Source organism: Bradyrhizobium sp. Crot121 (genome assembly GCF_059512385.1).
Window position 1 is genome coordinate 115343 of the sequence record NZ_JCAMOR010000001.1, and the last position, 115343, is coordinate 230685.

95 protein-coding genes and 1 riboswitch (1 of these 96 cut by a window edge) are annotated in these 115343 nt (G+C 62.6%); of the genes, 46 read left to right on the top strand and 49 right to left on the bottom strand.

Annotated features, from left to right (window positions below; all coding sequences use genetic code 11):
• The 7 genes from tal to AC5ZGW_RS00535 form a co-directional block, all read left to right on the top strand.
• A protein-coding gene (gene tal, locus AC5ZGW_RS00505; RefSeq protein ID WP_130228349.1) for a transaldolase crosses the window boundary here: on the top strand, nucleotides 1–147 show its end. The gene continues 939 nt to the left of window position 1, outside the view; only the last 147 of its 1086 coding nucleotides appear in the window; its start codon lies off the left edge, out of view; its stop codon occupies nucleotides 145–147.
• A 27-nt stretch (nucleotides 148–174) separates the two neighbouring features.
• A complete protein-coding gene (locus tag AC5ZGW_RS00510) occupies nucleotides 175–882 on the top strand; it encodes an ROK family protein (RefSeq protein ID WP_130228348.1) in 708 nt (235 codons plus the stop codon).
• Nucleotides 883–894: 12 nt separating this feature from the next.
• Complete coding sequence (gene pgi, locus AC5ZGW_RS00515) at nucleotides 895–2541, top strand: glucose-6-phosphate isomerase (RefSeq protein ID WP_130228347.1); 1647 nt, start codon at nucleotides 895–897, stop codon at nucleotides 2539–2541.
• Nucleotides 2542–2615: 74 nt separating this feature from the next.
• Nucleotides 2616–3647: a phosphogluconate dehydrogenase (NAD(+)-dependent, decarboxylating) gene (gene gnd, locus AC5ZGW_RS00520; protein ID WP_130228346.1), complete on the top strand. Its 1032-nt coding sequence runs from the start codon at nucleotides 2616–2618 to the stop codon at nucleotides 3645–3647.
• Between the two features lie 2 nt (nucleotides 3648–3649).
• The gene (zwf, locus tag AC5ZGW_RS00525; protein ID WP_130228345.1) at nucleotides 3650–5023 is read left to right on the top strand and encodes a glucose-6-phosphate dehydrogenase; all 1374 of its coding nucleotides are present in this window, start codon (nucleotides 3650–3652) and stop codon (nucleotides 5021–5023) included.
• A gap of 144 nt (nucleotides 5024–5167) precedes the next feature.
• Nucleotides 5168–7234 carry a transketolase gene (gene tkt, locus AC5ZGW_RS00530; protein ID WP_130228344.1) on the top strand — a complete coding sequence of 689 codons (2067 nt, stop codon included), beginning with the start codon at nucleotides 5168–5170 and terminating at the stop codon, nucleotides 7232–7234.
• 128 nt (nucleotides 7235–7362) lie between these two features.
• Nucleotides 7363–9957: an MGH1-like glycoside hydrolase domain-containing protein gene (locus AC5ZGW_RS00535; RefSeq protein WP_245474917.1), complete on the top strand. Its 2595-nt coding sequence runs from the start codon at nucleotides 7363–7365 to the stop codon at nucleotides 9955–9957.
• A gap of 21 nt (nucleotides 9958–9978) precedes the next feature.
• On the opposite strand, the gene AC5ZGW_RS00540 is transcribed toward AC5ZGW_RS00535, so the two are convergent.
• Entirely contained in the window at nucleotides 9979–10161 is a 183-nt protein-coding gene (locus tag AC5ZGW_RS00540; RefSeq protein WP_130228342.1) for a hypothetical protein, read from the bottom strand.
• 270 nt (nucleotides 10162–10431) lie between these two features.
• Between AC5ZGW_RS00540 and AC5ZGW_RS00545 the strand changes: the two genes are divergently transcribed.
• Both AC5ZGW_RS00545 and AC5ZGW_RS00550 read left to right on the top strand, forming a co-directional pair.
• A complete protein-coding gene (locus tag AC5ZGW_RS00545; RefSeq protein ID WP_130228341.1) occupies nucleotides 10432–10647 on the top strand; it encodes a hypothetical protein in 216 nt (71 codons plus the stop codon).
• A gap of 180 nt (nucleotides 10648–10827) precedes the next feature.
• On the top strand, nucleotides 10828–11862 hold the full coding sequence (locus AC5ZGW_RS00550; RefSeq protein WP_474418688.1) for an HWE histidine kinase domain-containing protein: 1035 nt from the start codon (nucleotides 10828–10830) through the stop codon (nucleotides 11860–11862).
• Nucleotides 11863–11873: 11 nt separating this feature from the next.
• On the opposite strand, the gene AC5ZGW_RS00555 is transcribed toward AC5ZGW_RS00550, so the two are convergent.
• A complete protein-coding gene (locus tag AC5ZGW_RS00555) occupies nucleotides 11874–13421 on the bottom strand; it encodes an acetolactate synthase large subunit (RefSeq protein WP_130228339.1) in 1548 nt (515 codons plus the stop codon).
• A gap of 273 nt (nucleotides 13422–13694) precedes the next feature.
• On the opposite strand from AC5ZGW_RS00555, the gene AC5ZGW_RS00560 reads away from it, so the two are divergent.
• Nucleotides 13695–14267 carry a L,D-transpeptidase gene (locus AC5ZGW_RS00560; protein ID WP_130228338.1) on the top strand — a complete coding sequence of 191 codons (573 nt, stop codon included), beginning with the start codon at nucleotides 13695–13697 and terminating at the stop codon, nucleotides 14265–14267.
• A gap of 134 nt (nucleotides 14268–14401) precedes the next feature.
• Nucleotides 14402–15151, top strand: coding sequence for a DUF2927 domain-containing protein (locus tag AC5ZGW_RS00565; RefSeq protein WP_245474919.1), 750 nt, complete (start codon nucleotides 14402–14404; stop codon nucleotides 15149–15151).
• Between the two features lie 1024 nt (nucleotides 15152–16175).
• On the opposite strand, the gene AC5ZGW_RS00570 is transcribed toward AC5ZGW_RS00565, so the two are convergent.
• The 3 genes from AC5ZGW_RS00570 to AC5ZGW_RS00580 all read right to left on the bottom strand — a co-directional run bounded on the left by AC5ZGW_RS00570 (nucleotide 16176) and on the right by AC5ZGW_RS00580 (nucleotide 19948).
• Nucleotides 16176–17273 carry a M48 family metallopeptidase gene (locus AC5ZGW_RS00570; RefSeq protein WP_130227247.1) on the bottom strand — a complete coding sequence of 366 codons (1098 nt, stop codon included), beginning with the start codon at nucleotides 17271–17273 and terminating at the stop codon, nucleotides 16176–16178.
• A 3-nt stretch (nucleotides 17274–17276) separates the two neighbouring features.
• Nucleotides 17277–18428 (bottom strand): DUF898 family protein, encoded by a 1152-nt coding sequence (locus AC5ZGW_RS00575; protein WP_130227276.1) that lies wholly within the window; start codon nucleotides 18426–18428, stop codon nucleotides 17277–17279.
• Nucleotides 18429–18775: 347 nt separating this feature from the next.
• On the bottom strand, nucleotides 18776–19948 hold the full coding sequence (locus tag AC5ZGW_RS00580) for an isovaleryl-CoA dehydrogenase (protein WP_130227248.1): 1173 nt from the start codon (nucleotides 19946–19948) through the stop codon (nucleotides 18776–18778).
• A 364-nt stretch (nucleotides 19949–20312) separates the two neighbouring features.
• Here AC5ZGW_RS00580 and AC5ZGW_RS00585 point away from each other — a divergent pair, with 364 nt between their 5' ends.
• Both AC5ZGW_RS00585 and AC5ZGW_RS00590 read left to right on the top strand, forming a co-directional pair.
• The gene (locus AC5ZGW_RS00585; protein ID WP_130227249.1) at nucleotides 20313–21584 is read left to right on the top strand and encodes a cytochrome P450; all 1272 of its coding nucleotides are present in this window, start codon (nucleotides 20313–20315) and stop codon (nucleotides 21582–21584) included.
• Nucleotides 21585–21707: 123 nt separating this feature from the next.
• Nucleotides 21708–22982, top strand: a complete 1275-nt coding sequence (locus tag AC5ZGW_RS00590; RefSeq protein WP_130227250.1) for a cytochrome P450 — start codon at nucleotides 21708–21710, stop codon at nucleotides 22980–22982.
• A gap of 359 nt (nucleotides 22983–23341) precedes the next feature.
• Here the strand turns inward: AC5ZGW_RS00590 and AC5ZGW_RS00595 are convergent, their stop codons facing one another.
• Nucleotides 23342–24262 carry a LysR substrate-binding domain-containing protein gene (locus AC5ZGW_RS00595; protein ID WP_130227251.1) on the bottom strand — a complete coding sequence of 307 codons (921 nt, stop codon included), beginning with the start codon at nucleotides 24260–24262 and terminating at the stop codon, nucleotides 23342–23344.
• 130 nt (nucleotides 24263–24392) lie between these two features.
• On the opposite strand from AC5ZGW_RS00595, the gene AC5ZGW_RS00600 reads away from it, so the two are divergent.
• The 4 genes from AC5ZGW_RS00600 (at nucleotide 24393) to mdlC (ending at nucleotide 29353) form a co-directional block, all read left to right on the top strand.
• Complete coding sequence (locus tag AC5ZGW_RS00600; RefSeq protein WP_028161769.1) at nucleotides 24393–25559, top strand: acyl-CoA dehydrogenase family protein; 1167 nt, start codon at nucleotides 24393–24395, stop codon at nucleotides 25557–25559.
• Nucleotides 25560–25569: 10 nt separating this feature from the next.
• Nucleotides 25570–26700, top strand: coding sequence for a CaiB/BaiF CoA transferase family protein (locus tag AC5ZGW_RS00605; RefSeq protein ID WP_165435312.1), 1131 nt, complete (start codon nucleotides 25570–25572; stop codon nucleotides 26698–26700).
• Nucleotides 26697–27551, top strand: a complete 855-nt coding sequence (locus AC5ZGW_RS00610) for an HTD2 family dehydratase (RefSeq protein WP_130227253.1) — start codon at nucleotides 26697–26699, stop codon at nucleotides 27549–27551. Before AC5ZGW_RS00605 ends, AC5ZGW_RS00610 begins: the two co-directional genes overlap by 4 nt.
• A 173-nt stretch (nucleotides 27552–27724) precedes the next feature.
• A complete protein-coding gene (gene mdlC / locus AC5ZGW_RS00615; RefSeq protein ID WP_130227254.1) occupies nucleotides 27725–29353 on the top strand; it encodes a benzoylformate decarboxylase in 1629 nt (542 codons plus the stop codon).
• 125 nt (nucleotides 29354–29478) lie between these two features.
• Here mdlC and AC5ZGW_RS00620 read toward each other — a convergent pair whose 3' ends face one another.
• The 3 genes from AC5ZGW_RS00620 to AC5ZGW_RS00630 all read right to left on the bottom strand — a co-directional run bounded on the left by AC5ZGW_RS00620 (nucleotide 29479) and on the right by AC5ZGW_RS00630 (nucleotide 32838).
• Nucleotides 29479–30429 carry an oxygenase MpaB family protein gene (locus AC5ZGW_RS00620; RefSeq protein ID WP_130227255.1) on the bottom strand — a complete coding sequence of 317 codons (951 nt, stop codon included), beginning with the start codon at nucleotides 30427–30429 and terminating at the stop codon, nucleotides 29479–29481.
• Between the two features lie 427 nt (nucleotides 30430–30856).
• Nucleotides 30857–31726: a hypothetical protein gene (locus AC5ZGW_RS00625; protein WP_165435313.1), complete on the bottom strand. Its 870-nt coding sequence runs from the start codon at nucleotides 31724–31726 to the stop codon at nucleotides 30857–30859.
• A 62-nt stretch (nucleotides 31727–31788) separates the two neighbouring features.
• Complete coding sequence (locus AC5ZGW_RS00630) at nucleotides 31789–32838, bottom strand: AraC family transcriptional regulator (protein WP_130227256.1); 1050 nt, start codon at nucleotides 32836–32838, stop codon at nucleotides 31789–31791.
• Nucleotides 32839–33057: 219 nt separating this feature from the next.
• Between AC5ZGW_RS00630 and AC5ZGW_RS00635 the strand changes: the two genes are divergently transcribed.
• The 3 genes from AC5ZGW_RS00635 to AC5ZGW_RS00645 all read left to right on the top strand — a co-directional run bounded on the left by AC5ZGW_RS00635 (nucleotide 33058) and on the right by AC5ZGW_RS00645 (nucleotide 35889).
• Nucleotides 33058–33444 (top strand): helix-turn-helix domain-containing protein, encoded by a 387-nt coding sequence (locus AC5ZGW_RS00635; protein WP_130227257.1) that lies wholly within the window; start codon nucleotides 33058–33060, stop codon nucleotides 33442–33444.
• Between the two features lie 130 nt (nucleotides 33445–33574).
• Entirely contained in the window at nucleotides 33575–34330 is a 756-nt protein-coding gene (locus AC5ZGW_RS00640) for a hypothetical protein (RefSeq protein WP_245474814.1), read from the top strand.
• Nucleotides 34331–34458: 128 nt separating this feature from the next.
• Entirely contained in the window at nucleotides 34459–35889 is a 1431-nt protein-coding gene (locus tag AC5ZGW_RS00645) for a DUF1254 domain-containing protein (RefSeq protein WP_130227258.1), read from the top strand.
• 166 nt (nucleotides 35890–36055) lie between these two features.
• On the opposite strand, the gene AC5ZGW_RS00650 is transcribed toward AC5ZGW_RS00645, so the two are convergent.
• From AC5ZGW_RS00650 to AC5ZGW_RS00660, 3 genes are all read right to left on the bottom strand, one after another.
• On the bottom strand, nucleotides 36056–36493 hold the full coding sequence (locus AC5ZGW_RS00650; RefSeq protein WP_130227259.1) for a hypothetical protein: 438 nt from the start codon (nucleotides 36491–36493) through the stop codon (nucleotides 36056–36058).
• Nucleotides 36494–36787: 294 nt separating this feature from the next.
• On the bottom strand, nucleotides 36788–37663 hold the full coding sequence (locus tag AC5ZGW_RS00655) for a MurR/RpiR family transcriptional regulator (protein WP_130227260.1): 876 nt from the start codon (nucleotides 37661–37663) through the stop codon (nucleotides 36788–36790).
• A gap of 225 nt (nucleotides 37664–37888) precedes the next feature.
• Complete coding sequence (locus AC5ZGW_RS00660; protein WP_245474818.1) at nucleotides 37889–38110, bottom strand: hypothetical protein; 222 nt, start codon at nucleotides 38108–38110, stop codon at nucleotides 37889–37891.
• Here AC5ZGW_RS00660 and AC5ZGW_RS00665 point away from each other — a divergent pair.
• From AC5ZGW_RS00665 to AC5ZGW_RS00690, 6 genes are all read left to right on the top strand, one after another.
• Nucleotides 38052–40346: a phosphocholine-specific phospholipase C gene (locus AC5ZGW_RS00665; RefSeq protein WP_245474817.1), complete on the top strand. Its 2295-nt coding sequence runs from the start codon at nucleotides 38052–38054 to the stop codon at nucleotides 40344–40346. The two genes, AC5ZGW_RS00660 and AC5ZGW_RS00665, sit on opposite strands and share 59 nt — an antisense overlap.
• A gap of 418 nt (nucleotides 40347–40764) precedes the next feature.
• Nucleotides 40765–43077 carry a TonB-dependent receptor gene (locus tag AC5ZGW_RS00670; protein WP_130227262.1) on the top strand — a complete coding sequence of 771 codons (2313 nt, stop codon included), beginning with the start codon at nucleotides 40765–40767 and terminating at the stop codon, nucleotides 43075–43077.
• 10 nt (nucleotides 43078–43087) lie between these two features.
• A complete protein-coding gene (locus tag AC5ZGW_RS00675) occupies nucleotides 43088–43816 on the top strand; it encodes a cobalt ABC transporter substrate-binding protein (RefSeq protein WP_130227263.1) in 729 nt (242 codons plus the stop codon).
• Nucleotides 43813–44094: a DUF3649 domain-containing protein gene (locus tag AC5ZGW_RS00680; protein WP_130227264.1), complete on the top strand. Its 282-nt coding sequence runs from the start codon at nucleotides 43813–43815 to the stop codon at nucleotides 44092–44094. Before AC5ZGW_RS00675 ends, AC5ZGW_RS00680 begins: the two co-directional genes overlap by 4 nt.
• Before the next feature lie 65 nt (nucleotides 44095–44159).
• A complete protein-coding gene (locus tag AC5ZGW_RS00685) occupies nucleotides 44160–45737 on the top strand; it encodes a PepSY-associated TM helix domain-containing protein (protein WP_207231061.1) in 1578 nt (525 codons plus the stop codon).
• A complete protein-coding gene (locus AC5ZGW_RS00690) occupies nucleotides 45734–46024 on the top strand; it encodes a DUF3325 domain-containing protein (RefSeq protein ID WP_130227266.1) in 291 nt (96 codons plus the stop codon). Before AC5ZGW_RS00685 ends, AC5ZGW_RS00690 begins: the two co-directional genes overlap by 4 nt.
• On the opposite strand, the gene AC5ZGW_RS00695 is transcribed toward AC5ZGW_RS00690, so the two are convergent.
• From AC5ZGW_RS00695 to AC5ZGW_RS00710, 4 genes are all read right to left on the bottom strand, one after another.
• Nucleotides 46021–47193 carry an alpha/beta fold hydrolase gene (locus AC5ZGW_RS00695; protein WP_130227267.1) on the bottom strand — a complete coding sequence of 391 codons (1173 nt, stop codon included), beginning with the start codon at nucleotides 47191–47193 and terminating at the stop codon, nucleotides 46021–46023. The genes AC5ZGW_RS00690 and AC5ZGW_RS00695 overlap by 4 nt on opposite strands.
• A 313-nt stretch (nucleotides 47194–47506) precedes the next feature.
• Complete coding sequence (locus AC5ZGW_RS00700; protein WP_130227268.1) at nucleotides 47507–48127, bottom strand: DUF8737 domain-containing protein; 621 nt, start codon at nucleotides 48125–48127, stop codon at nucleotides 47507–47509.
• A 69-nt stretch (nucleotides 48128–48196) separates the two neighbouring features.
• A complete protein-coding gene (locus AC5ZGW_RS00705; RefSeq protein WP_245474815.1) occupies nucleotides 48197–48535 on the bottom strand; it encodes a MarR family winged helix-turn-helix transcriptional regulator in 339 nt (112 codons plus the stop codon).
• Nucleotides 48536–48643: 108 nt separating this feature from the next.
• Nucleotides 48644–49738: an NmrA family NAD(P)-binding protein gene (locus AC5ZGW_RS00710; protein WP_130227270.1), complete on the bottom strand. Its 1095-nt coding sequence runs from the start codon at nucleotides 49736–49738 to the stop codon at nucleotides 48644–48646.
• On the opposite strand from AC5ZGW_RS00710, the gene AC5ZGW_RS00715 reads away from it, so the two are divergent.
• Together AC5ZGW_RS00715 and AC5ZGW_RS00720 are read left to right on the top strand one after the other, a co-directional pair.
• A complete protein-coding gene (locus tag AC5ZGW_RS00715; RefSeq protein WP_130227271.1) occupies nucleotides 49731–49943 on the top strand; it encodes a hypothetical protein in 213 nt (70 codons plus the stop codon). The two genes, AC5ZGW_RS00710 and AC5ZGW_RS00715, sit on opposite strands and share 8 nt — an antisense overlap.
• Nucleotides 49944–50004: 61 nt before the next feature.
• Nucleotides 50005–50649 carry a winged helix-turn-helix transcriptional regulator gene (locus tag AC5ZGW_RS00720; RefSeq protein WP_130227272.1) on the top strand — a complete coding sequence of 215 codons (645 nt, stop codon included), beginning with the start codon at nucleotides 50005–50007 and terminating at the stop codon, nucleotides 50647–50649.
• A gap of 26 nt (nucleotides 50650–50675) precedes the next feature.
• On the opposite strand, the gene AC5ZGW_RS00725 is transcribed toward AC5ZGW_RS00720, so the two are convergent.
• The 3 genes from AC5ZGW_RS00725 to trhA all read right to left on the bottom strand — a co-directional run bounded on the left by AC5ZGW_RS00725 (nucleotide 50676) and on the right by trhA (nucleotide 53385).
• Nucleotides 50676–51629 carry an alpha/beta fold hydrolase gene (locus tag AC5ZGW_RS00725; RefSeq protein WP_130227273.1) on the bottom strand — a complete coding sequence of 318 codons (954 nt, stop codon included), beginning with the start codon at nucleotides 51627–51629 and terminating at the stop codon, nucleotides 50676–50678.
• 234 nt (nucleotides 51630–51863) lie between these two features.
• Nucleotides 51864–52658, bottom strand: a complete 795-nt coding sequence (locus AC5ZGW_RS00730) for an SDR family oxidoreductase (RefSeq protein WP_130227274.1) — start codon at nucleotides 52656–52658, stop codon at nucleotides 51864–51866.
• 31 nt (nucleotides 52659–52689) lie between these two features.
• Complete coding sequence (trhA, locus tag AC5ZGW_RS00735) at nucleotides 52690–53385, bottom strand: PAQR family membrane homeostasis protein TrhA (RefSeq protein WP_028161747.1); 696 nt, start codon at nucleotides 53383–53385, stop codon at nucleotides 52690–52692.
• A gap of 214 nt (nucleotides 53386–53599) precedes the next feature.
• On the opposite strand from trhA, the gene AC5ZGW_RS00740 reads away from it, so the two are divergent.
• Together AC5ZGW_RS00740 and AC5ZGW_RS00745 are read left to right on the top strand one after the other, a co-directional pair.
• Nucleotides 53600–55063 carry a YcjX family GTP-binding protein gene (locus AC5ZGW_RS00740; RefSeq protein ID WP_463328149.1) on the top strand — a complete coding sequence of 488 codons (1464 nt, stop codon included), beginning with the start codon at nucleotides 53600–53602 and terminating at the stop codon, nucleotides 55061–55063.
• On the top strand, nucleotides 55060–56103 hold the full coding sequence (locus tag AC5ZGW_RS00745) for a YcjF family protein (RefSeq protein ID WP_130222828.1): 1044 nt from the start codon (nucleotides 55060–55062) through the stop codon (nucleotides 56101–56103). Before AC5ZGW_RS00740 ends, AC5ZGW_RS00745 begins: the two co-directional genes overlap by 4 nt.
• 106 nt (nucleotides 56104–56209) lie before the next feature.
• On the opposite strand, the gene AC5ZGW_RS00750 is transcribed toward AC5ZGW_RS00745, so the two are convergent.
• A complete protein-coding gene (locus tag AC5ZGW_RS00750) occupies nucleotides 56210–57760 on the bottom strand; it encodes a glycosyltransferase family 39 protein (RefSeq protein WP_130223055.1) in 1551 nt (516 codons plus the stop codon).
• Between the two features lie 502 nt (nucleotides 57761–58262).
• On the opposite strand from AC5ZGW_RS00750, the gene AC5ZGW_RS00755 reads away from it, so the two are divergent.
• Nucleotides 58263–59999 carry an adenylate/guanylate cyclase domain-containing protein gene (locus tag AC5ZGW_RS00755; protein WP_130222830.1) on the top strand — a complete coding sequence of 579 codons (1737 nt, stop codon included), beginning with the start codon at nucleotides 58263–58265 and terminating at the stop codon, nucleotides 59997–59999.
• A gap of 3 nt (nucleotides 60000–60002) precedes the next feature.
• On the opposite strand, the gene AC5ZGW_RS00760 is transcribed toward AC5ZGW_RS00755, so the two are convergent.
• Entirely contained in the window at nucleotides 60003–60200 is a 198-nt protein-coding gene (locus AC5ZGW_RS00760; protein ID WP_130222832.1) for a hypothetical protein, read from the bottom strand.
• Nucleotides 60201–60325: 125 nt separating this feature from the next.
• On the opposite strand from AC5ZGW_RS00760, the gene AC5ZGW_RS00765 reads away from it, so the two are divergent.
• Nucleotides 60326–60526: a cold-shock protein gene (locus AC5ZGW_RS00765; protein ID WP_028161742.1), complete on the top strand. Its 201-nt coding sequence runs from the start codon at nucleotides 60326–60328 to the stop codon at nucleotides 60524–60526.
• A gap of 117 nt (nucleotides 60527–60643) precedes the next feature.
• On the opposite strand, the gene AC5ZGW_RS00770 is transcribed toward AC5ZGW_RS00765, so the two are convergent.
• Together AC5ZGW_RS00770 and AC5ZGW_RS00775 are read right to left on the bottom strand one after the other, a co-directional pair.
• Nucleotides 60644–61294 carry a hypothetical protein gene (locus AC5ZGW_RS00770; protein ID WP_165435029.1) on the bottom strand — a complete coding sequence of 217 codons (651 nt, stop codon included), beginning with the start codon at nucleotides 61292–61294 and terminating at the stop codon, nucleotides 60644–60646.
• 99 nt (nucleotides 61295–61393) lie between these two features.
• Nucleotides 61394–61858 (bottom strand): Lrp/AsnC ligand binding domain-containing protein, encoded by a 465-nt coding sequence (locus AC5ZGW_RS00775; protein WP_130222834.1) that lies wholly within the window; start codon nucleotides 61856–61858, stop codon nucleotides 61394–61396.
• Between the two features lie 112 nt (nucleotides 61859–61970).
• Between AC5ZGW_RS00775 and putA the strand changes: the two genes are divergently transcribed.
• Complete coding sequence (gene putA / locus AC5ZGW_RS00780) at nucleotides 61971–64979, top strand: bifunctional proline dehydrogenase/L-glutamate gamma-semialdehyde dehydrogenase PutA (protein WP_130222836.1); 3009 nt, start codon at nucleotides 61971–61973, stop codon at nucleotides 64977–64979.
• A 362-nt stretch (nucleotides 64980–65341) separates the two neighbouring features.
• Nucleotides 65342–66547 (top strand): CaiB/BaiF CoA transferase family protein, encoded by a 1206-nt coding sequence (locus AC5ZGW_RS00785; protein WP_130222838.1) that lies wholly within the window; start codon nucleotides 65342–65344, stop codon nucleotides 66545–66547.
• Between the two features lie 275 nt (nucleotides 66548–66822).
• On the opposite strand, the gene AC5ZGW_RS00790 is transcribed toward AC5ZGW_RS00785, so the two are convergent.
• A complete protein-coding gene (locus AC5ZGW_RS00790; protein ID WP_245474497.1) occupies nucleotides 66823–67419 on the bottom strand; it encodes a TetR/AcrR family transcriptional regulator in 597 nt (198 codons plus the stop codon).
• A gap of 115 nt (nucleotides 67420–67534) precedes the next feature.
• On the opposite strand from AC5ZGW_RS00790, the gene AC5ZGW_RS00795 reads away from it, so the two are divergent.
• Complete coding sequence (locus AC5ZGW_RS00795) at nucleotides 67535–68179, top strand: glutathione S-transferase family protein (protein ID WP_130222840.1); 645 nt, start codon at nucleotides 67535–67537, stop codon at nucleotides 68177–68179.
• A 186-nt stretch (nucleotides 68180–68365) separates the two neighbouring features.
• Here the strand turns inward: AC5ZGW_RS00795 and AC5ZGW_RS00800 are convergent, their stop codons facing one another.
• The 8 genes from AC5ZGW_RS00800 to AC5ZGW_RS00835 form a co-directional block, all read right to left on the bottom strand.
• Nucleotides 68366–68527 carry a hypothetical protein gene (locus AC5ZGW_RS00800; protein WP_165435030.1) on the bottom strand — a complete coding sequence of 54 codons (162 nt, stop codon included), beginning with the start codon at nucleotides 68525–68527 and terminating at the stop codon, nucleotides 68366–68368.
• A gap of 32 nt (nucleotides 68528–68559) precedes the next feature.
• A complete protein-coding gene (locus tag AC5ZGW_RS00805; protein ID WP_130222842.1) occupies nucleotides 68560–70122 on the bottom strand; it encodes a hypothetical protein in 1563 nt (520 codons plus the stop codon).
• Between the two features lie 161 nt (nucleotides 70123–70283).
• The gene (locus AC5ZGW_RS00810; protein WP_463328151.1) at nucleotides 70284–71309 is read right to left on the bottom strand and encodes a hypothetical protein; all 1026 of its coding nucleotides are present in this window, start codon (nucleotides 71307–71309) and stop codon (nucleotides 70284–70286) included.
• A gap of 325 nt (nucleotides 71310–71634) precedes the next feature.
• Nucleotides 71635–72132: a TPM domain-containing protein gene (locus AC5ZGW_RS00815; RefSeq protein WP_130222844.1), complete on the bottom strand. Its 498-nt coding sequence runs from the start codon at nucleotides 72130–72132 to the stop codon at nucleotides 71635–71637.
• Nucleotide 72133: 1 nt separating this feature from the next.
• The gene (locus AC5ZGW_RS00820; RefSeq protein WP_130222846.1) at nucleotides 72134–73030 is read right to left on the bottom strand and encodes a TPM domain-containing protein; all 897 of its coding nucleotides are present in this window, start codon (nucleotides 73028–73030) and stop codon (nucleotides 72134–72136) included.
• Between the two features lie 20 nt (nucleotides 73031–73050).
• Nucleotides 73051–73665, bottom strand: coding sequence for a LemA family protein (locus AC5ZGW_RS00825; protein WP_130222848.1), 615 nt, complete (start codon nucleotides 73663–73665; stop codon nucleotides 73051–73053).
• Between the two features lie 219 nt (nucleotides 73666–73884).
• A complete protein-coding gene (locus AC5ZGW_RS00830; RefSeq protein WP_130222850.1) occupies nucleotides 73885–76209 on the bottom strand; it encodes a xanthine dehydrogenase family protein molybdopterin-binding subunit in 2325 nt (774 codons plus the stop codon).
• Nucleotides 76210–76355: 146 nt separating this feature from the next.
• Nucleotides 76356–77444 (bottom strand): S1C family serine protease, encoded by a 1089-nt coding sequence (locus AC5ZGW_RS00835; RefSeq protein ID WP_130223061.1) that lies wholly within the window; start codon nucleotides 77442–77444, stop codon nucleotides 76356–76358.
• A 269-nt stretch (nucleotides 77445–77713) separates the two neighbouring features.
• On the opposite strand from AC5ZGW_RS00835, the gene ftsH reads away from it, so the two are divergent.
• On the top strand, nucleotides 77714–79558 hold the full coding sequence (ftsH, locus tag AC5ZGW_RS00840) for an ATP-dependent zinc metalloprotease FtsH (protein ID WP_130222852.1): 1845 nt from the start codon (nucleotides 77714–77716) through the stop codon (nucleotides 79556–79558).
• Between the two features lie 674 nt (nucleotides 79559–80232).
• Here ftsH and AC5ZGW_RS00845 read toward each other — a convergent pair.
• The 4 genes from AC5ZGW_RS00845 to AC5ZGW_RS00860 form a co-directional block, all read right to left on the bottom strand.
• Nucleotides 80233–81111 (bottom strand): dihydrodipicolinate synthase family protein, encoded by an 879-nt coding sequence (locus AC5ZGW_RS00845; protein WP_130222856.1) that lies wholly within the window; start codon nucleotides 81109–81111, stop codon nucleotides 80233–80235.
• Nucleotides 81104–82060, bottom strand: coding sequence for an NAD-dependent epimerase/dehydratase family protein (locus AC5ZGW_RS00850; protein ID WP_130222858.1), 957 nt, complete (start codon nucleotides 82058–82060; stop codon nucleotides 81104–81106). The genes AC5ZGW_RS00845 and AC5ZGW_RS00850 overlap by 8 nt, the downstream gene beginning before the upstream one ends.
• Before the next feature lie 18 nt (nucleotides 82061–82078).
• Nucleotides 82079–83722, bottom strand: a complete 1644-nt coding sequence (pgm, locus tag AC5ZGW_RS00855) for a phosphoglucomutase (alpha-D-glucose-1,6-bisphosphate-dependent) (protein WP_130222860.1) — start codon at nucleotides 83720–83722, stop codon at nucleotides 82079–82081.
• A gap of 89 nt (nucleotides 83723–83811) precedes the next feature.
• Nucleotides 83812–85404, bottom strand: coding sequence for an EAL domain-containing protein (locus AC5ZGW_RS00860; protein ID WP_130222862.1), 1593 nt, complete (start codon nucleotides 85402–85404; stop codon nucleotides 83812–83814).
• A gap of 227 nt (nucleotides 85405–85631) precedes the next feature.
• On the opposite strand from AC5ZGW_RS00860, the gene AC5ZGW_RS00865 reads away from it, so the two are divergent.
• Nucleotides 85632–86645 carry a glycoside hydrolase family 16 protein gene (locus AC5ZGW_RS00865; RefSeq protein ID WP_130222864.1) on the top strand — a complete coding sequence of 338 codons (1014 nt, stop codon included), beginning with the start codon at nucleotides 85632–85634 and terminating at the stop codon, nucleotides 86643–86645.
• The gene (locus tag AC5ZGW_RS00870; RefSeq protein ID WP_130222866.1) at nucleotides 86635–88113 is read left to right on the top strand and encodes a GH1 family beta-glucosidase; all 1479 of its coding nucleotides are present in this window, start codon (nucleotides 86635–86637) and stop codon (nucleotides 88111–88113) included. The genes AC5ZGW_RS00865 and AC5ZGW_RS00870 overlap by 11 nt, the downstream gene beginning before the upstream one ends.
• A gap of 37 nt (nucleotides 88114–88150) precedes the next feature.
• Here the strand turns inward: AC5ZGW_RS00870 and AC5ZGW_RS00875 are convergent, their stop codons facing one another.
• The gene (locus AC5ZGW_RS00875; RefSeq protein WP_130222868.1) at nucleotides 88151–88495 is read right to left on the bottom strand and encodes a cupin domain-containing protein; all 345 of its coding nucleotides are present in this window, start codon (nucleotides 88493–88495) and stop codon (nucleotides 88151–88153) included.
• 155 nt (nucleotides 88496–88650) lie between these two features.
• Here AC5ZGW_RS00875 and AC5ZGW_RS00880 point away from each other — a divergent pair, with 155 nt between their 5' ends.
• Nucleotides 88651–88878: a hypothetical protein gene (locus tag AC5ZGW_RS00880; protein WP_028161720.1), complete on the top strand. Its 228-nt coding sequence runs from the start codon at nucleotides 88651–88653 to the stop codon at nucleotides 88876–88878.
• A gap of 112 nt (nucleotides 88879–88990) precedes the next feature.
• Here AC5ZGW_RS00880 and AC5ZGW_RS00885 read toward each other — a convergent pair whose 3' ends face one another.
• The 3 genes from AC5ZGW_RS00885 to AC5ZGW_RS00895 form a co-directional block, all read right to left on the bottom strand.
• Complete coding sequence (locus AC5ZGW_RS00885) at nucleotides 88991–89971, bottom strand: LLM class flavin-dependent oxidoreductase (RefSeq protein WP_130222870.1); 981 nt, start codon at nucleotides 89969–89971, stop codon at nucleotides 88991–88993.
• 140 nt (nucleotides 89972–90111) lie between these two features.
• Nucleotides 90112–90300, bottom strand: coding sequence for a hypothetical protein (locus AC5ZGW_RS00890; RefSeq protein WP_035688766.1), 189 nt, complete (start codon nucleotides 90298–90300; stop codon nucleotides 90112–90114).
• A gap of 125 nt (nucleotides 90301–90425) precedes the next feature.
• The gene (locus AC5ZGW_RS00895) at nucleotides 90426–96782 is read right to left on the bottom strand and encodes a non-ribosomal peptide synthetase (protein WP_130222872.1); all 6357 of its coding nucleotides are present in this window, start codon (nucleotides 96780–96782) and stop codon (nucleotides 90426–90428) included.
• 242 nt (nucleotides 96783–97024) lie between these two features.
• Here AC5ZGW_RS00895 and AC5ZGW_RS00900 point away from each other — a divergent pair, with 242 nt between their 5' ends.
• A complete protein-coding gene (locus AC5ZGW_RS00900; protein WP_130222874.1) occupies nucleotides 97025–100516 on the top strand; it encodes an AAA family ATPase in 3492 nt (1163 codons plus the stop codon).
• A complete protein-coding gene (locus AC5ZGW_RS00905; protein ID WP_130222876.1) occupies nucleotides 100513–101322 on the top strand; it encodes a protein-L-isoaspartate O-methyltransferase family protein in 810 nt (269 codons plus the stop codon). The genes AC5ZGW_RS00900 and AC5ZGW_RS00905 overlap by 4 nt, the downstream gene beginning before the upstream one ends.
• 224 nt (nucleotides 101323–101546) lie before the next feature.
• On the opposite strand, the gene AC5ZGW_RS00910 is transcribed toward AC5ZGW_RS00905, so the two are convergent.
• The 7 genes from AC5ZGW_RS00910 to AC5ZGW_RS00940 all read right to left on the bottom strand — a co-directional run bounded on the left by AC5ZGW_RS00910 (nucleotide 101547) and on the right by AC5ZGW_RS00940 (nucleotide 109204).
• Complete coding sequence (locus tag AC5ZGW_RS00910; protein ID WP_245474498.1) at nucleotides 101547–102644, bottom strand: transporter substrate-binding domain-containing protein; 1098 nt, start codon at nucleotides 102642–102644, stop codon at nucleotides 101547–101549.
• Nucleotides 102641–102772, bottom strand: a complete 132-nt coding sequence (locus AC5ZGW_RS00915) for a hypothetical protein (protein ID WP_283813229.1) — start codon at nucleotides 102770–102772, stop codon at nucleotides 102641–102643. The genes AC5ZGW_RS00910 and AC5ZGW_RS00915 overlap by 4 nt, the downstream gene beginning before the upstream one ends.
• A gap of 182 nt (nucleotides 102773–102954) precedes the next feature.
• Nucleotides 102955–104067, bottom strand: coding sequence for an ABC transporter permease (locus AC5ZGW_RS00920; RefSeq protein WP_130222880.1), 1113 nt, complete (start codon nucleotides 104065–104067; stop codon nucleotides 102955–102957).
• A 2-nt stretch (nucleotides 104068–104069) separates the two neighbouring features.
• Complete coding sequence (gene rbbA, locus AC5ZGW_RS00925; RefSeq protein ID WP_130222882.1) at nucleotides 104070–106844, bottom strand: ribosome-associated ATPase/putative transporter RbbA; 2775 nt, start codon at nucleotides 106842–106844, stop codon at nucleotides 104070–104072.
• A complete protein-coding gene (locus tag AC5ZGW_RS00930) occupies nucleotides 106841–107911 on the bottom strand; it encodes an HlyD family secretion protein (protein ID WP_130222884.1) in 1071 nt (356 codons plus the stop codon). The genes rbbA and AC5ZGW_RS00930 overlap by 4 nt, the downstream gene beginning before the upstream one ends.
• Nucleotides 107912–108126: 215 nt before the next feature.
• Nucleotides 108127–108663, bottom strand: a complete 537-nt coding sequence (locus AC5ZGW_RS00935; protein ID WP_349645044.1) for a DUF992 domain-containing protein — start codon at nucleotides 108661–108663, stop codon at nucleotides 108127–108129.
• On the bottom strand, nucleotides 108614–109204 hold the full coding sequence (locus AC5ZGW_RS00940) for a hypothetical protein (protein WP_130222888.1): 591 nt from the start codon (nucleotides 109202–109204) through the stop codon (nucleotides 108614–108616). The genes AC5ZGW_RS00935 and AC5ZGW_RS00940 overlap by 50 nt, the downstream gene beginning before the upstream one ends.
• A 308-nt stretch (nucleotides 109205–109512) precedes the next feature.
• Between AC5ZGW_RS00940 and AC5ZGW_RS00945 the strand changes: the two genes are divergently transcribed.
• From AC5ZGW_RS00945 to AC5ZGW_RS00965, 5 genes are all read left to right on the top strand, one after another.
• Nucleotides 109513–109821, top strand: coding sequence for a hypothetical protein (locus tag AC5ZGW_RS00945; protein ID WP_165435031.1), 309 nt, complete (start codon nucleotides 109513–109515; stop codon nucleotides 109819–109821).
• 144 nt (nucleotides 109822–109965) lie between these two features.
• On the top strand, nucleotides 109966–110679 hold the full coding sequence (locus AC5ZGW_RS00950) for a Bax inhibitor-1/YccA family protein (RefSeq protein ID WP_130222894.1): 714 nt from the start codon (nucleotides 109966–109968) through the stop codon (nucleotides 110677–110679).
• A gap of 288 nt (nucleotides 110680–110967) precedes the next feature.
• Entirely contained in the window at nucleotides 110968–112176 is a 1209-nt protein-coding gene (locus AC5ZGW_RS00955) for a sensor histidine kinase (protein ID WP_130222896.1), read from the top strand.
• A 71-nt stretch (nucleotides 112177–112247) separates the two neighbouring features.
• Complete coding sequence (locus AC5ZGW_RS00960) at nucleotides 112248–112868, top strand: response regulator (RefSeq protein WP_130222898.1); 621 nt, start codon at nucleotides 112248–112250, stop codon at nucleotides 112866–112868.
• Nucleotides 112869–113061: 193 nt separating this feature from the next.
• Nucleotides 113062–113697: a response regulator transcription factor gene (locus AC5ZGW_RS00965; protein ID WP_130222900.1), complete on the top strand. Its 636-nt coding sequence runs from the start codon at nucleotides 113062–113064 to the stop codon at nucleotides 113695–113697.
• A 55-nt stretch (nucleotides 113698–113752) separates the two neighbouring features.
• Here the strand turns inward: AC5ZGW_RS00965 and AC5ZGW_RS00970 are convergent, their stop codons facing one another.
• Together AC5ZGW_RS00970 and AC5ZGW_RS00975 are read right to left on the bottom strand one after the other, a co-directional pair.
• Nucleotides 113753–114001 (bottom strand): DUF3551 domain-containing protein, encoded by a 249-nt coding sequence (locus AC5ZGW_RS00970; RefSeq protein WP_130222902.1) that lies wholly within the window; start codon nucleotides 113999–114001, stop codon nucleotides 113753–113755.
• A gap of 258 nt (nucleotides 114002–114259) precedes the next feature.
• Nucleotides 114260–114787, bottom strand: a complete 528-nt coding sequence (locus AC5ZGW_RS00975; protein ID WP_130222904.1) for a hypothetical protein — start codon at nucleotides 114785–114787, stop codon at nucleotides 114260–114262.
• 233 nt (nucleotides 114788–115020) lie between these two features.
• A riboswitch (cobalamin riboswitch) is annotated at nucleotides 115021–115221 on the top strand.
• Nucleotides 115222–115343 lie beyond the last annotated feature (122 nt).

Sequence of the window (115343 nt, forward strand, 5' to 3'; positions counted from 1 at the left end):
CTGGCGCAATTTGCAAAGGCCGGCGTCGATGTCGAAGCGTTAGCAGCAACGTTGCAGGACGAGGGTGCCAAGTCGTTTGTCAAATCCTGGAACGAGCTGCTGGGCGTCATCTCTGCCAAAACCGAGGTGCTCAAGAAGGCAAGCTAGGTTGCAATCGAGACGAAGGTCCTCGCAATGAATATACTGGTCGTTGACGTGGGCGGCACCCACGTCAAGATCCTTGCCTCCCGCGAAAAAGTAAGGCGAGAAATTGACTCCGGGCCGACCCTGACGGCCCGGCAGATGGTATCGAGCGTCAAGAAACTCGCCGATGGCTGGGAATATGACTTCGTCTCGATTGGCTATCCGGGCCCGGTTGTGCACGACCGGCCTGTGGCGGAACCTCACAATCTCGGAAAAGGCTGGATGGGCTTCGACTTTACTGCGGCATTCAAACTGCCGACGAAAGTCATCAACGATGCGGCGATGCAGGCGCTCGGCAGCTACGGGGGCGGCAAAATGTTGTTCCTCGGGCTCGGAACGGGACTCGGCTCGGCGATGGTCATCGATGGCATCGTGCAGCCGATGGAGCTTGGGCACTTACCCTACAAGAAGCGGATCTATGAGGACTATGTCGGCGCCCGCGCGCTGGAGGAGTTCGGCAAGAAAGCATGGCGGAAGCACGTCGAAGATGTCGTTGAATATCTGATTGCGGCACTCCAACCGGAGGACGTCGTGCTGGGCGGCGGCAACGCCAAACTGTTGAAAGAACTGCCGCCATTGTGCCGGCTTGGGGATAATGCCAACGCATTCAAGGGTGGCTTCCGAATGTGGGAAGGCCCGCCAAAGGGAAAGATCACTCGCTCGCGCAAACAAACTGCGCAAGCCGCCATAGCGCGTTAACAGGAGCGATGAATGGCAACGGCCACGAAAACGGTCACCGAGCTTCCCGCCTGGAAGGACCTGTCCGCCCATTTTCAGAAGATCGGCCGCCTGCATCTGCGCGAGCTCTTTGCTCAAGACCCTAAACGCGGCGAGCGTTTGACGGTCGAAACAGCCGGGCTCTACCTCGACTACTCGAAGAACCGGATTACCGATGACACGCTAGCTCTGCTGTTGCAACTGGCCGAACAGTCCGGGCTCCGCGCGCGGATCGATGCGATGTTCGGAGGCCAGAAGATCAACGTTTCCGAGAAGCGGGCCGTCCTGCATGTCGCGCTCCGCGCGCCGAACGGCCAATCGATCCTGGTTGATGGCGAGGACGTTGTACCGCAGGTCCATTCGGTGCTCGACCGCATGGCCGACTTTTCCGATCGCGTACGCGGCGGTGCGTGGCGCGGCCACACCGGCAAGCCAATCCGCAACATCGTCAACATCGGCATCGGCGGCTCCGATCTGGGGCCGGTGATGGCCTACGAGGCGCTCAAGCATTACAGCGACCGCGCGATGACGTTCCGGTTCGTCTCCAACGTGGACGGCACCGATTTCGCGGAAGCGACCCACGATCTCGATCCGGCCGAGACTCTGTTCATTATCTCTTCCAAGACTTTCACTACACTGGAGACCATGACCAACGCCAGGAGCGCGCGCGATTGGTCGCTCGCGGGACTTGGGGGAGACGAGAAGTCGGTCGCGAAGCATTTCGTCGCGGTGTCGACCAACGCGAAGGAAGTGACGAAGTTCGGCATCGATATCGCCAACATGTTCGGCTTCTGGGACTGGGTTGGCGGACGGTACTCCATGGACTCCGCGATCGGACTCTCGACGATGCTTGCCATCGGCCCGGACAACTTTCGCGCCATGCTCGGCGGCTTCCATGAGATGGATGAGCATTTCCGCACCGCGCCGTTCGAGCGTAACCTGCCGGTGCTGATGGGGCTGCTCGCCATCTGGTATAATAACTTCTTCGGCGCGCAGACGGTGGCGGTGCTGCCCTACGAACAATACCTGAAACGGTTTCCGGCATATCTCCAGCAGTTGACGATGGAGAGCAACGGCAAGCACGTCACGCTCGAGGGCAATCCTCTCAACTACAACACCGGTCCGATTTATTGGGGCGAGCCTGGGACCAACGGCCAGCATTCGTTCTATCAGCTCATCCATCAGGGCACCCGTCTCATTCCTTGCGACTTCATCGCGTTTCACAAGACACTCAACCATCTTGGAGAGCAGCACGACATGCTGCTCGCGAACGTCTTTGCTCAGGGCGAAGCGCTCGCATTTGGCAAGACGGCTGACGAAGTAAGGCGGGAGGGGTCTGCCGATTGGCTCGTTCCGCATCGCGTGTTCGAAGGAAACAGGCCGTCGACTACGATTCTGCTGGAACGGCTAACACCCGCGGCTCTCGGCAAACTCGTCGCGCTGTACGAGCACAACGTCTTCACGCAGGGCGCAATTTGGCAGATCGATTCATTCGACCAATGGGGCGTCGAACTCGGCAAGGTGCTGGCGCAACGCATCATCCCGGAACTCACCAATGAAGCCGAACCCAAATTCGGACACGACAGCTCGACCAACACATTGATCCGCCGACATCGCACGTTCAGGGAGAAGTCGCACTAAATACTGATCTCGACACGCCAGGATACCTGCGCACCCGGGGGGAAGTCACACCGCGAAAAAAAGAGGAGCCACTCATGCAACTCGGGATGATCGGTCTCGGCCGAATGGGCGCCAATATGGTGCGAAGACTTGTTCGACATGGTCACCAATGTGTCGTCTTCGACATGTCGCCGAACGCCGTTGCAGAACTGGTGAAAGAGAAGGCGACGGGAAGCGCCTCTCTGGCGGATTTCGTGGCGAAGCTCGAAAAGCCGCGCGCGATCTGGTTGATGGTTCCGGCGGCAGTCGTAGATAGATCGATCGGTGATCTGCTGCCGCTGCTCGAAGCCGGCGACATTCTGATTGACGGCGGCAACTCCTACTACATCGATGACATCAGGCGTTCCAAGGAGTTGGCGCACAACAGCATCCATTATGTCGATGTCGGCACCAGCGGCGGCGTGTGGGGTCTCGAGCGCGGCTACTGCATGATGATCGGCGGCCCTGACGAGGCCGTGCAGCGGCTGGATCCGATCTTCAAGACCCTCGCTCCCGGTCTCGGCGAAATCCCGCGCACCCCGGGACGAGAGCGCGCCTCCGCAGGCACCTCCGAGCAAGGCTATCTCCACTGCGGGCAGAGCGGCGCCGGTCATTTCGTCAAGATGGTCCATAATGGTATCGAGTACGGGCTGATGGCGGCGTATGCCGAGGGGCTCGCTATCCTGCGCGCAGCGAACATCGGCAAGCACGCGCACGCGGCGGACGCCGAAACAACACCGCTTCGCATTCCCGAGCACTACCAATACGACCTGAAGCTACCCGACATCGCAGAGGTGTGGCGGCGCGGCAGCGTGATAGCCTCGTGGCTTCTCGATTTGACAGCAACCGCGTTGCTGGAAGATCCGGCTCTGTCCAAATTCGCTGGGCGCGTCTCCGACTCCGGCGAAGGACGCTGGACTATTGCAGCAGCGATCGACGAAGCAGTCCCCGCCCCGGTCCTGACGACGGCGCTATACGAGCGTTTCAGCTCTCGCGGCGAGGCCGATTTCCAGAACAAGCTGCTTTCGGCGATGCGCTACGAGTTCGGTGGACACTTGGAAAAGGCGGCCAATGAGAGACCGAGATAGCCATGAGCGAACCTAAATCCGACGCATTGGTGTTTTTCGGCGCGACCGGCGATCTTGCCTACAAGAAGATCTTTCCGTCGTTGCAAGCGATGCTGAAACGGGGCCACCTCGATGTGCCTGTCATCGGCGTCGCAAAGGCCGGCTGGACACTCGACCAGCTCAAGGCCCGAGTACGAGACAGCCTTGAAAAGCACGGCGGCCTCGACGCCGCTGCGTTTGACAAGCTGGCCGGTCTTTTGCGTTACGTAGACGGCGACTACGCCGATCCGACTACGTTCGATGCCCTTCGCAAGCAGCTCGGTTCGGCACAGCGGCCAGCACACTATCTGGCGATCCCACCGGCGTTGTTTGCAACCGTAGTGGAACGGCTCGACACTGCCGATTGCACCAACGGCGCGCGCGTCATTGTGGAGAAGCCATTCGGGCATGATCTCGCCTCCGCACGCAACCTCAACAGGATTCTGCTCGCCAGATTCGACGAAGATCACATCTTCCGCATAGACCACTATCTCGGAAAACGACCTGTTCACAACATGGTCTTCTTTCGCTTCGCTAACGCGTTCCTGGAGTCGTTCTGGGACCGCAAGTTCGTGAGCAGCGTGCAGATCACGATGGCGGAGAATTTCGGCGTGCAGGGTCGTGGCGCGTTCTATGATCAAACTGGCACAATTCGCGACGTGATCCAGAATCATCTGTTTCAGGTGTTGGCCAATCTGGCGATGGAACCGCCAGCCCGATCCGACAGCGAATCCTTGCGCGACGAGAAGGTCAAGGTCTTGAGATCAATTCCGCCGATCGTTGAGAACGAGCTGGTGCGCGGACAGTTTCACGGCTACCGGCAGGAGCCTGGCGTTGCTCCGGACTCGCAAGTGGAGACGTTCGCTGCGTTGCGGCTGGAGATCGACTCCTGGCGCTGGCAGGGAGTGCCATTTTATATCCGTGCCGGAAAATCGCTTCCGGTGACTTGCACGGAAGTGATCGTACGCCTTCGTGAGGCGCCGCGGATCTTTCCCCATTGCGCCGCGATACCCAATTATTTGCGGTTTCGCATCAATCCCGACATGGCCATTGCCCTTGGCACGATGGTGATGGACGAGGATGACCGAGAGGTCGGCGAGCCGGTTGAATTGTTGGCGAGCCGGCGCCCAGGCCCAGAGGAAATGGATGCGTATGAACGCGTGCTCGGCGACGCCATGAATGGCGACCGAACGCTGTTTGCACGACAGGACTATGTCGAAGAAGCATGGCGGATCGTCGATCCGGTCTTGAAGAAGGCGACTCCCGTCTACGAATATCAAGCCGGAAGCTGGGGGCCTCACGAAGTGGACAAGAATGTCACCCCCCCGGGCGGCTGGCACAACCCAACGGTAGCGTAACGCAGAGAGTGAGGAATGAAGATCGAAGTGCTCCTCGATCCCCGGCTCTGTTGCTTGATGACGGCAGCCTATCGCTGACGATGCACGTACACGGCTGCCGCGCGCAGGCGGCCTGTAATCGACACCCGCGGGAGGAAATCAGCCATGACAGACGCCGAACTCGACCAGCTCGCGATCAACACCATTCGCACACTGTCGATTGACGCGGTCCAGGCCGCCAACTCGGGCCATCCCGGCACACCAATGGCGATTGCGCCGCTCGTCTATACGCTCTGGAACCGAGTCATGCGCTTCGACCCGCAAGATCCGATCTGGCCCGGCCGTGATCGCTTCGTGCTGTCGAACGGCCACGCATCGATGCTACTGTGGTCAGTGCTCTACCTTACCCGTACACAGGCCGTGAATGCTGAGTACGAGACGTTGGGCAGGCCTGCTGTCACCCTCGACGATATCCGGCGCTTTCGTCAGTTCGGAAGTCATGCGCCAGGGCATCCCGAATACCACTTGGTATCCGGCGTGGAGACGACTTCCGGCCCGCTCGGACAAGGCATTGCGACCAGCGTCGGGATGGCAATCGCGCAGCGCTGGCTCGCTGCGCGCTACAACAAGCCGGATTTTGCCATCTTCGATTACGACATCTATGCCGTATGCGGAGACGGATGCCTGATGGAGGGCGTTGGCTCTGAAGCGGCATCGCTCGCCGGCCACCTCGGCCTCGATAATCTGTGCTGGATCTACGACAACAACCACATCACGATAGAAGGCAGCACGCGGCTGGCGTTCACCGAAGATGTAGCCGTTCGTTTCACCGGCTATGGCTGGAATATCCTTCACGTTAATGACGCCAACGACATTGCCGGCATTGAACAGGCCCTGGCAACGTTTCGCGATACGAAAGGCCGACCGACGCTGGTGATACTCAACAGCCATATCGGATATGGCTCGCCACACCGCCACGATACGGCCGCGGCGCATGGCGAGCCGCTCGGCGTTGAAGAAGTCAAACTCACCAAACGCGCCTATGGCTGGCCCGAAGACTCGAATTTCCTGGTGCCTGACGGCGTTCTCGAACACTTCGCCGCCGGCGTCGGTGAGCGAGGCGGCGAGGCGCACCGCAAATGGCAAGCTCTGTTCACTGATTACCGCTCGAAGTATGCCCCGCTGGCGACCGAGATTGATCAGATGCAACGCCGCGAGCTTCCGGCAGGCTGGGACCGCAACCTGCCGTCATTCCCGGCAGATCTGAAGGGGCTCGCGGGGCGTGAGGCGTCGGGAAAGGTCCTGAACGTTCTGGCGCAAAACGTTGCCTGGTTGATTGGCGGTTCGGCAGATCTGGGTCCATCGACCAAGACGCTGCTAACCTTTGAAGGCGCAGGCGATGTTCAGGCCGCCACACCGGGCGGCAAGAACTTCCATTTCGGCATCCGCGAACACGCGATGGCTGCAATTCTCAACGGTCTGGCACTCTCGAAGCTGCGGCCGTTCGGCGCGACCTTTCTGATTTTCAGCGACTACGCCCGGCCCGCGATACGACTGGCGGCGCTAATGGAACTACCCGTGATCTTTGCTTTTACCCATGATGCCATGGGCGATGGCGAAGACGGCCCAACGCATCAACCAATCGAGCAACTCGCTTCAATGCGGGCAATGCCGGGTATGACGCTGTTCCGGCCGGGTGATGCCAACGAAGTGGTGGAAGTCTATCGCTACGTCATGCAGCTTCGTCATCGGCCAGCCTTGCTGGTTCTGTCTCGTCAACCGTTACCGACCCTCGATCGCAGCAAATATGCATCGGCATCCGGGACATCGCGAGGCGCCTACGTGCTTGCCGACGCCGCTGACGGCAAGCCGGACATCATCTTGATTGCTACCGGCAGCGAGTTGAGTCTCGCGGCCGAGGCTCATGAGAGACTTAGCTCGGATGGTATCCGCTCGCGCGTGGTCTCGATGCCTTCCTGGGATGTCTTCGAACGCGAGACGCAGGAATACCGCGACGCCCTCTTGCCGCCGGAGGTCACGACCCGCCTCGCAATCGAGCAGGCGTCAACGTTCGGTTGGGAGCGTTACGTTGGCCCGACCGGTCGGGTCATCGGCATGCACACTTTCGGCGCCTCCGCCCCGCTGAAGGCCCTGCAGCAGGAGTTCGGATTCACCGTCGATAACGTTGTGACGACGGCCAAGGCGCTCTTGCGGCCTGCAAAAGCCACATAGCCATGAATATCCTTGAGGAGCGAAAGCCGCTATCGGCGGAGCACGCGCGGCTTCAAGATTCGTCGCCGGACACGCCTGGCAACTGGAAAACGATCGGGCCATACGTCAGCGAGCGCGCCTGGGGTACCGTGCGCGAAGACTACAGTGCCGACGGACAGGCCTGGCAATACTTCCCATACGAACACGCGCGCTCGCGCGCCTATCGGTGGAACGAGGACGGTCTTGCCGGCCTTTGCGATCGAGCGCAGCGCCTGTGTTTTGCTCTTGCCTTTTGGAATGGACGTGACCCCTTCCTGAAGGAACGCATCTTCGGTCTCGCTGGTCCAGAAGGAAATCACGGCGAAGACGCCAAGGAGTACTGGTGGTACATCGACGCAACACCGACCAGTTCATGGCTTCGTTGGCGTTACTACTATCCCCAGGCAGAGTTTCCCTACGCGTTGCTTCGGCAGGAGAACGCAAGACGCAACAAGGACGAGGTCGAATTTGAACTCGTGGATACCGGCATTTTCGAAGGGGACCGTTACTGGCAGATCGCGGCGGATTACGCCAAGGCGTCACCTGATGACATATGCATGCGCATCAGCGTTCGTAACGCGGGACCCGATCCGGCTGAGCTTCACGTGCTTCCGACTCTGTGGTTCCGCAACCGCTGGTCATGGGAGGCCGGCGTCGCGCGGCCGATGATCCGGGCGACTGCTGAAACTGGCAACGTCGGCGCGATCGCTGAAGAAGAACTGCTGGGTCGCTGGCGCTTCACTGCCGGGACGGATCCGGCGGGAAAGCCGCCACGGCTGCTGTTCTGTGAGAACGAAACCAATGCCCGGTACCTGTATGATATCACCGCCGAGCAGACGCCGTATCCAAAGGACGGCATCAACGACCACGTCCTTCACGGTGCGGCAACGGTAAATCCTGCCAAGCAGGGTACAAAAATGGCCTGCTGGTATCGCCTCGAAGTCGCTGCCGGCGAAACTGTCGAGCTCAGGCTTCGCCTCGCACGTGATGGGCACGGCCAGACCGCGAGCCTCGGGGCAGACTTCGAGCGGATCCACGCCGACCGGAGCCGCGAAGCTGACGAATACTATAAAGCGCTGACCCCTGACGGCGCGAGCGAGGACGAGGCCGCAGTCATGCGGCAGGCGTTCGCCGGAATGCTGTGGGGCCAGCAGTTCTACCACTACGACGTCGCGCGCTGGCTCGACGGCGACATCATACGTCCGCCCGAGGCACGCGCGTCAGGTCGCAACGCGGGCTGGCGCCATCTCAACAACCACGACATCATCGCCATGCCCGACAAATGGGAGTATCCGTGGTATGCCTCATGGGACCTCGCCTTCCATTGCGTGGTGCTGGCGCACATCGACCCCTCAGCAGCGAAGCATCAATTGCTGCTGCTGACGCGCGAATGGTACATGCACGCGAACGGCCAATTGCCGGCGTATGAATGGAATTTTGGAGATGTGAATCCGCCAGTTCAGGCGTGGGCCACGCTTGCAGTGTTCCGGATCGATGGCGGCACCGACTTCGATTTTCTGGCTCGCACTTTTCAAAAGCTCCTGATCAACTTCACCTGGTGGGTAAATCGAGAAGACGCATGTGGCGACAACGTGTTCGAGGGCGGCTTTCTCGGACTCGACAATATCGGCCCGTTCGACCGCTCGCAGATGCTTCCCGACGGCGACGTCCTGGAGCAGTCGGATGGCACCGCCTGGATGGCCAAGTTCTGTCTCAACATGCTGGAGATGGCTCTGCTGCTTGCCAACCATCAGCCTAGCTACGAAGACGTCGCGGTAAAGTTCTTCGAGCATTTCGCTCTCATCGGCGCCGCCATGAGCAAGCTCTGGGACGACCAAGACGGCTTTTTCTACGATCGACTTCGCAAGCGCGACGGCTCGACTTTCACGGTGCGCGCGCGTTCCATGGTGGGATTGTTGCCAATCTTTGCGGCCGTACAGCTCGATGCGGCGCTGTGGGAACGACTGCCGATGTTTCGCAAGCGCGCGCTCTGGTACATCGAGAACAAGCCGGGCCTTGCAGAATTTCTGCACATGTCGCCGGCCAATGAACGCCCTCGGCTGATCTCGCTGGTAGGCAAGTCGCGGATGAAGCGGATCCTCGCGTGTATGCTCGACGAGTCGGAGTTTCTGTCGTCTTACGGGCTGCGATCGCTGTCGCGTTACCACCGCGAACATCCGCTTATCGTCAACATGGACGGACATGTCGCTCGTCTCGACTACGAGCCGGGTGAATCTCGGACCGGACTGTTCGGCGGCAATTCGAACTGGCGCGGACCGATTTGGTTCCCGCTCAATTTTCTCGCGATCGAGTCGCTACGACATCTTCATACCAGCCTCGGCGAAGACTTTACCGTTGAACTGCCGACAGGATCAGGCAGGCAGGCAAGCCTCGAGCAAGTGGCCGAAGAACTCGAGCGTCGACTGCTCAAATTGTTTCTCCGGAACGCAGAAGGCCAGCGACCAGCGCTGGGACTAAATCCCCGCTTCCGGCGCGGCGGGCCTTGGTGCGATTTATTGCTCTTCTACGAGTATTTTCATGGCGACACCGGCGAGGGCTTTGGCGCCTCGCATCAGACCGGCTGGACCGCTCTCGCCGGCGCGCTGGTGGCTAATCGGCGTTTGCGAAATGATAGGGACGCCTGCAGATGGCGCAATATTTCACTTTGTTCATCACCTACGTCGAGCGCGAGTCAGGAGGCATAAGTTTCCTAATGTGGGGTTCGGTCACAGCGTGCTTCGTGGGTCGATGCGATGGAACTTCCTTCGCTCCTCTTCGGTCAGATTGCGCTGCTGCTCTTCCGTCGGGCGCCGTTGCCCTTCGTCGTTATCCTCACCACCGAAGCCCCATGAAGTCTTCTTGCGGCTCGAACAAGGCGCGTCCGGCAGCACCGACCTTGCGCCAGACACGCTTTGTCTCGACAAAGGCGGCTTCGCTGTTGCCCGTGGCGCCGCCAATGGCCCCACTATGGCTACATACCGACACAAATCCATACAATACATGGATTTTTTTAGTTTAGCGTGACGCCAGTTTGGTTGGCTAGGGTCTTCGGATTGGGTTCTTGATCGCAGCGTCGGCGCGGGAGTTCACGCGCCGTTCACGGACTGCTGATCGGGGCGACGGAACCGGACGTATCGCGGTTCCGTTGAGGGCGGGGGCCAACTTGGGAGAACCATCCGATGCGTAAACTGATTATCGCCGCCACCGCACTGGCGTTTGTTTCGTCGGCCGCTTCAGCACAGACCACCGACAAGTCCGGCGGCACCACTGGCCCCGCGGCGCAGAGCGACAATGCGAGCAAGGATGATGCGTCGAAAATGGCGCCGAAGAAGAGCTCGAAGAAGGTGGCCAAGAAGTCGTCGAAGAAATCCGGCGAAGACACGATGCATCAGTAAGACAGGATTCATGGGGATCAAGGCCGTCCTTCGGGGCGGCCTTTTTTGATGTGCCTCGTCGCTGTGCTCACCGTCCTTGCGTCCGGATTTCCCCTGAATTGCAGGCCACTGCACGCGCCGGGAGGAACATTTCCCTTAGTGTCGAATTACCGGCTGAAGACCTGCGGGCATGGACGGGTGATGCTGAACCTCTTTGACGATTCGGAAGAAGAAGCAGAGATCGAAAAGATCCTGGCGCATCACACCGCGATCAGCGCCGACGCCGACGAGCAGCAGTTTCGCGATGTGCTTCAGGCGCTGCCCGCCGCGATCTACACGACGGATGCAGACGGTCGCATCACCTTCTTCAACCACGCTTGCATCGAGTTCGCCGGCCGTGTGCCTGCCATCGGCGACATGTGGTGCGTGAGCTGGAAGCTGTTCCGCACGGACGGCACGCCGCTTGCGCATGAGGAATGCCCGATGGCGATCGCGCTTCGTGAGAACCGCCCGGTGCGCAACGTGGAAGCAATCGCCGAACGGCCCGATGGCTCGCGCATCTGTTTCATGCCCTACCCCACGCCCTTGCGCGACGCTGACGGCCGGCTGATCGGCGCCGTCAACATGCTGGTCGATACCACCATGCGCAAGCAGGCCGAGGAGCGCATGATGCGGCTCGCTTGGGAGGTCGATCATCGCGCCAACAATCTGCTGGCGGTGATCCAGGCGATCCTGCGCCTGACCAAGGCCGATACTGCGGAGGAGTTCCAGGCGGTCTTCCAGGGGCGCCTCAGCGCGCTCGCCAATGTGCAGCGGCTGTTCTCGGTGTCGCGCTGGACCGGCGCCAACATCCGCGCGATCATCGAACAGGAGCTCAAGCCCTATGCGGTGGACGACTCGAGACGGGTCGCGATAGACGGCGGCGATTTGAGGCTGACGGCCACGCTGGCGCAGGCGATCGCGGTCTCCGTGCATGAGCTCGCCACCAACGCCGCCAAATATGGCTCGCTCTCCAGCCCCTCGGGAAAGATCGCCGTCAGTTGGCGGACCGATAACGCCAACCTTTCGCTGCGCTGGCAGGAGAGCGGCGGACCAAGAGTGGCCGAGCCCACCCGCACCGGATTTGGCGTCGACGCCGTCGACGGCGTGGTCCGCACCTTGAGCGGCACCATCACCCGGCAGTGGAAGCCGGAAGGCCTGATCTGCGAATTCTGCTTCCCGGATATCGCGGCGTAGCGAGCAGCCCCTTACATCTGCACCTCGATCAGCCTCGGTCCCGGCTCGGCGATCGCCTCCGCGAGCGCCTTGTTGAACTCGTCGGCCGTGGTGACCGCGCGGCCGGGCACGCCCATGCCCTTGGCGAGCGAGACGAAGTCGATGGTCGGCCGGTCGATCTTCAGCATGTCCTGCGCGCGCTTACCCGGCTCGCCGGCGCCGACGCCGTCGAACTCGCCGCGCAGGATCTGGTAGATGCGATTGGCGAACACAATGGTGACGACGTTGAGGTTCTCGCGGGCCTGCGTCCACAGCGCCTGGATCGTGTACATCGAAGAGCCGTCGCCGACCATGCAGATCACCTTGCGATCGGGAGCGGCCACCGCGGCGCCGGTCGCAACCGGCGGCGAGAAGCCGATCGAGCCGCCCATGTTCTGCAGCCAGTCATGCGGCGCGGCGGCCGCCGTCGGCGGGAAGAAGCCGCGGCCGGTGGTGATGGATTCATCGACCACGATGGCGTTCTCCGGAATCGCGCACGCGATCGCCTGCGCGATCGAGGCAAACGTCAGCGCGCCAGTCGGCTTCGCAAGCTCGACAAGCTTCTGCGGCTTGACGTCCTGCGGCTTGGCCCCGAGCGCGCCAGCCAGCGCCTCCAGCGCCGCCACCGAATTCTCCCCGCCCGAGGTCATGCGGTGCACCTCGCACCCCTCCGGCTTCAGAAGGCTCGGCTTGTTCGGATAGGCGAAGAAGGCGACGGGGTCGTTGGCCTCGACCAGCACGATGTTCTTGAAGTCCTTGAGGATCGGCAGCGCCTGCTCGATCACGTAAGGAATGCGGTCGATCAGGAAGCGACCCCTGCCGCGGGCCATTTTCGGATTGTAGGTCTGACCCATCACCTTGCAGCCGGTCTTGCCGGCGATCTGCTGGGCCAGCGCCAGCCCGTGCTCGCTCAGCGCACCGCCGGTCAGCAGCAACAGGTTCCGCGAGCCGCCTTCGCGCAGGATCTTGGCCGCCGCTTCCACCGCCTGTGCCGAATAGTTCGGCCGCTGGCTTTCGGCCGGGACCTGGGCGATACCGTCAGCCTCGTTCCAGGCGGTGTCGGCCGGCAGGATCAGGGTCGCGATCTGCGGCGGCGTGCTCTTGGCGGCGGCAATCGCGGCGGCGCCATCGGCGGCGACCGACTTGGCGTCCGGCGAGGTCCTGACCCAGGCCGACATCGGCCGCGCCAGGCCCTCGATGTCGGAGGTCAGCGGCGCGTTATACGCGATGTGGTAGGTCGCGTGCTGGCCGACGATGTTGACGATGCCGGAATTCGCCTTCTTGGCGTTGTGCAGGTTGGCAAGGCCGTTGGCGAGACCCGGGCCGAGATGCAGCAGCGTCGAAGCGGGTGTTTCCTTGATACGGAAATAACCGTCGGCCGCCCCCGTCACCACGCCCTCGAACAGGCCGAGCACGCAGCGCATGCCCTCGACCCTGTCAAGCGCGGCGACGAAATGCATCTCGGAGGTGCCGGGATTGGTGAAGCAGACGTCGACGCCGCCCGCGACCAATGTCCGTACCAGACTTTCCGCACCATTCATGTCTCGCTCCCGCATTCCCGCGCTGTTTTGTTGGCCCAAGTAATGTTGTGTTGGCCCAAGTCGACTATCTCAAGCCCGGCGTTCCGAGCCCAGATCAACCATTGTTCGCCCGTTTCGTCAAAGGTTTAGCGGGACATTGCTGCCATCGTTTCTGATGTGTTGCCTTTTTTAACCGCGGTGCCCGAAAATCCGTCGCTCACGGCGGCGTGGGTTGCGCATTCGAACAACTTATGGCCTCACTTTCATGAGGCTGGAAATAACGCGAGGAAGGCAATGACACGGGGCAGGGTTTTGCTGGCGGCGGCGCTCTTGATGCTGGGAGGCGCCGGTCAGGCGCAGGCCCAATTCTTCGACACCCGCGACATCATGGGCGGCGGCCCCAGCTTCTTCGGCACCGGCGCGAGCCCGATCCAACGGACGACCGTGATGTACCCGAGCCGTTATGCGCCGGGCACGGTCGTCATCAACACCGCCGAGCGACGGCTTTATCTCGTCCTCAATGACGGCCAGGCGCTGCGTTATGGCATCGGGGTCGGCCGCGACGGCTTCCGCTGGGGCGGAACCCATCGCATCACCGCCAAGAAGGAATGGCCGAGCTGGACGCCGCCGGCGCAGATGCTGCGGCGCCGTCCCGACTTGCCGCGCCACATGGCCGGCGGCGTCGAAAATCCGCTCGGCGCCCGCGCGCTGTATCTCGGCTCGACGCTCTACCGCATCCACGGCTCGAACGAGCCGGAGACAATCGGACAGGCGGTATCGTCGGGCTGCTTCCGCATGACCAACGAGGATGTGGTGGATCTCTATAGCCGCGTTTCCGTGGGCACCACCGTCGTCGTCAAGAATTAGGACGGTGCGGGAACCAGCGCTGCCATGCGCAAGCAAGCTTGCGCGCGCACGGTGATTGCGGCAGCGTTATAGCGATGTGCACGCTTCACCGTATCCTGGCTATCCTCGTCCTCGCAATCGCCCCGGCCGCGATCATGCCCGGCCTCGTTGCGCCGTCGGCATGGTCGGGCGAGAACCCATCGATCGCCGCGCGCCAGCGCAACGAGAAGAAAGCCTTCACCGATAGCGAGATCATCGAAGGCTTCATGAAGACGGCGTTCGGCGCCGAGTACCACCTCGCCGGCCGCGTCGACCGCATCCGCAAATATGACTCCCCGATCAGGGTGTTCGCCGACGGCACCCGCGCCGACCGCAAGGCGCAGCTCGCAAAGATCGTCGGCGATGTCGCCGCCAAGGTCCAGCACCTCGACATCGCCATGACCGAGAGCAGCGAGATCGCCAATGTGAGGGTGAAGCTGGTGCGCGACCGCGATCTCTATCGCACCATCACGACCTTCTATGGCAGCGAGCGCGCGAAAGAAATCCGCTCCTCGCTCGACCCGCAATGCCTGAGCGGCTTTCGCAAGAACGACAATTTCGAGATCGAGCATTCCGACGTGATCCTCACGGTCGATAACGGCGACTTCGTCTTCTTCGATTGCGCCTATGAGGAACTGCTGCAGTCGCTCGGCCCGATCAACGATACCTCGAGCGTGCCCTGGACCATGTTCAACGACAACGTCTCGATGGGCTATTTCGACATCTACGACCAGTACATCCTCAACCTGCTCTACGATCCCCGCATCAAGGCCGGCATGACCGTGCAGGACGTCAAGGCCTTGCTGCCCGACGTCCTCGCCGACGTCCGCGCCTGGGTGAAGAAGGTGAACAATCTGCCGGAGTGAGGGGGTGCTTCCCTTCTCCCCTTGTGGGAGAAGGTGGCGCGCATGCAATGCGCGACGGATGAGGGGTTGTCTCGGCGGGCGACGGTGCGCGTGGAGAAAGACCCCTCACCCATGTGCGCTCTTGGCTAGCGACGGAGTAGCCCTCTCCCACAAGGGGAGAGGGCGCACCAATTGACAGCGCCGTGCCTACCATCCAGCGCAGTGCTCGCGATGGTGGGCACGCTTCGCTTTGCCCACCCTACGGCGTCGCGGAAAGTTCTGATTCAATTTTCAAACAGCAATTCCGTAGGATGGGTAGAGCGAAGCGAAACCCATCGCGATGGAGCAAGCCGCACGCATGATGGGTTTCGCTTCGCTCTACCCATCCTAGGTGTGACTCAGCGGATGTGAGTTCGCGTTCTCGCGGCGCATTGCGTCCGAGCTTTGCTGCACTTTCCACCCTCTCATTCAATAGAGGGCGCAGGGAAAGCCGGGTGCCGGTTGCACCCGTGGGTCCCGTGCAACAAAAAGCACGGGGGTAGGACCACAGGTTCAACCGAAGCATTCCGGCTTTCCCTGCGCGATGGTTTACGGCTTACTTCGTGCTCTCCTCGGTGACCGGGCTTTCTTGCCACCGTCGTCCGCGGCAGCTCTTGCTGCTCGCGTACTTAGCGCCAGCGTCGGGGCGCCAGGACCACACGACTTCGCCGTCCGCTGATGCTGCGTTCGTCGTTCGCAACATCTGCGTCCACCGCATCTCACCGCAACGTTCGTGACGATCGCGAGCCGCCCCTCTCTCGGGTGAGACGCGCGGAGTTAAATCACTGATTTGCCCGACGACGGAAGCGGAATGTTTTTTGCGCGAGGGCTGGACAGGGCAAATCACGTTGAGATCGCTCGCGAATTTTTCTCCACCGTCATTCCGGGGCGATGCGACAGCATCGAGCCCGGAATCCATTTCTCCGCCGACGCATGCGGCCCGATGGATTCCGGGCTCGCGCCAAGAGGCGCGCCCCGGAATGACGGCGAGTGTGGGACTGAAGCGTCAGAGCCTGGTGCCGGCGCTGCAGATCGACTTCAGCGCGCGCCACTCTCCCGCGGTCAACAATGGTGGGCCGCTGGCGGGGCGGTTTTCGCGGGTCATACGGGCGAGGCGGTCTTCGGTCATGGGGTGGCTTGCGATCAGCGACAGGCCCCTGTCGCCTTCCTTGCCGGTGATGCGGAACATCAATTCTCCCATCGGCTTGGTCGGCCGGCCGAGCCGGTGCATGGTCTCGATCGCGAAGCTGTCGGCGTTCTGTTCGGCTTCGCGGGAATGCGATGCGTTCACCAGCGTCCGCGAGCCGAAGATCACCGCGCCGGAGCCGGTGATGTCGCCGAACAAGAGGCCGATCAGGAACGAGGTGCCGCCATTGTGGATCATGCCGCGCAGGCCGTCGCGATGCTGGAGATGGCCGAGCTCGTGGGCGAGGATGCCCGCGAGCTCATCGACATTTTCGGCTTTCGCGAGCAGCCCATCCAACACATAGACCCTGCCGCCCGGCAACGCGAAGGCGTTCGGAATCGAGGTCGAGAGCACGCCCGATTGCAGCGACGTGTCCATGCCAGCGGATTCGCGCAGCGTGTTGACGAGTTTTTCAAACGCGCGCTGGCCGGCGGGGTTGCCGCACGACTTGCCGTCGAACACCATCTTCACCTGGCTGTCGGCGACTTCGCCGAGCCGCCGCTCGAACGCGACAGGCACCAGAGCCGCCAGCCGGTCGGCGGCAAGCGGCACGCCGAACAGCACGACCAGGACGATCGACACGGTCGCCGCCAGCGACCAGCCGACGATGCTCGCAACGCCGCGGCCGCCGAGCACATGCTCGTCAAGCTTTTCGCAGCGCGCGACGAACTCGGCCGCGAGCGCGGCATCGCGGATCTCGAGCCGCGCCAGCGCGGCCGCAGAGATGCAGGCGAGCCGCAGCTTGCCGGACGGACCGTCGGCGCGGCGGATATCCGCATAGGGCCAGGCGGCGATCCGCTGTCCGTCCTCCTCGATCTCGAGCACGTCGGCGAGTCGCAGCGTGACCGCGTGCCGCTTGCTCGACGTGCCGTCGAAATAGAAGGCGGAGCTAAGTCCACTGTCGATCGCCCCGCTCATGGGTCAAAAGCCCCCGACGTCGAGACCGTCGGCGAAGCCCTCGCCGAGCGCGTTGGCGAGCTCACCTCGGGCGGAGACATTGGCCGTCGCGTCGATGCCATGGACGATCGTCGACCCCAGCACCTTCACCCAGAGATCGCGCATCAGATAGACGCGGATCACGACATTGATGGCGAGCGCGAACAGGAGATAGCCAACGCCCAGGAGCACCAGGAACGGAATGCTCCCGGTAAATTCCTGGCTCGCGAGGAATTCCTTGAGCGGCGTTGCGCTCACGCTGGCGACCAGCACCGCGGATAGCGCGAGCCAGGCCGCAAACACGAGGCCGAGCACGACAATCCAGCCGATCACTTTCCAATAAAGCCCGATCAGCGCGCCGCGCTTCAGCGTCGACTCGAGCCGCACGCCGCCGAAGCGGAGGCCGGACAACCACCATCGCCATTCGACCGCTTTGTAGGCACCGTAGATGAAGGGCGCGAGCGGCACGATGCAGACTGCCACCGGCACCAACAGCCAGAGCCACCAGCCGCGCTTGAAGAACTCCCAGCCGCGCCCCTCGAAGCTGCCCTGCAGGTCGCCATAGTAGGAATGGCGCATCTTGTAGCGCTCGAGCGCCGCGACGCGCCACGGCAGGGCGAGGCCGAGGGTGACGATCACCGCGGGTCCCCACAACGCCGAGAGCCCGGCATAGGCCCAGCCGGAGCCGCTCATCCAGAATCGCACGCCGCGCCACACCGTCCGCGTCAGGCGGTAGCGGCGCGCGCGAAAGATCGCGAACTGTCCGAACAGATAGAAGAACGCCACCAGCGGAATGCTGGCGAAAGCCTGGGCGCGCTCGGCCTCGAGGCCGACCAAGAAATAAGCGAGGTAAACCGGCACCAGGATCGCGAGCGCGACCAGGAAGCCGATCAGAAGCTCCTTGCCGCGGCCGGTATATTCTGCGGCGTCGCCTTCGATCTCGGTGTTGGACCAGAGATGACGGCGCATGTCGGTCGCCAGCCAGAACCGGTAGAAGCCGAGCGTGACGAATTCGAGCCCGGCGCCGCGCTTGACCAGGTCGAAGAATTCGCGGCGACTGCCCGTGAAGGCCACCGGTATCGGCGGCGGGACAGGCAGGGGCGGCGGCTGCGGCGGCCCAATCGGGGTCCAGCTCATCTCGTGCACGGGGATCAACTCCAGGCGGTCTCTGCGGATCGCACAAAACCACAGATTTATCAAAGGAAGGTGATCGAGATATTCGCGCAGGAGTCGAGTGTAAAGTGAATGACGTGCCGTGCAGATGACGGAGGTATCCGGTGCCCGTCATTCCGGGGCGTCCGAAGGACGAGCTATGATGTGCAATTGCAGATCAGAGAATCCATCGAGCCACACATCGCCCTGTCATTCCGGGGCGCGACGTAGTCGCGAGCCCGGAATCCATTTCGCCATTTGTGCAGGCGGAGAAATGGATTCCGGGTTCGACGCTTCGCGTCGCCCCGGAATGACAAGTGGAGAGAATGCCGCTACGCGGTCTTGTCGAACAGTTCGCGGCCGATCAGCATGCGGCGGATTTCGCTGGTGCCGGCGCCGATCTCGTAGAGCTTGGCGTCGCGCAGCAGGCGGCCGGTCGGATAGTCGTTGATGTAGCCATTGCCGCCGAGGAGCTGGATGGCGTCGAGCGCGCATTGCGTCGCCTTCTCGGCGGCGTAGAGGATCGCGCCGGCGGCGTCCTCGCGCGTGGTCTCGCCGCGGTCGCAGGCTTTCGCCACCGCATAGACATAGGCCCGCGAGGCGTTCATCGTGGTATAGATGTCGGCGACCTTGCCCTGCACGAGCTGGAAAGTGCCGATCGGCTGGCCGAACTGCTTGCGCTCGTGCACATAGGGCATCACCACGTCCATGCAGGCCTGCATGATGCCAATCGGGCCGGCCGCCAGCACCGCGCGCTCATAGTCGAGGCCGCTCATCAGCACGTTGACCCCGCGGCCGACCTCGCTGAGCACGTTCTCCTCCGGCACCTCGCAATCCTCGAACACCAGCTCACACGTGTCGGAGCCGCGCATGCCGAGCTTGTCGAGCTTCTGCGCGGTGGAGAACCCCTTCATGCCCTTCTCGATGATAAAAGCGGTGATGCCGCGCGGACCGCCGTTCGGATCGGTCTTGGCATAGACCACCAGCGTCTCGGCGACAGGACCGTTGGTGATCCACATCTTGTTGCCGTTGAGCACGAACCGATCACCCTTCTTCTCCGCACGGGTCTTCATCGAGACCACATCGCTTCCGGCGCTCGGCTCGGACATTGCGAGCGAGCCGACATGCTCACCCGAGATCAGCTTCGGCAGATATTTCCGCTTCTGCGCCTCGTTGCCGTTGCGGCGGATCTGGTTGACGCAGAGGTTGGAATGGGCGCCGTAGGACAGGCCGACGGACGCGGAGGCACGCGAGATCTCCTCCAGCGCGATGCAGTGCTCGAGATAGCCGAGGCCTGTTCCGCCATATTCCTCCTCGACGGTGATGCCGTGCAGCCCGAGCGCGCCGATCTTCGGCCAGAGGTCGCGCGGGAATTGGTTGGTGCGGTCGATCTCGGCCGCGCGTGGGGCGATCTCGTTGCTCGCGAAATCGTACACGGTCTCGCGGATCGCATCCGCGGTCTCGCCCAGGTCGAAATTGAACATCCGTTGCGCGTTGGGAATCATGGCGAGCGGCCTCCAGAATGGCTTGTTGCCCTAGGCTTATTCGCTGCCGGGCGGCTTGTCACGGGGAGGTTTCTTCTTCCGCTCCCCGCACCGCCGTCATTCCGGGGCGACGCGAAGCGTCGAGCCCGGAATCCATTTCTCCGCACGTATATGCGGCCCAATGGATTCCGGGTTCGTCCTTCGGACGCCCCGGAATGACGAGGGCGGTAGGTACCTTCCCTCTCCCCGCAGGCGCGGCTCGGTGGAAGCCGATGCGGCCAAATGTGCCAAACTCGCCCTTGCCCTGCGCGGCGTGACGGGTTGTAATCCGCCAAAAATGCGCCCGACGGAACAACCGGACCGGGACGATCCAAGGAGATACGCCATGCACGGGACGGTCGATCGTATCAAGAGCGAAACCCAGGAGGCCGCCCGCGAGCGGGCTTATGCGATCCCGCTGGATCAATTCGACCCCAGCGCTCCCGAACTGTTCCGGACCGATTCGTTCTGGCCCTATTTCGACCGGCTACGCCGGGAGGAGCCGGTGCACTATTGCCGGGACAGCCTGTTCGGGCCCTATTGGTCGGTGACCAAGTATAACGACATCATGGAGATCGAGACCAACCATTCGGTGTTCTCCTCGGCCGCCTCGCTCGGCGGCATCACCATCCGCGACATCGCCCCGGATCTGCGCCGCGAAAGCTTCATCGCAATGGATCAGCCGCGGCACTCGGCGCAACGGCGGACCGTGGCGCCGATGTTCACGCCGACCCATCTCGACGAGCTGGCGATCAACATCCGCAAGCGCTCGACCGAATGCCTCGACAACCTACCGCGCGGCGACGTGTTCGACTGGGTCGACAGGGTCTCGATCGAATTGACCACGCAGATGCTGGCGGTGCTGTTCGATTTCCCCTGGGAGGACCGGCGCAAGCTGACGCGCTGGTCGGACGTCGCCACCACCCTTCCGGGCGCCGGCGGGCTGGTCGCGACCGAGGACGAGAGGCAGGCAGAGCTGATGGAATGCGCCAGCTATTTCTCGCGGCTGTGGAAGGAACGGATCGACCAGCCGCCGAAGAGTGACCTGCTCTCGATGATGGCGCACAGCCCGGCGACCCGCGACATGGATCCGAAGAACTTCCTCGGCAATCTGATCCTCTTGATCGTCGGCGGCAACGACACCACGCGCAACACGCTTTCCGGCAGCATCTATGCGCTGAACCGGAATCCGGACCAGTATCGCAAGCTGAAGCAGAACCCTGACTTGATCGACAGCTTCGTGCCGGAGGTGATCCGCTGGCAGACGCCGCTGGCGCATATGCGCCGCACTGCGCTTGCCGACATCGAGTTCCATGGCAAGCAGATCCGGAAGGGTGACAAGGTCGTGATGTGGTACGTCTCGGGCAACCGCGACGAAGATGTGATCGAACGTCCCTACGAGTTCATCATTGATCGCGCCCGTCCCCGCACTCACATTTCGTTTGGCTTCGGCATCCATCGCTGCGTCGGCCTCAGACTTGCCGAATTGCAGTTGAAGATCATCTGGGAAGAGATCCTGAAGCGCTTCGACACGATCGAGGTGGTGGAGGAGCCGAAGCGCGTGTATTCGAGCTTCATCAAGGGATATGAGACGCTGCCGGTCCGCATCGCGGACTAGAGCGTTTTCGAGCGAAGTGGACACCGGTTCGCGTGAAGAAAACGCGTCAAAACGAGAATCTAGAGCTTCGGTTCTGATTCCATCAGAACCGAAATGCTCTAGCGCTTTTGGGAGTTGATAACCATGAACGTGCAGACTTCGGTCAGGGTCGACAGGAACGAGCTGATGCGCCTGGCGCGCGAGGAGGCCTATTCGACGCCGCTGAAGAATTTCCACCCGGGCGCGCCAAGGCTGTTCCAGAACGACACGTGGCAGCCGTGGTTCGAGCGGCTGCGCAAAGAAGAGCCGGTGCATTACTGCACCAACGCGCCGATCGAGCCCTATTGGTCGGTTACGAAGTACAACGACATCATGCATGTCGACACCAACCACGGCATCTTCTCCTCTGATGCGACGCTTGGCGGCATCGGCATCCGCGACATGCCGGTCGGCTATGACTGGCCGAGCTTCATCGCGATGGACCAGCCGAAACACTCGGCGCAGCGCAAGACGGTGTCGCCGATGTTCACGCCGACGCATCTGGACGAACTTGCCAAGCTGATCCGCGAGCGGTCGCAACGGGTGCTGGACGGCCTGCCGCGCAACGAGACCTTCAACTTTGTCGAAAGGGTCTCGATCGAATTGACCACGCAGATGCTGGCGACGCTGTTCGACTTCCCCTGGGAGGAACGGCGCAAGCTGACGCGCTGGTCCGACGTCGCTACCGCTCTGCCCAAGAGCGGCATCGTCGACTCGCCGGAGCAGCGGCGGAAGGAAATGGACGAATGCTACGCCTATTTCGCCAAGCTCTGGAACGAGCGCGTCAACGCGCCGCCGCGCAACGATCTGTTGTCGATGATGGCGCATAGCGATGCGACGCGGCACATGGACCGCGACAACCTCATGGGCAACCTCATCCTGCTGATCGTCGGCGGCAACGACACCACGCGCAACACTATGACCGGCTCGGTGCTGGCGCTGAACGAAAACCCGGAGCAGTACGAGAAGCTCAGGCAAAACCCTGAATTGATCGACTCGATGGTGCCGGAAGTGATCCGCTGGCAGACGCCGCTCGCCCATATGCGGCGTACCGCTCTTGAAGATACCGAGCTCGGCGGCAAGACGATCAAAAAGGGCGACCGCGTCGTGATGTGGTATGTCTCGGGCAACCGCGACGAAGAGGTGATCGACCGCCCCAACGAGTTCATCATCGACCGACCGCGGCCGCGCACGCATCTGTCGTTCGGCTTCGGCATCCACCGCTGCGTCGGCATGCGGCTCGCCGAGCTGCAATTGAAGATCATCTGGCAGGAGATGCTGAAACGGTTCGACCGTATCGAGGTGGTCGGCGAGCCCCGGCGGATCTATTCCAGCTTCATCAAGGGATATGAGACGCTGCCGGTGCGGATTCCGGGGTGATCGTCATTGCGAGGAGCGAAGCGACGAAGCAATCCATGCTTCCACAAGTGGCGAGATGGATTGCTTCGCTTCGCTCGCAATGACGCGGGGAGAGCGGCGCACTCCACTCTATCCCCTCACCCTGAGGAGGTCGCGTAGCGACCGTCTCGAAGGGCGAGGCCACAGGCCGGGCCTCAGCTCCGTCATTGCGAGGAGCGAAGCGACGAAGCAATCCATGCCTCCGCAAGTGGTGAAATGGATTGCTTCGCTTCGCTCGCAATGACGGAGATATAAAAACCTGGCATGACAGCCTGCACCAGATGCGAAGGGAAGGCTGCGCGAGCTTCCCTTAAGTCTTCTGTTGGCGCACCGCAACGGCGTTACGCCAGCTTGATGTCCCAGAGGCCTTCCTTGCGGCAGGCGGCGACCTCCTCGCGCAACAGCGTGGTGACGGCGGTGGTCGCGATTGAGGTGGGACGATCGATCGGAGAGGCAATGATCAGCTCGCGCGACAGCGGCTTTGCGATCGCCGCGGTTTCCAGCCGGCCGTCGGCGACTTCGCTCCGCACCGAGGATGGCGGCAACAGCGCAAAGCCGAGCCCCTCCTCGACCAGGCTGGTGAGCACGCGGAACGAATCCGCCTCGAGCTGGACGTCGAGCTTGATCTTCTTGAGCGCCGCGGCGTGCTCGATCAGGGCACGGAGCCCATGCGAATGACTGGGCAGTACCAGGCGCTGGCGCAAGAGCCAGCCGATCTCGACCTGCTTCTTGCGCGACAAGCCGCAGCCGCGAGGGCCGACGGCTATGATCTGGTCGCGGCCGAGCGGCTGCGCCGCCAGATGCAGGTCCGCGGTGCGGCCGTAGATGATCGAAATATCCATCTCGCCGCGGTGCAGCCATTCGATCAGGTGGCCGCTATAGCTCTCGACGATGCGCAGCGAGATGCCGGGGAAATTCTCCACGCAGCGGCGGGCGAAGCGCGCCGAGAGCACGCAGCTCACCGTTGGCACCAGGCCGAGCACCACGCGGCCGGACGGCGGGCCCTGCGCGGACTGGATGTCGTCGCGGATCTGGTCGACCTGGCGGACGATGCCGGAGGTGCGCGCGAGCAAGAGGCGACCGGCATCGGTCAGCACCATGCCGCGGCCGTTCCGCGTAAACAGCTCCGTGCGCAGCTCGTGCTCGAGCAGCTTGATCTGCCGGCTCAGCGCCGGCTGAGCTATGCGCAGCGTGTCGGAGGCCTTGCTCAGGCTCCCGAGTTCCGCGACGCAGGTAAACGTCCTAAGCTGGCGGAAATCCATGCTTGCCAATCTTGGAATGCTACTTCATACGCTATAACAAAACAGCATAGGGAGTTTACGCCGGCGCCACAATGGTCCGCCGCGCCTTTCAGATCCGCCATCCCTTAAACGAACGCGCCGGTGATTTCCGATGACCGCACAAGAACACCATGACGACTATTCCGACATCCGCGATGCGGTGGCAAAACTCTGCGCACAGTTTCCCGGTGAATACTGGCGCAAGCTCGACCGGCAGATGGCGTATCCGAAGGAATTCGTCGATGCGTTGACCGAAGCCGGCTATCTCTCGGTGCTGATCCCCGAGGAGTATGGCGGCGCGGGGCTGAAGCTGTCCGCGGCGGCGGCGATCCTGGAGGAGATCCAGCGTGCCGGCTGCAACGGTGGCGGCTGCCACGCGCAGATGTACACGATGGGCACGGTGTTGCGGCACGGCAATGCCGAGCAGAAGGCGAAGTATCTGCCGAAGGTCGCGAGCGGCGAATTGCGGTTGCAGGCCTTTGGCGTGACCGAGCCGACCAGCGGCACCGATACGTCGTCGCTGAAGACGTTTGCGCGGAAGGATGGCGACCACTACGTCGTCAACGGCCAGAAGATCTGGACCAGCCGCGCCGAGCATTCCGATCTGATGATCCTGCTCGCGCGCACCACGCCGAAGGAGCAGGCGAAGAAGCGGACCGACGGGCTGTCGGTGTTCATCGTCGACATGCGCGAGGTCAAGGGCAAGGGGCTGGAGATCCGCCCGATCCGGACCATGATGAACCACGCGACGACAGAGGTGTTCTTCACGGACATGCGGGTGCCGGCGGAAAACCTGATCGGCGACGAGGGCAAGGGTTTCCGCTACATCCTCTCCGGCATGAATGCCGAGCGCATCCTGATCGCGGCCGAATGCATCGGCGATGCCAAATGGTTCATCGCCAAGGCGACCAACTACGCCAAGGAGCGCGCCGTGTTCGGCCGGCCGATCGGCCAGAATCAAGGCATCCAGTTCCCGATCGCAAAAGCCTATGCCTCGATGCGTGCGGCCGAGTTGATGGTGAAGGAAGCCACCCGCAAGTACGAAGCCGGGCTCGACTGCGGTGCGGAAGCCAACATGGCGAAGATGTTGGCGGCGGATGCGTCCTGGGAAGCGGCGAATGCCTGCGTGCAGACCCATGGCGGCTTCGGCTTTGCCGAGGAATACGACGTCGAGCGCAAGTTCCGCGAGACGCGGCTCTACCAGGTGGCGCCGATCTCGACCAATCTGATCCTGTCCTTCGTCGCCGAGCATGTGCTCGGCATGCCCCGCTCCTACTGAGGTGAGACGCATGCTGCCGCTCGAGGGACTGACCGTCATCGCCGTGGAGCAGGCGGTGGCTGCGCCGTTCTGCTCGTCGCGCCTGGCCGATGCCGGCGCGCATGTGATCAAGATCGAACGCCCCGAGGGCGATTTCGCCCGCGGCTATGACGCCGCCGCCAAGGGCCAGAGCAGCTATTTCGTCTGGCTGAACCGCGGGAAGGATTCGGTCGTGGTCGATCTGGCGACCAAGGAAGGCCGCAGCGCGCTGGAAGAGCTCATCGCGGGCGCCGACGTGCTGTTGCAGAATTTGAAGCCGGGCTCGATGGACAAGCTCGGCTTCTCGCTTGCACGGCTGCGCAAGGATTATCCGAAGCTGATCTGCTGCACCATCACGGGCTATGGCGACGAAGGGCCGTATGCCAATCGCAAGGCCTATGATCTCCTGATCCAGGCCGAGAGTGGACTCGCCTCGATCACCGGCGGGCCGGAGGGCGCCTCGCGCGTCGGTATGTCGATCGTGGACGTTGCGACCGGCGCGACGGCGCATGCGGCGATCCTGGAAGCGCTGATCGCGCGCGGGCGCACCGGCAAGGGGGCCGACATCCGCATCTCCATGTTCGACGTGATGGCGGACTGGCTGACGGTGCCGCTGCTCAATGCCGAGGACGGCAAGCCGCCGAAGCGCATGGGCCTCGCCCACCCCTCGATCGCGCCCTACGGCGTGTTCCGCTCCAGGGACGGCAAGGAGATCCTGATCTCGATCCAGAGCGAACGGGAATGGAAGAAGCTGTGCGCCGAAGTGCTGGGCCAGCCGGAGCTACCGAAGGATCCGCGCTTCGCCAACATGGTCGAGCGGGTGCGCAACCGCGCGCTGACCGACCAGACCGTCGGCGACGCCTTCGCGAAGCTGACGCGCGACGAGCTGCTGCAGAAATTGGCCGATGCCGACATCGCTTTCGCCGAGGTCAACACCATGGACGACCTCGCCCATCATCCGCATCTGCGCCGGATCGAGGTCGAGACGCCGAACGGCCGCGTCGCCTATCCGGCACCGGCTGCGATTGTCGTCGGCGAACCGCGCCACTACGGCGCGGTGCCGGCGATCGGCGAGCAGACCAGCGCCGCAAAGTCCTCTCCTGCCCGGGCCAAATCATCATGAGCGAACAACTCGACCTCGATCATCTCAGGCAATGGATCGGCCGCACCACTGAGGCCTCCGACACCGTCACCGCGCAGCTCGTGAAAGGTCTGCGCGCGACGCTGTTCCAGGAGATCGGCGAGCCCAAGGTGGGCGATGCCGCGCCGTTCACGGTGCATTGGTGCCTGGCGCAGCCGGTGTTTCCGATGTCGCAGCTCGGTCCCGACGGCCACCCGACCCGCGGCGGCTTCCTGCCGCCGGTGCCGCTGCCGCGCCGGATGTGGGCCGGCGGCGAGCTCGAATTCCTCGACACGCTGCGCGTCGGCGACGAGCCGAGGCGCGTCTCGCGCATCTCCGACGTGAGCTTGAAGAGCGGCTCGACCGGCACGCTGTGCTTCGTCTCCGTCCATCACGAGGTGATGACGCCGCGCGGGCTCGCGATCCGCGAGCGGCAGGATATCGTCTATCGCGAGATGACGAGCACGCCAGCGGCCACATCGGCGAAGGCTCCGCCCCCGCCGCCGATTGCAAAGCACCGCGAGACACACATGGCCGATCCGGTGCTGCTGTTCCGCTATTCGGCGCTGACCTTCAACGGCCATCGCATCCATTACGATCGCGACTACGTCACCAAGGTGGAGGGCTATCCCGGCCTGATCTTCCACGGGCCGCTGCAAGCCGCGTTCATCATCGAGCTGGCGGCGAAGCTTCATGGCGGCCAGCCGCCGAAGAAGTTCGTCTATCGCGGCGTGCAGCCCCTGTTCGAGGGCAGCGAGTTCTCGGTCAACGCCAATGAGAATGGCGAAGGCCTGGACCTGTGGACGGCTAATGCTGAAGGGCAGCCGACGATGAAGGGCACGGCGACCTGGTAGGGCTTGACTAGCGGTCGCTCCTAGGCCGTCATTGCGAGGAACGAAGCGACGAAGCAATCCATATCTCCGCAAGCGGCGAGATGGATTGCTTCGCGGAGCCTGTCATCGGGCGGCGCTACGCGCCGACCCGGTGGCTCGCAATGACGAAAAAATAAACTGGGGAGAATCGCCTGATGTCGTCCCGCAAGCCCGCCGCCGCCAACAGCAAAGCCGTCACGGTCAAGGACGCGACGTTCGGACTGCTCCGTGCCTTCGGCATCAAAAAGGTGTTCGGCAATCCCGGCTCAACCGAATTGCCGTTCCTGAGCGACTGGCCCGATGACATCGACTATGTGCTGGGACTGCAGGAATCCTCTGTCGTCGGGATGGCCGACGGCTATGCGCAGGCGACGCGCAACGCCGGCTTCGTCAATCTGCATTCGGCGGCCGGCGTCGGGCACGCGCTCGGCAATGTCTTCAACGCCTACCGCAACCAGACGCCGCTGGTGATCACCGCAGGCCAGCAGGCGCGCTCGATCCTGCCATTGCAGCCGTTCCTCTACGCCGAACGCGCCACCGAATTCCCGCAGCCCTATGTGAAATGGGCGGTCGAGCCGGCGCGGCCTGAGGACGTCCCCGGCGCGATAGCACGCGCCTATTACATCGCGATGCAGCCGCCCTGCGGGCCGACCTTCGTCTCGGTGCCGGTCGACGACTGGAACCGGTCGACGCAGCCGGTCGAGGCGCGCCAGATCAGTCGCGAGATCGGGCCCGATCCGGCGGCGATGAAGGCGCTGGTCGCCGCGCTCGCCGACAGCAAGCACCCTGCCCTCGTCGTCGGCCCCGCCGTCGACCGCGCACAGGCCGTCGATCTCATGATTGAGGTCGCGGAGAAGACGAAAGCCTTGGTGTGGGCGAGCCCGTTCTCGGCGCGCTGCTCATTCCCCGAGCGGCATCCGCAATTCGCCGGCTTCCTCCACGCTTCCCCGGGGCAGCTCTCGGAGGCGCTGCGCGGGCACGACTTGGTCGTCGTGATCGGCGCGCCGGTGTTCACCTTCCATGTCGAGGGCCACGCTTCGATCTTCGATGGCGCAACCGCGCTGTTCCAGATCACCGACGATCCAAACGCTGCGTCCTTCACGCCAGTCGGCAACAGCATCATCGGCACGATGAAGCCGTCGCTTGCGACACTGCTCGAACTGTTGCCCGAAACCAGGCGAGCCGTGCCCGCGGGCCGCGCGCTGTCGCCTGTGCCCGCACCCGGCGATCCGATTCCCGCCGAGTTCCTGATGCATTTGCTTGTCGCCGCGATGGGGCCGCATGACGTGCTGGTGGAAGAGGCTCCCTCGCATCGCCTGGCGATGCAGAAGTTCATGCCGATGCGCGGGCAGGACAGTTTCTACACCATGGCGAGCGGCGGCCTCGGCTACAGCCTGCCGGCGGCGGTCGGCATGGCGCTCGGCCGCACCGGTTGTCGCATCGTCTGCCTGATCGGCGACGGCTCGGCGATGTATTCGATCCAGGCGCTGTGGACCGCCGCGCAGCGCAAGCTGCCGATGACGGTGGTGGTGATCAACAATTCAGGCTACGGCGCGATGCGCTCGTTCAGCCAGGTGATGCAGGTGCGCAACGTGCCGGGGCTGGAATTGCCCGATATCGATTTCGTCAAGATCGCAGAAGGCATGGGCTGCCACGCCGTACGCGTGACGAAGGCCGCCGAGCTTCCAAGCGCGCTGAAGCGTGGGCTTACACATGACGGCACGAGTCTTGTCGAGGTGGTCGTGGATTCCGCGGTGCCGCTGCTCTACACGCAGAAGGGATAGCAGCCCGTAACCCGGATGGAGCGAAGCGCAATCCGGGCTACGCTGTCCCTCTCAGGAAGCCAGGAATCCTCCGTCTTACGCTGAAGATACAAGCGTTCATACACGGGACAGAGAGCACGGGAGCTTCAAATGTTCCGGCGATCACCTAGCTGAGGCCGTCCGATCCAAACCCTGTTAAGGCAGCGGGTTGTCCAGTCGAGCCGGGGTCTTCCTTTTAGTCGCGCTTGAGCTTCGTGGTAAGGGCCGACGTAGCGAAGCCGGGTTGGTATTGCCGAGTATACGCGTCGGATGCGTGCGAGCGCACGTTCCGCGGCTTTCCTGTCCCGTTCGTCAAACGCAAATCCGAAGCCCATGCGAATGCGGTCAGGCAGCAGCTCGGCGCTTAGGGCTTGATACCATCGCGGTACGCGCAACCATGGACGACCGCCAGCGAAGATCTGTCCAGCCACGTCGCGGGCGGTGTCGGTAACCGACAATGTGTCCGATTGCATCATGGCCCGGTTGTAGGCGACAAACGATTGCCAATCCGCAGGCAAGTCAGTCGGCTTCAGCCCGAACAACGCCCCAAAGAGCCGGCTTTCGGCCCAATATCGCTCGCGCTCTTCAACCGAGAGCGGAGGCAAGATCATGTCGTGCACCATGAGAGCGGTCTCGACGAGGGTCGCGTGAACCCACAGCAACGCTGCGATCTCATTGGCGCGGTAGAGTGAGCCACGCTCGAAGGGACCGATCGCTTCGGGCAAGCGGCCGACGATCGTGGCATGGCGGCGGTGGAGATGCCGGGCAGCAGCAAGAGCCGTATCGACCGAGCCGAACACCATCGTAAACATAACGTCAAAGGTTCGATGAAAACGACCGATCGGATCCGCAAAGGTCCGCGAGTGCTCCGCCACAGCGGCCGCGATCCAGGGATGCGCCAGTTGAAGGAGCAACGCACGACCGGCGCCCAAAAAGATGACCGCTTCTCTATCGATCCTCCAGGTCATCGAGTCCGGACCAAAAATGCCCTCGGCAGATCCGGCAGCCCGAGCCCGGAGAAAATCCAGAGCAGCCTCCAGTTCGCTTGCAGAGACCAATGCGCACCTTTCCGTGTGGACGATGACAGCTTATCCCAGCCGGCCGCAGATCGGACAACCGGCATTTCCGAGTTTGCCCTGCAAGCAGATAAGACGCAAAGATGCCAAAATGGGCGCATACGACCCGGCCCAAAGCCGAACAACAGTTCCAGCCGTAATCACGTCGGCTGCCCGAGCCAGGCTCGGCTCCCACCCTTATCGCGATCCGAATTGATCCGGATCATGGATTGTTCCGTCCAACTCATAATGGTGATGGCAAAATCATCCTGTCATTGCGGGAGCGCTGAGAATTGCCGCAGGACGATCCGGCCCGCGCCTCGCGCGAACATGACCGGCAGCGCTGGCACAGGAAGACCGCGCGGACATTGGCGTCGAAAGCAGACACAGGGTATTTTTGGTCCTTGTCGGCTCGCGCCAGCAGCGCCGGCTAATTACGGACTGCGTACAGGGGCGTCCTGACCGTCAGTTGATAGGCGGGCTTGGGCACCCACATGATTTCGGCGGTGATGCCAAACAGCCGATTGTCGTTATCGTCCATGCGATCGAGATCGAGCCGCATGATCGGTTGCGTGAACGGCTGAATGGGCGCAAGGGTTAGAAGCTGCGCCCCTTCGAAGGACTGCACGCCCACACGGCCAGTGAATCTCCAATTATTGGACCATTGATAGTAGCCGCCGACATAGGCGATCGTGTTCGGGTTGATCTTCACGAGCGTCGTGCCGACGTCAGTGCGCGTGTCCTGGAAACCGGCGAGGAAGCCTTTGGTCTCATCGGAATCAAGTGCATAGTCGAATTCGAGAATGTTGTTGAAGGAGGTTGTGGCCAGCGGACCATTGGGGATCGATTGTGTGATGGTCGATTGCAGCGTCACGGTCGGAAAGGTCCCGCCGTTCTGCTGGTAGAGATCCGCCTGGAAGCCGACGTTCCAGCTTGTGACTTGAAAGGACGACCACCCGCTGCCTCCGAACTCCGTCGAACTGCCGGAGACGCCTCCGTATAGCGAGACACTGTCGGTGACATCGACCGTCAACGGAAAATCCACGTTGAGCGATTTTGCTGCTGGCAGGCCGGTCGGAAACGCCGCGCGGTTCGGTGTTGCAAGCGTTCGCAACGCATCGAATAGAGTTGGATGTCCAAAGCCAAATGCGAGCGATCCTGCCGGCACCTGCGCGTAGCTTGTCCTCAGATCAAGATAGACCGCCGGTATCGATGCGCTGATAGCGCCGTCATCATCATTTGCGCCAAAGGCTGTCCCAGCGGCGAGGATCAATGTCGCGTGCAGTCCAGCTTTCAACATCAGCCGGAAAGCCGAAAATTCCACGCCGCTACATAGAGGAGCATCCAAGGCGTAAATCTTCTCTAGAGACGATGATCATCAAGTTGGGAGGCGCGAAGGTCGATCTCCGCCCGTCCGCTCCTCGACCTTTCCCGAAACTGTCGCGGGGTGAATCCGGAAATCCGTCGGAAAGCGCGAGCAAAGTGGGCAGGGTCTGCATATCCCGATGAGAATGCTACGTCGATGATCTTGTTCTCAGTATCGCTTAGAAGCTGCATCGCATTGTTGAAGCGGACCTGCTCAAGCAGGCCCGAGTATGTCAGCCCGGCCAGCGCGAGCTTCCTCTGCAGACTCCTGACGCTCAGTCCAACCATCTCGGCAGCCTGCACTATCGCCGGGCCTCCCTCGTCAAGATACGATGGTAAAGTCAACTTGAGAATGCCGACGACGTCGCCGCCGAAAGGCTGCCGCTCTGTCTCGGGCAAATGAGACCGGACAACAACTGCGCGATTGGGATAGCTCAAGAACTGCAGCGGCACTTCGATCCATGAGGCTTTCTGACCTGACATGAAGCGTGTATCCGGCCAATGCGATTGAACTTCTCTGCTCGGCATATAATCAGCTTCAAACGCGATCACTCTGGGAGTCCAGCACGCGCCCGCGAACTGACGGACGATGTGCAGGACGAATATGTTCTGAAGCCATTGGGACACCTCAAGATGGGAAATACCTTCCGTTCCAATGAGCTTGCTGCAAATTTTCACGCTTTCGTCGTACGGCTCCAGCCATAGACGCAGATTTGTATCTTCGACCGGCGCCCACTTGCACATCTGCTGAAGAGCAACCAACAGAGTTGGCGAATGCCGGATTCGAACTCGCATGGCATCGCTTAGATGATCGAATGAGAGCCTCTGGGCTGCGCGAAAGGCGATCTCCGACAGCCCCTGCTTTTCCTGGGCGGCCGCCGCAAAGCGAACGGCCGGCAGCAGCGGCACGTAATGATCCGCTTTTTCCTCCAAAGACGTAGGAAGCCGGAATTTGGCGAGAAGCGCCGCGGTGGGTCCGCCGATCTCTGAATGAATTTCAGCAAATGGCATTAGAAATTGGCAACGGGTCAATGGAATAACGGTCATCACTACCTGCCCAAGAAGTCTGCCGCGGTAGCAGACTAGCAGGCTTGCAACTGTCTTGCCTTATCGATTGTCAGGTCGTGCAGGCATGGCGAGCAACAAATAATTCCACTTGACGAACATTTTGGCGGCTGGTGGCCAGATTGGTCCTGAGAATGCGCGTAGCCTCAAAGCATCGGTTCTCTTCAGAGGGACCGTGGGCTTCACGCCTCACACAAACCGATGAGAGCTGTCCGTTTGCCTTCATCTCGGGCGGTCCGCGCGGCCATTATCGCGTCGCTGCGACACGGTGACGCAACTCTCGATGGCACAGCTCGCGCCTGCAAAATCAGCACGCGCACCTTGCAGCGTCATCTCGGTCGCATGGGCACAAGCCACAGCGCAATGCTTGCGGAAGTTCGCCTGACTATCGCGTGCCGCTTGCTCGTGGACTCAAGCATGCGCCTGTCCGATATCGCAAGATTTCTCGGCTATACGAATGCAAGCAGCTTCAGCCGCAGTTTCGTGCGTTTGATGAAAGTTCAACCCGTTGTCTACAGACAGCAGCAACTTGCGCGTAAGCAGGAGCGGCACGCCAATCGCAGAAGAATTTGTCCGATTGACTGCTGAACTGATCCGGCCGATTGGCGCGAAATGGCAAGACTTGCGATCTGAATTGGCGCGAAATGCTTAGCGAAGCTGCTTGCCACATTGGAAGCTGCTTGCCAATTGCCCGGCTGCTGCGGAGCCACTTTCTAGAATGCGCAGAAGAAGATGCGCCAGACGATTTTTGAAAGCCATAGGAGCCGGCCGAAAGGAAAATAGTCCTCTTTCCAAGGAGAAAATTGCCGTGACACTTCGTGCTGCTTTAATCGCATTTTGCGTCGGCGGATTGCTGATCTGCCCCCAAGGACTTTCTGCTCAAACGGCCCCCGAACGTAAGCCGCATATTCCGCTTGAGAAATCCATCGGCCAGGCAAAGCCGGAAGTCGTGCCATCCCTCTTCGTCCTCAATTCGCGCGGTGCGAGCTTGAAGGACGGCAAGCTTGTGCTGACGGGAATTTCGCCGAATGCCATCGTGTTTGCCGATCGACCTGTACGGGCGGCCGGTCACGATCTCACGACGCGAATTGTTGAGGATTGGGGCAACGGCAGCGACAACTTCGCCAAAGATCCTCCAAACGCTACGGTTTCCGGTTTCAAGAAAGACGGATCGTCGGTGATCGACGCCGTCGTCGTACTGAAATCGCCCAAGCTCGAGGACGACAAGCTGACTTTCGATGTCGATATTCTCGAAGGCGATCTTGTGGGAGCTGATGGGCCGGCATCAGTTTTTATCGACATCATCGGCCGCCCCTTCACTCCGCTGTCCTTTGCGGGCGTCGCCCGCCGAACGGCCTGGCGCGGTGCTTTCTACCGAGGTGCGGCCTTTGCGGGAGCGGCCGCAGTGGCCGGAGCTGCCTATCCATACTACGCGCCCCGGTGCGGATATTATCCTTATCCGCCTTGCTATTGAGCTGCGCTGACTGGCGGCATCGTAGCTGCCGCCAGCAATTCATCCTGACCGCCTCGGCCCACAGGGCATGAGCGTCACATCTGAAAACACTAGCCGTCATTTGTATTCGTTTCAGGAAGGAGATAGCGATGAATATCACCCGCCGATCCCTTGCGTTTGGTGGAATGGGGCTGCTGGCAGGCGCGGCCGCCACACGATCAGTCCTTGCCCAGGATTCTTTCCTCGGAGTGGGTCAAGGCCTGGAGGATTTCTGGCTCGCGAGCGACGCCTACACTTTCGGCTATCCGTTGGTGACGATCGAGATGACTCGCCGGGTCATGACCAATGTTGCTGAACCGGTCGGAACACGGGGACCGATGGGTCATCTTATCAAGCTGCGCCAATATCCAGACGCTTCGTTCAGGGATGTCACCGCGCCGAATGCGGACACTCTCTACACAACCTCCTTCGTCGACGTCGGGAAAGAACCGTGGGTCCTCAGCATCCCGGACATGAAGGGGCGCTATTTCCTGATGCCAATGCTGGACGGCTGGACGACGGTGTTTCAAGTCCCAGGGAAACGCACCACCGGCACGGGGGCGCAGACTTACGCGATCACCGGACCCGGGTGGAAGGGCACGCTGCCGGCCGGCGTGAAGGAGTGCAAATCGCCCACCAGTATCGTGTGGCTGCTTGGCCGCATCTATTGCACCGGCACGCCGGAGGATTACGCCGCCGTCCACAAGCTGCAGGATGAGTGCAAACTCGTACCGCTCAGTGCTTACGGCAAGCCGTACACGCCACCTGCGGGAAAAGTCGATCCGTCGGTCGACATGAAGACCGCGGTCCGCGAGCAGGTCAATCGCATGGACGCGGTGTCGTATTTCAAGCTGCTGTGCGAGCTTATGAAGACCAATCCGCCCTACGAAGCAGACGCGCCCCAGCTTGCCAAATTTGCCCGAATTGGAATCGTCCCCGGACAGGATTTTGATGAGAGCAAGCTCAAGGCGGACTTCCTGAAGCGCTTACCGGAGGTATCGTTCGACAGGATCATGCTTCAGTTCAAGATCAACAAAGCCATCAGGGATGAGAATGGCTTTGCCTTCACAACGAAGACCGGCATCTATGGCACCGACTATCTGATGCGAGCCTTGGTGACCGCGATCGGACTCGGCGCTAATCGTCCGCAGGATGCGGTCTACCCGACCTCCCAAAAGGATGCGGATGGCCGCAAGTACAATGGCGCAAACAAGTACGTCATGCGGTTTCCGAAAGGCCACCTGCCTCCCGCGGAGGGATTCTGGTCGCTCACGATGTACGATAGCAGCTACTTCTTCGTGAAGAATCCGATCAACCGCTACTCGATTAGCGCCCGTGAAGATCTGAAGGAGAACGCGGACGGCTCGGTCGATCTCTACATTCAAAAGGACTCCCCGGGCCAAGACAAGGAGTCAAACTGGCTGCCCGCTCCCGAGGGAGATTTCATACTCATGCTGCGCATGTACTGGCCGCAGGAAACGGACCCCTCCATCATCAACGGCACATGGACGGTTCCTGCCGCCAGGAAGGTCGGGGCTTGAGAACTTGAACTCAGGCCGGCCCCAAGCAGGCTGGCATGAGTTGAAATGTTCTGGCTTTGCGCTGTACCGCCAAGAAATATCACGCGGGCAGCACAGATCCGCCATTGCGATCATACGGAATCAGCCGCCGTGCCGCTGCTCTCAGGCACGGTGGAGTTCACGCGCGTCACCGCGTGCTGCCCGTCGTAAGCTCTTGCGAGACCACCGGGATCATCAGGTGCTCGTTGGGTTTGCCGGGGAACATCACATAAGGCTGCGTCGGGTCTTTGACATCCAGATCGCGCGGATACGGACTGAGCATCTCGTGCGCTGCGCCGCCGACGATCATCACATGCGGCCCGGTCTGGACCCAATGCTGGTGCGTGTGCCGTTCGGAGGAATCATGATTGCTCGTGCCGGTGTCACCGGCCAGCATGAAGATGAAGCCAATCTTGTTCGGCGGGGTCTGTTTGGCCTGGAGAGCTTTGCGCCATTCCATGGCGTTCTGGTCATCGCATTCGGGTGTTCCGTCATTGCCGATAAAGCACGTGAAACCGTTCGATCCGGTTTGGACGGTCTTGGAAGACCCATCCGGCTGCGGCATGGTGATCGTCGCGTTGTTCACGACCGACGCCGGCGCGGCGGTCTTTGTCTTGGCGATGTACTCCGGTTCGGTTTTCGGGATCTCCTCGTTTGGAAAAGCCGACGCCGAGGTGATGGTGAGGGCTGCCGAAGCTACGCAGAACCCAACTGACGCGAGAGCATAGAGGCTTTTCATGACTTACCTCCTGTGGTGGGCAACCGGCATCAATTGTACATCAAAGCCAAGTGGGGGCATCCTCCGAAAGGCATCTCGGGCGGAGATTTTCGGCTCGGGTCGGAGCCATCCTGTTGCGGCTCTCCGCCGCAAGCTGTGCGGTCAAAAGCGCTTCTCGGAAAGAATACGCGCGGCGTGTTGAAGCCGGTCCACAGAGCGCTCGGTGTCGGTCAGGGCGCAACAGCTCACCAGGGTGTCGATAATGGCGAGCTGAGCCACGCGGCTGCTCATGGCCTCGGGCCGATATCTGGTTTCATTGGCGACGGTATAGAGCAGAACGTCGCAATGGGCCGCCAGAGGCGACTTGCCGAGCCGGGTGATGCCGATTGTCCGAGCGCCGGCTTCCCGCGCCAATCGGGTCGCGAGCACCGTCTCGACCGTGCTGCCTGAGTGAGACACCGTAACGGTCGTGACCGCCGGGCCGGTCATGCCCGCGCTGACGGCCTGGACATGAGAATCGACGACTGCGCTCGCCGCGAGCCCCAGTTGCAGCAGGCGATAGGAGAGGTCCTGCGCAATCGGCGCCGAACTTCCTATGCCATAGATCTCGATCCGCTGCGCTTCCCTCAACAAGCTCGCCGCCTTCGCCAGCGATTCCATTGAGAGCAGGCGGCGCGTCTCGTGGAGCGAAGCGGCGTGAGCAGCAAAGATGTGATCCGTGACGGTCGCCGGATCATCGCCTCGATGCAGATCCTCCTGAATCAGACGAACCGGCTCGATCAGATCGCGCGCCAGAAGAATCTTGAGCTCCTGGAACCCGCGAACGCCCACCCTGCCGCAAAAGGAAACGATCGTGCCTTCGCTCACGCCACATGTCTCGGCAACTTCGGTGATCGACATGTGAATGAAGGACTCCGGCTGCGCGATAATCAGCTCGGCGATTTGCCTGGCTTTTGGAGGAAGATCGGATTGCAATTCACGAACGCGGGATAGAATACCGCTCACGGACGGCCCTGCATTGGAGTTCGAGCGTGTCACCCGCGTCCTCGCGAACAACGTGGGAATTCATTTGGTGGATCGCGGAAGGTTATCGCGATTCCCTTTGCGCAGAGCTTCAATTCTCCTGGGCCGCCGGGATGAGCCGGCGACGAGGATGGCCCATGGGTCATTCCGGCCCGTTCTCCCCTCTCTCGGTGCTCAATCACCCTACACTGAGAAAAGCTCACAAAAAATTCCATCGGAAATAAATTATTCACAGCGACGTCAAGTCGCACTGCTATTGCCGACCGGCTTGCCCGCGCAGTGAGCCAAGCCTGCGCTGCAGGCCGTCGTTCGTTTCTTCAACTGTTCAACCAAAGGTAGATAAGAAATGACAACACGTCGCGACTTTCTGGCGGGCGCCACGGCGGCGGCTGCCTTTACCAGCATCAACCGGGCGCTGGCCATTCCGGCGCGGCGTCGGACCGGCACGATCATGGACGTCAAGCACATCGTGATCCTGATGCAGGAGAACCGCTCGTTCGACCACTATTTCGGTACGCTGCGCGGCGTGCGCGGCTTCGGCGACCGCTTCCCTATTCCGCTCGAAAGCGGCAAGCCGGTGTGGTTTCAGTCGGACGGCACCCGTGAGATCCCGCCCTATCACCGCGACTCCGCGACCAGCAACGCGCTGGTCGGATACGGCACGCCGCATTCGTTTGGCGACAGTCAGGCAGCGTGGAACCAGGGCAAGATGGGCTTCTGGGCCAAGTACAAGACCCCGTACGCGATGGGCTATTTCGGCCGCGATGACATTCCCTTCCAGTTCGCGCTGGCCGAGGCCTTCACACTGTGCGACGCCTACCACGCCTCCATCACCACCGGCACCGATCCCAACCGGATCGTGTTCTGGTCGGGCTCCAACTTCAATCCCACGCTGCGCGCGCAGGGCATCAACTGCACGACGAACGATTCCGAGCCCAACAACAACCGCTGCTGGCCCAACCCTTCCAAATGGGTGGACGGCCTGCCTCAGCCCCAGCCGAACTATCGCTATGTCGGCAGCGACTTTAACTGGCCCACCCTCCCCGACCTGCTGCAGCGCGCCGGCGTCAGCTGGCACGTCTACCAGGACATGAACGACAACTGGACCGGCGCGATGCACGGCTGCCTGGCGTTCGCCAGCTTCCGCCACGCCCAGCCGGGCGATCCCAACTATGTGCACGGCCTGACCGGTGGCCCGGATTATCTCGACAGGCTGAAGGCCGATGTGATGAGCGGCAACCTTCCGCAGGTATCGTGGATCCTGCCGACGCAAGCCAACTCCGAACATCCCGGCGGCGGCAGCCCGACCCGCGCCGGCAATTTCACCGACCAGGTGCTGGAAGCACTGACCGCCAACCCCGAGGTCTGGAGCCAGACCGTCTTCTTCCTGACCTTCGACGAGAACGACGGCTTCTTCGATCACCTGCCGGCACCGGCGGTGCCGTCCTATGACAACGACGGCAACCTGATGGGCAAGGCCACGATGCCGCTCGCGGGTGAATACTTTTCCAACACGGTCGGCAACGTGCTGAGCAGCGACGACAAGATCAGCGGCAACATCCGCCCCTGGGGTCTCAGTGCGCGCGTGCCGATGTACGTCGTGTCGCCGTGGAGCAAGGGCGGCTGGGTCAATTCGCAGGTCTTCGACCACACGTCGGTGGGCCGATTCCTCGAGAAGCGCTTCGGCATCAAGGTGGACTCCATCAGCCCCTGGCACCGCGCCATTTCGGGCGACCTCACCACGGCCTTCGACTTCGCGAGCCCCAACGATCCCCGCTTCCCGGAGCTGCCCGACCAGAGCAACTGGCAAGCATCGGATGCGCACCAGAAGACATTGCCGGCCCCCGCCGCGCCGACGACGCCGCAGCCGCTGTTTCAGGAAACCGGCGTGCGCTTCTCGCGCGCGCTACCCTACATTCTGCACGCCAGCGCGCAGGTTGATGCCGGCAAGAGCAAGGTGAGGCTGCTGTTCGCCAATACCGGCTTCGCAGGCGCCGTGTTCCACGTCTACGACAAGATGCACCTGGATCGCATTCCACGGCGCTACACGGTCGAGGCGGGCCAGATGCTGGACGACGAATGGGCGGTTGGCGACGACGGCCTTTATGATCTGTGGGTGCTCGCCCCCAATGGCTTCCACCGCCACTTCAAAGGCGACATCTCTACGATGCGGCACAAGAATGAGCCGAACCCGGAAATCTTCGTCGGCTACAACGTCCACGACGGCGGTCTGCACCTGCAGTTTCGCAACGACGGCAACGGCCACCTGCGCTTCACGGTGAAGTCCAACAAGATTTATGGACCGCTGCTCGCCGTGAGCGCCTCGGTGGCCGCCGCGATGCAGCCGGAGCCTCCGGGCTTCGGTCCGCGTCCGAGCGTCCGTCCCGTGGGCTTCGGCCCGGTGCCTGGTTTCCGGCAAGCTCCCGACTTCTGCGCCCCCGGCTTCGGCTTCAATCCGCCGGTCTTCTTCCCGGGACCCGACTTCGGCGGCGGTCCGCGCACGTCGTGGGATGTCAAAGTGTCCGCTTCCGGCCACCCCGGTGAACTGTACTGGAATCTGCGCACCACCGGCCTGTGGTATGACTTCGTCATCACCAGCGACTCGGGCAGCGGCTTCTATCGGCGCGTCGCCGGCCATGTGGAAACCGGCCGCGGTTCGGTGAGCGATCCTGGCATGGGCGTTGCCGACCGGTTCTAAAGAGGCGGCGCAATCACTCCAGCGAATTGGAGGCGCCTTCGGGCGCCTCTTCAATTTCCGACTCGGCCTAAGGCGTGGCCTCGGAATCACAAAGAAGCTCTGAGCTGGCCGACGGCAGAGTTCGACGTGTGGCGTCGCGATGGTGCGCGAGCGAGCTTCGCAAAGCGGACTATCAAGCGGCGGCACGTGTTAGCTAGCACAACCTCCACTCCCTCACGCGTCAAAGCGTCGCAATGCCGGACGATGAGTTGTCAGTGTTCGCTTATTAGAGAGATTTCAGTGTTGGCTTACTAGAGTGGTTAGAGATCGGACTCACAAACTCTTACGCGCATGCATCAATAGATTCTAAATCGCCTTCGTTGCCTTCGCACCTTCGATTTCCTAGTCGGACATCGACTAGGCGAACTGGGGGCGATTGTTGAGCAACTTCGAGAATTATAAGAACCGTTTGTATGTTGGCGTGGCGACGGGCGTTGTTACGTTATGCCTGAGCGGTGTGAGCTCTTCTCAGAGCAGGGCGCAGAGCGCGCAGCCGCACGTGTTGCCTCCGGTGCACGTCGATGCGCCCCAACAAAGAGCGCGAGCGACGCGCACTGTTCGGACTCGCGGTTCGGCTCAGCACTCTGCTCGCGTCGCATCCCGGCAGCGAACCGAACAGCCTCCTGCGCCGACTGCGCCTGTTACCACGATGGGATCGACCCGGACGATCGGAGCGCCGGCGCCAGCCTATGCTGGCGGCCAGTTGGCACAGGGTGGAACGCTCGGCCTGCTCGGAAGCACGAACGTCATGAATGTGCCGTTCAGCACCGTCAACTATACGTCGCAACTGATCGAGAATCAGCAGGCGCGGACGGCCGCGGATACGCTGATCAACGACTCTTCAGTGCGACTCACCACAGGCAGCAACGGATTCGACGATACGTTCCAGATCCGCGGCTTCAGCGTTCCTTCAGGTGACGTTGGCTTCAACGGTCTCTACGGGCTGGTGTCCTCCAGTCGCGTGCCGGCGGAGATCATCGAGCGAATCGAATTGCTCAAGGGGCCCGGTGCGCTCATCAACGGCATAGCCCCTGGCGGCAGCGTCGGCGGCGGCGTCAACATCGTCAGCAAACGCGCGCTTGAGGTACCTTTCACACGTTTGACGCCGGTCTTCATGAGCGCCGGCAATTACGGTCTCCATCTAGAGACCAGCCACCGCTTTGGTGAAAACAAGGAGTGGGGCGTTCGTTTCAACGGGGTGGGGCGCAATGGCGAAGCCTCGATCGACGGCGGAAACTGGCGGACGGGTCTCGGTGCGTTGTCGCTCGACTATCGCGGGGAGCGCCTGCGCTGGACGCTCGATGCCATTTCGCAGAACGACGACACCAAGAACTTCCGTCCGCAGATGACCATCCAGGGTAATGTGCCCTTCATTCCTGCCCCGCCCGACGCGCGCAGCAACTGGTACCCGGACACGATGCTCCGTCAGCGCGACAACACCATCGCCTCGGGCCTCGAATACGATCTGACCGAATCGCTGACGGCCTATGCGGGCATCGGCTATCGTGAGGGTGAGAACACTCAGACGTTCCCCGATTCCCGTGTCACGGGATTCCCTAGCGGCATAGACGCTCTTGGCAATTTCAGGCTCATCAACGCGTACTATGACTCCTACAGCAAGACGACGAGCGGCAACGCAGGCATACGGTCACGTTTCCAAGTAGGGCCGGTCGGTCATGCGATCAATCTCGCTTTCACCGGCTATTATCAGGAGAACGGCAACGCTTACGTTGCCAATACGCCGGCTCAGTCAGTCCCATCGAATATCTACAACCCATCCCCCCTTCCTGTGGTCACTGGCGCGCGCACGCCGCCGCGGTTAGCCAACGAGATAACGCTCAGAAGCGTTGCGATCGCCGACACGATGTCGCTCCTGAATGATGCGATCCTGGTGACCGTCGGCACTCGTCACCAGAGAGTGGAACAGGACGCTTTCAGCACCACTACCGGTCTCCCGACAAGCAACTACGGAGCAGAAGCGCTGACGCCACTTGCCGGCGTGGTAGTCAAGCCCTGGCATAATGTTTCGCTCTACGCGAACTACGCTGAAGGACTGAGCCAGGGCACCATCGTCGGTCCCGGCTACAGCAACGCCGGTACCGTGCTTGCCCCATTCAAATCGAAGCAGCAGGAAGCTGGTATCAAGGTGGACTGGGGCACCATCACGACGACTGCGGCGGTGTTCCAGATTACACGACCCAGCCAGATCCGGACCGCATCCAACGCACTGGCCTATGACGGCGAACAGCGTAACCGCGGCGTGGAGCTGTCCGCTTATGGCCTGTTGCTGCCTGGCCTGCGCGGTATGGCCAGCGCAACCTTCCTGCGTCCCGAGCTGACCAACCCGACCAATCCTCTGGAGCGCGGCAACGACGCCCAGGGCGTGCCGGACAAGACGTTCTCGGCCAGCCTCGACTGGGATACGCCCTGGGTCGAGGGCCTCGCTCTCAATGGGCGCGTGATCTATACGTCGGGCGCCTATCTCACCAGCGCCAATCTCCTGCGATTCCCCGATTGGACTCGTGTCGACATCGGCGCGCGCTATACGACGACGGCGCTCACCGGCAAGCCTGTTACGATCCGTGCCAACATCGAAAACGTGACCGGCGAGAACTACTGGCTCACGACCGGTACATTCGTAACGGTTGCGTCGCCTCGGACTTACATCGTATCTGCTTCATTCGATTTCTAAGGTGTTTGTCATGACAAAGCCCTTCATCGCAGTAGTCGCCCTGCTTGGCGTGATAACGCCCGTGCAGGCGCACCAGATCTGGATCGAGCAGTCCGATGGCCAGAATGCCGTCGTTCGCTTTGGCGAGTTCGGCGAGAACCTTCGTGAAGTGTCACCGGGGTTGCTCGACAAGTTCGCTAAGGTAACCGGTACGCTCATCTCCACCAAGGGCGAGCAAAAGTCCGATGCCACGAAGACCGCAAACGGCTTCACGCTGCCATTTTCCACGGCCCCCGGCGACGGCATTGTCGCGGAAGATGCGAGCTACCCGCTCTATGTTTGGAAGCAGCAAGACAAAGAGGCCACGAACTGGTTCTATCCTGCCGCACGCTTGATCACCAGCTTTGCCGCGCAGCAGCCCAAGCTCGTACTGGACCTCGTGCCTACAGGTCAGGAAGGCCAGTTCAAGCTCTTCTTCAAAAATCAACCTAAAGCCAAGACCAAGGTGACTCTGGTAACGGAATCTGGCTGGTCCAAGGAAGCTCACACCGACGAGCAGGGCCTTGTAACGTTTAGTATGCCTTGGAAAGGCACTTACGTCGCTGAAGTCAGCTTCAACGACCGCAGCCCAGGCGAGCGCACGGGGACGAAGGGCGCTGAGAAGTATGATGCCGTGAGCTATGCCACCACCGTGACCTATGTGAATGCCAACGGCCTGCCCCCAATTCCTGCGGGCCCGCCGGCAACTCCGGGCAAATGAACGCCCTGATACATCGCCTTCGCTCCACGGGCCCGCTCATCTCGCGCATCGTCGCCGCCCTGTTCGGCGGCTATGCGCTGGCCGCGCTCAACAGCGTCGCCGTGCTCGCTTTGCCCATGAGCAAGCCCCAGGCCGTGCTCACCGGCATGCTGGCGAGCTTTGCCATCTACGCCGGTGCAGTGATCTGGGTCTTTGCCGTGCGCAGCGCGCTGAAGGCTTGGGCCGGCCTGATCGTCGTGGCCGTGCCGTTGTCGCTGGCGGCATGGTCCGTTTCCTGACGAAGGGCCGAGGCGTGAAGACGGACAACGATGTGCAAGTTGCCGGCCGCGGCATCCGGCAAAGTATGTCCAGCCTGCATACGTGGGCTGGCCTTCTGCTCGGCTGGATTCTCTATGCCATGTTCCTCACAGGGACAGTGTCCTATTTCAAGGACGAGTTGTCGCAATGGATGCGACCGGAGCTGCCGCCTCTAGCTCAGATTCCCGATCAAGCGGTGGTGGCGCAGCGAATTGCTGATGAACTCGGCAACATCGCGCCCGGAACCTCGCAGTGGAGCATGCGCCTGCCGGACGCGCGCAATAACAGTGTCTACGCCTTCTGGCGTACACCCACAGGCAATCCGGGCGGCCGTGCCTTTGACGAAGCCAATTTCGATCCCGCCACCGGCCAGAAAGTCACCTCACGCGGCACGCTGGGCGGTGAGTTCTTCTACCGTTTCCACTTCCAATTCCACTACATGCCAGTGATATGGGGCAGGTGGCTTGCAGGTGCGGCCGCAATGTTCATGCTCGTGGCCATTGTGAGTGGCGTCATCACCCATAAGAAGATTTTCGTCGATTTCTTCACCTTCCGCTGGAGCAAAGGACAGCGCTCCTGGCTGGACGCTCACAACGCCTTTTCGGTGTTCGGGCTGCCGTTCCATTTCATGATCACCTACACCGGATTGGTGACCTTGATGGCGCTGTACATGCCGTGGGGCGAGCGCGTGGCGTTCAAGAGCCCGGCGGAGCAACAGCAACTCAACGCCGAACTCAGTGCCTTCATCCAGCCCGGCAAACCCAGCGGGCAGAAAGTGCCACTGGCATCGGTCGAGGACATGGTGCGGCAGGCTCAAGAACGCTGGGGCCGGGAGAATGTGGGGCGCGTCAATGCGGTTCATCCCGGAGATGCGGCGGCGCGTGTGGCTGTGACGCGGGGAGAAGCCGGCCGCGTTTCCATGAGTCCGCAATATCTGGAGTTCGAAGGCGCCACTGGCAAACTGCTGGCAGTGCGCGAGCATGTGGGGGCTGCGGCCGAAACCCGAGGCGTCCTTTATGCGCTCCATTTGGGACGCTTCAGCGATACCGTCACGCGGTGGCTGTATTTTCTCGTGAGCTTCATGGGTACGGCCATGGTGGGCACGGGCCTCGTGATGTGGACCGTGAAGCGGCGACAGAAGCTGCCTGACGCGGATCGCCCCTATTTTGGCTTCCGTCTTGTGGAGCGGCTGAACATCGCGTGCATCGCCGGCTTGTCGATCGCAATGACTGCATTCTTGTGGGCCAACCGCCTGCTGCCACACCCCTTGGAAGGCCGCGCCAACTGGGAGATTGACCTGTTCTTCATCGTCTGGGCCCTGACACTGCTGCATGCCTTGGTGCGTTCCGCCAAGTCAGCCTGGGTCGAGCAATTATGGGCGGCATCGGCGCTGCTGTTTCTCTTGCCGATCCTCAACGCCGTGACGACGCAGCGTCCGTTGTGGCACAGCCTCACCGAAGGCGACTGGGTCTTTGCCGGTGTGGATCTCATGTGCTGGGCGCTCGCTGCGCTCCATGCCGTCCTGGCGATACGCACGGCTCGGCAGCAGACCGGATCTCAGTTCAGGCGCAAGACAAGCCGCGAGGCTCTGGCCGCCGTTGCGTCCGGCGAGGCGGCAGGATGAGTCATCTCCCTTCCTTTGCGCTGTGCCTTACAGGGTTCACCGCGCTGGCGTTCGCCACGAATCGCCAGCAGCGCGATATCTTTGGCAGGCTCCTGCGGCCAAGCATGACATATATCCATCGCATTGCCGGCGCGTGCGCCCTGGTTTTTGCGCTCGGCATTCTCGTCGCTCGGCATGGCTGGAGCCTCGGCCTCGTGATGTTCAGCGGTCACGCCAGCATAGCTGCCGGTATCGTGTTTTGTGGGCTGATCGGACGTGCGAGGATGTTTGGCCGCAAATTGCTCTAGTTGCTCGCCCGAGAAGGCGTATCGCCAAGCCACTGCATGAACTCGGCGACATGCTGGGCCCATAGGTCGGGCCGTGTCATGGTGAAGTGACCGGGCGATGACGGGGTTCCCGCTTGAACTGCGTAACGGCCGCGTTCGAGCTTCGGAACCGACTTTTCGAGAACTTGCAGTTTGTCAGGATTGAACTCGTCGTCGGAAAAATTGAGTGCGAAGAGCTTCGTCTTGATCTTGGAAAGCTCAGGCTCAGGATCGTAGCTGAATGATGATTTGAGCGAATAAAGAATATCGTTTGCATCGACATGCTCCGCTGTGAGACGGTTGGCGCTCAGGAATTTATCGACCGCGGGGCCGTCAGGCACTTCGTGCTGAAGAGCGGGAGCGCTGTCGATCATCAGGCGCAGAATGTTGTACCCCATGATCCAACCGCGCGGGGTCTCCGTATAGTCCCCGTTTTTCCATTCTGGATCGGCACGGATCGCATCGATCACCATGCGCCTCCAGAGGAGGTTGCGGCCCGAAACCGAGATCGGCAGCGAGACCACCGGCATCACGCCGTCCATCATGTCGGGATAGGCCTCGGCCCATTGCCAGGCATTCATTCCACCCATGGACATGCCGAGAATGGCGTGAAGATGTTTGATGCCCAGTGTTTCCGTCACCACCTTATGCTGGAGGTCGACGATGTCGCTGTAATCGTAGTTCGGGAACTTCGTTTTCAACCCGTCGCTCGGCTTGCTGGATTGGCCGTGGCCGACACTGTCCGGAAAGATCAGATAGTAACGTTGCGCGTCCAGCGCGCGACCAGGATCGAAGAGGGCCTTCGCGTAGGTTGGGCTCAGCAGGGCGCGGCTGTCCGCCCCGGTCCAATGCAGAACAAGGACCGCATTGTCGATCTCGCCCTTGGCGTTGCGGTGCGGTGTGCCCAGAGTCGAATAATGAATCTTGAGGCGCGCCAGCGTCTCCCCGTCACGGAACTTATAGTTGTCAAACCAGGCGTCGGCTTGCACGGCAGCGGGGTTCACACGCTGGTCCCAAGGTGACGCCGGCTCGCCGGCAGCCGCGGCAGATCGCGAACTGGATTGAGCGACTCCCACACCTGAGAGCATCGTTCCAGAAAGCAGGATACCGAGCAGCAGGCTGGCTGCCGCGCGAGCACGTTGAGACGTCATGATGAATTCCCTGTAGTTGGCGATGATTGGATTGCCTTGTGCAGTATCGTGTGCACCGCGCGTGCTATCGCAGCGGCGAAGACGTTCTGTTCGGGATCTTCGAAGCTTCGATATGCCTCTCGAGGTCCGTTATCCGACGCGCAACGTCGCTGCATGGGTCAAAGTTCAGTGCTTCATCAAACCGCAGAATGTTTTGCCATAGCCATCTAAAGAAGCTCGTCTCAGCAGTCGGATCCTGCGCTGCCGGAGCCTGCACATTTGAGTTGGTCATCTCTTTTCCTTTCACGACTTCGTGGATTCCGGAGCACACGTTTCATGTCTGGACAGCGGCGCGCTTCACTTCCCTCCCTGAGCCACGACGCAGCAGGTCAAACGCCATGATGTGGCTCGCACCCGAAATGCCGACGCCGTAGAGCGGGATCAGCGCCATGGGCAGCGTCTGGATGCCAGACATGCGGGGGTCGTTGAGGAGGAAGAAGGTCAGCCCCGTACCGACCGCCACGACAAAATCAGCAAAGCCGAAGATGTGGAAGGCCAAGTACCGGTTGCGACTCTCGGGCAGAAGTAAAACGCCGAGGGCCAAGAACCCCGCGATGAGGTCGCCCCACCCCGCGTTTCGAACAAAGGCTTCCGGGAGGAGGTTGTGCGCCCCATACCAGAAGAAAACCAACGCGGCCGCGATGCGCCAGATATGAAATGCCGTTATCGATCGTAGACCGATGGCTTCGATGTATGCACGGAAGCCATCGGACATTGCGTAGATAATAATAGGCACCACAATCCCCAAGGCGATGATGGCAGCCAGAAACAGCGGGGGAATGGCACGATAGAATCCTGCCTCCGCGGCAAAGGCGACCGCCAATCCCCAGATGGCCAGCACAACCAGCAAGACGCGCGTCCCGCGGCGTTTGCGGAGCTCGAGTTCTCGATCCATGACCTATCTCCTTTTAGGTGTAGTTACACGTACTTGAGCACAAAAATGCGTGACGCTTCTTCCCGCTCCTCAGGCTGATAAGAAGTCCAGAGTTGGTCTGAGCTCGTCCCAACGATTGGCGCCTATGCGGCGGTTGCTTTCTTTCTGGGCCTTCCGCCAGAGGGGCACCGCTTGTTTCAGGAGTACCCGGCCTTTGGCCGTCAGTGTCAGGCTACGAATACGACGATCTCGCGCGTCCGGCTGGATCGCAACGAGCTTCATGGTTTCGAGCGGCTTCAAGTTGCGAGTGAGGGTCGTGCGATCCATACCGAGCAGATCGGCCATGTCGCTGATCCGCACCGGCTCGTTGCGCTTCAACGCGGACAGGATTGTGAACTGTCCCGACGTGATGCCGATGGGCTTGAACATCGCGTCGTATCTCCGCGATGTGGCGCGGGCGGCCCTGTTCAGGCCGAGACATACGCAAGCCGTGTAGAAATCAGTCGATGTAAGATCGTCCTGTTTCATCCGTTCACCCTACAGCGTCCCCTTCCTCTTATCCTCAGTCAGCTTCAGAAGCGGCGGCGCCTTGTACAAATTTTCCGGTTGAACTCTTTCCCAAAGGTTTCCCTTCCCAAGCTCTCTTCCCAACTGATCTTCCCGCCGAAGCCACTGTTCGACGCTCCCGATTCGATTGGGGTGAATTTCATCCAACAACCCGTAATCCCTCTGAACGACTCCGTATTTCCAGACGTTCCAGAACCCGGTGAAGTTATCCCGGAAACTCATGGTGCTTTTGTCATTGGGATCTGCATTGTATCCGGCGGGCAAGTCAGCGGCCGCCTTCAGCGGGCCATTCCAGTACGCGTCCAAGTCCGTATCTATGTATTGAGCCGGATGCCCCGTCACCTTCTCGAACGCCGCAGCAAGTTTCTGATACTCAACATGCTCGATGGCGACTTCGAGATTCATGCCATTCGCACGCTCCGGGTTGTCGAAGAGCCAGCGGGCATAATAGCCACAATCATCAAGAGCAACGTGCGGCACGGCTCCGTTGCCGAGCGGAACTCGCCACGTCACGACACCATCCTCCACAGAAGGAGTCATGGGCGTCATCGCCGAGATTGCCATCTCCATGTATGGGCCAGTGGTGAACACCGCCGCGCCCATCCTGTCTTTGTTCGCTTGGTTTTGAAACAAGATCCATTCGCCCATGCGGCCCTTGCCGTCATAGTGACCCGCACGGAATCTGGAATCATAACCGGACTTCTTGAGCGCGTAGTCCAGATTTCCATAGACAAAGAACTTGATCCCTTCTTCCACGGCTATCTCGTAGCTGCGGATTGCCCAATAGGTCTCCGCCTTCTCGCCGGTGTTGAACCCATCGATATTGACGTATGCCCCGTCGCAACCGCGGAAGCCTTCCCGCAATATGGCCTCGTCCGCGAACGTTCCCTCCAGAATGGACACGTTGCCGAGTGCGCGAAGGGCATTTGCCCGTCGGGAGGCAGGGTCGCGGCTAAGGGCTCGGACAGAATATTTCTTGTCAGCGACCAGAGCGCCGATGACGGGCAAGCCCTGAGCGCCCGTGCCGCCGATGACGAAGATCTTGGAGGTGCTGTGCGTGGGCATCGTTATCTCCACAGGTTTTGAGCCGATTGGCAGCGGCGTCGCGGCCGGCCAACGGGAGCCTCGCCTGGTGATCGGGCGTTTCGCGGTCATTCGAAACGACGGCACTCGTCACTGGACTGTAACTCTTATAATAAGAGTGACTCAGAAAAGCAAGAAAGTCTGGCTCGTCTCACGCTTCGTTGAATTTGCCGTGTTGCCGACCTAAGTTGGCTCTTATGATGAGAGCTGCGCGACGATGATCCTTGCGTAACTCGTGGAAATGGTTGATGCGCTCGAAGGGTTTCGACGGAATGGTATGCTCGATCGCCGGCGTGATGGCGGTGATCGGCGATCGTTGGGGTCTGCTGATCCTGCGCGACCTTGTCCTCGGTCTCAACCGATACGAGGACTTTCGCCAATCGTCTGGCGCGACCAATGCGACGCTCAGCGACCGGCTGAAACACCTTGAGGCCAATGGCCTGATCGAGCGGCGGCGCTATCAGGTAAATCCGGAACGATTTGAATACCTGTTGACCCAAAAGGGCTGGCAAATCGCCTCTGTGATGCCGGTGCTCGCGCAGATCGGGGATCGCTGCGACGTCTCTGGCGCTTCAGCGCCGCCGCTGAAGTTTGTCAATCGAAAGACCGGGGCCGACGTCGAGTGGAGTTTCATCGACAAGAACACTGGTGAGCAGCTCAGCGCCCTGGATCTCGCAATCAAAGAAGGCCCCGGTGCGGACGATTTGGTTCGCTGGCGGCTGTCCCACACTGAGCGTCGCCACAGGCAGAAGGTCGATGACGGCGTGGTCTCGCCAAGCGGCACGCCGCCTATGCAAGAGGCGAAGCTCAGGACGCGCGCGGCTCGCAAAGGTATTGAAGAAAAGCTCACGCGGAGGGTAAGGAAGAAGCCCACGCAGAAGGCGCGACGATAGAGGGCACGGATATTGGCCCTTAGCCCTCAAAGTGCGTCGAGGAACCGCTCCAGCGTTGCGTTGGTCTCAGCTGGTGCTTCCTGCTGCACCCAGTGGCCGATACCTGGGAGAATGACCGATCCGCGAAAGTCGGTGCAGCCGATCCCGGCGTTCGCATAGAGATCCATGCCGGGAATGAACGCGCGAACCGCGTCGCGCTCGCCGGCCACAAAATACGATGGCTGCGTCACGGGCTTGTTGGCAAACTCCGCCAATTCTTTAAAATCGATATCCTGTGCCCGGTAGCGATTGAGCGGGCCACGGAAGCCGCCGGCGCGAAATGCGTCGACATAGACCTGCAGGTCCTTTTCGCTCATCCAGTCCGGAAACGACTTCGGATCGATCATCCCGTCAAGCAATTTCGCATCCACCGGTTTATGATCGAGCCACTTGTTGAGCGGGGCGCTACCTGAGATGGCGAAATAGAGTTTTCGCAAAGCGACGCGGATGTCGGCCTCGAGCTCTTTCTCCGCCACGCCTTCGTCCTGGAAATAGAGCTGATAGAAGAAGCGGTCCTTGTAGGTGGCTTTGAACGTGTCGAGAAGCGGCACGGGTCGTCTGGGAATGTAGGGAACACTGAGGCCGGCGACCGCCGTCACCTTGCTCGGGTAGAGCAGCGCGGTATTCCAAACCATCGGCGCGCCCCAATCGTGACCGAACAGGATCGCCTTGCCATCACCCAACTGATCGACCACGGCGACGATATCGGAGGCCAGATTGCGAATGGTGTAGGCGGCAATCTCCTGCGGCTTGGAGCTCTGCCCGTAGCCGCGCACGTCAAGCGCCGCCACCTTATAGCCGCGCGCCGAGAAATGATCGATCTGGTGACGCCATGAGTACCAGAGCTCGGGAAACCCGTGAACGCAGACGATCAGGGGACCGCGGCCGGCGACGGCCACATTGAGGTTGATCGATCCGTTCCGCACCGTGACGAAATCCATGACGTCCTCGCAGATTTCCGTTTTCGCTTTACTCAACTGCAGCGTGGATGCCTGGGTCAAGCCAGGCGTGGCTACATCTGTAACGTGGCGCCAACGTAGATAGGCCGCATCCTAGGAGCGCACTTGCACGCGTCTCGAAGGCCCAGGGGCGCTCCTGGGGCCTCATGGTTCTCCCGGCGATGCGCCGCATCGTCCGGAGACGCCGCTGCGCGGCTCCTCACCATGAGGGGCTAATCACTTCCCGTGCTCTTCACGCATCCTGGCCTGGATCTTGGCCATGCCGCCGATCCAGCGGTCGTAGTTCTCGGTCTTTTTGCGCATGTAGCCGAGCACCTGCGGGTGCGGCAGGATCAGGAAGGTTTCTTGCTCGATGCCGCGCAACGCGTCCTGCGCAACCTGTTCTGCCGTCAGGTCGCCGTCGCCGGATTGCGGGCCCCTCGGGATCGAGCGCAGCATGTTGGTGTCGACGCCCTGCGGGCAGAGGATCGAAACCTTGATGCCGTCGGCGCGATGCGAGATCGCGAGGTTCTCGGCAAAGCCGACCGCGGCGTGCTTGGTGGTGGAATAAGCCGGGCTGCCGACCTGCGACAACAGGCCGGCCGCCGAAATGGTGTTGAGGAAATAGCCTTCGCCGCGCGCCTTCATGCGTGGAACCAGATGCCGCGCGGCATAGACATGGGCCATCACATGGATCGCCCAGCTTCGCGCCCAGGGCTCATCGGAGGTGCCGCCGGCGTTCACGGAGAGCGGATCGAAGCCGCCGCCGATGCCGGCATTGGAACAGAACAGCGCGATCGGGCCGAACATCCGCTCGGTCGCCTCGATCACGTGCAGAACATTCTTCTCCTGCCCGACATCGCATTTGAACGCCGCGCCGCCGACAGAGGCTGCGACCTTCTCCGCGGCCGCATGGTCGAGATCGACCACCACCACCTTGGCGGCACCCGCGCGGTGGAACACTTCACACAGCGCCTTGCCGATGCCATTGCCGCCACCGGTGACGACCACGACTTTTTCTGCCACCTGCATGGCCCCCTCCCGATTTTTAATTGTCAGCGCCTCAACTCGCGAGCACGAGGTCGAGGATCGCCGTATAATGGCAGGCCGCGCCAAGCAAGACAAAACAGTGCCAGATCGCGTTCTGGAAGCGCAGCCGCTGCCACGCGTGGAATACCACGCCGAGACTGTACAAGACGCCGCCCGCGACCACGAACCACAGTGCCATCGCCGGCAGCACCTTCACCACCGCATCATAGAGCATCGCCCCGCTCCAGCCCATGGCGAGATAGAGCCCGACCGACAGCCGGTCGAAGCGGCCCGGCAGCGTCAATTTCAGCACGATGCCGACAATCGCCACACACCAGACCCCGATCAGGAGCGCGATGGCAAAATAGCTCTCCCTCAATTCCATGATGAAGGGCGTATAGGTCGCGGCGATCAGGACATAGATCGCCGAATGGTCGAACCGGCGCAGCACCCATTTGGCGCGCGACACCGGCCAGAGATTATAGGTCGCCGACAGCACCAGCATCGCCAAGAGGCCCGCAACGTAGACCGAGACCACCGCGACATCGCCCGGTGTCGCGTAGATAGCCGTCAGCACGATCAGCACGGTGGCGGCGATCAGGCCGAAACAGATGCCGACGACATGGACGATGCCGTCGGCGATCAGTTCGGCGCGGTCATAGTTCCAGATCACGGCGCCAGCCGCGTGGATCGAATTGGAGGCGAGTTGCTTCAGTCGGAATATCGTCATGACCAGTCGGCGCGCACGGTAGAAGCGAGGGGACATCGGCGTTGGGAGGTTAGCCGATCTAGTACCCTATCGTCGTGGCTGTTTTTTGAACCGGCGATGAACGGGGCCGCCAGCGGCAGACTGACGAAGTGCTTGATTTTGGTCCATCAATTGCCATTTTGCGGATAATCGTTCGCCAATTGCCCTCCTCCCGCCCGGGTTGCTCCTCGCCTGCATGGCCCTCAATCTCACCGATATCGTCGAGGAAGCGCGCCTGTCGGCGCGGGCGCTCTGGGACTATGGCGACAGCTTCTTCAACCCGACCGTGCGGCTCGGCGTCACCGGGCTGTCGCGTGCCGGCAAGACGGTGTTCATCACGGCGCTGATCCATGGATTGACCCGCGGCGGCCGCTTTCCGGTGTTCGAGGCCTATGCCTCGGGCCGGATCGCCCGGGCGCGTCTGGAGCCGCAGCCCGACGATGCGGTGCCGCGCTTCGACTATGAGAACCATGTCCGCACCCTCGTCGAGGAACGGCGCTGGCCGAACTCGACCACCGACATCAGCGAGCTTCGCCTCGTCATTGACTACCAGCGGCAAAATGGCGCGGACCGCACGCTCACCCTCGACATCGTCGACTATCCCGGCGAGTGGCTGCTCGACCTGCCGCTGCTGAGCAAGAGCTTCGAGCAATGGTCGGCGGAGAGCCTTGCGCTCTCGCGCGAACCGCTTCGCGCCGAACTCGCCGCACCCTGGCATGAGCATCTGAAGACGCTTGATGCCGAAGGCCGCGAGGACGAGCAGGCAGCGCTTAAGGCGGCGAAACTCTTCACCGACTATCTTCGTGCCTGCCGCGACGAACGCTTTGCCATGAGCCTGTTGCCGCCCGGCCGCTTCCTCATGCCGGGCAACCTCGCCGGCTCGCCGGCGCTGACCTTCGCGCCGCTCGAGGTTCCCATCGATGGCAGCGCGCCCGACGGCTCGCTATGGGCAATGATGCGGCGACGCTATGAGGCCTACAAGGACGTCGTGGTGCGCCCGTTCTTCCGCGATCATTTTGCACGGCTCGATCGCCAGATCGTGCTGGTCGATGCGCTCGCCGCTTTCAATGCCGGGCCGGAGGCGCTGCACGATCTCGAAGCCGCGCTGGCCGGCATCCTGGATTGCTTCCGCATCGGGCGCAGCACGATCCTGAGCGCGCTGTTCCGGCCGCGGATCGACCGCATTTTATTTGCGGCAACCAAGGCCGATCATCTGCATCACCAGAGCCATGACCGGCTGGAAGCGATCCTGCGGCGCACGGTGGCGAAGGCCGCCGACCGCGCCGAATTTGCCGGCGCCGCAATCGACGTGGTGGCGCTCGCCGCGGTGCGCGCGACCCGCGAAGCGCAGGTGGCGCGCGGCCGCGAAAAGCTGCCGTCGATCCTGGGCACGCCGGCGCCGGGCGAGACCGCCAACGGCGAGGCCTTCGACGGCGAGACTGAGGTCGCGACCTTTCCGGGCGACCTGCCCGCCGATCCCGAGGAACTGTTCAGGGGCACCTTCCGCGGCCTGTCCAGCGCGACCGCCGACAAGGCCGATTACCGCTTCCTGCGATTTCGGCCTCCGAAGCTGGTGCGGGAGGGTGACGAGGAACCCGCCCTGCCCCATATCCGTCTAGACCGCGCGCTCCAGTTCCTGATCGGAGACCGACTGCAATGAGCGAGAAAACGTCCCACCGGCGGCCAGCGACCTTCAAGCTCGACGACCCCTCCGTGATCGTGATCGACGCGGACGAGAGGAGCCGCCCTGCCCGCGGCACCATCCAGATCACGCCGGAGCCCGATCCGGCACTGCTGCCGGTGCCAGTCGATGCGCCGCTTGCGCCGGCGCGCCGCGGCTTCCGCTGGGGCACGCTGTTCTGGGCCGCGGCCGGTGGATTGATGCTGCTCGGCGCCGGCCTCGGCGTCATCCACCTGATCGAGGATCTGTTTGCGCGCAACCAAGGGCTCGGTTTCGTCGGACTCGCATTGGCCGTGGTCGCGACGGTCGCGTTGCTCGTCGTCATCGGCCGCGAGGCCTTTGGACTGGCGCGGCTGGCGACGATCGAGAAACTCCATCTGCGCGCCGCTGACGTGCTGCTCAGCGACGACCGCGCTGCAAGCCGCGTGATCGTGAATGATCTGCTCAAGCTCGCGCACGAGAACCCGCAACTCGCCCGCGCCCGCGCCACGCTGCAAGGCCATGCCGATGACATCATCGACGGCGCCGACATGATCAAGCTCGCCGAGCGCGAATTGATGACGCCGCTCGATGAGGAAGCGCGCCGGCTGGTCTCATCGGCGGCGCAGCGGGTCTCGGTCGTCACGGCCGTGAGCCCGCGTGCGGCGATCGACGTGCTGTTCGTGTTCGTGGCGGCGCTGCGCATGATCCGGCAATTGGCCTATCTCTATGGCGGCCGGCCCGGCGCGCTCGGCATGTTCAGCCTGATGCGCCACGTGATCACGCATCTGGCGATCACCGGCGGCGTGGCCGCCAGCGACAGCGTGATCCAACAGATGCTCGGCCACGGCATCGCCGCCAAGCTCTCGCAGCGCCTCGGCGAAGGCGTCCTCAACGGCCTCCTCACCGCCCGCCTCGGCCTCGCCGCGATCGAGGTGACCCGGCCGTTGCCGTTCACCGCATTGCCAAGGCCGGCGCTGGCCGACCTGGCGAAAGACTTGCTGCGCAAGCGCGACGACGAAGAGCGTGGCGCGGGTTGATGTGCCCTCGCCCCCTTGTGGGAGAGGGCTGCTCCGGCGCCAGCAACGAACTCGGTCGGGTGAGGGGTCTCTCTCCACATGCATGGGCGCTCGCGGAGAGAACCCCTCATCCGGCAGCCTTCGGCTGCCACCTTCTCCCACAAGGGGAGAAGGTGCAGGTCGCGTCCGGCGCGAGCAATATCGCCAGCACGCGCCAGCGGAAGAGCGGCGAATCCGGTGGCGGCGCGAGTTCGGGGGTGTAGCCGGTCAGCTTCTCAAGCAAAAAACTGTCCATCACCATGCCCCGCCAGACGCGCTCGACGCGTTCGAGCGGCTGGCGCACGGCGCCTGCCGCATCCAAAAATGGCATCTGGCTGTCGAGCTCGCGCACGACATAGATGCCGGCGTGATCCCTGATGCGGTCCATGCCGGGATCGCGGAAGCCCTGGAAGCGGCCGCGCTCGTTGAGCTGGACCACGGACACGCGGCCATTGAAGAACCAGCGCAGCATCGCATAGGTGCGGTAGTCAGTGGTCGCGATCCAGCTCGCGCCCTGCTTCTGCAATTGATCTTCGACCCGCGCGGCGAGCTGCTCGTAACCGGCTTCGCCGCCGATCGGATCGGTGCGGCCGATGAAATTGAAGGGCGTCGCGACATAATAGACGAACACGCAGATGACGAAGGCGATGCCTGAGATCACCGCGATCCGCGCCCAGGAGATGGTCGCGCGGATCATCCATTTCGGCCAACCTTCGCGCGGGAGCATGGCGATGTTGATGGCGGTGGCGGCAAAGCCGGCGGGCCACAGGAACATCGGCCAGGTGTCGCCGACCCGCAGCGTCAGCGACTTCCACAGGAAATAGAAGAACGGCACGATCACCGCGGTCGAGAGCAGGATCGCCACCGGCTCGCCGGTGCGATAGCCGCGCCATGCGGTCAGCGTGATGCCCGACAGCACCACCGGCAGCACCACGAATCCGACCAGGCCGAGCTGCAGCGCGAAAAACTCACCCAGGGTGCGGAGCGAGAACGGATGATCGGCGGTGGCGCGGACCGACTGGAAGCGGAACGAGGCCCAATCATGCTGGAAATTCCAGATCAGCACCGGCGAGAACACGAGGATCGCGATCACGACGGCAAGATAAGGATAGGGGCTGGAGAGCCAGCGCCACCGCCAGGACGGCACCAGTATGAACGCCACGACTGCCGGCAGCAGCATGATCGCGGTGAATTTCGAGAGCAGCGCAAGTCCACCGAACAGGCCGGCGGCGAGCCACCAGCGCGGCTCGCCGCTTTGGGTGAGCCGCACCAGCGACCACAACATCGCGACCGCAAACGGGATCATCGCGATGTCGGGCGCGACCTTCGCCATCAAGAGGCCGTAATAGAGCGCGGCCTCCGGCAACAGCAGCGCCAGCACGACCGCTCTGAAATCATGGGTAACGCGGCGGACGATATCGGCGAGCAGGAGCTGGGTCACGAGCATCGCCAGAATGCCGGCAAAGCGCGCCCCGAGATTGGTGTCGCCGAAGATCGCGGTGCCGAAGCGGATGAACCAGGCGATCATGGGGGGATGATCGAGGAACGACAGCACGTTCTCCTTCGACCAGGTCCAGTAATAGGCCTCGTCCGTGCGCAGGTCGAGCGCGGCCGCATAGATCAGGCGCAGAACCGTCATCGCCGCGATCAGGGCGATCACGACGGGCCATGAGGGCGCGGAAGGATAGTCGTCCGGCGTTGCGCGGCCGGTTTTGAGCGGGATATTCGTCACGGCCGCGCTTTTCCTAGACTCCCAGCGGGGTGTCAACGTGTCGCGGGAAAAGAATGATAGGCGGGCGTTCCGGAAGACCGGCTCATGACAGGTGTGTAATTTGGGCGCGACTGGAGCAGCGAGCTCCCACCTCTCCCTTGGGAGAGGTCGGATTTCACGCGGCACGCGTGGAATCCGGGTGAGGGGTTCAGGTCTATCTGTGGGCGGACGTTCCTCGAGAGGCCGGGACCCCTCACCCGGATTGCATCTGTCGATGCAATCCGGCCTCTCCCACAAGGGGAGAGGCGGACTTGAGAGCGCGGAGGCATTATACGCTATACGACTATAATGGAACGGCACGAGGTCGGGACGGCGATGGTATTTGGCAGGGAATAAGGCATTAGATTTGACGATAGTAGCTACAGATCACATGGCCACCTCTGCGCGCCAGCAGTTACGAGAATTTTTCCGCGGCATCGGCTTGCGGCAGGTTCGGCTCGCCTGCGGCACCATTCTGTTCGCTTATCTGGTCAGCCATTTCCTTAATCACGCGCTTGGCAATATCTCACTGGACGCACTGGCCTGGGGCGTCGAGTGGCACACCGCCTTTTGGCAATTCCCACCTATCGCCTTCATCTTCTACAGCGCCTGCGTCGTGCATTCCGGGCTCGGCATCTGGGCGCTGTATCAGCGCCGCCAGTTCGGCTGGAAGGCGATCGAGCCGCTGCAACTGCTGTTGGGCTTGAGCATCCCTTTCCTGATCATCGCCCATATCGTGGGCGTGCGGCTCAGCCATACGCTGTACGGGCACGAGAAGCTGTATCCGCAGGAACTCTATATATTCTTCGTCGGCGCGAAACAGAGGCTGTGGCCGATGCTCGCGGTGCTGGTCATCGCCTGGGTGCACGGCTGCATCGGGCTATATTTCTGGCTGAGGATGCGGAGCTTCTTCAGACGCGCGGCGCCGTTTCTACTGGCGGCCGCCGTGCTGATCCCGACACTGGCGCTGCTGGGCGTCTACCAGGGTGGACGCATCGTGATCGCCGACAGCACCGATCCCGCGTGGCGGCACGACAACCTGTCAGCGCAACATGTCGGTACGCTGGAGCAGGCTGACATGCTCGACCGCATCACCAATGGCATGACGATCGGTTATATCGGCCTGCTTGCCCTGGTGCTGCTCGCGCGCGGCGGACGCGCCATCCTTGAGCGGCGCGGCGGCATGATCAGCCTGTCCTACGGCAATGGCCGCACCGTCCGGGTCCCCAAGGGATTGAGCGTACTGGAGGCGAGCCTGCGCCACAACGTGCCGCATGCCTCGGTCTGTGGTGGCCGCGCGCGCTGCTCGACCTGCCGCATCCGCATCATCGGCGACTGCAGCATGCTGCCCGAGCCTTCGCCGCGCGAGGCCTTCGTGCTCGGCCGCGTCGGATCGACCGATCCCTCGGTCCGGCTCGCCTGCCAGCTCAAGCCGACCACCGACCTCTCCTTCTTCCAACTCTTCACCCCGCACACGATGTCGGCCAACGCGCATGCGTCGAACCCGACGCGGATCGGGCAGGAGCGCTATCTCGTCAGCCTGTTCGTCGACATGCGCGGCTCGACGCAACTTGCGGAGACGCGGCTGCCGTTCGACACTGTCTTCATCGTCAACCGCTTCCTCAGCGCGGTGTCGCAGGCGGTGATCGAAAACGGCGGCCAGCCCAACCAGTTCGTCGGCGACGGCATGCTGGCGCTGTTCGGACTCGCGAGCAGCCGGCAGCAGGCCTGCCGGCAGGCACTGCGCGCGGCGGCGCAGATCGGCAAGAACATTGAGGAGCTGAACGAATTCCTGAGCCATGACCTGCCCGAGCCGATCCGCTTCGGCATCGGCATCCATGGCGGCGAGGTGATCGTCGGCGACATCGGCTATCGCGACCACATGGTGTTCACCGCGCTCGGCGACGCCGTCAATGTCGCGGCGCGATTGCAGGACATGACCAAGCTGCTCGGCTGCGAAGCCATCTTCTCGGAGGAGGTGCGCATCATGGCAGGGCTGGCCGCCGATGCGCTGCCCCAACAGGAAGTCGCGATTCGCGGCCGCAACGAGCCGATGACCGTGCGCACGGTCGACGACACGCGCACGCTATCCGCGGTGGCGAGCGGCGATCAGGTGGTCGCGGCCTGACTATCATCTGCTAATCGCGGCGGCCGCTGCCGCATCGTCAACGTCGGCATGCACAGATAGTGAGCGCTGACTCACGAAGCTGCGGCCGCGCCAGATGCCCGAGACTTGCCGCGATTGGCCGATCTTTTCCACGGGAATGAACGGTAAATAGGCAAAAGGGCGCAAAAGCGCCGCGAAACGGCGTGTTTCTGCCAAAATCACGCGTGAGCTTTGCCCTACCAAGCGCGACGCAATCTGCGTTATCCTGCGCCTTGCGAACGTGCCGGGGTGTGCGGGGACCGGCACGTTTCGTTTAATTATTTGATTTTCCGCCGGAGACGACGTGAATGGCTAAAGGTACTGTAAAATGGTTCAACCCGACCAAGGGCTACGGATTCATTCAACCCTCATCGGGTGGCAAGGACATATTCGTTCATATCTCAGCGGTTCAGAAGGCCGGGCTTACGACGCTCAATGAGGGGCAGTCGGTCGAGTACGACGAGATCGCCAATCGTGGCCGGACATCGGCGGAGAATTTGAAAGTCTAGGATACCCAGCAAAGGTCGCACTCTCGGGGATGCGTCTGGGGGTGACGTCCAAACAAATTCCACCAGAGGGAAGCGTTCACAAGGAGCTGAGCGCGCGCATCCGCGCGTCGGCCACTTTCAGTCCTCCGTGACCCATTGGGCGACGGGCATGACGTCCGGCGGCTGCAGATAGCCACGCGGCCAGAGATCGACGGCCCATTCCACCTTGGTGGCGCGTTCGACCAGCACCGCGGTGTTGTGCGGCGTCTGCAGCACCAGCGTGTTGCCGCGGTAATGCGGATCGCCGACGATGTGGTGCTTCAATAGATTCCATTGCTGCAGGACTAGCAGCAGGCTCGTGGTGTTGCGGGTGGTGTCCCAGCAATCGTAATTGTGCTTGTCGTCGAAATAGCGGAAATCGGCCTTCGCCACGCGTTTGTCGGTGCCGATGATCGGGCCCATGCGGCGGTCGAACCACATCACCGCTTTTTGCACCGCAGCACGCTCGGCCGCCGCGGAGGCGCGGCCCGCATTCATGATCTGCGTCAGCGCGGCGCGGTCGGCGGCGCTGAAATCCAGGGTCTCGCGACGCCGGCAGACGAAGCCGTAGCAGACCGTCATCGCGTTCGCCGACGGGGGATAGATCGACACCGACGTGTAGAGCGCCTCGACCGCCGCGCTCATCTCGGCGGAAGCCGCAGGATACGCAAAGAGTGCCAGCAGGCCGGCGCAGACGCCTGCGAGCGTTGCGCGTGTGCCGCCTTTTCCTAGCTGATTGTTGTTGCTCATGCGCCCTGCCCCAAAGAGGCCCTGAGGATTAGCGCGGCCTCTTCGTCCTGCCAATATGGCAGCAGGGAAGCTGTGGATCACATCTTGCGAGCGAACGCGTTACGCAACCGGCAGCGGCGCGTCGCGCTTGACCTCTTCCATCACGGCGTAAGTGCGCGTCTCCTTCACGCCGGGGAGCGCGAGCAGGCTCTCGCCGAGGAAGCGGCGATAGGCGGTCATGTCGGCGACGCGCGCCTTCACCAGATAATCGAAGCCGCCAGCGACCATGTGGCACTCCAGGACCTCAGGCGCGGCCCGCACGGCGTGCGCGAACTTTTCGAAGACATCGGGCGTCGTCTTGTCGAGCATCACCTCGACGAACACGAGCAGCCCGAGGCCCAGCCGGTGCGGATTGAGGCGGGCGCCGAACCCCTCGACAAATCCCTCGCGCTGCAGCCGCTTCAGCCGTTCGCCGACCGACGTCGGCGACAGCCCGATGCGCTCCGCCAGCTCGACATTGGCGATTCGGCCGTCGTCCTGCAGAATTTCGAGGATTTTGCGGTCTATTTTGTCTAAATCCGGCATATATCAACCATAATAGTCGTATTTGCTTATTTTCTAAGGCATATGGACGAATATGTCTATCGAAATACGGTTCGGATGGAAGTACGGTCTTGGTATGTCTGAGGAAAACGCCATGCCAGTCGAGTACGCTTCTCTTCCACCTTTCAGCGCGACCTATGCGCCGGACGATGTCGCGATCGCGGCGCGGCTGCTGCCCGATGCGCGGCTCGGCGCGGAGCAGGAAGCGCGGATCAATGCCACCGCGACGCGGCTGATCGAGGCGATCCGCACCAATGACGATCCGCTGGGCGGCATCGAGGACATGCTGCGGGAATTCGCGCTCTCGACGAAGGAGGGCCTGGCGCTGATGGTGCTGGCGGAAGCCCTGCTGCGCGTGCCGGATGCACGGACCGCCGACCTGTTTATCGAGGACAAGCTGGGCCAAGGCGATTTCGTCAATCACGAGACCAAATCGAGCGCGTTCCTGGTCAATGCCTCGGCCTGGGCGCTCGGCATGTCTGCGCGCGTGATCCAGCCCGGGGAAACGCCGCAGGGCACGATCGGGCGACTGACCAAACGGCTTGGCGCGCCGGCGGTGCGTGCCGCCACGCGGCAGGCGATGCGGCTGATGGGCAGCCACTTCGTTCTCGGCGAGACCATCGAGGCGGCGCTGTCGCGGGCGCATTCGCAGTCGGCTGAGAAACCGCGCTATTCCTTCGACATGCTCGGCGAAGGCGCGCGCACCGCCGAGGACGCCGAGCGCTATTTCAATTCCTATGCGCGTGCAATCGAGGCGATCGGGCGCGCGGCGGATAGCCGTCCCCTGCCCGACCGGCCCGGCATTTCCGTCAAGCTCTCCGCGCTGCATCCGCGTTTCGAGGCGGTGAGCCGCGGCCGCGTGATGGGTGAGCTGGTGCCGCGGCTGGTCGAACTCGCGCGGCAGGCCAAGGCGTTCAACCTGAACTTCACCGTCGACGCCGAAGAAGCCGACCGGCTGGAATTGTCGCTCGACGTGATCGCCGCGGCATTTGCCGACGATGCGCTTGCCGGCTCGGACGGCTTCGGCCTCGCGATCCAGGCCTATCAGAAGCGCGCCAGCGAGGTGATCGACTATGCCAGTCAGCTTGCGCAACGCCTGAACCGCCGGATGATGGTGCGGCTGGTCAAGGGAGCCTATTGGGACACCGAGATCAAGCGCGCGCAGGAGCGCGGGCTCGACGATTATCCGGTGTTCACACGCAAGGCGATGACGGATCTGAACTACGTCGCCTGCGCAAGGAAGCTGTTGGCGTTGCGGCCGCGGCTGTTTCCGCAATTCGCGACCCACAATGCGTTCACCGTCGCGACCATTCTGGAGCTGGCCGGCGACGGCAGCAGCTTCGAATTCCAGCGCCTGCATGGCATGGGCGAGGCGCTCTATGCGCAGCTTGCCAAGGATCGCCCCGATATCGCCTATCGCACCTACGCGCCGGTCGGCAGCCATCGCGACCTGCTCGCCTATCTGGTGCGACGGCTGCTCGAGAACGGCGCCAATTCGTCGTTCGTCGCGCTCGCGGCCGATGAAGCGGTGCCCGTGAAGACATTGCTGCGCCGGCCGGCCGACATCATCGGCACGGCAGAGCATGCGCGCCATCCGAACATCCCGCTGCCGCAGGATCTCTATCGGCCGGAGCGGCAGAATTCGCGCGGGATCGAGTTCGGCGAACGCGCTGCGCTGCATGGCCTGCTGACGGCGGTCGACGCCGAAACAGTGCCGACGGCTGCCAGCAGCGAGGTCACGCCCGAACAAGCGAATGCCGCAGTCGCCGCGGCGCGCGGCGGTTTTGCCCGCTGGAGCCGGACGCCGGCCGAGACGCGCGCTCAAATCCTCGAACGCGCCGCGGAGCTGTTGCAGCAACGTGCCGCGCATTTCATCGCGCTGCTGCAGCGCGAAGGCGGCAAGACGCTGGATGACGCGCTCTCCGAGGTGCGGGAGGCTACCGATTTCTGCCGCTACTACGCCGCGCAGGGCCGCAAGCTGTTCGGCGACGGCGAGGCGATGCCGGGACCGACCGGCGAGAGCAACATGCTCGTCTTGCGCGGCCGCGGCGTCTTCGTCGCGATCTCGCCGTGGAATTTTCCATTGGCGATCTTTCTCGGCCAGGTGACATCCGCGCTGATGGCAGGCAATTCGGTGGCGGCAAAGCCGGCCGAGCAGACGCCGTTGATCGCAACTGAGGCAGTCGCGCTATTGCACGAGGCGGGCGTGCCTGCTTCCGCCCTGCAGCTCGTGCAAGGCGACGGCCGGATCGGCGCGGCCCTGGTGGCGCATCCTGACATCGCAGGCGTCGTCTTCACCGGCTCGACCGAAGTCGCGCGATCGATCAACCGCACGCTGGCCGCCAAGGACGGCCCGATCGTGCCGCTGATCGCCGAGACCGGCGGCATCAATGCGATGATCGTCGATGCCACCGCGCTCCCCGAGCAGGTCGCCGACGATGTCGTGACCTCGGCGTTCCGCTCCGCCGGACAGCGTTGCTCGGCGCTGCGGCTGCTGTTCGTCCAGGACGACGTCGCCGACCGCACGATCGAGATGATCGCGGGCGCGGCGCGCGAATTGAAACTTGGCGATCCCACCGATCCCTCAACCCATGTCGGACCGGTGATCGATGCGGAGGCAAAACAGCGGCTCGATGCGCACATCGCGCGGATGAAGCGGGAGGCGCGCGTGCATTTCGCCGGCACTGCACCGGAGGGCAACTTCGTCGCGCCGCATATCTTCGAACTGGCGAGCGCTAGCCAGCTCACCGAAGAGGTGTTCGGCCCGATCCTGCACGTGGTGCGCTATCGCGCGGAAAATCTTGATGACGTGCTGCGTGCGATCGAAGCGACGGGCTACGGGCTGACGCTCGGCGTCCACTCGCGCATCGACGACGCCGTCGAGGATATCGTCGAGCGCCTTTCGGTCGGTAACATCTACGTCAATCGCAACATGATCGGCGCTGTCGTCGGCGTGCAGCCGTTCGGCGGCTGCGGTCTCTCCGGCACCGGGCCCAAGGCCGGCGGCCCGCATTATCTGGCGCGGTTTGCGACCGAGCAGACCGTGACGATCAATACGGCGGCAGCCGGCGGCAATGCGGCGCTGCTGGCGGGCGGGGAGTAAGCCAACGCCGCAATGACGGGCTAGCACCGCTGTCCGCCCCTCATGGTGAGGAGCGCGCAGCGCGTCTCGAACCATGAGGCCCCGCCGGGGCCCTTGCCCTTCGAGACGAGCGCTCCGCGCTCTCGGGGATAGATTGGAATGCGCGGCTCTCTCCACGTCGTTGCGAGCGAAGCGAAGCAATCCATCTCTCCAAGCTCGCGGAGGCATGGATTGCTTCGTCGCTCCGCTCCTCGCAATGACGGCCGAAACAGCCGTTGCATCCCCCACCCCAGATAGGTCAAATGTCGCTTCCTCGGGATCATCGGCAGCGGTAATTCCGCCTCATGAACAACAGCAACAAACGTCACGGGAGCGACGGCACGATGGAAAAAGGCATCTTTGAAGGCTTGAAGGTTCTGGACTGCGCGAGCTTCATCGCGGCCCCGGCGGCCGCGACCGTGCTGTCCGACTTCGGCGCCGATGTGATCAAGATCGAGCCGCCCGGGGCCGGCGATCCCTACCGCAACCTGCCGAACCTGCCCGGCTATCCCCACACCGAGCACAATTTCGCCTGGCTCCTGGAAGCGCGCAACAAGAAGAGCCTGGCGCTCGACCTCACCAAGCCGGAGGCGCAGGCGGTGCTGTACAAGCTCGTCACTGAAGCCGACGTCTTCATCACCAACATGCCACCGCAGGTGCGGGCCAAGCTCGGCATCACCCATGACCACCTCGCCCATCTCAACGACCGCCTGATCTACGCCTCTTTCACGGGCTATGGCGAAAAGGGCGAGGAAGCCAACAAGCCGGGCTTCGACAGCAACGCCTATTGGGCGCGCTCCGGCCTGATGGACCTAGTGCGCGCAGATGAGGACACCACGCCAGCGCGCTCAGTCGCCGGCATGGGCGACCACCCCTGCGCGATGGCGTTCTACGGCGCGATCGTCACCGCGCTGTTCAAGCGCGAACGCACCGGCAAGGGCTCGCACGTCTCGACCAATCTGATGGCGAACGGCGTCTGGGCTAACAGCGTGCTGGCGCAGGCAAAGCTTTGCGGCGCGAAATTCTCCAAGCGCAAGCCGCGCGAAGAGGCGCTGAACGCGGTGACCAACCACTACAAGTGCAAGGACGGCCGCTGGATCATCCTGTCGCTGCTCAACGAGGAACGGCAATGGCCGACGCTGGCGCGCTGCCTGGGCCGCGAGGACCTCGTTGCCGACGAACGCTTCGCCACCAAGGCCGGCCGCCATGCCCGCTCGGTGGAACTGATCAAGATCCTCGACGAAGTCTTCGCGACCCGCGACCTCGCCGAGTGGCGCAAGATCCTCGACGGCAGTGGTCTCGTGTTCGGCGTGGTCGGCATCCTCGACGATATCCCAACCGACAAGCAGATGATCGAGAACGAAGTGCTGGTGCGATTCGAGAACGACACCATGCTGACTGTCAACAGCCCGATCTTCATCGACGGCGAGAAAAAGGTGCAGCCGCGCAAGCCCCCGAAAGTCGGCGAGCACTCGGATGAGATCCTGCGCCAGGCGGGCTATGACGAGGCTGATATCAGCAAGCTGCGCGCGAGCGGCGCGGTGGCGTGAATTAGCCCCCGAACCTACCACGTCGTCATGCCCGGGCTCGTCCCGGGCATCCACGCCCTTGCTCCTCAGGGAGAGAAGAACGTGGATGGCCGGGTCAAGCCCGGCCATGACGGAGAGAGACATGCGAGACATTTACCCCCGTCATTGCGAGCCACCGGATCGGCGCGTAGCGCCGCCCGATGACAGGCTCCGCGAAGCAATCCACTTCTCCACTCGCGGAGATATGGATTGCTTCGTCGCTGTCGCTCCTCGCAATGACAGGAGAGTGCCGGGCCCTACTCCTTCCCGATCAGTCCCTCGACCAACTCGAGCAGCGCCGCTCTGGTCTCCTGCCGGAAGTTGCGGCGCGGGATGGCGAGTTGCTGCAGCAGGATTCCGATCAGCGCGGCAACGAACAGCTCGGCATGCGCGCGTGGGCTCATCGAGCCGGCTGCGCGCAGCGCGAGCTCGGAGCTTTGCCGCCAGGTATCGAACCATTCAGCCACGATGGGCCGGTAGCGCTCGCTGCGTGCGGCGGCCAGGAACACCTCATAGCAGGCAATGTGAATGTCCGCTTGCGTCTTCAGTTCCTGCCCGTACCAGCCGACGAGTTCTTCGATCCAGGCTTCGGCATCGAACGCCTTGCTTTGCAAGCTGAGCGCCAAGGCCTGCAGCCGGCCGACCTCGCGCGTCAATGCAAAGCGCAGCGCTGCGTCGACCAAAATATCGCGCGTGGCAAAATGATGCGTTACGGCGCCGAGCGACATGCCGGCTTCGGCCGCGACCGCGCGATGGGTCACGCGATCGATGCCGGAACGGCCGATGATACGCAGGGTCGCTTCCATCAGCGGACGCTCGCGCGCGCTTATCTCCTGGTCGGCCTCTCTCGCCAATGTGACTCCTGTTGCATTGCTGCCCTGCACCGCCTACAGAACAAATGTTCTGTTTTTCGAATTGTACGTATCGTAGCCTGTGCTGGCAAGTCGGACCAACGAACAGGAGCGCCCTATGCCTGCCTACCGGCTACACTACTTCCCGGAGTCCGGGAACAGCTACAAGCTCGCGCTGATGCTGACATTGTGCGGCGAGACGTTCGAGGGCGTGTGGACCGATTTCGGCGGCGGCGTGACGCGGACTGCGGAATGGCGCGCCAACGTCAACCCGATGGGCGAGATCCCGGTGCTGGAGGAGGACGGCGTGCGCCTGACCCAGACCGCGCCGATCCTGTTGAAGCTCGCCGAGCAATATGGCCGGTTCGGCGCCGGCAATGCGCAGGAACAGTTCGAGCTGCTGCGTTGGCTGTTCTGGGACAATCACAAGCTCACCGGCTACATGGCGACCTACCGCTTCCAGCGCGCCTTCATGCCGTCGCCGAATCCGGATGTGCTGAAGTTTCTGCGCGGGCGGATCGACGATTATCTCGGCATCCTCGAGCGGCATCTGCAGGACAAAGCCTTCGTGCTCGGCGAGCGGCCGACGGTGACCGATTTCTCGATGATGGCCTATCTGCATTATCCGAGCGACGAGACCGGCTATGAGTTCGCCAAGAGCCATCCGGCCATTCATGCGTGGCTAGGCCGCATCGCGGCGCTTCCGGGTTGGAAGTCGGCTTACGATCTGTTGCCGGGGAAGCGATTGAAGCACTACGCGTGAGACCCTTCTCCCCTTGTAGGAGAAGGTGGCGCGAAGCGCCGGATGAAGGGTTGTCCCCGCGGGCACTGTGCGCGTGGAGGGAACCCCTCACCCGAGTGAGTTCGTTGCCGATCTCAGGGCTGCCCTCTCCCACAAGGGAGAGGGCGCATCAACGGGCGTCCGCAGAGCTACCCGGGCTACAGGACTCTAGCGGCTGAGCCACGCCCAGACGATGCCGGCGGCAATCGCGGCGATGATGATGGTGACGGCGATAGCCCAGGTGCTGACGCGGACGGCGCCGATCATCTGCCGCTCGGCCTCGTTCTCGGCGATCTCGCGGTTGCGCTCTTTGTCGTCGGATGCGCTCATGGGCGGCCTCCGAGTGTCAACATAGCATGGCTTTACGGGCTTTTGATGAAGCACATGCCGATGCGCGAGGTCTTGCCGGCGGCCTGGCAGGCGAGCCCCTCGGCGCAGGTCCAGCTCTGAAAACTCGGGTCGTTGTCGGCCGGCTTCGCGCTTTGCTGATAGCAATGGGCGCCCCAGCCGTCTTCATATTCGGTGCCGGCAAGCTCGGTGCTGCCGCGTAGCTGCGGGCGGTTGGAGAAGCCACGGGAGAAGTCCGGCTGCGCGCCGCGGGCAAATGCAGAAAGGATGTCGCGGCGGCGGATTTGGTCGCCGAAGAAATGCGGCGAGGCCGGCACCACCGTCGTGTTCGACGGCTTGGCCGCCATCCAGTCGACACCGGGGAAATGGAAGCCGCCGATGCCGCGGGTCTGGTGGCATCCGGCGCAGGTGATATCGTTGAGCCGGCGTTCGAAGCCCGCGACCGAGCCGATGTTCTGCAACCTGGTGCCGTCTTGCGCCGCCTTCTTCAGCGCACCGACAACGTCATTGTCATCAAATGCAGCCGAGCTGCTTTCAGCCCGCATCATCCCATATTCGGGCAGCAGTTCCGAAAGGTCGAAGCCAACAGGTGTCGGCGCGATCGCAGCCCTGGCGAGGAATTTCTCCGGGATCAGGATCGTGCCGCGGTCGAGCTCGGCGAAATGCCTGGGATCGAGCAGCCAGCTCTTGAATTCCTGCGTCAGGTTTTCATCGGCGAGGATGCGGTCGCGATCGATCTGGTTCTCCAGCGGCGCTTCCTCGAAGCGGCCAGTGTCGCTGACATAGTTGAACACTTTCAAGAGATAGTCGGTGCGGAAATCGCGGGTTGGCGATTTCGGCGCATGGGCGATCTGCAGATTGGTCTCGATCTGCTTGATATTCTCATACCCAATCAAGTCGAGAGGACCATCCTTGCCGGCGAGCATTTCAAGTCCGCCCTCCTCCGCCGACGAAACGTCGATAATGGCAAGCCAGCGGCGCGCAATCTCGCGGCAAGTGATCGCAGTACCGTTTCGATCGCGCGCGCCTTCGCCCTTCGCTCTCAAGACCAGATTGAGCGTCATCGGCAGGCGCTGCGAGACCGCGTTCTCGCCGATCACAGGCGCATCCACGCGTGTCAATCGATAGATCAGGCGGATTTCGCCGCAGCTTTCGGGTGAGACATAGGCGCGGTCCATGCGGTTGACGATGCCGGCCAGCACGAAGCGCGTCGTGGCTGAGTAAAGCTGCGCGCGATCGAACAGCTGGAACGCGAAGCCGTCGCCGACCCCGATGGTTTCGTTCGGAAGATCTTGCTTGTGCTTTGCGATGTAGCGATCGAACTCGCGGTCGAGCGCGGCGCGGATCGACGCCATCGACGGCAGCGCGAACAGTTCGGCGTTGTCGAGTGGAAGATCGACAGGTCGCTGCGGCGACAGCATGTGGGCGAGACCGAACCTGCCGTGATCGAGATCACGGAGCACTGATGGGTCGGTGATTGCGGTGCCGCGTTCCAGCGCCTCGTCCTGCGCGGCGCGCGCCAAGGCGCCGCACAACAGGGCGAGCAGGATCGTGAGGAAACGCAGCGCACGGCTCATGCCCCACTAACACCGCGCTGAGGGGCGTATTCAAGTCAAAACCCGGCTCACATCGCGGTGAGGACGTAGCCCGGGTGGAGCGATAGCGTAACCCGGGACCACTCGTTGATGCAGGCGTCCCGGGTTGCGCTGCGCGCCACCCGGGCTACGAGAGCTGCAAACTAGCGCGCGACGATCAGGCCCTTGCTGGTGACGACCACCCAGCGGCCGTCCTGTCGGCGGATCGCGTCGACGCGGCCGAGGCCGGGGATGGGATCGCCGGCATAGACCTCGTAGAGGCCGCGGCGGCCTTCGATCAGTGCGCCGCCATTGCTGACATCGCGCAGCACCCAACCGTCCACGGTCGGCAGCCGGCCGACTTCGGGCTTCGGAGCCGCGGCAGCCGCCGTGGTCGCCGGCGGCGTCACACTCCCGGTCACGTCCTTGGCCGCAGCGGGCTGAGCCGCGGCAACCGGGGCCGGCGCGGCTGAAGCAGCCTTCAGCTTCTCGACGGTCTCGCTGAGCTTGGCGATTTTCGCGGCCGGCTCTCCTTGCGCCTTCTCGAGCTTGTCGAGGCGATCATTGGTCTTGCTGAACTGGCTCGTTCCGGTCTTGGAGGCGTGCTCGAGCCCGGCTTTCAGTGCGGTGACATCGGCATCGATGCGCGCGAGCGAGGCTTCGAGCGCGGTGTCCTTCGGCGGCACTACCACTGCTGCCGTCGCGGGCTTGGTGTAATAGCCGAGGCCTGCGGTGGCGAGCGCGCCGCCAATGGCGCCTGCCGCGGTCGCGAGTGCGACGACTGCCGCCATTGCGGCGAAACGGCGCTTGCCCGACGATGCCGGCTGTTCGTCATTGACGGGCTTGGCGGCCACGCCTTCGTCGTCCCAGATGCGTTCGCCCGGCGACATGATCATGAGCTTGCCGGGGGTCCGCGGTGCTTCTGCTGCGGCCGGCTCGATCCGGGTCGGCTCGACCTTAGGCGCTTCTGCCTTGACGGCTTCGAACTTGGGAGCGTCGGATTTGGGCGCTTCAAAGTTGGGCGCCTCGAACTTGGGAGCGTCCGCTTTGGGCGCCGTCTCTTCCTGGTTGGCTGCGATTTCCGAAGACGCGGACGCCGACACCGGCTCACTTGCTGCGGACGGAGCGGCCGGCCCGGCGCCGCTGGCGCCGGCTTCAGCTTGGATCGGGGCGCGCTCTTGCTCACTCACGTTCAAAGTCTCCAGATTAGGTTGACAATTTGGTAACTTTTATTGCTTGCGAAATCGTTACTGGCTGGAGGTCTTACTGAAATTTAAGGAACTTTCCGGGCCATCACGACGTGCATCACTGACTGTGAAGCAGATGACGTCAATTTTGAGGAAGTCCGGATGAACCGGACATGACTGGAACTGTGGCGGTATCGAGACGCCGATTGTCGCTGCACTGTCATTCCGGGATGCGCCCCCTTGGGCGCAGGCCCGGAATCCATCAGGCCGCATACACCTGTGGCGAAATGGATTCCGGGTTCGCTTCGCGCCCCGGAATGACCGCCACTTACATCACCACCGGCGCATCCGGCAGTTCGTTGGGGCCGCGGCCCTGCGGCGGGAAATGCCTGGCGAGTTCGCGTGAGACGGCTTCGATGCCCTTGATCGTGCCGCGCTCGAAATGGCCGGCACGGAAATCTTCTTCCATTATGCGACAAATCGCCTCCCAGCCGTCCGCGCCCACCTTGGCGTGGATGCCGCGGTCCGCGACGATCTCGACGTCGCGGTCGGCGAGCAGGAGGTAGATCAACACGCCGTTATTGTGTGCGGTGTCCCAGATGCGCAGATGCGCGAACACATCGAGTGCGCGCTCGCGCGCCAACTGATTGCGCAACAACGGCACGCCGTCGAGCGCACCTTCAACGACGAAACGGATCTGGCCGGAATGGGTGGCTTCGCCCGCCTTGATCGCCTGTTCGATTGCGTCGAGCACGCGCGGCGGAAACAGACGCCGCGTCCGCCAGCGGTGTTCGACGAGGTGCCTGCCGATGCGCCGGATGTCCATGCTACCAGCTCCCCGATGCACCGCCGCCGCCAAAGCTGCCGCCCCTGCCGCTGAAGCCGCCGTCCCCATTGTCGCGGGAGCCGCGGCCGCCGCCGGGCCAGGAGCCGCCATAGCCGCCGCCCGGCCAACCGCCGCGCTGATAACCGCCCGGACCGCCCCAACCCCAGCTACCGGCGACTAAGGTGACGACCACAGCGATGATGGCAAGCAGCACCGCGGCGGCAACTGAGCCTGCAAGCATCCAGGCGAAAAAGCCGACGATGCCGCCGGTGGCGGCGGCGCCGAGTAGCCGCCCGAGCATCGTGCGCAGAAAGGAGCCCAGCACGAAGATTCCGACGATGACGAAGGGATTGAACGGATCGATCTGGTCGAAGAGGTTAGGCGCCTGCCAATGTTCGGGCTCGGGCGCGGGTAACTGTTCGCCGTCGATAAGGCGGATCATCCGGTTGATGCCGGCTGCGATGCCGCCAGCGAAGTCGCCGGTCTTGAATTTCGGCGTGATGACTTCGTCGATGATGCGCCTTGTGGTCGCATCCGTGAGCACGCCTTCAAGGCCATAGCCGACCTCGATGCGCAGATGGCGGTCGTTCTTGGCGATGACGAGCAACGCGCCGTCGTCGATTTTCCTGCGGCCGATCTTCCAGGCTTCAGCAACGCGGATCGAGAACTGCTCGATGGTCTCTTCGCCCGTGGTCGGCACGATCAGCACCGCGATCTGGCTGCCCTTGCGTTTCTCGAGATCCTCGAGCGTCTGCGTCAGCGAGGCGATGTCGCCCGATGACAGCGTGCCAGTCGTGTCGACGACGCGGCCGGTAAGCGGCGGCACCGCGATTTCGGCGAAGGCTGGAAAAATCCAGCCCACCAGCAGCGCAAGCAGGATGGCGCGTGCAGCATTCATCGGAAGCGGATCGCGTTGAATTATTTCGCTGGCGCCGGCGAAGGCGATGGATTGAAGTCGACCTTCGGCGCCACCGAAATCTCTCTCTCGTTTTCGACCGTAAAGTTCGGCCTCTCCTTGTAGCCGAACAGCATCGCGGTGAGGTTGGTCGGGAAGGTGCGGATGCCGACGTTATATTCCTGCACCGCCTTGATGTAGCGGTTGCGCGCCACCGTGATGCGGTTCTCGGTGCCTTCGAGCTGCGACACCAGATCGCGGAACAGCGCGTCCGACTTGAGCTGGGGATAGTTCTCGGTCACGACTAGAAGCCGTGACAGCGCGCCCGTGAGTTCACCCTGCGCCTGCGTGAACTTCTGGAACGCGGCGGGATCGTTCAGCACTTCCGGCGTCGCCTGGATGCTGCCGACCTTGGCACGCGCATTGGTGACGCCGAGCAGCACGTCCTTCTCCTGCTGCGCAAAACCCTTCACCGTGTTGACGAGATTGGGCACGAGATCGGCGCGGCGCTGATACTGGTTGACCACTTCCGACCAGCTCGACTTGACCTGCTCGTCATTGGACTGGATCGCGTTGTAACCGCAATTGGTCAGGCTCAATGTCGCCAGCGCCGCCAGCACGCTCCAAAATTTCCGCATCGCAACTCTCCCCGGTCTGCGTTCGCGCCAGAGTAGCAGATCGGGGTCGTAACTGCAGTTTTTTCGTCATTCGTGGTTTCGTCATTACGGGGCGCGACGAAGTCGCGAGCTATGATGTGCAATTGCACATCAGAGAATCCATTTCACCGCTAGTGCGGCATGATGGATTCCGGGTTCGCGCTGCGCGCGCCCCGGAATGACAAGCGGACCGAGCGGAGCTTAAGACGTCGCCTTCGCGTCCCGGATCGCTTGCCAGATCTTTGCCGGCGTCAGCGGAGTGTTGAGCTTCGTGATGCCAAGCTCGCTCAGCGCGTCCATCACGCCGTTGGCGATACAGGGCGGCCCGCCGATCGCGCCGGATTCGCCGCAGCCCTTGGCGCCGAGCGGATTGGTCTTGCACGGCGCGGACGGATCGAGCGTGACCACGATCGGCGGCACATCGGCTGCGCGCGGCACGCAATAATCCTGATAGGTCGCAGTCAGGAGCTGGCCTTCCTCGCTATAGGCGACGCCCTCATAGAGCGCCTGCCCGATGCCCTGCGCGACGCCGCCATGAATCTGGCCTGTGACCAGCATCGGATTGACGGCGATGCCGACGTCGTCGACCGTGGTGTAGCGCACCACACGCGTGACGCCGGTTTCCGGATCGATCTCGACCTCACAGATATGCGTGCCGTTCGGCCAGCTCGGGCCGTCAACCTCGCCCTGGCTGTCGACCGAGAGCCGCGCGCCGTCTTCCTTCTTGGCGATTTCGAACAGGCTGACGCGCTTGTCGGTGCCGACCACGGTGAGGAAACCGTCGCGGTATTCGATATCCTCGACGGAGGCTTCGAGCGCGTTGGACGCCTTCTCACGCGCCTTGTTGATCATGTCGTTGGTCGAGACAGCCACGGCCGTGCCGCCGACGAACAGCGAGCGCGAGCCGACGCTGCCGAAACCGGTGGCCAGATCCGTGTCGCCCTGCACGACGTCGATCTTGTCCAGGGGAATGCCGAGCGTATCCGAGATCATCTGGGTATAGGTGGTCTGCAGGCCCTGCCCCATCGCCATGGTGCCGGAATGCAGGATGATGCGCCCCTCCGCGGTCGCATGCAGGCTGACCTTTTCGGTGTGCGCGCGGCCGCCCGTCCACTCGATGTAGCTGGTCAAGCCGCGGCCGTAGAGCAAGCCCTTCTTCTTGGCGGCCTTCTTGCGCGCGGTAAAGCCGTTCCAATCGGCGAGATCGGAGGCGCGCTCCAGCATGTGTGCGAACGCGCCGGAGTCATAGACCTGGCCGACCGCATTGGTGTAGGGCAGTTGCGCCGGCTTGATGTAGTTGACTTTGCGGATGGTGCGCGGGTCCATGCCGATCTGGCGCGCGGCGGCGTCGAACAGACGCTCAACGATGAACACCGCTTCCGGCCGGCCCGCGCCGCGATAGGCGCCGACCGGCGCGGTGTGGGTCATCACCGACTTCACCTCGAAATGCACCAGCGGCAGATCGTAGACGCCGGTCTGCACGAACGGCCCGAGCACCAGCGGAATGATGTTGCCCGCGCCCGTGGAATAGGCGCCGGTGCCGCCGATCGAGCGGACGCGATAGGCAAGCACGCGGCCCTTGGCATCGAGCGCGAACTCGCCGGTCGAGGTGAGGTCGCGGCCATGGGTGCCGCCGACGAAATCGTCGGTGCGGTCGCCGCGCCAGCGGATCTTCTTGTTCAGCTTGGTGGCGGCATAGGCGACGATGCCGTCTTCCGGATAGAGATTGGTCTTCTGCCCAAAGCCGCCGCCGATATCGCCGACCAGCACGCGGACGCTTTCCTTCGGCCGCTTCAGAATCGCTTCCGCCAGCACGTCGCGGGTCGAGCCCGGAGTTTGCGATTGGACATGCAGGATCAGGCGGCCGGTCTTCTTCTCGATCTCGGCAATGGTCGAGCGCGGCTCCATCGCCGATGGCACCAGGCGCTGGCTGACGAGATCGAGCGAGACGACATGGTCTGCCTTCGCGAAGGCTTCCTCGACCTTGGCGGCATCGCCATAGCTCATGGCGGCGACGATATTGTCGGGCGCATCCGGCCACACCAGAGGCGCACCAGGCTTGATCGCCTCGACCGGATCGACCACCGAGGGCAGCACGTCGTAATCGACCACGATCGCTTCGGATGCGGTCTGCGCCAGCACGCGCGAGGTTGCGACCACGACCGCAACCGGCTCACCGGCAAAGCGCACCACTTCATGCGCGAGCAGGCGACGCGGCGGCACCGTCATCGGCGAGCCGTCCGGCCGCTTGAAGATCGCAAGCGTCGGAATGGTGCCGATGTTATCTGCCACGAGATCGGCGCCGGTATAGACCGCCACGACATCAGGCATTTCGGCGGCCGCCTTGGCATCGATCGAAACGATCCTGGCATGGGCATGCGGCGAGCGCAGCACATGCAGCCACAACGCGCCCTCTTCCGGCCTGTCGTCGATGAACTGTCCCTTCCCGGTGAGCAGCCGTTGGTCCTCCAAACGCTTGACCGGCTGGCCCGCACCGAAACGCAAATTACCGGGAAGAATGTTCATCAGTTCGTCCTTCAAGTCTTCTTAAGATGGTGGGCGTTTTACCGGATTTTTGCCGCGACACAACCGACGGCGGACGAGAGCAGACGCGCCATCCCGCCGGCGCATGAGAAGCATGGATGCCCCCTCGCAGACCAATGACAGGAATTTTATTGCGTGCGGCCGATGTCGACGATGTCGACATTGATATCGCGCGTCTCCGAGCCGCGCTTCAGGCTGAGCCGCACCGGCTTCCCGGCACCGATCTGCTCGAGTTGATCGGTCAGGTCGGAGAGGCGGTGGACCGGCTTGCCGTCGGCCGCCGTGATGACGTCGCCCAAATTGCCGGAAGAAAGATCGACGCCGCGAATTCCGGCACGCTCTGCCGGAGAACCGGGCGCGGTGCGCACAACGATCACGCCCTCGGTGCCCAGCCGAGTGGCAACCGCCTCGCTGGCGGCGACAATGCCGATGCCCGGCGTCGGCACGCGACCGTTGCGGATCAGTTCGGGGACCACGCGGTTGACGATATCGACCGGAACGGCAAAGCCGATGCCGGCGTTCGATCCCGACGGCGAGAGGATCGCCGTCGTCACGCCGATCAGCCTTCCGGCAGAATCCAGCAGCGGCCCGCCCGAATTGCCAGGATTGATCGCGGTATCGGTCTGGATCACGTTGGCGATCTCGCGCCCGGTGGAGGTCGGAAGCCGGCGCTTGAGCGCGCTGATGATGCCGCTGGTCAGGGATTGATCGAGGCCGAACGGATTGCCGATCGCAAACGCAAATTGCCCGACCTTAAGCTCGGCCGAACTGCCGAGCGCAACCGGCGGCGGCAGCGTGCGCGCGCCCCTGATCCGCAGCACCGCCAGATCATAATTCGGCGCGGTGCCGACAAGCTCGGCGCGCGCCACCTCGCCCGAGGCAAAGCGGATCGCGAGCGCGCTCGCCTCCTGCACGACGTGGTTATTGGTGACGACATGACCGTCATTGTCCCAGACAAATCCGGTTCCGGATGATCCGCCGCCTTCAGCCTCCTCACTGAGCGGATTGGCGGCGGACTGCGCCGCCACCTGCACGACCGAAGGCGAGACCCGCTCGAAGATCTCGATATTGGCGCGCTCGGCATCGGAGAGCGGGCCACGCTGCTCGACCGAGCGGGCGGCCGAACTCGTCCACGGCGCATTGCGAATATTGCTGAGGGTCAAAGCCGCCAGGATGGCCGCGACTACAGCGAGAACAACAACATAGCGACGATTCATCGGCATCTGATCTCCCCGGCAACCAAACGCGATAATTGTCCGGAGGTTTCTAGTGCTTGAAGTTACCACAACGTCGCATTAGCGCGTCTTCACCCTTCCCGACCTAGCGCCATTTGTCGCGCTGAGGGTTGAAACCCGGCCGCCGAGCGCTAGTTGTTCCATTATGTTAGAGTGTCGGCCGCCCGCTCGGGCACGTCCAGGGCCCACATCCAAGGCTATCGGGACCGACGCTTGGAGCGGCCCATATCGGTGTTGATCGGAGGGCGGTCATGAACAACAACAAGATGCGTTTCAATATCGGATACGCAATTGCGGCGATATTCGGTATCCTGCTTGTTCAGTACGTCTATATCAGCGCCAGCAAGATCGCTGCCATCCCCTACAGCGAATATCAGCAATTGCTGCGCGAGGGAAAAATCGAGAGCGTCGGCATCTCCGACCGCACACTTCAGGGCACCTTGAAGGAGCCGCTGCCCGGCGGACAGAAGCAGTTCATCACCACGCGCGTCGATCCGGAGGTCGCGCAACAACTCGAGAAATATAACGTCCGCTTCACCGGACAGATCGAGAGCACCTTCCTGCGCGATCTGCTCTCGTGGATCATGCCGGTGCTGTTGTTCTTCGGCCTGTGGTGGTTCATCGCCAGGCGCGCCGCGCAAGGCGGAGGCCTCGGCGGCGGGCTGATGTCGATCGGAAAGAGCAAGGCCAAGATCTATGTCGAAGCCGATACCGGCGTGAATTTCAGCGATGTCGCCGGCGTCGACGAAGCCAAGGACGAACTGCGCGAGGTGGTCGACTTCCTGAAGAATCCGACCGAGTACGGCCGGCTCGGCGGGCGCATGCCCAAGGGCGTGCTGCTGGTCGGCCCGCCCGGCACCGGCAAGACGCTGCTCGCCAAGGCGGTCGCCGGCGAGGCCAAGGTGCCGTTCTTCTCGATCTCCGGCTCCGAATTCGTTGAGATGTTCGTCGGCGTCGGTGCGGCGCGCGTGCGCGACCTGTTCCAGCAGGCGCACCAGAAGGCGCCCGCGATCATCTTCATCGACGAGCTCGATGCGCTCGGCCGCGCCCGCGGCATCGGCCCGTTCGCCGGCGGCCATGACGAAAAGGAGCAGACGCTGAACCAGCTCCTGGTTGAGCTTGATGGCTTCGATTCACGCTCCGGCCTCGTGATCCTCGCCGCCACCAACCGGCCGGAAATCCTCGACCCGGCGCTGCTCCGCGCCGGCCGCTTCGACCGCCAGGTGCTGGTCGACCGCCCCGACAAGAAGGGACGCATCGACATCCTCAAGGTCCACATCAAGAAGGTGAAACTTGCCCCCGGCGTCGACCCCGAGGCGGTCGCAGCGCTGACGCCGGGATTCACCGGCGCCGATCTCGCCAACCTCGTCAACGAGGCCGCGCTGCTGGCGACGCGCCGCGGCGGCGATGCCGTCACCATGAGCGACTTCACCAATGCGATCGAGCGCATGGTGGCCGGGCTCGAAAAGCGCAACCGGCTGCTCAATCCGAAGGAGCGCGAGATCGTCGCCTATCACGAGATGGGCCATGCGCTGGTGGCGCTGTCGCTGCCGGGTGTCGATCCCGTGCACAAGGTCTCGATCATTCCGCGCGGCGTCGGTGCGCTCGGCTATACCATTCAACGTCCGATCGAGGATCGTTTCCTGATGACGAAGGAGGAACTGGAGAACAAGATGGCGGTGCTGCTCGGCGGCCGCGTTGCCGAGCTGATCGTGTTCGACCATCTCTCCACTGGAGCTGCCGACGATTTGCGCCGGGTGACCGACATCGCCCGCAGCATGGTGACCCGCTACGGCATGTCGGAAAAGCTCGGCAGCATCGCCTATGACCGCGAGCCCGGCAATTTCCTGGCCGGCGCCGACCGGCCCTATCCCATGCCGGAACGCGACTATGCGGAAGAGACTGCGGCTGTGGTCGACCACGAGGTGCGCGACATCGTCGAGCGCGTGTTCCAGCGCACGCAGGGCATCCTGAGCGCGCGGCGTGCTATCCTCGATCGGGCAGCGAAGAAGCTCTTGGAGAAGGAGACGCTGGAGCAGAGCGACCTGGAAGCGCTGGTCCGCGAGACGCCGAAGGAAGCGTTGAGGGCGGTGTGAGATGTGCTGTCCTTCTCCCCTTGTGGGAGAAGGTGGCGCGCATGCAATGCGCGGCGGATGAGGGGTTGTCTCCCCGAGCGAAGGTGTGCATGGAGAGAACCTCTCACCCAGTTGGGTTCGTTGCCGACGCCGGAGCACCCCTCTCCCACAAAGGGAGAGGGCGCATCAACCGGCATCGCGACGACGTAGCAGTCGTAGGTAGCTACCTGCGAACGGCGGAAGCACCGAACGGTGCGCCATCCGACTGCGGACGACCGGGCAGAGGCCCGGCGTTTGTCGTGTTCCTCCAAGTGGGAACTGCATTTGTCGAACCTACCGATGGCCAATAGTACGATCCGACTGATGGGCCGACGACCGACCCGTAGCCGGCAGTTCCGGCTGTCTGCGCCAGCGCTGCCGTGCTCGAGAGAGCAAGTGCACCTGCCAGCATGATTGCTGCGAGTTTCATGGCTGGATCCTTTCTGGTTGTATTCCTCTATTTCACAGCAAACGTGGGGAGCTGGTTGACTCCTTAAAACGAACGTTCTCATCACGCTCCTTCAATCCAGCGCGATCGGGAATGCTCCTACGGCACCTCCACTCGTCATTGCGAGCGGAGCGAAGCAATCCATCTCACCACGTGCCGAGACGTGGTTTGCTTCGCTGCGCTCGCAATGACGTGGAGCGAGCGGCGCTTAAGAGCCAAGTTCCTGCAGCGCAGCTTCCACCACTTTGCGCTGCTGATCCGTCAGCGGCGCTTGGGGCGGGATGGGATCGCCGATGTCGTAGCCCTGGATCGAGAGGCCGGCCTTGATGCAGGCGGCGAGGTTGAAACGGGCAAAGGCCTCGTTGATGCGCCAGAGCTTTCGTTGCAGCGCCATCGCTTCGTCCCAGCGGCTGCGGCGGCAGAGATTGTAGAGCTCGACGCTCTGCCGCGGGATGATGCAGGCGGGGCCCGCCATCCAGCCGAGGCCACCAATCAGCATCACGGCCGCGGGAATATGGGCGGAGGCCGAGAACACTTTGATGTTGTCGCCGCAGCGGTTCATGATCGACAACAGCCGGCCGGTGTTGGTCGAGGCATCCTTGATGTAGCCGATGCGCGGATGGGCGGCGAGGCGCTCGATGACGTCGAGCGTGAGGTCCGAGCGCTGGAATTGCGGATTGGTGTAGATCACGACGGGAATGTCGACCGCGTCGGCAATGGCGCGGAAGTACGACTCGACCTGCGCGTCCGGCAGCGGAAAATAGGCTTCGAGAATCGCGAGAATGCCGCTGGCGCCGCGCTTCTGGTAGGACTTGGCCTGCGCGACTGCATCCGCCGTCGAGGTCGAGGCCACGCCGGCCACGACCGGCACGCGTCCGTCAGCGGCCTCGATCGTCGTCTGCACCACCTGCGCGCGTTGCGCATTGTTGAGATAGGCGAATTCGCCGGTCGAGCCGAGCGGCGTCAGTCCATGCACGCCCGCTTTGATCAGATCATCGCACAGCCGGCCCAGCACCTCGCTGCGTATATGGCCGGCAGGATCGAGCGGCGAGACCAGATAGGGAAAGACGCCGTGGAAATCAGCCATGCTGCAACCTCGTGGACGGCGAGACATAGTCGGGATCGTGCGCGAAGGGAAGCGGCGCGCCGCGGCGCAGCGCGTCGAGGACCTCGGCGAAACCGGTTCGAGCTCGGAAGCCGAGCAGACGTTCGGCCTTGGCGGGATCGTAAATGCGGCCGATGCTGCGCGGCAAGCGCCAATTCCGCTTGGCGTAGAGCGCGGCCGCATCAGGGAAATGGCGCGCGATCACGCTTGCTGCATCCGATTTCAGCGCTTCGACCTCGGTAGGCGCAAAAGGCGGCGGCGCACTAACGATGAAGATCTCGAAGCCCTTGGCCCTATCGAGCGCTGCCAGATGCGCGTCCGCAGCGTCCTCGACGGTGAGGCGGCGGTGCAAGAATTCGTTCGCCTTGAGATTCTCGCCGGAAAATCCGCGCTCGGTGTCGTCCTCCTCCGGAAAGAAGCGGCTGGTGCGCAGCACGGCGCAGTTCAGCCCGTGCTCGCGGCTATAGATGCGGCATAGCCCCTCGGCGGCGAGCTTGGTCACGCCGTAGATGTTGCGCGGCTCGAGCGGGCCCGCAGTCTCGTCGAGCCAGACCGCGGCATGCCCCTCGCCTTCCCTGATCGCCTGCGAGATCATCAACGATGTCGTCGAGGTGAAGATGAAGCGGTCATGGCGCGCGGCGACCGCCGCTTGCAGCAAATTCAGCGTGCCCGACACGTTGACGTCAACAAAGGCTTGCGGAGAAAAGCGGGCGATATCGGGCTTGTGCAGCGCGCCCGCATGGATCACGGCCCCGATGGCGTGATCGGCGAACACCCGCTCGACGACCGCGCGGTCGGCAACCGAGCCGATCACATCGGTCGCTTCGCCCGCGACGATATCGAGGCCGATCACGTGATGGCCGGCTTGCCGCAGTCTCGGCGCAAGGAAGCGCCCCAGCCAGCCGGAGGAACCGGTGAGCAGAATACGCATGGCGATGACGGCAGGCCCCTATCCGAAAACTTTCGCGATTGCCGCCTGCGCGTCGTCCTGGATCCGCTTCAGGTGATCCTCCCCGCGGAAGCTCTCGGCGTAGATCTTGTAGACGTCCTCGGTACCCGAGGGCCGCGCCGCGAACCACCCGGACTCGGTCTCGACCTTGATGCCGCCGAACGACTGATCGTTGCCCGGCGCTTTGGTCCTGACCGTGCGCACCGGCTCGCCCGCAAGCTCCTTCATGTTGAACTGCTCGGGACCCACGGCCTTGAGCGCGCTCTTCTGCTTCGGCGTCGCCGCAACGTCGATGCGCTCATAGAAGGGCACGCCGAGCTCGGCGGTGAGATCGGCGAAGAGCTGGCTCGGGTCGCGACCGGTTTTGGCGATCATTTCCGCCGCAAGCAAGCCTAAGATGATGCCGTCCTTGTCCGTGGTCCACACGGAGCCGTCGCGCTTCAGGAACGAGGCGCCGGCGCTCTCCTCGCCCGCGAAGCCGAACGCGCCGGTGCCAAGCCCCTCGACGAACCATTTGAAGCCGACCGGCGTCTCCACCAGCTTGCGGTTCAATTTCTTCGCCACACGATCGATGATCGAGGAGGAGACGATGGTCTTGCCGATCGCGGCGTTCGCGTTCCATTGCGGGCGGTGACCGAACAGATAGGCGATCGACACCGCAAGGAAGTGGTTGGGGTTCATCAAGCCGTTCGAGCGCGTCACGATGCCATGTCTATCAGCATCGGTGTCGTTGGCGAACGCGACATCGAACTTCTCGCGCATCTGGATCAGGCTCGCCATCGCGTAAGGCGAAGAGCAATCCATGCGGATCTTGCCGTCCCAGTCCGCGGTCATGAAGCGGAAGGTCGGATCGACCGCGTCGTTCACCACGCTCGCATCGATTCCATAACGCTCGATGATCGGCTGCCAGAAATGCACCGCCGCGCCGCCGAGCGGATCGATGCCGATCCTGACGCCGGCGGATTTGACCAGGGCGAGGTCGACCGTGTTGCCGAGATCGGCGACATATGGCGTCACGTAATCATAGAGATGCGTCGATGGCGCCTTTCGTGCGCGGTCGTAAGTCATCCGCGCGACGCCTTTCAGCCCGGCCTCCAGATAGCGGTTGGCGTTCTTCTCGACGATGCCGGTGACGTCGGTATCCGCGGGCCCGCCATGCGGCGGGTTGTATTTGTAGCCGCCGTCTTCCGGCGGATTGTGTGACGGCGTGATGACAACGCCATCGGCTAAGCCGGAGCTCTTGCCCTTGTTGTAAGTGAGGATCGCGTGCGAGATGACCGGCGTCGGCGTATAGCCGCCGTGCTCGTCGACCATGATCTCGATGCCGTTGGCGGCGAACACCTCGACCGCGCTCGCCAGCGCCGGTTCCGCCAGGGCGTGGGTGTCGATACCGATGAACAGCGGCCCGGTCAGCCCGGCCTCGCGGCGATAGTCGCAGATTGCCTGCGTGGTCGCGAGGATATGATCCTCGTTGAAGGAATTCCGCAGCGAGGAACCGCGATGTCCCGAGGTTCCGAAGGAAACGCGTTGCGCGGCGTCAGCCGGATCGGGCTTCGATGCAAAATACGCCGTGACGAGCCGCGGGAGGTTTGCAAGCGAAGCGGGATCGACCGGCTTGCCTGCTGCAGGATTTGGTGCAGTCACGTGACCTCTCAGGACCAATGCTGTCTTCGAGACATCACTATAGGCGCGAGCCGGTTGCAGGCAAAGCGTTATGCGACGCGCGGCGGGCGCTAAGCGACGGAGGCTTGCCGAACGACCGCCTCGGCCTCTATCCGGGCCTCATATGCGACGAGGAATTCGTCGAACTTTGCATAGGGCAATGGCGGCGACACCAGGTAGCCCTGGCCGCACTCAACGCCGCAACGGAGCAGCGCCTGGCGCTGCTCGACCGTCTCGATGCCCTCGGCGATCACGTTCATCCTGAGCTTCGCCGCTAGCCGTACCAGCATCTCGACGATGGTCGCGGCCGAGCCATCCTGCACGATGGTATCGACGAAGAACTTGTCGATCTTCATGGTGTTGACCCCGAGCCGCTTGATCTGGGACAGGCCGCTGTGGCCGACTCCGACATCGTCCAGCGCGACCTTGAAACCATGCTCACGCAACGCTTCGATGACGGCGGCGGCCTTCTCGAGGTCCGGAAATGCTTCGCGCTCGGTCACCTCGATCACGATCTGGCGCGCCGAGACGCCGCTTTCCCTGACCTCGCGGCGCAGCCGGTTGACAAAGGCATCGCTGAGCAAATGGCGCGGGGTGATGTTGACCGACATCTTGAAATATTTGTCCGCCGCGAGCCGCGGGCGCATCTCCTTCAAGGCCAGTGCGAGGATCTGCCAGGTGATCGCCTCGATGCGGCCACTGGATTCGGCAAGCGGAATGAAATTCATCGGCGACGTGACGCTGCCGTCCCGGTGCACCCAACGCGCCAGTACCTCGCACCCCCCGATCGCGCCGGTGCGCAGATCGAAGGTCGGCTGGAAGTACGGCTTGAATTCGTGCCGCGCCAGGGCGCGGTCGATATCGGCAATCGGCCCTTCCAGGCGCGCCACCGCCCGCGTCAGCAACAGGCCGAAAGCGAGGCCGAGCACGGCGGCGAGCAGCATCGACGGCCAATAGCGGTCCCTGTTCCAGCGTCGCAGGGCGTCGGGCGCGACCCGGACCAGTGCGCGCAAAGGATAGCGGTGCGATGCGCTGCTGAAGGTCACGGCGTCGGTCGCATCCAACACCTGCGAGGCGGCAAATCGCCCGATATCGGCGCCGTTGTCGAGCTGGGCGATCACCTCGCCGTGGTCGCGCAATTCCGTGGGCAGGATGTCGAACAGGATAGCGCTGACACCGAGGATGGCGACCAGTGACGTCCGCGCGTCGATGTCCTTCAACACGCCGAGCGCGACGCCATTGATCTGGTCGACCCGAAACAGCAGGAGGCTGTGATCGGCGGTCTGCAGCATGCGCGGCCGCGTGACCCATTCATTGTCGAACTCGAGCGTCTCCGAATAAGCGGAGCAGATCACCGATCCTTCCCGGTTGACGAGGCGGATGTCCTTGACCTGGGAGCGCTGATAGACCTTGAGGCGGACGGCCTGGAGGGAAGCGGCATCGCAGGTCATCGGACCGCGCTGCATGACGTCATTGAGCGTGGCAACGCTGAAATCCACCGCGACTTCGGAGCGTCGCAGCGCGATATTGGCCAATTCCTCAAGCTGCTTGGCTTGCTGCGTGTCGATCGCAGTGGTCGCGACAAAATGTCCGCCCACCGCAAAGGCAGCCACGCTGGCCGCGACCAGCGCACTCCTGGCCAGATAGGGCCATCGCCGCATCATGAACGCACGCACACACCCCGGGACGATCGACACACTATACGAGTAGAAACCGCTAAGATTCGGTTGAAGCGCCGCTTGCTTGGATCGTTGACATCAGGTTAACGGGAACCGCTGCCACGATCACCGCTGCGTTACAGTCCAGTACGGTGGCCCGCACCCACACGCGGACTTGCCCGGCGGCCGCGCGAAAGGTTAACGTGGATTAACCTACCCTTTGCAGGCCGGAGATGATCGGCGAATTGACCCCGAGAGTTCTGCTCGCGATCGGTTACATCGCCATGACGGCGCCCGCCCTCGCCCAGGACGATCTCGCAGCAGCGCCGGCGGCGCTCACTTTGCAGGTGACGACCGATCCCACGACCATTGAGTGCCGCCGCGTCGAAGATCAACCGCCGATGTCGCTGACCTTCCGGTCGCTGCACCGGACGTTCAGCGACGACTTCAACGAACATCCGCTGGCGGACGGAAGGTGGGTGCCGCATTATGCCGGCGGGGCGGCGTGGCCGGAGGCCCGCTATTGGGGCGGCGACGGCTCCGATTTCAAACGCAAGACCAGCGCCAATGGCGAGCAGCAGATCTATGTCGATCCCCGCTATGGCGGCCGAATGAACACCCCGCTGGGACTTGACCCGTTCGGGGTTCACAATGGCGTGCTGTCGATCGTCGCCAGCCGCACGCCGCCCGATCTGAAGCCGGCGCTATTCGACAATGAATACATCTCGGGCATCCTGACGACGCAGGGCAAGTTCTCGCAGAAATACGGCTACTTCGAAATTCGCGCGAAGATCCCACTGGGCCGCGGCGTGTGGCCGGCGTTCTGGATGCTCGCCGACGACGGTGGCTGGCCTCCGGAAATCGACGTCGTGGAAGGACGAGGCGAGCGGCCCGGCGACATCGTGATGACGACGCATTGGCGGCTTCCGTCGACCCAGCGCATCCAGTCCTGCGGGTTTGATTTCACCGTGCCCGGCGCGGACTCCGACTTCCACAATTACGGTGTGCTGTGGGAAGAAGATCGGCTGATCTACTTCATCGACCGCAAGCCGGTGTCCGACATCGGGGTCCCCATCGGATACGACGATCCCATGTACATGATCGTCAATCTTGCGATGGGATCGAAATTCTTTCTCGGCGTCGGCTTCGTCGATGCCAGTTCGCCCACGAGGATCGCCTTCGAGATCGACCGGATCTCGGTCTATCAGATCGACGCCAACCCCACCGGAGTGACCGATGTTCGGTAGATTTTCGCGCCGGCATTTCGCCAAGCTTGCGGGCATGTCCGCGCTCGGCGTCGCGGCGGCGCCGGCCGCTGCCGCAGAGAGCAACGTGACTCGGGCCGCTGCCGCCAACCCGCACGCGCCCGGCCCGTTTCCCGCCGGCTTTGTCTGGGGCACCGCGACCTCGTCCTACCAGATCGAGGGCGCGGTCAACGAGGACGGCCGCGGCCGCTCGATCTGGGACACATTCAGCCACACGCCCGGCAAGATCGAGGACAACAGCAACGGCGACCGCGCCAACGAGCACTATCACCGCTACAAGCAGGACGTGGCCCTGATCAGGGATCTCGGCGTCAAGGCCTATCGCTTCTCGATCGCCTGGCCGCGGGTGTTTCCGGAAGGTGCAGGTGCGCCGAACCCGAAAGGACTCGACTTCTACAACCGCCTGATCGACGAATTGCTCGCGAACGGCATCGAGCCCTATGCCACGCTCTACCATTGGGACCTGCCGCAAGCGCTGGAGGACCGCGTCGGTGGTTGGCAATCGAGCGAGACGTCAAAGGCGTTCGGCGACTACGCCGCTTATGTAGCCGAGCGCATCACCGACCGGGTGAAGAACATCTTCACCGTCAACGAGGCCGGCCGCTTCGTCAACTTCGGCTATGGCTGGGGCATCGACGCGCCCGGGCTCAAACTGCCGACGGCGCAATTGAACCAGGTTCGCCATCACGTCGCGCTCGGCCATGGGCTTGCGGTGCAGGCGATCCGCGCCAAGGGACGCGCTGGCACCAGGGTCGGCGTCGCCGAGAATATAGCCGCCTGCGTGCCCGCGATCGCTACACCGGAGAACATCCGCGCCGCCGAGATTGCCACGCGCGAATTGAACGCGGGCTTCCTCGGCGTCATCCTGGAGGGCAAATATACCGAGGGCTTCCTCGAATATGCCGGCGCCGATGCGCCCAAATTCACGCCCGAGGAATTGAAGATCATCGCTTCGCCGACCGATTTCGTCGGGCTCAATATCTACGCACCGCAGTTCTACATCACGGCCTCGGACCGCAAGCCGCATTTCAACGTGCTGCCGTTCCCGGCCTCGTTCCCGCACATGAATTCGGAATGGCTGCGGGTCGGCCCCGAGACGATCTATTGGGCGCCGAGGCTCGCGGCGAAGATCTGGAACATCGAGAACATCTATATCAGCGAGAACGGCACCTCATCCGAGGACAAGCTTACGGCCGAGGGCAAAGTCTACGATCTCGACCGCATCATGTATCTGCGCAACTATCTGACCCAGCTCCAGCGCGCGACATCGGAGGGCGTCCCGGTGCGCGGCTATTTCCTTTGGAGCCTGATGGACAATTTCGAGTGGATCTTCGGCTACGAGAAGCGCTTCGGTCTCTACCGGGTGGACTTCGAGACGCAAGCGCGGGTGCCGAAACTGAGCGCGGAATTCTATCGCGACGTGGTGGCAAAAAACGCGATCGGGGTCTAGAGGTGCAGAGACCCCGATCGCGTCGCCGCCTTGCGGCCTATCGCATCATCTCATCGCGGCCATGTACCTGCGCCGGCGGCGAGGTCGCCTCGATCGCAGTGAAGGGCTCGATGATGTGATAGCAGTGCTCGGCGTCGGCCGGCACCAGCCAGGAGTCGCCCGGGCCGAGCTTGATGGTCTGCCCCTCCAACAGCAGTTCGGCGTGGCCGGAGATCACATAGCCAACCGTCTCGTAATCGCGTCGATGCGGCAGGTCGGTTTGCGGCCGCTCATTGTTCCACATCCGCATGGCGACGCGCTTGCCCGAGACCAGATAGGTCTGTCCCATCGCACCCTTTGGCGAGGTCTTTTCCGATACTTTCTTGACGGTGCTGTCGTGCATGGTTGCAGCTCCCGAGTCATCGATTGTTCGATATCAAGCAAGCGCCCGGCGAGAGGTTCCTGCGACGATGCGTGTTCCCGACTCGGAAACCAGGGGAACAGCGGACCAGCGCGGGCGTTCTCAACTGGAGGCGCCGATCTTCCAGGAGACACATCATGACGGACACCAGGGACATCCAGCATGGCGTCAACGATCCCGTCAGCGGCGTCGACGTGAAGCGGAAGTTCAGGGACAATCAAAGCCCCCACGAACGGGCGCAAACTGCGGCCGACGTCCGGGCCGATCCCTCACCCGCGCCGGACGAACCGTTTCTTCCCGAGGCGCTGCGGCGACCGGCGACCGCCCCGCTCAACCCGCGTACCGGACGCCGCCCGACCGAGTGATGTTTCCGGGGGTGATATTGATTCCAGACGAGCGCAGACTCGGCCTCGGCAAGCCGCTGGTGCTCGACTTCGCGAAGTCGTCGACTCATTTGCACCTTATCGGCGCCGTTATTCAGAACACCCCGCTGCGCGCAAGCGCCTTGCGGACGTGATCGAGTTCCTGCTCGTCCGCGACCACGTCGAGGATGATATTGCCGACGCCCAACTCGGCGAAGCTGCGCAGTTTCGCTCCGATCTCAGCATAGCTGCCCACGAGATACGGGCAATCCGCCTGGAAGGTCAGGAATGGAAGCAGCCAATAGCCGTTGTCGCGGATCGCGCCGTCCTGCTCATCGTTGCCAAGCCGCCGCTTCCAGACGGAATCGGTGTTCCCCATGGTCAGCTTGAATAATTCGCGATTGTCGTCGCTGTCCTGAAATCGACGCTTTGCGGCCCGCCTCGCCTCCGCGCGGCTTTCCCTCGCAAAGATCCCAAAATTCAATCCGGGAGCCTTTATTCCCTGCTCGAGATCGGGCGGGAGCATCTGCATCATCAGACATTGCATCTCCGTCGCCACGCGGCGGGCATCGTCCGATTGGCCGGCGATCAGAAATTCCGGGATCAATTCCTTCGGCAGGCGCGGCCAGATCTGCAGGTTATTCGTGGTGTAGAACCTGCCCCGGAAACTAACGGGCCGCGTGCTCGCGAACAATTGGCGTACCACAGCGATGAACTCGCCTAGCCTTGCATATCGCTCGGCGTGGGACTGCTCGTCGCCCAGGCCCTGCAGATCGCTCAGCGCAGTCCCCGTGATCATGTTGAGGTAGACTTTCCGGCCGTAGAGCAGCGCAAAGGAGGAGATCAGTTTTGCCGCGGTGAACGGATGCAGATAGACCGGATTGACCGCGATCAGCGGCGCACAATGTTGCGTGCGCGCGAGGATATGCTGGGCCATCGACCACGGCTCGATGAACACGTCATTGCCGGCAAACAGCAAGATCCCTTCGAAGCCGTTGCGGTCGGCGAAATGCGCGACCCGCATCAGCTCGTCGGCATATTTTGCAGGATCGCGGTTGCGCGAAACGGCAGGGAATACGCGGAGCCTGGCTTTCATCGCCGATAGCTCCGACGATCGGGATCTGCGCTTGTTCGCCAAAATGCCGCGCCAATGCCACGCACGAGCGGCCAGGCGCGATGCAGGATGGCAAGGCGGCCTCTCGCGCTGACGCGCATGGCATCGATGTCGCGCAGCTTCTACCTGCTCTTCTTTTTCTTCTTTTTGGCCTTCTTGGCTTTGGCGGCCTTGCCTAACTTCGCCAAGCCCTTTTCCGTGAGGGCCAACGCATCTCTGAGCTGATCCCGCTCGCGCTTGAGCAGATCCCTCAGACTTTTCTTTTCGTCGGGTGTCAGCTTATCGAAATCAAGATACGGAACAAATCCCATAGTAAATACCCCGGGTTTCCCGCCGCCCCTTGCCAGGCGCGGGAACGATGTTGCTCGCGAAGCGACAAATAATCAAGGTAGTTTTCTCACTCGTTACAGCCTGGAGTAATCGACGCCTGCGCATCTCATGCGGCGCGGCGACGGAGCAAACGTTGCAACGGCGCATCAGGCTGCGCTGCAGCACGCGTGAGGATCACAACAAGATCCTCCATCCATTGTGGAATCACATGGTGTCCGAACAGCTCGCGCTTGTAACTGCACGAGCCGGTGATGCCAGTCTGCCGCTCCTTCAGCATCAGCGAGAGCCAGGTCTGATTGACCGGCAGCACGGGCTGTCCTTCGCGGTAGGCGCTTCCAAGCGTGCGTATCTTCACATCCGAAAACTTCAGCGGCTGGCGCAGCGGATTCTGCAAGGTGAAGTAGACCTGGATCAGGGAGGCTGGATCGATGCCCGTTTCTGCGAGCCGCGCGGCGAGAATGTTGAAGGGCAATTCCTGTCGGGCATGGGCTTCGAGAACGCTGTCGCGCACGCGGGCGAATGCCTGTCGAAACGAAAGGCCGGGATCGATGCGGGTGCGGACGATTACGGTGTTCTCGAACGGTCCGATCACTTGCTCGGTGTCAGGCCGGGAACGATTGGCCATCGCAGTGGCCACGCAAATGTCATCGCGGCCGGTTTGTATCGCGAGCAGTGTCTTCAGACCGGCCAACAGCGCCATGAACAGCGTGCCATTCTCTCGGCTTGCAAAGGCGGTCGCCGCTGCGACCAGATCGCCCGACAGGCGCACCGGCTGATGATCGCTAGGTGGGGCCGGCGCGACGCCGGCAATGTCACCAAAGACCGGAGTGGCGCCGCGCAAATTCTCCTTCCAATAACTGGCCTGCTGCGCCGCAGCGTCGGTCGCACACCATCCGCGCTGACGACGCGCCGCATCGGAGAACGGCAACGCCGGTTGCAGCGCCGGTCCCGAACGACGAGCGACGAGCGACGCATAGCGTTGCGAGATCTCGTCAAAGAGGATTCCGATTGACCAGCCATCGGCGATGGCGTGGTGAATCGTGAGCAGCAGCACATGGTCGTCCGGCCCCAATCGCAACAGGCGCGCCCGCCATAACGGCGCGCGTGTCAGTTCAAATGGCGTCCGGGCTTCCTGCTCGGCGCGAAGCATGGCCTTCCTTAATTGCAGTTGGCTGGCGCGCCTGTCGCCCGACGGCGCCCGAACCGTCAGATCTTCAACGTTCAATGGCGCGGCGCGCTTGCCGGGCGGCGTGATCACGAGCGCAGGCTCGTCGCCATCCCAGCCAAAGGCGGTGCGCAGCGACTCGTGACGGCGCATCACCTCACCAAGACTTTTCTTTAGTGCGGCGAGATCGAGCAGCCCCTGCAGCCGCAGTGCAAAGGGCAGGTTGAACAGGGGAAGCCCCGGAAGCGCGCTCTCGATGCCGAGCATCTGGGCCTGCGCGATGGACGGCAGGCGCGGGCCCGTTTCCACGAGATCCGGAATGATCGGCAGAACCTGCTGCGGTTTCCTTGCCAACGCATCGTCGATGCGCTGCGCGAGTTCTTCTACGGTCGGCGCCTCGAAGATCGTCTTGATCGGCAACGACACCCCGAACGCCCGCGCGAGACGCGCCATCGCCTGGCCCGCCAACAATGAATGGCCGCCAAGGTCGAAGAAATTGTCGGCGATGCCGATGCTGGGGACTTTCAGCAGATCGATCCAGATATCGGTCAGCGTCTTCTCGGTGCCGCGTCGCGCCGGCGCCGTCACGCCGCTGGCCTTCGGTTCGGATTGATGTACCCCCCTCAGCGCGGCACGGTCGACCTTGCCGTGACTGTTGAGCGGAATGCGTTCAAGGAACAGGAGGGCTGCGGGCACCATGTGGCCCGGCAGCCTGCTCTTGAGGAAATCGCGTAGCGCACCGGCATCCGGCCGGCTGCCCGGAGCCGCGACGATGTGCGCGACCAGCCGGGTCTCGCCGCCGGCGTCGCGCGGCTCGACGATGGCAGCACGGATATCCGGATGATCAAGCAGAACATGCTCGATCTCCTTCAGCTCGATCCGATAGCCGCGGATCTTGACCTGATCGTCGATGCGCCCCATGCATTCGATCGTGCCGTCGCAGCGGCGCCGGGCGAGATCGCCGGTCCGATACAAACGCGCGTCGGCATCTTGCGAAAAGGGGTCGCACAGGAAACGTGCATTCGTCTGCCCGGGATCATTGATGTAGCCGCGCCCGACCCCGGCGCCGCCGACGCAGAGCTCCCCCACCATCCCGGCCGGCACCGGCTGCAGATGCGGATCGAGCACGTAAAGGCGCGTATTTGGCAAGGGGCGGCCGATCGGAACGCTGGTCGCGAGCGCCGGCGGCGCAGTAAGGCGATAGAGCGCGACGTCATCGGAGCATTCCGATGCGCCGTAGGCGTCGACCAACGGCACCTCGGGAAACCGCCGAAACCAGGCGCGGCAGAGATCGACGGCGAGCGGCTCGCCGGTCGAGATCAGGAGGCGCAGTCGGGAGAAGGCGCGCCGCACCGGCGCTTCGTCGGCTTGTTCAAGGATAACCCGCAGCAGCGACGGCACGATCTGCAGCACCGTGACCCCTGCCCGCTCGATTTCTTGCGCCAGCCGTTCGGGATCGCGCACGATCTCGTCGGCACAAATGTGGACGCGTGCGCCGGCGACGATACCGGCGAGAAATTGCCAGACCGAGATCACGAAACTCTGCGGCGCGGTCTGCGCGATGACGTCCGCGGACGACAGGCCAAGCTCGGAGATCAGGGACGCGAGATGATTGGACAATCCCCGCTGCTCGATCATCACGCCCTTGGGCGTCCCCGACGAGCCGGAGGTGTAGATGACATAGGCGAGATTCGATGGCGTGCGCCGCGCCGGCTTTACCGGATTGGCAGCGGTCAGGCCCTCAAGCTGGACGATGGGCATCGAGCGCTGAATAAGCGAGCTGGAAAGCACTTCCTGCAAGGCCGAGGAGCTGCTTGCTCCGACCAATATCAAGTGTGCCCCGCTGGATGCGAGAATCGCGGCCAGCCGTGCAGCGGGTTGGGTCGGGTCCAGGCAGAGAAAGGCCGCCCCGACGCGCTGTACCGCGAGCATCGCAGCCAGCAGATCCGGGCTTCGCTCGGCGAATAGCGCGACCACCGTCTCGTCGCCGATATCCTCCTGCGCGAGCCGCGCGGCGATTGCCGCGCTGCGGCTGGCGAGCTCGCGGTAGCTCACACGCACCTCGCCTGCGGAGACCGCGACCGCTGCCGGCGCACGCGCGACCTGCTGGTCGAACCGCTCGCAGAGATCGAAGGCGCTGAAATCGGCTTCGACCCCATTGCAAGCCGCCAGCGCGCGGCGGCGCTCTGCCGGCGACAGCAGCGGCAGGCGCGAAATTCGCTCCTCGGGATCGGCAATGACCGCTTTCAGGAGCCGCTCGAAATGCACAGCCATTCCCGCAATCGTCGAAGCGTCGAACAGGTCGGTGCTGTATTCGAAGAAACCCGAAAAACGGCCATCGGCCTCGACCAGCTCGAGCGTGACGTCGAAGCGCGAAATCTGGGGATCGATCTCGAGGCGCTGCGTCGACAAGTCCGGAAACGTCGCCGCCTCGATCGAAGCGCTTTGCAGGATGAACATCACCGGAAATAGCGGGTTGCCGTCGCGGCTGCGCGACACCTGCAGCGCCCGCAACACCTCCTCGATCGGCAGATCCTGGTTGCGATAGGCGTCGAGCGTGACATGCCGCACCCGCCGCAATAGCTCGCCGAAGGTCGGATCGCCGGAGCAGTCGGTTCGCAGGATCACGGTGTTGGCGAACAGCCCGATCAGGCGTTCGGTCTGGATCTGATTGCGGTTCGCGATCAGCGAGCCGATCGCGACATCGTCGTGGCCGGTGTAGCGATGGAGAAGGCATTGAAACGCCGCGAGCAGCGTCATGAACGGCGTGACGCCCTTGGCCTGGCTCAGCGCCCTCAGCCGCGCCGACAAGCCTTGCGGCAGTTCGATGTAATGCCGGGCGCCGCGCCCGCTCCAGATCTGTGGGCGTGGGCGATCGGTGCGCAGCGGCAGCGTGGTGACGCCATCAAGCTGCCTGCGCCAGTAGCTCAACTGCTCCTTTGCCGCCGACGTCGCCGCCCAATCCTGCTGCCACGCGGCAAAGTCGCGGTATTGGAACGCGAGCGGAGGCAACGCGGCCGCGCGGCTTGCCGCATAATGCGCTTGAAGCTCCTGCCAGAACAACCGCTGTGACCAACCGTCGGTGACGAGGTGATGGATGTTGATCAGCAGCGCATGATCGGTCGCACCAAAGCGCAGCAGCCTGGCTTTGAGCGGCGGTTCATGTTCGAGATCGAATTGGTGATGCGCCAATCTCAGGGCTTCCCGCCGGATCGCCCTTTCGCGCTCGCCCTTGGCGCATCCCTTCAAGTCCACGTGTTCGAGCCGTGGCATCGCCGCATCGACGCGTTGCACCGGCTCGCCCAGCCATTCGGAGAAGGTCGAACGCAAGACCTCGTGCCGCTCGCAAAGCGCTGCGATACCAGCCTCGAACGCGGCGACGTCGAGCCGGCCGGACAGGCGCGCCACTTCGACGACATTGTAATTGTACTTGGTCTTATCCAGCCGGCTGAGGACGTACATCCGCTGCTGCTGGAACGAGAGCGGCGCGCGGCCTGACTCTGTTGCGGTCTTGCGCCATCCCGGCATCACGAGGTCGCGGCCCGCCGCGCCCGATTGCAGTCGCCCGGCAAGCTCAGCGACCGTCGGCGCCTCGAAAATCTCCTTGAACGACAGATCAGCGCCGAATTGTTCGCGCAGGCGCGACAGCATTTGCGTCACGCCGAGCGAATCCGCGCCCAGCGCGAAGACGTCCTGATCGACGCCGACCCGCTCCACCTCCAGGAGCCTCGCCCAGATCTCGGCCAATTGCCGCTCCAATTCGGAGCGAGGCAAACGCTTGTGTTCGGTGTCCTCGCTTGCCGGTCCGGCCGACACCAATTCGACAAGCGCGCTTCGCTTGAGTTTGCCGCTCGCCCCTTTCGGCAACGCCTGAACCATCCGGATCAGGCCAGGCACCTTATAGGCGGCGAGCCGCTGCCGCGCGAATTGCCGAAGCTGATGCGCTGTCGCGCCGGACTGCGGCCGCAGCACGATCGCTGCGCCGACGGTCTCGCCGAGCTTCTGGTGCGGAATGCCGAAGACGCCGGCCTCGAGCACATCGGGGTGGCCCAACAACGCCTCTTCCACTTCCAACGGCGAGATCTTCTGCCCGCCGCGGTTGATGACGTCCTTGATGCGGCCGACGATGAACAGATAACCGTCGGGGTCGAAATAGCCGAGGTCGCCGGTCCTGAACCAGCCATCCCGGAAGGCGGCTCTGGTCGCCTCGGGATCGTTGTAATAGCCCCGGCTGATGGTCGGGCCGCGCAGCACGATCTCGCCGTGCTCGCCGGCCGGCAGCCGCCGGCCTTCATTATCCATGATCGCGATCTCGGGGCCGGCGGGCAGGCCGACCGAGCCCGGCTTGCGCCGGTGGCGAGGGTTGGCGGCGATCTGGGATGCGCCTTCCGTCATGCCGTAGATCTCGATCACGGGCACGCCGAACCGCGCTTCCAGCCCTTGGAGAATGTCGGGGGTCAGCGAAGCCGATGCCGAGCGGATCACGCGCAGCGAAGAGCCCCGCGTCATCTCTGTGTCATGCTCTGAAGCGGATAGCAGCGCGCGGTGGATGGTCGGCACCGCAGTATACCAGGTCGGCTTCAACTCCTTCAGGCAGGCGAAGAAGGAAACGGGGTCGAAGCCCGCGGTGCAGATAACGCTCGATCCGGCCCCGAGCGCCGTGAGCAGGCCGGATATCAGGGCATGCGCATGAAACAGCGGCAGCATGTTGAGCAGGCGATCCTGCGGCCCGAGCGCGAAGACCACCGCAGCATTGTAGGCCGAAAGACACACGCTCGCATGTGTCAGCGGCACCATCTTAGGGCGAGACGCCGTGCCCGAGGTCAGCAGGATAAAGGCATCATCCTCTCCGCGCGCAGCCCCGCCCACAACGGCAGGCCCAACCGACGGGCCTGCCAATTCGAAGGCGCCAAGACCCTGGCCGCCCCGGGGCGACAGATCGATCACAGCAACCCCCAGCGCGTGCGCGGCGGCCCGGCTTGCAGACCCCGCTTCCGTAGACGTGACGAGAGCGGCAAGCTCCAGCTCGCTGAAATAGCGCTGAAATTCATCCCCGGTCAGGTCCGGATTGACCGGGATGCAGACGGCTGCTGTTGCGACCGCAATGAGGGCCAGCGCGTTATCGACGCCCCGCGGCAATACCACGGCGACGCGATCGGCCTGAGCGATGCCGAGCCTGCGCAATTGATGGACGGTCTCACTGGTGCGCGCGGCAAGCCCGGCATAGGTCACCGCGTCCCGCCCGGGAGCAAGCACCGCAGGCCGATCGGGCGCATTGCGGGAATAAAAATCCAGCATATCGCCGATGCTCGAAAAGGCCTGGATGCACGAAACGGCTTGGCCTCCGGTGCTGCGGCCGGCCGATCCTTGCGACGGTGTGGCTGCGATGTCCGACAAGCTCGTGCCTTTTTGCTCGAGTTGAGCTATTGTTCTCGAACTTCGCAGATCCGTCCAGACCGAGGTCGGGCAAAAGTCCCCAAAATGTGCGCAACCGAACGGAGACACGTCCTTTCTCCTGAGATGCAGCTCGACGGATAATCATGCCGGAGAATAAGCCGGGTTCTGAAACGACAGATGGCTTGAAGCACTGGCTCGAGGAGGCCGGCCTCGGCCAATACGCCGATCTTTTCATCCAGCACCGCATCGGCCTCGATGTCATCCCCGATCTGACCGAAGAAGATCTGGCGAAGCTTGGTCTGCCGATGGGCGATCGCAGGCGCCTGCAGCGCGCGATAGGCTCGCTCGTCCCGATCGCACCGAGCAATCCGGTAGCGGATCGCAGCGTCCCGCCGAGAACGGGCAACGCCGCCGAGCGGCGCCAGCTCACCGCCATGTTCTGCGACATGGTCGGCTCCACCTCGCTCTCCGAGCAGTTCGATCCCGAGGATGTGCGCGACATCATCGGCCGTTTCAGGGAGACCTGCGTCCGGATCGTGAAGCACTATGACGGCTTCGCCGCACGCTATATCGGCGACGCCATCCTGATCTATTTTGGCTACCCGCACGCGCATGAAGACGACGCCGAGCGTGCGGTGCGCGCCGGGCTTGAGATCGTCGAGGCGCTGTCATCGGCGCAGGGCGGCGAGCAGCGAGCGGCGTCCAGCTATACGCCTGCGGTTCGGATCGGAATTGCGACCGGCCTTGCCGTCGTCGGAGACCTGATCGGGCAGAGCACCGAGGAGCGCGATTCCGCCGTCGGCGAAACGCTGAACCTTGCCGCCCGGCTGCAGCCGCTTGCCCCCGTCAATGGGGTGGTCATCGCGTCCTCGACGCAATCGCTGTTGAGGGGAAAGTTCGACTACCAGAACCTCGGCATTCACGCGCTCAAGGGGATATCCGAAAAAGTCCAGGCCTGGCGCGTGGTCCGCCGCGCGCGCACGGAAACACGCTTCGCCGCGGCAATGGGTCCTAGATTGACGCCGCTGGTCAACCGGGAGGAAGAAATCGCCCTGCTGATGCGACGCTGGCAACAGGCCAAGCGGGGTCATGGCCAGGTCGTGCTGCTGTCGGGCGAGCCCGGAATCGGCAAGTCGCGCGTTTTCCAGGAGATTCACGAGCGGATCGCGGGCGAGCATCACGGGCAATTGTCGTTCCAGTGTTCTCCTTATTACACCGGCACCGCGTTCTATCCGTTTATCGAGCAGTTCAAATTCGCGATCGGACTCGATCGCGAAGGCTCTTCGGTGCTGGCGCTTTCAAGCCTCGAAGCGGCCGTGATCGCCGCAAAGGGCAATGTGCAGCAGGTGGTGCCGATCTTTGCTGCGCTATTGTCGATCTCGACCGGCGATCGGCATGCGCTGCCGGAGCTTTCGCCGCAGCAGCACAAGGATGTGACGGTCGCCGCGCTGGTGAACCATCTGGTCGGGCTCGCGCGCGACCAGCCATTGATGATCGCCTTGGAGGATGCCCACTGGATCGATCCGACCTCGCGGGAAGTGCTTGATCTCTTGGTGGAGCGGGCTCAGAACGCAGCCATCCTCGTGATCGTCACCTGCCGCCCGGAATTCAAGCCGAGCTGGAATGCGCATCGCCACATCACGGCATTGACGCTCAACCGGCTCAGCCGGCAACTGCGGACGACGTTGGTCGAGCGGGTCGCAGGCCGGCGGGAACTGCCGAGGGAAGTGGTCGAGGAGATCATCGTCAGGACCGATGGCGTGCCGCTATTCCTGGAAGAGCTGACCAAGGCCGTCATCGAATCCAACCTGCTCACCGAGCGGCATGGGCGCTACGTCTTCACCGGACCATGGCGCCAGCTCTCGATCCCGGCCACCCTGACCGACTCGCTGATGGCGCGCCTCGATCGCATGGGGCCGTTCAAGAAGATCGCCCAGATCGGAGCCACGATCGGCCGCGAGTTCTCCTACGAGATCCTTCGCGCGGTCGCCGAAGCTCCGGCGGAGCAGATCGAGGCAGCGCTTGATCATCTCGAGCAAGCGGGACTGATCGTTTGCCGCGGTCATCCGCCGGATGCGATCTATGCCTTCAAGCATGTGATGATCCAGGACGCGGCGCATTCGAGCCTCCTGCACAGCGAAAGACGAAGGCTGCATTCGCGGATCGCTGAGGTGATTGCGGATCTCTATCCCGAACGTACCGAGCGCGAGCCCGAGCTTTTCGCCTATCACCTGACCGAATCCGGCCAGGCCGAACCTGCCGTTGGTTTCTGGCTGAAGGCGGGCAGGCAGTCCGCAAAGGCGGGCGCCAATCTGGAAGCGATCAGCCATCTCCGGCGCGGCCTCGGCGTCACCCAAAGCCATCCCAAGATGATGCGACGCGACGAAATGGAGCTGGAGCTTCGCACCGCGCTGGGCAACGCCTTGATCGCCGCCAAGGGCTACGCCGCGCAGGAGGTCGAGGAAAACTACGCCCAGGCGCTCGAGCTCGGCCGTCAGCTTGACGATGAGGCAAATGTGTTCGCGGCGACCCGCGGGCTTTGGGTGTACCATTTCATCCGCGCCGATCTGAAGCGCGCCCATGATCTCAGCGTCGAACTCCTGCAATTCGCGAAGCGCGTACGCCCGAACGCAACCGCGCAATCGATGCAGCAGCATGCCGGATATCTGATCGAGGCCCACAGGTCGATCGCCATGACCATGCTCTATCGCGGGCGATTTGCGGCTTCGCACTATCATCTGCAGCGCTGCATCGGGCTCTACACGCCCGAATGGCACGGCGAACTGACCGAGCGGCACGGTATCGATCCTGGCGTCGTGTCGCTGTCCTATCTCGGATATCTCCAGTGGTTTCTCGGCCGTCCCGATGCGGCGCGCCAGCACACCGAGGATGCGATCGTCAACGCCGAACAGCTGCGTCATCCGTTCACGCTCGCCTTTGCCCTCGAGTTCGGCGCCTATCTTTGCCAGCACCTGCGCGATGTCGAGGGCACCATGAACTATTCCGACCGCGCCATGGTGGTCTCGTCGGATCATGGCTTCCAGCATTGGAAGCAGCAGGCAGGCATTCTGCGCGCATGGGCGATGGTCGAACTCGGCGATATCGACGAAGGGCTGAAGCAGATGCGGGTGGGACTGGAGGGCTATGAAGCCATGGAGGCCTGGCTGGCGACCTGCTGGTTCAGGAGCCTGCTCGCGACTGCCTATGCGAAAGTCGGCCGCCTGGAAGCGGCACTGCGGACGCTGGACGGCGCACTCGCGGTTGCGAGGCGCACCGGTGACCATTTCTTCCTCGCCGAGGTCTATCGCCTGCAGGGTGAAACGACCTTTGCTCAAGGCGGGCTCGCTGTGGCCGACGACGTCGAGGAGCTGTTCCGCCGTTCGATCGAGCTGGCCCGCGAGCAGAGCGCGCTTGCATGGGAATTGCGATCGGTCGTCAGCCTGGCACGCCTTTGGCGCGATGCCGGCAGGCGCGAGCAGGCCGTTGAACTGCTCGTGCCTGTTACAGCGCAGTTCGCGGAAGGCTTCCTTACGCCGGACCTGAAGGACGCGTGGAATCTGATGGAGGAACTCGGCGCGAATCCGTCAAGGCAGCATCCATGGGCCAACCAGACAGGGCTACACCAGGCCGGATGAGCGATCTGGCGGCGGCAAGACGACGCTACGCGCAAGCGATCCGGCAACGCGAGCAGATTTCGTCGGCGCGCCTGCTGCGGGCTTTCGCCACGGTGCCGCGCGAGCACTTTGCGGGCGATGGCCCTTGGCGCATCCGGCGCGAGGTCGGACGCGGCTACAGCTCCACCGCCGACGCCGATCCCGTTCATCTCTACGACGACGCGCTGGTGGCGATCGATGAACGGCGCAAGCTCGACACCGGACTGCCGAGCTTGTGGGCGCATTTCTTCGATGTTCTCGACATCAAGGCGAACGAGCGCGTGGTGCAGATCGGCTGCGGGCTCGGCTATTATTCGGCGATCCTGTCCAGGATCGTCGGCGCGCAAGGCATGGTCCTTGCCATCGACTGTAACAAGACATTGGCCAGCCGTGCCGCCGCCAATCTGAGGCGATACAGCAATGTCGAGGTGATCCACGGCGACGGCTGCAACGACGTCGGCGGCCCGGCCGATGTGATCGTCGTCCATGCCGGCTTCAATCATCCGCATCCGCTGTGGATCGAATCGCTCCGCCGCAACGGCCGCCTGCTGGTCCCGCTGACCAAGCGGGGCCGGGCCGGCATCGTCATCAAGATCACCCGCCTCGCCCGCTGCTATCAGGCCGAAGTCGTCAGGGGCATCAGGATCATCCCGGGCAAAGGCCGAGGCGGAACCGCGCTCGACGAACGCGTGACGGACTGGTGGCAACGCGCCGTCGCCCTCGCACCGCTGCGGTTTCAAAGCATCGAACAGGGACTGCCGTCTGAGCGGAAACCGCGACCTACTTAGAGCGTGATGACGTTTCTTCGAATCGTCTCACGCTGCCCACTTTTCCGGATCATGCTCTGGCGACTTCCGACGAGCGCAATTGGGAGCACGTCACCCTCTGCACGCCAAGCCGACCGCCCCTGCGCATAGCGGACGTCATCTGGATCGCTTCTTGATCTTCCTCAAAGCGGCGCAGCATTCATCGCGCCAAGCGCTGACGAGCGCCGGCTGAGCCGACGCGAGAGTCAGGGCGATCGCGCGTTTCCAAGAGCCAGGAACAGCGTCTGTTGCCACCGATCGCTTTCGATTTGATCGAGCACGGCAAGATCGAGCATCGGCCGCAAGGCACTGCCTTTCGGCAGCACGATCGCATATCGCTCGCTGCTGAAGCTGGTATCGACGACTCGGATCGAGCCTGAGAAGTCGTTACGAACGATCCAGGCCAGCAGCGGCTTGTCATGCACGAAGGCATCGATCTGACCGCGGCTCAGTGCGGACAGGCCGCTTTGAGCGTCGGGAAATGCTCGGAACGAAAGCTGCTGGCGCGTGAGGTAGTCGCTTGTCGGAGAGTTCGCGACGGCGCCGACGCGCACGGATCGCAGGTCGTTGAAGCTGTGGACTGCGCCTTGCAGTTCCCTGCGCGTGAGGGTGGAGGTGATGCCGGCGGTGAACACGGCTATCGCGATCACGGAAGCGATCATCCACCCGGTCGCGACGATCCGCCCGGGAAGCGTTGCCGGTGCATTCGCTGCGGCTCCGGCCTGCGTCATGGCAATGGTCGACCACCAGAAGCTGGAGCCGAGCCCCTTGGCGCCCCCGCCGAAATGTTCCGTCTTCCGCCGCTCCAGCAGCCAAATGATGAAGCCCACCGCCATCGCAAAACAAAGCAGCAGACCGACAGCCTGGAAGAAGCCGAAAGAGAGAAGCGCCCGTCCGATCGAGACCCAGGGGCTCTCGTTGAGAGCCACCGCAATCCCGAGTCCGGTGTTGTAGAAAGGTTGGGTGAAATCGACATCGCGTGCACGTGCAGCGGTCACGGTTACGGCCGCGACGCCGGCGTCGAAGGTGCCTTTCGCGACGCCATCCAACAGATCCTGCACACTCTGCGTCTCAACCAGGCGAAACTTAAGATGCGCCCGATCAGCGATTCGTCTCCAGAGCTCAATGCTGATACCGCCCCAAGTCCCGTCCGGCTGCTTCATCGCGAAAGGCGGGGCTTCCTTGGTCGCCACCACCAATTCTTTGTCAGGGGCTATGCCCTGCGCGCGGACCGCGCTGCAGACGAGCGCAAGGATCGCCAGCGGTAAGAGACATGTCAGAACCGATCGAAGCGACAAAATCACTGGTTCGCCTTGAGGGTGCCGATGTCGCCGCTCTTCACGTTCACCACGGCAGCGACGCTTCCTGCCCAAGCCGACGACATGATCGGGTGGAGTAGCGCGCATTCATTTTCGAACTCCAGCGGATTCACCGTACGCCTCGGCTTCTCCCCCGAATCTCGGAACCCAAGAAGATCCACGCGAGTCCGGCTCTGCAATTCTTACTAGAATGATGGCAATTTGGCGCGCCACTCAGAACAAATTACGATCCGCCCTGCTTGGCAGGCCTCAGCCCGGCCTATTCCAGCCACCGCGTGGCAACGAAGCTGCTTCGCTATCGCAAGAACTGTCTGAATCGCCAGAGGGAGAACCCGAACAAAATCGCTCCGATGGCCAGCAGCGCGGCGATCTGCGGCCAGACGACGTCGAATCCGGCGCCGCGGAACAGCACGGCCTGGGCGAGAATGACGAAGTGAGTGTTGGGCGCGGCGAGCATGATGTTCTGGATGATCTCGGGCATGCTCTCGCGCGGCGTCGTTGCGCCTGACAACATCTGCAGCGGCATCAGCACCAGCATCATCAGCAGGCCGAACTGCGGCATGGTTCCGCCGACCGTCGCCAGAAAGATGCCCAGGCTGGTCATGGCGAAGATGTAGAGCGCGGTGCCGAACAGGAAAAGCGGAATCGAGCCTCCGATCCGGACCGACAGCAATCCCTGCACCACCAACACGAGCGCAACGCTGGAGGCCAGAAGCACGACGAGTCCCATCGACCAGATCTTGCTCGCCATGATCTCGAATGGCGTCACCGGCATGACGAGCAGGTGCTCGATGGTCCCGTGCTCGCGCTCGCGGATCAGCGCGGCTCCGGTCAGAATGATCGACAGCATGGTGATGGAGGAGATGACGTTGTTGATGGCGCCGAACCAGCCTTTGTTGAGCTCCGGGTTGAAACGCGCGCGCAGGGCGAGCTCGATTGGCAGAGGCGCGGCCGAGCGATAGCGGGCCAGAAACTCGCTGACCTCCTCGTTCACGATGGTCTGGATGTAGCCGCTCCCGGTAAAGGCCTGCGACATGCGGGTCGCATCCACGTTGAGCTGGATGGCCGGCGATCGCTGGGCCAGTAGATCGCGCTGGAAGTTCGGCGGAATGTTGAGCGCGAAAGTGTCGAGACCCGCATCCATGCGGATGTTCACGTCCGACTGCGGAATCAGGCGCGGTATCGTGAAATAGGGTGGATTGAACGCCGTGATGATGCGCGTCGATGCCGGCGAGTTGTCCTCGTCGACGATGGCGAGCGCAGCCTGGTTCAAGGTCTCAGGCTGCGACCTGGAAGCGGTATAGATGGAGATCGTGAAGGCATAGACGATCAGGATCATCAGCATCGGGTCGCGCAGAAGACCCCGCAATTCCTTGATGCCGAGCTGGACGACGTTGGCGATATCCATGTCTAGCTCGCCTGCTTCTTCAAGAGCACCACGCCGACACCAAGCAGCACCGGGATGGTTATGAGCAACGCAATGAACTCGGCCGACAGGTCGCCGAAATCGAGCCCTTTCGAGAAAGTGCCGCGCGTGATGGTGACGAAGTGCGCGGTCGGGTAGATCCGCCCGATGACGGCGCCAGCGCCCTGGAGGGACGACACCGGATCGACCAGGCCCGAATACTGGGTGGCAGGAATCATGGTGAGCAGCGCAGTCGCGAAGATCGCGGCGATCTGGCTGGTCATGAACGCCGATATCACAAGCCCCATCGCCGTCGTAATAGTCACGTAGAGAAGCGCCGCGACGGTGAACGCCGGGAAACTGCCCGTGAATGGAACGCGAAAGACGAACACGGCAAAGGCGGTCAACAGGAAGAAATTCAGCATGGCGAGCGCCACATAGGGAAGCTGCTTGCCGACGAGAAACTCCAGCCGTGTCACTGGCGTCACATAGAAATTGATGATCGATCCAAGCTCCTTCTCGCGCACGACGCTTAGCGTCGCCAATATCGCAGGTATGATCAGCAGGAGGATCGGGATCACGGCGGGAGCCATCGCCACAATGCTCTTGAGGTCGGGGTTGTACCGAAAACGTGTCTCGATCTGGAAATTGCCGGACGCCGCGGCGTTGCCGTATAGCAGCCGGGCCCGTTCCGTCAGCCATTGGGCATGCATCGCCTGCACATAGCCCCTCACCGTCTCCGCCCGCGAAGGCATGGCGCCGTCAATCCACGCGCCGATCTGAACGTTGCTGCCGCGCGCCACGTCGCGCCCGAACCCCGGCGGGATCTCGAGCGCCAGGCTCAGCTCACCGCTGCGCATGCGGCGGTCGAGATCGTCGTAGTCGGTGATCGCTGGCAATTCGGTGAAAAAGCGCGATCCGGAAATCTGCAGGACATAATCACGGCTGATCCCGCTTTCGTCGCGGTCCATGACGGCGAAGGACAGGTTCTCGACATCCATGTTGATGCCGTAGCCCATCACGAACATCAGAATGAGGCTGCCGAGAATGGCCAGCGTGGCGCGGATCGGGTCGCGCCGCAGTTCGAGCGCCTCCCGATGGGTGTAGGCGAACACGCGCCGCAGGTCGAAGAAGCGCATAAGCCGGTGGTGTGCCGCACCGGTTTGGTCGCCCGGCAAAGCCGCGGCCGGTGCGGCGACCTGCAGCCTGGCATCCGTCCTGCCGATCGCGTCCTGCAGATAGGCGACGAAAGCCTCTTCGAGACTGCCGCCGCCGCGCTGCTCGGCAAGCCTGGCCGGCGTGTCGCTGACCAGCACCCTGCCCGCGTGCATCAGAGAGATGCGGTCACAGCGCTCGGCCTCGTTCATGAAATGGGTCGAGACGAAGATCGTGACGTCGTCCTTGCGGGATAGATCCGACAGGATTTGCCAAAAGCCGTCGCGCGCCACCGGATCGACGCCGGATGTCGGCTCGTCTAGAATCAGGATGTCGGGTGCATGGATCATCGCCACTGCAAGTGAGAGGCGCTGGCGGACACCAAGGGGCAACGCATCGGGCAATGCGTCGATGACGTCGACGAGGTCGAACCGCCGCGTCATCTCCTGGACACGTCCCTCGATCGTGTCAGGGGCAAGCCGGAACAGTCGCGCATGTAGCTCAAGGTTCTGCCGGATCGTCAGTTCGGAATAGAGCGAGAAGGCCTGCGACATGTAGCCGACGCGGCGCCGGACATCCATGTCGTTGGTGTCGACCTCATGGCGGAATAATTTTGCGGTGCCTTCGCTGGCGGGCAACAGTCCGGTCAACACCTTCATGGTCGTGGTCTTGCCGCAACCGTTTGAGCCGAGAAAGCCGAAGATTTCGCCGCGGGGAATGCGGAAGCTCACATTGTCGACGGCGGTGAAATCGCCGAACTTCACGGTAAGCTGCTCGGCCTCGATCGCGATGTCGTCCGCGTGTTCGCTTGATCGAGGCGGAATCACCACTTCCGTGTGATCCCGCCGCTGCTCCTCCGGAAGCAGCGCAATGAAGGCGGCATCGAGATTATCAGCACCGGTCTGCCGCAGCAGGTCGGCGGGCGCGCCGGTAGCGAGCACGCGGCCTTCGTTCATTGCAACCAGCCAGTCAAAACGCGCCGCCTCCTCCATATAGGCGGTCGCGACAACGACGCTCATGCCCGGGTGGCTCTTGCGGATCTCATCGATCAGCTCCCAGAACTGGCGGCGCGAGAGCGGATCGACGCCGGTGGTCGGCTCATCCAGGATCAGGAGGTCGGGATCATGGATCAGCGCGCAGCAAAGGCCGAGCTTTTGCTTCATGCCGCCCGACAGCTTGCCTGCTGGCCGATCCGCGAAAGGAGCAAGCCCCGTTCCTTTCAGAAGCTGATCGATCCTCTCCTCGCGTTCGCTTTTGCCGTGGCCGAACAGGCGGCCGAAGAAGTCGACATTCTCGAACACCGACAGCGTCGGATAAAGGTTCTTGCCGAGACCCTGCGGCATGTAGGCGATCTGGGGGCACGTCAGCATCCGGTGCGCGGCATCGCTCATGTCTCCGCCGAGCACATCTACACGCCCTTGCTGCACCGCGCGAGCCCCGGCGACAAGAGACAGCAGGCTGGACTTGCCCACGCCATCGGGTCCGATCAAGCCAACCATGCGCGCGGCAGGAATATCGAGCGTGATGCCAGCAAGTGCGCGCGTCTTGCCGTAGGACAGTTCGACCGCATCCAGGCGTATCACTGGCGACGGGCGGGTCTCCCCTGCGGTCGACGGATCGCTCATTGGACGAGTCTCTCAGTAAGCCGCGCCGGCCACTCGGCTTTGGGGTCAAGCTGGACAAAGGCCCTGCCTGGAAGCCCGGTCTTGACCTGTTCGATGTTTCTGCGCAGCAAGTCCGGCGAGATATGCGCCCTGATGCGGAACATGAGCTTTTGACGCTCCTCCTCCGTTTCCACCGTCTTGGGCGTGAACTGCGCAACGTTGGCGACGAAGCTCGCCTTGGCGGGAATGACATGTTGGGGCGCGGCATCCAGCACGATGCGGACATCTGCACCAATTGCGACGCGCCCGGCCTGCGCGGTGGGCAGGAAGAAGGTCATGTAGACGTCGCCGAGATCGACGAGATTGAGCACGCGACCGCCGGCGGCAAGGACTTCGCCCGGCTGCGCCACGCGAAACTGCACGCGCCCGTCGCGCGGTGCTATCAAGGTGCTGTCGTTGATGTCGGCCTTGATACTCTCGATGGCCGCCTTTGCCGCGTCGATTGATGCTTCGGCGTCGACCACTTGCGCCTGGGTGGAACTGATGGCGGCCTCCGCCGCCGCACGCTGAGCCTCGGCCGCGGCCACCGCAGCCTTCGCCCCCTCGGCGGCCGCACGATCGTCGTCGAGCGTCTGTTGAGGCACGGCGTTGGTTCTGATCAATTGCTCGGATCGCCGCAGCCTTCGGTCGGCCGTATCCAGCTCGGCGTTGCGCTGCGCAATCACTGCGGTGGCGGCTTTTCGCTCGGCTTCTCGCTGGGCGACGAGACTCTTGGCGGTATCGACACCGATGATCGCGCGGCGCAATTGCGCTTCGGCTTGACGGAGCTGGGCGTGGAGCTGCGTCGTGTCCATGCGCGCGAGCACTTGTCCGACTGTGACAAAATCGCCCTCTCTGACCAGGATCTCCTGGATGCGCCCCGGCGTCTTGGTGGCAATATCGATTTCGACCGCTTCGATGCGGCCGTTACCGCTGGCGATTCCCGGCGGGAGATTGTCGCTCGCGAGCCTCTGCCAGGCGTAGTAGCCACCTGCGGCCAAAAGTACGGCGAGCAGGATGATCAGCCAGCGGTTTCGGCCTTTTCTCATTGCCGACGGACCTCATCCATTACATCTGGACACATGGTCCATTGCCGGCGCGCTAAGAGGTCGCGCGCGCCGAGCCGTTGTTCACCCGGCCGCCATTGGGAACCGTATCAAGACTGATCGTAGCTCCCATCCGCCAACACCGACATCCGACAAAACCCTGAGCCAAAGCTCAGCAATGTTCCGAATTGCTTCGATAGGAAGATTTCGCGGCTGCGCTATCGCAGCCCTCTTTCGCCAAGGGTCAAATGGGTCACCGTCGCCGCGAGATTGACGCCGATCGCACGCTCGACGAAAAGCGGCTGCAGGACGACGCTTCGGCGCGAGCCGCCGATCAGCGCGTTGGCGCCAAAGCTGGGTCCCAGCGCAACATTGGCGCTGGCTCCCACATAGCTGCCGCGCATGGTGCCGGGACCAATCCGCGAGTTCTTGGCAAAGACGGCCCAGGATAGAACGCCACTTCCGGTGACGCCGAGGTCAAGGCCGACACGCCTTATCCGTCCTGCGTAAATGTAGCGTTGCGACGAACCTCGCCGGTAGAATACGCAACGTAGTGATTGCGTCGATCCCACAAGGAATCCAATCCGCGGGCTGCTCGAACACAACAGCCGACCGACCCTGAATATCTCGCCTTGCGCCGGCGTTGCGAGGGTGGAAATTGAAGCGAAAACGCACAAGGCGCCAAGCAACCGTATCGTCTGCATCTCAGGCCTCGACTTGATCTTCGGTGTTGTGAGGTGCGGCCGCGCGGCCATAGCTAAGCCAGAACGTCATGCCGATGCCGATCAGGAATACGGCCGCAAGCAGGAAGAAGATCACCGACTGCTTCAGCCAGGAGAGCGCCAGAACTGCGGCACCCATGGCGATGCCGAGGAAGCAGATCTGCGGGGACAAAAGGCTAAGGCCGGCGAGGAAGGTGCCGAGCGCCAATAGGGTCAGAAGCACCAGGCTGGTAGCCGGCGTGGGGAGCAGCTGTTGAACGCTGGAGACAAGCATGATGTTCATCGTCACCAGGACGGCCACCCAATGAAGCGCCTGGGTCCAGATCAACCGAAACTGAGCCTGCTTGCTGCCGAGCTCGGGCCATTTGGTCACGACGCAGACCACAGCGACGGCAAGCGCCAGGAACTCCCAATAACCTACAAGCGGCTGATGCGAGATATTGGTATAGGCGACGCCTGCGATGGCGAGCACGAGTGCGACGACATAGGGTAACCGCCTCCATAGAAGATCGGCTCTTCCCGAACCGGTCGAGGCAGGCGCGCCCTCGCTCCGCTGCCCGTTAGTCTCGCTCATCGAACATCCACCGCTGTCGGATTCGTTCCTGTACTGCGTTTGGATCAGTCATCGATCGCTCAAGTTACGTGAACGGATTGGGCCTGTCGTGCCACACAATCGGCCGGCTAGCGGTTCAGTTGGCCGACGACCGCCCTGCAGGGGCATAGGTGCGAACCCGCCTGCTGCCGAAATGCGGATGCCGTCCGCCGCGGTGGCGCCAATGGCGATGCTTGTGTGGGTTCATATTTGTATTCGGTGTTGCGCTCTTTTGCGCAGCCGCGCCTTGGTCAGTCGATTGGGCCACGGACAGGCTTGGCGGCGCTGCGATGGCTGCAACTACGCCGACGATCAGAGCGCCGACCACGAGTCGGATGTTCATGCACGCCTCCATATTTCCCATCGGCGATAGTGCAAGCGCTAAGGGCGGCAAGGAATGCGGGATGCCGGCAGCCGATGACTACGATCCTATCGTCGACTTTGCCGCGCGCACATCCGGGATTCTATGTAGGAGCGGGCGGCAGAAACTGCGGATCGCGGCCATGCTGCGCGACGTCCGATATCAGGAGGCGAGCCGCCCGAAAGCAATATCGCATCCGCTTCGACAAGTGGCGACGAGCGGCGACCCCAGTGAATAAGGCATCTCCTCCAGCGACAACGCCCTGCACCGAAACAGCGTAGTTCCCGCCCCCGAATATCGGGTGATTATCTGATATCCTGCATCGGGCCATCACCATAGGCTTGGCTATCCCGTGCTGGGCGCGGTCGAGAGGAGGCAAGCCATGTCAAACTATGACCAGGATACAGTCACCTCCGGTGCGATTAGCAGCGATGCCATCGCGGTCGATGTCGGCCTCCGCAACTACATGCTGCGCATCTACAACTACATGGCCGCAGGTGTCGGCCTCACTGCTCTTGTCGCCTGGCTGACTTATCAGCTCACCGGCCCGGCATTACTGCAGAATCCGCTGATGTGGATCTTCATCCTGGCGCCGCTGGCCCTGGTGTTCTTCATCAGTTCACGCATCCATACGCTATCGGCGACAACGGCACGTTGGTTGTTCTTTGTCTATGCAGCCCTGGTCGGCGTGTCGCTCTCGACCTTGCTCCACATCTACACAAGTTCCTCGATCACACGCGTGTTCTTCATCGCCGCCGCAACGTTCGGAGCGCTCAGCATCCTTGGGTACACCACCAGGCGCGACCTGTCCGGACTGGGCACCTTCCTGTTCATGGGCTTGATTGGCGTCATCATCGCAAGCGTGGTCAACCTGTTCCTGCGCTCGACCGGACTTGACTGGCTGATCTCGATCGTGGGCGTCGGCATCTTTGCCGGCCTGACTGCCTATGATACGCAGCGCATCAAGGCGATGTACGACTCTGGGGACGATGAAACTTCCGCAGGCCGCAAGTCGGTACTTGCCGCGTTGTCGCTCTACCTCAATTTCATCAACCTGTTCATGATGATGCTGCGCCTTGCGGGCACTCGGCGTTAAAGCGTTTCTCCAGAGCTTCGGCTCTGATTCAATCAGAACCGCAAGATGCACGAGACGCGAAGGCGATATGCGGTTAGTGCCAATCACGAATGGCAGCGCCTCATTCGCCGCCGTCCCACTCGCGACTGGTGCAGCGCAAGAATTCGCAAGTTCCAATCCAAAGATTGCTCCACGTCAATGGCGCTTTGCTACCTGACGGTGTATGGTGCGGACTGGGTATCCGATCGGGTCAGGGAGATTGGTCGAGGCAAGGGCGGCTCTCAGCATCGAGAGCCGCGTGGAAGGCGAATGCGTACCGTGAAGCAACATAATGCTCCTACGTGCGGATCGGATCGAACCAATGCACAGGGATGGCCAGGCATTGGCGCAGCAAGCGCGAGCGATCGGCTGTACTGGAAACTAGCCTCCGACCTTCTCTTTGTGGTGCGCCCTTCATGTGAAGGGCGCTTTGTTTATGAAGATATAAACCCGGCGTTCGAATCTCTTGTTGGGATCGCGTCGGAAGACATCCGGGGGATGGCCGTTTGCGACTGCATGGGGAAGCAGGATGCCAGGTCCGTTCACGAGGCGCTTGATGCTTGTCGCGCCGGAGGTGCCGAGGTTCGGATCCGGCATCGGCTCGCGCTCGGGGGATCCCCACGAACTGTCGAGACAATCGTTGCCCCAATCTGCGGTCCCATGACCGGCTGCATTGCCACCTTTATCGGTAGCCATCGGATCATGGACGGAGCGTCCTCCCACGACCTTGCAGCCATCTCGGACGGTCGTGCAAGCATGGGCGCCACGCTGGTTTCCATTCAGGAAGACATGCAGCAGCGCATTGCCTCCGACCTCCACGATTCGACCTGCCAGCATTTGATCGCCGCAAGCCTCGGGCTCATGCGGATGCGGAACAGCTTGAGTGAGCCGACCAATGCCGAGCGGCTTTGCGACGATATCGATGCGTCGATCGATCAGGCAATCAAGGAAATTCGGGCCTTTGCCTACCTGCTGCACCCGCAAAATCTGACGGTTGCCGGGCTGAAGGCAGCAATCGAGAGATATGCGGAAGGGTTCGCGGCGCGCACATCGTTGAGAGTCGATGCCAGCATCTCGCCCGAGATCGATCGCGTACCTTACGACACGCAGCGCTCCCTGCTGCGGGTGGTCCAGGAGGCGCTGACGAATGTCTTTCGTCATGCAAGAGCAACGAAAGTCGAGATCGCGATCGAGACGACCGATGACCATTTCCGGCTGAGGGTCAGCGATAATGGGCGCGGCATGCCGCTCGACCAGGCACTCGGCGGCGCGATGGCAGGGCCGCCCGGCGTCGGAATTCCCGCAATGAAGGTGAGACTGCAGCAGATCGGAGGTACCCTCGAAATCCGCTCCGAGCCGGGACCGGGGCAGCCCGGCACGACATTATCCGCGGTGTTCCCGCGCGGTCCGGCGACCGAAAAATCGCCGCCGGCCAAGGGCCGCCCCCGCCATCATGGTCCGCGCAAACGGGTTCACTGATCGTACAGCCGAACTCGCGTCACTGGTGCCGGTCGAGCCTGCGACGCAACACGAGTGGGAGCTAACCCGCCATGAAGCGCTTTCTTATCGCCGACGATCATGAAGCGGTGCGGTCGGGACTACGCGCGGTTCTGGAGCAACGTGCCGACTGGGAAGTCGTTGCTGAGGCGAACGACGGCAGCAAGGCCCTTGCCGAGGCGATCGCAAACCAACCCCATGTCGCAATCGTCGATTTCTCCATGCCGCGCATGACGGGAGTGGAGGTCGCGCGGCGGATCAGGGAGTATCGCCTGCCAACCGAAGTATTGATCTTCACGGTCCACAATTCCAGCCTGCTGGCCCAGGAGGCATTCGAGGCAGGCGCCCGGGCATTCGTATTGAAATCGGATGCCAACAGGCTGTTGTTGGCGGCGGTTGAGTCGCTTCTGGCGCATAAACCATTTTGCACCGAGAGCTGTTCGCCTGAATCGAACGAGGTCTCGACCGGAGATCGGGACAGGCTCTCGCCGCGGGAGCGATTGGTCGTCAAGCTGATTGCGGAGGGCTACAGCAACAAAGGCATTGGCGCCATCCTGAACCTCAGCGTCAAAACCGCCGAAGCGCACCGGGCGGCCGCGATGCGCAAGCTGGATATCCACTCGACGGCGGATCTGGTCCGCTACGCGGTTCGCGCCCGCCTGCTGGAAGCATGACACGCCAAAGCATGATCCGGCGCTTGATGTTCCGGCTTGTTCTGCCATGAGCCCGGGAGGCTAAGCTGACCTCAGTATATTTCCCGCGAAATCCGAGGGTTTTGCGGGATAACTGCCGGAAAGCCAATCGGTATGATTCTGACCTCGCTGTCGGCTATCGCTATCGACCGTTCCAGCGCAAGGGAACGACGCCATGAAACGCATCCTGATTGCGGATGATCATGAAGTCGTACGTTCCGGGCTTCGCGCGATCGTTGAAACGCGCTCCAATTGGATTGTAACTGCAGAAGCTCCCGACGGTGAGCAGGCGATCGCATTGGCGTTGGAAACGAGACCGGACGTCATCATCGCCGACTATTCCATGCCCCTCGTAAACGGACTGGAAGTCAGCCGCCGCATCAAGACGCTTCGTCTGCGTTCGGAAGTGTTGATCCTCACCATGCATGAAAGTGAGGAGATTTTGACCGAGGCTCTTCTGACCGGGGTACGTGGCTTCCTGCTCAAATCGGACGCCAGGAAGCATCTCATTTCAGCAATCGAAGCTCTGCTCGACGGCCGACCTTACTTTACCAGCGTCGTGTTGGAGAAATTGCTGACCGACTACCAGCTCAACAAACAGAACAAGTCCAGTGCGCTCCTCACATCGCGGGAGCAGAACGTCGTGCAGTTGATTGCAGAGGGGCATACCAACAAGGCCATCAGTTCCATCTTGAAGCTTAGCGTGAAGACTGTCGAAACCCATCGGGCGTCCGCCATGCGCAAGCTTGGCATGTCATCCACAGCCGAGCTGGTTCGCTATGCGATTCGCAAGAAGCTGGTTGCGCCCTGAGGCGCAGACAATTCGAGCGGCAGTCGTCGCGCCGGGTTACGCAGCGAGTATTGGATCATTGGCTGGAGTTCACACGGCCCCGCCGGTGATATCGCCCGAATGCCACGCGCGGATTGACGGCGCATATGGCCCCTCGCCCCGACGCCGCGGCCATACATGCCGCCCGCGTGCGGAAGGAGCAATCTCCCGGAATCCCAGTGGTTCGAGATTGCAGGCAATAGGGATAGTCCCGTGCCGTAGCGGGACCAGCTTCGGCAATCCAGATCAAGCCGGCCGCAGATAAGAGTGCCATCAGGTAGCGCATGAGATCACCTCGCTCATTGAGGATATCTCCATAGTGCCGAAGGAGGACGCGCCTGAAAATACATGATTCCCCGGGGGCGAGCTTGACAAGATTCCCTAGAGCGCGCCGATCACGATCGCGCCACCGAATTCTGAAGCCACGACGCGGGTGTCGAGAACAGGCATTACGGGTCCAGACCTTCCGTAGGATGGGTGGAGTCCCATGCTTTTCAAAGATCTCGATGGCAGCGAAGCTGTCACCAACTCGATCAGCGCAGATTCACGCCCCTCGTGCATCGCGGATTGCCTGGGCGACTTTCGTCGCCTGCGACACCCGTCCGATTCGCGCGCCCGTGACGATCTTTTTTCGGCGCGTGCTCAAGCGCGGCACCATGCCTTCGTTGGCGGTCGATCCGGCGGAGGGATAGGGAATGAAGTCCGCGGCCCGACGCAGCGCGAGAGCCTTTCGAGCCGCTTCGACATTGGCGGTGCGAGCTGCCAAATTGTGAAGACGCCTGAGCTCGCTGTTCACCCGCTTCAGTGCCGCGGCAAAGACCTGCTTGCGTTGTGATGGACGATCGGCAGTTCCGGGGAAGTTCGCGCCGCGAGGCTGGCCTTTCCCGCGCGTCTCTCGCCGCTTTTGTCGGCCGAGCGTTCGCTCCTTGTCGCGCATCTTGCGCAAGCGGGATCGCATGTCCGCAAGATCAGCCGGCTCGACGTCATAGATGGCGGGATGATGCGTGAGGCGGATCGTCTCGTATTCGTCGTGACTGAGGAGGCTGCGTTCGAGTTTGCATGGGACCGACATTTCCTGTTCCTCCGTTGAATCTGTCGATGCTCACATGAACGGTATCATCCAAGTTTAGCGACGCGTGTGGGTGGCATGTGATGCTCGCATAAGGCTGTAGGATTTGCCATCTGCCGTCCCTTCGCCTGTCAGCAACTTTCTGTGTTCGTCATTCAGGTCGCCGCTATCAGCGATCCGCAAAAATGCTGTTGGGTTCTGATCGTTATCGATTTGAGTTTTGCTCCGCCTTGTGCTTCTTTGCACGCGTCATCGGTGCCCTTTGTAGGGTGAAACGGGAACGCGGTGCGGGAATCTTCCCCAATGCCGCGGCTGCCCCCGCAACTGTAAGCGGACTATTTGCGATCCGGATGCCACTGGGCCTGCCAAGCAGGTTTGGGAAGGCGGATCGCGAGACGACCGCAAGCCAGGAGACCGGCCGTTGACGGGTATCAACTCGTTCGACGGTGGGTCGGCGGAAGGGCATTAATGAACTTGCGGCGTTTTCTTGCCGGGTGTGCGGCCGTTGCTGCGTGCGGTCACACTGGCGCCATGGCCCAATCGGGTCCCGAACAGCTTC

Coding starts and splice junctions, on each gene's coding strand:
- AC5ZGW_RS00675 (WP_130227263.1), top strand. CDS start 43,088: ATGACAAAGCCCTTCATCGCAGTAGTCGCCCTGCTTGGCGTGATAACG.
- AC5ZGW_RS00890 (WP_035688766.1), bottom strand. CDS start 90,300: ATGGGATTTGTTCCGTATCTTGATTTCGATAAGCTGACACCCGACGAA.
- AC5ZGW_RS00900 (WP_130222874.1), top strand. CDS start 97,025: ATGCCGGAGAATAAGCCGGGTTCTGAAACGACAGATGGCTTGAAGCAC.
- AC5ZGW_RS00635 (WP_130227257.1), top strand. CDS start 33,058: ATGAGAGCTGTCCGTTTGCCTTCATCTCGGGCGGTCCGCGCGGCCATT.
- AC5ZGW_RS00560 (WP_130228338.1), top strand. CDS start 13,695: ATGACACGGGGCAGGGTTTTGCTGGCGGCGGCGCTCTTGATGCTGGGA.
- AC5ZGW_RS00705 (WP_245474815.1), bottom strand. CDS start 48,535: ATGTTCAAGCCCATCGGCATCACGTCGGGACAGTTCACAATCCTGTCC.
- AC5ZGW_RS00700 (WP_130227268.1), bottom strand. CDS start 48,127: ATGGATCGAGAACTCGAGCTCCGCAAACGCCGCGGGACGCGCGTCTTG.
- AC5ZGW_RS00740 (WP_463328149.1), top strand. CDS start 53,600: ATGGCCCTCAATCTCACCGATATCGTCGAGGAAGCGCGCCTGTCGGCG.
- AC5ZGW_RS00570 (WP_130227247.1), bottom strand. CDS start 17,273: ATGAGCGGGGCGATCGACAGTGGACTTAGCTCCGCCTTCTATTTCGAC.
- AC5ZGW_RS00785 (WP_130222838.1), top strand. CDS start 65,342: ATGGAAAAAGGCATCTTTGAAGGCTTGAAGGTTCTGGACTGCGCGAGC.
- AC5ZGW_RS00865 (WP_130222864.1), top strand. CDS start 85,632: ATGATCGGCGAATTGACCCCGAGAGTTCTGCTCGCGATCGGTTACATC.
- AC5ZGW_RS00795 (WP_130222840.1), top strand. CDS start 67,535: ATGCCTGCCTACCGGCTACACTACTTCCCGGAGTCCGGGAACAGCTAC.
- tkt (WP_130228344.1), top strand. CDS start 5,168: ATGACAGACGCCGAACTCGACCAGCTCGCGATCAACACCATTCGCACA.
- AC5ZGW_RS00830 (WP_130222850.1), bottom strand. CDS start 76,209: ATGAACATTCTTCCCGGTAATTTGCGTTTCGGTGCGGGCCAGCCGGTC.
- AC5ZGW_RS00940 (WP_130222888.1), bottom strand. CDS start 109,204: ATGAGCGAGACTAACGGGCAGCGGAGCGAGGGCGCGCCTGCCTCGACC.
- AC5ZGW_RS00695 (WP_130227267.1), bottom strand. CDS start 47,193: ATGACGTCTCAACGTGCTCGCGCGGCAGCCAGCCTGCTGCTCGGTATC.
- AC5ZGW_RS00610 (WP_130227253.1), top strand. CDS start 26,697: ATGAGCGAACAACTCGACCTCGATCATCTCAGGCAATGGATCGGCCGC.
- AC5ZGW_RS00595 (WP_130227251.1), bottom strand. CDS start 24,262: ATGGATTTCCGCCAGCTTAGGACGTTTACCTGCGTCGCGGAACTCGGG.
- AC5ZGW_RS00825 (WP_130222848.1), bottom strand. CDS start 73,665: ATGCGGAAATTTTGGAGCGTGCTGGCGGCGCTGGCGACATTGAGCCTG.
- AC5ZGW_RS00590 (WP_130227250.1), top strand. CDS start 21,708: ATGAACGTGCAGACTTCGGTCAGGGTCGACAGGAACGAGCTGATGCGC.
- AC5ZGW_RS00725 (WP_130227273.1), bottom strand. CDS start 51,629: ATGGATTTCGTCACGGTGCGGAACGGATCGATCAACCTCAATGTGGCC.
- AC5ZGW_RS00640 (WP_245474814.1), top strand. CDS start 33,575: ATGCGCAGAAGAAGATGCGCCAGACGATTTTTGAAAGCCATAGGAGCC.
- AC5ZGW_RS00755 (WP_130222830.1), top strand. CDS start 58,263: ATGGCCACCTCTGCGCGCCAGCAGTTACGAGAATTTTTCCGCGGCATC.
- AC5ZGW_RS00680 (WP_130227264.1), top strand. CDS start 43,813: ATGAACGCCCTGATACATCGCCTTCGCTCCACGGGCCCGCTCATCTCG.
- AC5ZGW_RS00930 (WP_130222884.1), bottom strand. CDS start 107,911: ATGAGAAAAGGCCGAAACCGCTGGCTGATCATCCTGCTCGCCGTACTT.
- AC5ZGW_RS00895 (WP_130222872.1), bottom strand. CDS start 96,782: ATGCTGGATTTTTATTCCCGCAATGCGCCCGATCGGCCTGCGGTGCTT.
- AC5ZGW_RS00510 (WP_130228348.1), top strand. CDS start 175: ATGAATATACTGGTCGTTGACGTGGGCGGCACCCACGTCAAGATCCTT.
- AC5ZGW_RS00630 (WP_130227256.1), bottom strand. CDS start 32,838: ATGACCGTTATTCCATTGACCCGTTGCCAATTTCTAATGCCATTTGCT.
- AC5ZGW_RS00750 (WP_130223055.1), bottom strand. CDS start 57,760: ATGACGGTTCTGCGCCTGATCTATGCGGCCGCGCTCGACCTGCGCACG.
- AC5ZGW_RS00805 (WP_130222842.1), bottom strand. CDS start 70,122: ATGAGCCGTGCGCTGCGTTTCCTCACGATCCTGCTCGCCCTGTTGTGC.
- AC5ZGW_RS00835 (WP_130223061.1), bottom strand. CDS start 77,444: ATGAATCGTCGCTATGTTGTTGTTCTCGCTGTAGTCGCGGCCATCCTG.
- AC5ZGW_RS00820 (WP_130222846.1), bottom strand. CDS start 73,030: ATGAATGCTGCACGCGCCATCCTGCTTGCGCTGCTGGTGGGCTGGATT.
- AC5ZGW_RS00870 (WP_130222866.1), top strand. CDS start 86,635: ATGTTCGGTAGATTTTCGCGCCGGCATTTCGCCAAGCTTGCGGGCATG.
- AC5ZGW_RS00770 (WP_165435029.1), bottom strand. CDS start 61,294: ATGAGCAACAACAATCAGCTAGGAAAAGGCGGCACACGCGCAACGCTC.
- AC5ZGW_RS00965 (WP_130222900.1), top strand. CDS start 113,062: ATGAAACGCATCCTGATTGCGGATGATCATGAAGTCGTACGTTCCGGG.
- AC5ZGW_RS00580 (WP_130227248.1), bottom strand. CDS start 19,948: ATGATTCCCAACGCGCAACGGATGTTCAATTTCGACCTGGGCGAGACC.
- mdlC (WP_130227254.1), top strand. CDS start 27,725: ATGTCGTCCCGCAAGCCCGCCGCCGCCAACAGCAAAGCCGTCACGGTC.
- AC5ZGW_RS00605 (WP_165435312.1), top strand. CDS start 25,570: ATGCTGCCGCTCGAGGGACTGACCGTCATCGCCGTGGAGCAGGCGGTG.
- AC5ZGW_RS00550 (WP_474418688.1), top strand. CDS start 10,828: ATGCTGAACCTCTTTGACGATTCGGAAGAAGAAGCAGAGATCGAAAAG.
- AC5ZGW_RS00885 (WP_130222870.1), bottom strand. CDS start 89,971: ATGAAAGCCAGGCTCCGCGTATTCCCTGCCGTTTCGCGCAACCGCGAT.
- AC5ZGW_RS00745 (WP_130222828.1), top strand. CDS start 55,060: ATGAGCGAGAAAACGTCCCACCGGCGGCCAGCGACCTTCAAGCTCGAC.
- AC5ZGW_RS00565 (WP_245474919.1), top strand. CDS start 14,402: ATGCCCGGCCTCGTTGCGCCGTCGGCATGGTCGGGCGAGAACCCATCG.
- AC5ZGW_RS00845 (WP_130222856.1), bottom strand. CDS start 81,111: ATGGCTGATTTCCACGGCGTCTTTCCCTATCTGGTCTCGCCGCTCGAT.
- pgi (WP_130228347.1), top strand. CDS start 895: ATGGCAACGGCCACGAAAACGGTCACCGAGCTTCCCGCCTGGAAGGAC.
- AC5ZGW_RS00970 (WP_130222902.1), bottom strand. CDS start 114,001: ATGCGCTACCTGATGGCACTCTTATCTGCGGCCGGCTTGATCTGGATT.
- AC5ZGW_RS00945 (WP_165435031.1), top strand. CDS start 109,513: ATGGCTGCAACTACGCCGACGATCAGAGCGCCGACCACGAGTCGGATG.
- AC5ZGW_RS00730 (WP_130227274.1), bottom strand. CDS start 52,658: ATGCAGGTGGCAGAAAAAGTCGTGGTCGTCACCGGTGGCGGCAATGGC.
- putA (WP_130222836.1), top strand. CDS start 61,971: ATGCCAGTCGAGTACGCTTCTCTTCCACCTTTCAGCGCGACCTATGCG.
- AC5ZGW_RS00555 (WP_130228339.1), bottom strand. CDS start 13,421: ATGAATGGTGCGGAAAGTCTGGTACGGACATTGGTCGCGGGCGGCGTC.
- AC5ZGW_RS00710 (WP_130227270.1), bottom strand. CDS start 49,738: ATGCCCACGCACAGCACCTCCAAGATCTTCGTCATCGGCGGCACGGGC.
- AC5ZGW_RS00950 (WP_130222894.1), top strand. CDS start 109,966: ATGTCAAACTATGACCAGGATACAGTCACCTCCGGTGCGATTAGCAGC.
- AC5ZGW_RS00960 (WP_130222898.1), top strand. CDS start 112,248: ATGAAGCGCTTTCTTATCGCCGACGATCATGAAGCGGTGCGGTCGGGA.
- AC5ZGW_RS00975 (WP_130222904.1), bottom strand. CDS start 114,787: ATGTCGGTCCCATGCAAACTCGAACGCAGCCTCCTCAGTCACGACGAA.
- AC5ZGW_RS00875 (WP_130222868.1), bottom strand. CDS start 88,495: ATGCACGACAGCACCGTCAAGAAAGTATCGGAAAAGACCTCGCCAAAG.
- AC5ZGW_RS00850 (WP_130222858.1), bottom strand. CDS start 82,060: ATGCGTATTCTGCTCACCGGTTCCTCCGGCTGGCTGGGGCGCTTCCTT.
- AC5ZGW_RS00880 (WP_028161720.1), top strand. CDS start 88,651: ATGACGGACACCAGGGACATCCAGCATGGCGTCAACGATCCCGTCAGC.
- AC5ZGW_RS00545 (WP_130228341.1), top strand. CDS start 10,432: ATGCGTAAACTGATTATCGCCGCCACCGCACTGGCGTTTGTTTCGTCG.
- AC5ZGW_RS00690 (WP_130227266.1), top strand. CDS start 45,734: ATGAGTCATCTCCCTTCCTTTGCGCTGTGCCTTACAGGGTTCACCGCG.
- ftsH (WP_130222852.1), top strand. CDS start 77,714: ATGAACAACAACAAGATGCGTTTCAATATCGGATACGCAATTGCGGCG.
- AC5ZGW_RS00600 (WP_028161769.1), top strand. CDS start 24,393: ATGACCGCACAAGAACACCATGACGACTATTCCGACATCCGCGATGCG.
- AC5ZGW_RS00935 (WP_349645044.1), bottom strand. CDS start 108,663: ATGGCCGCGCGGCCGCACCTCACAACACCGAAGATCAAGTCGAGGCCT.
- AC5ZGW_RS00905 (WP_130222876.1), top strand. CDS start 100,513: ATGAGCGATCTGGCGGCGGCAAGACGACGCTACGCGCAAGCGATCCGG.
- AC5ZGW_RS00955 (WP_130222896.1), top strand. CDS start 110,968: ATGCGTACCGTGAAGCAACATAATGCTCCTACGTGCGGATCGGATCGA.
- AC5ZGW_RS00860 (WP_130222862.1), bottom strand. CDS start 85,404: ATGATGCGGCGATGGCCCTATCTGGCCAGGAGTGCGCTGGTCGCGGCC.
- zwf (WP_130228345.1), top strand. CDS start 3,650: ATGAGCGAACCTAAATCCGACGCATTGGTGTTTTTCGGCGCGACCGGC.
- gnd (WP_130228346.1), top strand. CDS start 2,616: ATGCAACTCGGGATGATCGGTCTCGGCCGAATGGGCGCCAATATGGTG.
- AC5ZGW_RS00920 (WP_130222880.1), bottom strand. CDS start 104,067: ATGGATATCGCCAACGTCGTCCAGCTCGGCATCAAGGAATTGCGGGGT.
- AC5ZGW_RS00685 (WP_207231061.1), top strand. CDS start 44,160: ATGTCCAGCCTGCATACGTGGGCTGGCCTTCTGCTCGGCTGGATTCTC.
- trhA (WP_028161747.1), bottom strand. CDS start 53,385: ATGACGATATTCCGACTGAAGCAACTCGCCTCCAATTCGATCCACGCG.
- AC5ZGW_RS00800 (WP_165435030.1), bottom strand. CDS start 68,527: ATGAGCGCATCCGACGACAAAGAGCGCAACCGCGAGATCGCCGAGAAC.
- AC5ZGW_RS00575 (WP_130227276.1), bottom strand. CDS start 18,428: ATGAGCTGGACCCCGATTGGGCCGCCGCAGCCGCCGCCCCTGCCTGTC.
- AC5ZGW_RS00645 (WP_130227258.1), top strand. CDS start 34,459: ATGAATATCACCCGCCGATCCCTTGCGTTTGGTGGAATGGGGCTGCTG.
- AC5ZGW_RS00765 (WP_028161742.1), top strand. CDS start 60,326: ATGGCTAAAGGTACTGTAAAATGGTTCAACCCGACCAAGGGCTACGGA.
- AC5ZGW_RS00585 (WP_130227249.1), top strand. CDS start 20,313: ATGCACGGGACGGTCGATCGTATCAAGAGCGAAACCCAGGAGGCCGCC.
- AC5ZGW_RS00720 (WP_130227272.1), top strand. CDS start 50,005: ATGCGCTCGAAGGGTTTCGACGGAATGGTATGCTCGATCGCCGGCGTG.
- AC5ZGW_RS00815 (WP_130222844.1), bottom strand. CDS start 72,132: ATGGACATCCGGCGCATCGGCAGGCACCTCGTCGAACACCGCTGGCGG.
- AC5ZGW_RS00775 (WP_130222834.1), bottom strand. CDS start 61,858: ATGCCGGATTTAGACAAAATAGACCGCAAAATCCTCGAAATTCTGCAG.
- rbbA (WP_130222882.1), bottom strand. CDS start 106,844: ATGAGCGATCCGTCGACCGCAGGGGAGACCCGCCCGTCGCCAGTGATA.
- AC5ZGW_RS00625 (WP_165435313.1), bottom strand. CDS start 31,726: ATGTTGAAAGCTGGACTGCACGCGACATTGATCCTCGCCGCTGGGACA.